The 115,343-nt window shown below is 31.3% G+C and carries 110 protein-coding genes, 2 tRNA genes, 3 rRNA genes, 1 other RNA gene and 2 pseudogenes (2 of these 118 cut by a window edge); 106 read left to right on the forward strand and 12 right to left on the reverse strand.

All coding sequences use genetic code 11. The features are described from left to right. From thrB to BS101_RS05690, 27 genes are all read left to right on the forward strand, one after another. Positions 1 to 611, forward strand: partial view of a homoserine kinase gene (gene thrB, locus BS101_RS05560; RefSeq protein WP_073537920.1) — the 3' portion only. 292 nt of this gene lie to the left of the window's left edge; 611 of the gene's 903 nt are visible here — the last part of the coding sequence; its start codon lies off the left edge, out of view; its stop codon occupies positions 609 to 611. 159 nt (positions 612 to 770) lie between these two features. Then, on the forward strand, positions 771 to 1,283 hold the full coding sequence (locus BS101_RS05565; protein WP_073537921.1) for a GNAT family N-acetyltransferase: 513 nt from the start codon (positions 771 to 773) through the stop codon (positions 1,281 to 1,283). Positions 1,284 to 1,341: 58 nt separating this feature from the next. After that, positions 1,342 to 2,022, forward strand: a complete 681-nt coding sequence (locus BS101_RS05570) for a hypothetical protein (RefSeq protein ID WP_073537922.1) — start codon at positions 1,342 to 1,344, stop codon at positions 2,020 to 2,022. 178 nt (positions 2,023 to 2,200) lie between these two features. Then, positions 2,201 to 2,461 (forward strand): DUF4321 domain-containing protein, encoded by a 261-nt coding sequence (locus BS101_RS05575; RefSeq protein ID WP_073537923.1) that lies wholly within the window; start codon positions 2,201 to 2,203, stop codon positions 2,459 to 2,461. 11 nt (positions 2,462 to 2,472) lie between these two features. After that, positions 2,473 to 3,051, forward strand: coding sequence for a Maf-like protein (locus tag BS101_RS05580; protein ID WP_073537924.1), 579 nt, complete (start codon positions 2,473 to 2,475; stop codon positions 3,049 to 3,051). 14 nt (positions 3,052 to 3,065) lie between these two features. Next, a complete protein-coding gene (gene radC / locus BS101_RS05585) occupies positions 3,066 to 3,752 on the forward strand; it encodes a RadC family protein (RefSeq protein WP_073537925.1) in 687 nt (228 codons plus the stop codon). 21 nt (positions 3,753 to 3,773) lie between these two features. Beyond that, entirely contained in the window at positions 3,774 to 4,784 is a 1,011-nt protein-coding gene (locus tag BS101_RS05590) for a rod shape-determining protein (RefSeq protein ID WP_073537926.1), read from the forward strand. 16 nt (positions 4,785 to 4,800) lie between these two features. Next, the gene (gene mreC / locus BS101_RS05595; RefSeq protein ID WP_073537927.1) at positions 4,801 to 5,661 is read left to right on the forward strand and encodes a rod shape-determining protein MreC; all 861 of its coding nucleotides are present in this window, start codon (positions 4,801 to 4,803) and stop codon (positions 5,659 to 5,661) included. Positions 5,662 to 5,672: 11 nt separating this feature from the next. Then, positions 5,673 to 6,164, forward strand: a complete 492-nt coding sequence (gene mreD / locus BS101_RS05600) for a rod shape-determining protein MreD (protein WP_073537928.1) — start codon at positions 5,673 to 5,675, stop codon at positions 6,162 to 6,164. Between the two features lie 39 nt (positions 6,165 to 6,203). Beyond that, the gene (locus tag BS101_RS05605) at positions 6,204 to 8,894 is read left to right on the forward strand and encodes a penicillin-binding transpeptidase domain-containing protein (protein ID WP_073537929.1); all 2,691 of its coding nucleotides are present in this window, start codon (positions 6,204 to 6,206) and stop codon (positions 8,892 to 8,894) included. 223 nt (positions 8,895 to 9,117) lie between these two features. Next, the gene (gene minC / locus BS101_RS05610) at positions 9,118 to 9,747 is read left to right on the forward strand and encodes a septum site-determining protein MinC (protein ID WP_073537930.1); all 630 of its coding nucleotides are present in this window, start codon (positions 9,118 to 9,120) and stop codon (positions 9,745 to 9,747) included. A 14-nt stretch (positions 9,748 to 9,761) separates the two neighbouring features. After that, complete coding sequence (gene minD / locus BS101_RS05615) at positions 9,762 to 10,559, forward strand: septum site-determining protein MinD (protein WP_073537931.1); 798 nt, start codon at positions 9,762 to 9,764, stop codon at positions 10,557 to 10,559. Positions 10,560 to 10,572: 13 nt separating this feature from the next. Continuing rightward, positions 10,573 to 10,839 (forward strand): cell division topological specificity factor MinE, encoded by a 267-nt coding sequence (minE, locus tag BS101_RS05620; RefSeq protein ID WP_012101250.1) that lies wholly within the window; start codon positions 10,573 to 10,575, stop codon positions 10,837 to 10,839. Between the two features lie 72 nt (positions 10,840 to 10,911). Beyond that, positions 10,912 to 12,033 carry a rod shape-determining protein RodA gene (rodA, locus tag BS101_RS05625; RefSeq protein WP_198039599.1) on the forward strand — a complete coding sequence of 374 codons (1,122 nt, stop codon included), beginning with the start codon at positions 10,912 to 10,914 and terminating at the stop codon, positions 12,031 to 12,033. Positions 12,034 to 12,232: 199 nt separating this feature from the next. After that, entirely contained in the window at positions 12,233 to 12,598 is a 366-nt protein-coding gene (locus BS101_RS05630) for an endopeptidase (protein WP_242951410.1), read from the forward strand. Between the two features lie 18 nt (positions 12,599 to 12,616). Further along, positions 12,617 to 13,462 carry a M50 family metallopeptidase gene (locus BS101_RS05635; protein ID WP_073537933.1) on the forward strand — a complete coding sequence of 282 codons (846 nt, stop codon included), beginning with the start codon at positions 12,617 to 12,619 and terminating at the stop codon, positions 13,460 to 13,462. 143 nt (positions 13,463 to 13,605) lie between these two features. Then, the gene (locus BS101_RS05640; protein ID WP_073537934.1) at positions 13,606 to 15,459 is read left to right on the forward strand and encodes a TIGR03960 family B12-binding radical SAM protein; all 1,854 of its coding nucleotides are present in this window, start codon (positions 13,606 to 13,608) and stop codon (positions 15,457 to 15,459) included. Further along, positions 15,428 to 16,144: a TIGR03936 family radical SAM-associated protein gene (locus tag BS101_RS05645; RefSeq protein ID WP_073537935.1), complete on the forward strand. Its 717-nt coding sequence runs from the start codon at positions 15,428 to 15,430 to the stop codon at positions 16,142 to 16,144. The genes BS101_RS05640 and BS101_RS05645 overlap by 32 nt, the downstream gene beginning before the upstream one ends. Before the next feature lie 47 nt (positions 16,145 to 16,191). Further along, on the forward strand, positions 16,192 to 17,628 hold the full coding sequence (locus BS101_RS05650; protein WP_073537936.1) for a ribonuclease E/G: 1,437 nt from the start codon (positions 16,192 to 16,194) through the stop codon (positions 17,626 to 17,628). Positions 17,629 to 17,759: 131 nt separating this feature from the next. Continuing rightward, entirely contained in the window at positions 17,760 to 18,071 is a 312-nt protein-coding gene (gene rplU / locus BS101_RS05655; RefSeq protein ID WP_073537937.1) for a 50S ribosomal protein L21, read from the forward strand. Between the two features lie 3 nt (positions 18,072 to 18,074). After that, positions 18,075 to 18,404, forward strand: coding sequence for a ribosomal-processing cysteine protease Prp (locus BS101_RS05660; protein WP_073537938.1), 330 nt, complete (start codon positions 18,075 to 18,077; stop codon positions 18,402 to 18,404). A gap of 3 nt (positions 18,405 to 18,407) precedes the next feature. Beyond that, positions 18,408 to 18,710, forward strand: a complete 303-nt coding sequence (gene rpmA / locus BS101_RS05665) for a 50S ribosomal protein L27 (RefSeq protein ID WP_073537939.1) — start codon at positions 18,408 to 18,410, stop codon at positions 18,708 to 18,710. A 225-nt stretch (positions 18,711 to 18,935) separates the two neighbouring features. Further along, complete coding sequence (gene obgE / locus BS101_RS05670; protein ID WP_073537940.1) at positions 18,936 to 20,210, forward strand: GTPase ObgE; 1,275 nt, start codon at positions 18,936 to 18,938, stop codon at positions 20,208 to 20,210. A gap of 14 nt (positions 20,211 to 20,224) precedes the next feature. Next, positions 20,225 to 20,836, forward strand: coding sequence for a nicotinate-nucleotide adenylyltransferase (nadD, locus tag BS101_RS05675; RefSeq protein WP_073537941.1), 612 nt, complete (start codon positions 20,225 to 20,227; stop codon positions 20,834 to 20,836). Positions 20,837 to 20,869: 33 nt separating this feature from the next. Next, complete coding sequence (yqeK, locus tag BS101_RS05680; protein WP_073537942.1) at positions 20,870 to 21,445, forward strand: bis(5'-nucleosyl)-tetraphosphatase (symmetrical) YqeK; 576 nt, start codon at positions 20,870 to 20,872, stop codon at positions 21,443 to 21,445. A 43-nt stretch (positions 21,446 to 21,488) separates the two neighbouring features. Beyond that, entirely contained in the window at positions 21,489 to 21,869 is a 381-nt protein-coding gene (locus BS101_RS05685) for a RidA family protein (protein ID WP_073537943.1), read from the forward strand. Positions 21,870 to 21,940: 71 nt separating this feature from the next. After that, entirely contained in the window at positions 21,941 to 22,840 is a 900-nt protein-coding gene (locus BS101_RS05690) for an RluA family pseudouridine synthase (RefSeq protein ID WP_073537944.1), read from the forward strand. Positions 22,841 to 22,891: 51 nt separating this feature from the next. On the opposite strand, the gene BS101_RS05695 is transcribed toward BS101_RS05690, so the two are convergent. Further along, positions 22,892 to 24,115 carry a D-alanyl-D-alanine carboxypeptidase family protein gene (locus BS101_RS05695; RefSeq protein ID WP_073537945.1) on the reverse strand — a complete coding sequence of 408 codons (1,224 nt, stop codon included), beginning with the start codon at positions 24,113 to 24,115 and terminating at the stop codon, positions 22,892 to 22,894. 246 nt (positions 24,116 to 24,361) lie between these two features. On the opposite strand from BS101_RS05695, the gene BS101_RS05700 reads away from it, so the two are divergent. From BS101_RS05700 to holA, 6 genes are all read left to right on the forward strand, one after another. Next, a complete protein-coding gene (locus BS101_RS05700) occupies positions 24,362 to 24,964 on the forward strand; it encodes a helix-hairpin-helix domain-containing protein (RefSeq protein WP_073537946.1) in 603 nt (200 codons plus the stop codon). Positions 24,965 to 25,129: 165 nt separating this feature from the next. Further along, complete coding sequence (locus BS101_RS05705; protein WP_073537947.1) at positions 25,130 to 26,320, forward strand: pyridoxal phosphate-dependent aminotransferase; 1,191 nt, start codon at positions 25,130 to 25,132, stop codon at positions 26,318 to 26,320. A 51-nt stretch (positions 26,321 to 26,371) separates the two neighbouring features. Next, positions 26,372 to 27,283 carry an AEC family transporter gene (locus tag BS101_RS05710; RefSeq protein WP_073537948.1) on the forward strand — a complete coding sequence of 304 codons (912 nt, stop codon included), beginning with the start codon at positions 26,372 to 26,374 and terminating at the stop codon, positions 27,281 to 27,283. Between the two features lie 192 nt (positions 27,284 to 27,475). Further along, complete coding sequence (locus tag BS101_RS05715) at positions 27,476 to 30,064, forward strand: cation-transporting P-type ATPase (protein ID WP_073537949.1); 2,589 nt, start codon at positions 27,476 to 27,478, stop codon at positions 30,062 to 30,064. Positions 30,065 to 30,105: 41 nt separating this feature from the next. After that, a complete protein-coding gene (locus BS101_RS05720) occupies positions 30,106 to 31,911 on the forward strand; it encodes a ComEC/Rec2 family competence protein (RefSeq protein WP_083585660.1) in 1,806 nt (601 codons plus the stop codon). A gap of 37 nt (positions 31,912 to 31,948) precedes the next feature. Beyond that, complete coding sequence (holA, locus tag BS101_RS05725) at positions 31,949 to 32,983, forward strand: DNA polymerase III subunit delta (protein WP_073537950.1); 1,035 nt, start codon at positions 31,949 to 31,951, stop codon at positions 32,981 to 32,983. Between the two features lie 29 nt (positions 32,984 to 33,012). Here the strand turns inward: holA and rpsT are convergent, their stop codons facing one another. Next, complete coding sequence (gene rpsT, locus BS101_RS05730; protein ID WP_073537951.1) at positions 33,013 to 33,279, reverse strand: 30S ribosomal protein S20; 267 nt, start codon at positions 33,277 to 33,279, stop codon at positions 33,013 to 33,015. 307 nt (positions 33,280 to 33,586) lie between these two features. Here rpsT and gpr point away from each other — a divergent pair, with 307 nt between their 5' ends. The 28 genes from gpr (at position 33,587) to BS101_RS05880 (ending at position 63,151) form a co-directional block, all read left to right on the forward strand. Then, the gene (gpr, locus tag BS101_RS05735; protein WP_073537952.1) at positions 33,587 to 34,561 is read left to right on the forward strand and encodes a GPR endopeptidase; all 975 of its coding nucleotides are present in this window, start codon (positions 33,587 to 33,589) and stop codon (positions 34,559 to 34,561) included. 145 nt (positions 34,562 to 34,706) lie between these two features. Further along, on the forward strand, positions 34,707 to 35,771 hold the full coding sequence (locus BS101_RS05740; protein ID WP_073541158.1) for a stage II sporulation protein P: 1,065 nt from the start codon (positions 34,707 to 34,709) through the stop codon (positions 35,769 to 35,771). Positions 35,772 to 35,832: 61 nt separating this feature from the next. Beyond that, positions 35,833 to 36,165, forward strand: a complete 333-nt coding sequence (locus BS101_RS05745; protein ID WP_242951468.1) for a hypothetical protein — start codon at positions 35,833 to 35,835, stop codon at positions 36,163 to 36,165. A gap of 79 nt (positions 36,166 to 36,244) precedes the next feature. Next, positions 36,245 to 38,053 carry a translation elongation factor 4 gene (gene lepA, locus BS101_RS05750; protein WP_073537954.1) on the forward strand — a complete coding sequence of 603 codons (1,809 nt, stop codon included), beginning with the start codon at positions 36,245 to 36,247 and terminating at the stop codon, positions 38,051 to 38,053. A gap of 10 nt (positions 38,054 to 38,063) precedes the next feature. Continuing rightward, positions 38,064 to 39,215 (forward strand): radical SAM family heme chaperone HemW, encoded by a 1,152-nt coding sequence (gene hemW, locus BS101_RS05755; protein ID WP_073537955.1) that lies wholly within the window; start codon positions 38,064 to 38,066, stop codon positions 39,213 to 39,215. A 190-nt stretch (positions 39,216 to 39,405) separates the two neighbouring features. Then, on the forward strand, positions 39,406 to 40,446 hold the full coding sequence (gene hrcA / locus BS101_RS05760) for a heat-inducible transcriptional repressor HrcA (protein ID WP_073537956.1): 1,041 nt from the start codon (positions 39,406 to 39,408) through the stop codon (positions 40,444 to 40,446). 102 nt (positions 40,447 to 40,548) lie between these two features. Continuing rightward, positions 40,549 to 41,214 (forward strand): nucleotide exchange factor GrpE, encoded by a 666-nt coding sequence (gene grpE / locus BS101_RS05765; RefSeq protein WP_073537957.1) that lies wholly within the window; start codon positions 40,549 to 40,551, stop codon positions 41,212 to 41,214. Positions 41,215 to 41,297: 83 nt separating this feature from the next. Further along, positions 41,298 to 43,154, forward strand: a complete 1,857-nt coding sequence (dnaK, locus tag BS101_RS05770) for a molecular chaperone DnaK (protein WP_073537958.1) — start codon at positions 41,298 to 41,300, stop codon at positions 43,152 to 43,154. A 131-nt stretch (positions 43,155 to 43,285) separates the two neighbouring features. Continuing rightward, complete coding sequence (gene dnaJ, locus BS101_RS05775) at positions 43,286 to 44,425, forward strand: molecular chaperone DnaJ (RefSeq protein WP_073537959.1); 1,140 nt, start codon at positions 43,286 to 43,288, stop codon at positions 44,423 to 44,425. A gap of 84 nt (positions 44,426 to 44,509) precedes the next feature. After that, complete coding sequence (gene prmA, locus BS101_RS05780) at positions 44,510 to 45,448, forward strand: 50S ribosomal protein L11 methyltransferase (protein WP_073537960.1); 939 nt, start codon at positions 44,510 to 44,512, stop codon at positions 45,446 to 45,448. 27 nt (positions 45,449 to 45,475) lie between these two features. Further along, complete coding sequence (locus BS101_RS05785) at positions 45,476 to 46,231, forward strand: 16S rRNA (uracil(1498)-N(3))-methyltransferase (protein WP_073537961.1); 756 nt, start codon at positions 45,476 to 45,478, stop codon at positions 46,229 to 46,231. 60 nt (positions 46,232 to 46,291) lie between these two features. Further along, the gene (mtaB, locus tag BS101_RS05790) at positions 46,292 to 47,623 is read left to right on the forward strand and encodes a tRNA (N(6)-L-threonylcarbamoyladenosine(37)-C(2))-methylthiotransferase MtaB (RefSeq protein ID WP_073541160.1); all 1,332 of its coding nucleotides are present in this window, start codon (positions 46,292 to 46,294) and stop codon (positions 47,621 to 47,623) included. A 59-nt stretch (positions 47,624 to 47,682) separates the two neighbouring features. Next, on the forward strand, positions 47,683 to 48,027 hold the full coding sequence (locus BS101_RS05795; protein WP_073537962.1) for a histidine triad nucleotide-binding protein: 345 nt from the start codon (positions 47,683 to 47,685) through the stop codon (positions 48,025 to 48,027). Positions 48,028 to 48,175: 148 nt separating this feature from the next. Beyond that, a complete protein-coding gene (rpsU, locus tag BS101_RS05800) occupies positions 48,176 to 48,352 on the forward strand; it encodes a 30S ribosomal protein S21 (RefSeq protein WP_007061146.1) in 177 nt (58 codons plus the stop codon). Positions 48,353 to 48,380: 28 nt separating this feature from the next. Beyond that, the gene (locus tag BS101_RS05805) at positions 48,381 to 48,686 is read left to right on the forward strand and encodes a GatB/YqeY domain-containing protein (RefSeq protein WP_073537963.1); all 306 of its coding nucleotides are present in this window, start codon (positions 48,381 to 48,383) and stop codon (positions 48,684 to 48,686) included. A 246-nt stretch (positions 48,687 to 48,932) separates the two neighbouring features. Further along, the gene (yqfC, locus tag BS101_RS05810) at positions 48,933 to 49,214 is read left to right on the forward strand and encodes a sporulation protein YqfC (RefSeq protein ID WP_012101289.1); all 282 of its coding nucleotides are present in this window, start codon (positions 48,933 to 48,935) and stop codon (positions 49,212 to 49,214) included. Then, the gene (yqfD, locus tag BS101_RS05815) at positions 49,201 to 50,370 is read left to right on the forward strand and encodes a sporulation protein YqfD (protein WP_073537964.1); all 1,170 of its coding nucleotides are present in this window, start codon (positions 49,201 to 49,203) and stop codon (positions 50,368 to 50,370) included. The genes yqfC and yqfD overlap by 14 nt, the downstream gene beginning before the upstream one ends. Before the next feature lie 38 nt (positions 50,371 to 50,408). Beyond that, on the forward strand, positions 50,409 to 52,535 hold the full coding sequence (locus tag BS101_RS05820; protein ID WP_073537965.1) for an HD family phosphohydrolase: 2,127 nt from the start codon (positions 50,409 to 50,411) through the stop codon (positions 52,533 to 52,535). Then, the gene (gene ybeY / locus BS101_RS05825) at positions 52,532 to 53,026 is read left to right on the forward strand and encodes an rRNA maturation RNase YbeY (protein WP_073537966.1); all 495 of its coding nucleotides are present in this window, start codon (positions 52,532 to 52,534) and stop codon (positions 53,024 to 53,026) included. Before BS101_RS05820 ends, ybeY begins: the two co-directional genes overlap by 4 nt. 47 nt (positions 53,027 to 53,073) lie before the next feature. Beyond that, positions 53,074 to 53,772: a diacylglycerol kinase gene (locus tag BS101_RS05830; RefSeq protein WP_073537967.1), complete on the forward strand. Its 699-nt coding sequence runs from the start codon at positions 53,074 to 53,076 to the stop codon at positions 53,770 to 53,772. Between the two features lie 45 nt (positions 53,773 to 53,817). After that, positions 53,818 to 54,234 carry a cytidine deaminase gene (locus BS101_RS05835; protein ID WP_073537968.1) on the forward strand — a complete coding sequence of 139 codons (417 nt, stop codon included), beginning with the start codon at positions 53,818 to 53,820 and terminating at the stop codon, positions 54,232 to 54,234. Beyond that, complete coding sequence (era, locus tag BS101_RS05840) at positions 54,227 to 55,108, forward strand: GTPase Era (RefSeq protein WP_073537969.1); 882 nt, start codon at positions 54,227 to 54,229, stop codon at positions 55,106 to 55,108. The genes BS101_RS05835 and era overlap by 8 nt, the downstream gene beginning before the upstream one ends. Positions 55,109 to 55,154: 46 nt before the next feature. Next, positions 55,155 to 55,928 carry a DNA repair protein RecO gene (gene recO, locus BS101_RS05845; protein WP_073537970.1) on the forward strand — a complete coding sequence of 258 codons (774 nt, stop codon included), beginning with the start codon at positions 55,155 to 55,157 and terminating at the stop codon, positions 55,926 to 55,928. 16 nt (positions 55,929 to 55,944) lie between these two features. Continuing rightward, on the forward strand, positions 55,945 to 56,544 hold the full coding sequence (locus BS101_RS05850; protein WP_012101297.1) for a DUF4342 domain-containing protein: 600 nt from the start codon (positions 55,945 to 55,947) through the stop codon (positions 56,542 to 56,544). Positions 56,545 to 56,779: 235 nt separating this feature from the next. Next, complete coding sequence (locus BS101_RS05855; RefSeq protein WP_073541162.1) at positions 56,780 to 57,424, forward strand: helix-turn-helix transcriptional regulator; 645 nt, start codon at positions 56,780 to 56,782, stop codon at positions 57,422 to 57,424. 78 nt (positions 57,425 to 57,502) lie between these two features. After that, a complete protein-coding gene (gene ppdK / locus BS101_RS05860; protein WP_073537971.1) occupies positions 57,503 to 60,145 on the forward strand; it encodes a pyruvate, phosphate dikinase in 2,643 nt (880 codons plus the stop codon). 657 nt (positions 60,146 to 60,802) lie between these two features. Further along, a complete protein-coding gene (locus BS101_RS05870; RefSeq protein ID WP_073537973.1) occupies positions 60,803 to 61,792 on the forward strand; it encodes an NAD(P)-dependent oxidoreductase in 990 nt (329 codons plus the stop codon). Positions 61,793 to 62,770: 978 nt separating this feature from the next. Next, on the forward strand, positions 62,771 to 63,151 hold the full coding sequence (locus tag BS101_RS05880) for a hypothetical protein (protein ID WP_073537975.1): 381 nt from the start codon (positions 62,771 to 62,773) through the stop codon (positions 63,149 to 63,151). Here BS101_RS05880 and BS101_RS05885 read toward each other — a convergent pair. Continuing rightward, positions 63,092 to 63,553 (reverse strand): ISAs1 family transposase, encoded by a 462-nt coding sequence (locus BS101_RS05885; RefSeq protein ID WP_073537976.1) that lies wholly within the window; start codon positions 63,551 to 63,553, stop codon positions 63,092 to 63,094. The two genes, BS101_RS05880 and BS101_RS05885, sit on opposite strands and share 60 nt — an antisense overlap. A 408-nt stretch (positions 63,554 to 63,961) precedes the next feature. Between BS101_RS05885 and BS101_RS05890 the strand changes: the two genes are divergently transcribed. The 8 genes from BS101_RS05890 to BS101_RS05930 all read left to right on the forward strand — a co-directional run bounded on the left by BS101_RS05890 (position 63,962) and on the right by BS101_RS05930 (position 71,747). After that, positions 63,962 to 64,819 carry a DUF2268 domain-containing putative Zn-dependent protease gene (locus BS101_RS05890; protein ID WP_073537977.1) on the forward strand — a complete coding sequence of 286 codons (858 nt, stop codon included), beginning with the start codon at positions 63,962 to 63,964 and terminating at the stop codon, positions 64,817 to 64,819. 88 nt (positions 64,820 to 64,907) lie between these two features. Further along, positions 64,908 to 65,738 carry a prephenate dehydratase gene (locus BS101_RS05895; protein ID WP_073537978.1) on the forward strand — a complete coding sequence of 277 codons (831 nt, stop codon included), beginning with the start codon at positions 64,908 to 64,910 and terminating at the stop codon, positions 65,736 to 65,738. Between the two features lie 185 nt (positions 65,739 to 65,923). Further along, on the forward strand, positions 65,924 to 66,658 hold the full coding sequence (locus BS101_RS05900; RefSeq protein WP_012101308.1) for an AAA family ATPase: 735 nt from the start codon (positions 65,924 to 65,926) through the stop codon (positions 66,656 to 66,658). Between the two features lie 103 nt (positions 66,659 to 66,761). Then, on the forward strand, positions 66,762 to 67,391 hold the full coding sequence (locus BS101_RS05905) for a class I SAM-dependent methyltransferase (protein WP_073537979.1): 630 nt from the start codon (positions 66,762 to 66,764) through the stop codon (positions 67,389 to 67,391). Between the two features lie 116 nt (positions 67,392 to 67,507). After that, entirely contained in the window at positions 67,508 to 68,044 is a 537-nt protein-coding gene (locus tag BS101_RS05910; RefSeq protein WP_073537980.1) for a GNAT family N-acetyltransferase, read from the forward strand. A gap of 44 nt (positions 68,045 to 68,088) precedes the next feature. Beyond that, positions 68,089 to 68,868, forward strand: coding sequence for a PhzF family phenazine biosynthesis protein (locus BS101_RS05915; RefSeq protein WP_073537981.1), 780 nt, complete (start codon positions 68,089 to 68,091; stop codon positions 68,866 to 68,868). Positions 68,869 to 69,697: 829 nt separating this feature from the next. Beyond that, positions 69,698 to 70,051 carry a hypothetical protein gene (locus tag BS101_RS05925; protein ID WP_073537983.1) on the forward strand — a complete coding sequence of 118 codons (354 nt, stop codon included), beginning with the start codon at positions 69,698 to 69,700 and terminating at the stop codon, positions 70,049 to 70,051. A gap of 43 nt (positions 70,052 to 70,094) precedes the next feature. Then, complete coding sequence (locus BS101_RS05930; RefSeq protein WP_073537984.1) at positions 70,095 to 71,747, forward strand: ABC transporter ATP-binding protein; 1,653 nt, start codon at positions 70,095 to 70,097, stop codon at positions 71,745 to 71,747. Between the two features lie 253 nt (positions 71,748 to 72,000). On the opposite strand, the gene BS101_RS05935 is transcribed toward BS101_RS05930, so the two are convergent. Continuing rightward, entirely contained in the window at positions 72,001 to 72,915 is a 915-nt protein-coding gene (locus tag BS101_RS05935) for a LysR family transcriptional regulator (RefSeq protein WP_073537985.1), read from the reverse strand. 146 nt (positions 72,916 to 73,061) lie between these two features. Between BS101_RS05935 and BS101_RS05940 the strand changes: the two genes are divergently transcribed. The 11 genes and pseudogenes from BS101_RS05940 to asrC all read left to right on the forward strand — a co-directional run bounded on the left by BS101_RS05940 (position 73,062) and on the right by asrC (position 82,303). Beyond that, positions 73,062 to 73,574 (forward strand): GNAT family N-acetyltransferase, encoded by a 513-nt coding sequence (locus BS101_RS05940; protein ID WP_073537986.1) that lies wholly within the window; start codon positions 73,062 to 73,064, stop codon positions 73,572 to 73,574. 66 nt (positions 73,575 to 73,640) lie between these two features. Then, positions 73,641 to 73,943, forward strand: coding sequence for a GlpM family protein (locus BS101_RS24540; RefSeq protein WP_416232346.1), 303 nt, complete (start codon positions 73,641 to 73,643; stop codon positions 73,941 to 73,943). Between the two features lie 620 nt (positions 73,944 to 74,563). Beyond that, positions 74,564 to 75,667, forward strand: coding sequence for a diguanylate cyclase (locus tag BS101_RS05950; protein WP_073537988.1), 1,104 nt, complete (start codon positions 74,564 to 74,566; stop codon positions 75,665 to 75,667). Positions 75,668 to 75,904: 237 nt separating this feature from the next. Then, positions 75,905 to 77,332: a Na+/H+ antiporter NhaC family protein gene (locus tag BS101_RS05955; RefSeq protein WP_073537989.1), complete on the forward strand. Its 1,428-nt coding sequence runs from the start codon at positions 75,905 to 75,907 to the stop codon at positions 77,330 to 77,332. Between the two features lie 160 nt (positions 77,333 to 77,492). Next, on the forward strand, positions 77,493 to 78,179 hold the full coding sequence (locus tag BS101_RS05960) for a cadmium resistance transporter (RefSeq protein ID WP_073537990.1): 687 nt from the start codon (positions 77,493 to 77,495) through the stop codon (positions 78,177 to 78,179). A gap of 270 nt (positions 78,180 to 78,449) precedes the next feature. Next, entirely contained in the window at positions 78,450 to 78,644 is a 195-nt protein-coding gene (locus BS101_RS05965) for a hypothetical protein (protein WP_073537991.1), read from the forward strand. 88 nt (positions 78,645 to 78,732) lie between these two features. Beyond that, positions 78,733 to 79,287, forward strand: coding sequence for a hemerythrin domain-containing protein (locus BS101_RS05970; protein ID WP_073537992.1), 555 nt, complete (start codon positions 78,733 to 78,735; stop codon positions 79,285 to 79,287). A 22-nt stretch (positions 79,288 to 79,309) separates the two neighbouring features. Next, positions 79,310 to 79,486, forward strand: a pseudogene (locus tag BS101_RS05975) (formate/nitrite transporter family protein); the annotation flags it as partial. A 58-nt stretch (positions 79,487 to 79,544) separates the two neighbouring features. After that, positions 79,545 to 80,546 carry an anaerobic sulfite reductase subunit AsrA gene (asrA, locus tag BS101_RS05980; RefSeq protein ID WP_073537993.1) on the forward strand — a complete coding sequence of 334 codons (1,002 nt, stop codon included), beginning with the start codon at positions 79,545 to 79,547 and terminating at the stop codon, positions 80,544 to 80,546. Next, complete coding sequence (gene asrB / locus BS101_RS05985; protein ID WP_073537994.1) at positions 80,547 to 81,338, forward strand: anaerobic sulfite reductase subunit AsrB; 792 nt, start codon at positions 80,547 to 80,549, stop codon at positions 81,336 to 81,338. A 17-nt stretch (positions 81,339 to 81,355) separates the two neighbouring features. Further along, positions 81,356 to 82,303, forward strand: a complete 948-nt coding sequence (asrC, locus tag BS101_RS05990) for a sulfite reductase subunit C (RefSeq protein ID WP_156876122.1) — start codon at positions 81,356 to 81,358, stop codon at positions 82,301 to 82,303. 116 nt (positions 82,304 to 82,419) lie between these two features. Here asrC and BS101_RS05995 read toward each other — a convergent pair whose 3' ends face one another. Next, on the reverse strand, positions 82,420 to 83,115 hold the full coding sequence (locus BS101_RS05995; RefSeq protein ID WP_073537996.1) for a Crp/Fnr family transcriptional regulator: 696 nt from the start codon (positions 83,113 to 83,115) through the stop codon (positions 82,420 to 82,422). A 116-nt stretch (positions 83,116 to 83,231) separates the two neighbouring features. On the opposite strand from BS101_RS05995, the gene hcp reads away from it, so the two are divergent. From hcp to bioA, 7 genes and pseudogenes are all read left to right on the forward strand, one after another. Beyond that, positions 83,232 to 84,935 carry a hydroxylamine reductase gene (gene hcp / locus BS101_RS06000; protein ID WP_073537997.1) on the forward strand — a complete coding sequence of 568 codons (1,704 nt, stop codon included), beginning with the start codon at positions 83,232 to 83,234 and terminating at the stop codon, positions 84,933 to 84,935. A gap of 785 nt (positions 84,936 to 85,720) precedes the next feature. Then, complete coding sequence (locus BS101_RS06005) at positions 85,721 to 86,209, forward strand: DUF2975 domain-containing protein (RefSeq protein ID WP_073537998.1); 489 nt, start codon at positions 85,721 to 85,723, stop codon at positions 86,207 to 86,209. A gap of 10 nt (positions 86,210 to 86,219) precedes the next feature. Next, positions 86,220 to 86,294 (forward strand): annotated as a pseudogene (locus tag BS101_RS24545) (helix-turn-helix domain-containing protein); the annotation flags it as partial. A 31-nt stretch (positions 86,295 to 86,325) separates the two neighbouring features. Beyond that, complete coding sequence (locus BS101_RS06010; protein WP_073537999.1) at positions 86,326 to 87,387, forward strand: FAD-binding protein; 1,062 nt, start codon at positions 86,326 to 86,328, stop codon at positions 87,385 to 87,387. Between the two features lie 240 nt (positions 87,388 to 87,627). Continuing rightward, entirely contained in the window at positions 87,628 to 88,185 is a 558-nt protein-coding gene (locus BS101_RS06015) for a biotin transporter BioY (RefSeq protein WP_073538000.1), read from the forward strand. Between the two features lie 53 nt (positions 88,186 to 88,238). Then, the gene (bioD, locus tag BS101_RS06020; RefSeq protein WP_073538001.1) at positions 88,239 to 88,964 is read left to right on the forward strand and encodes a dethiobiotin synthase; all 726 of its coding nucleotides are present in this window, start codon (positions 88,239 to 88,241) and stop codon (positions 88,962 to 88,964) included. 19 nt (positions 88,965 to 88,983) lie between these two features. Next, entirely contained in the window at positions 88,984 to 90,339 is a 1,356-nt protein-coding gene (gene bioA, locus BS101_RS06025) for an adenosylmethionine--8-amino-7-oxononanoate transaminase (RefSeq protein ID WP_073538002.1), read from the forward strand. Between the two features lie 131 nt (positions 90,340 to 90,470). Here the strand turns inward: bioA and BS101_RS06030 are convergent, their stop codons facing one another. Further along, positions 90,471 to 91,511, reverse strand: a complete 1,041-nt coding sequence (locus tag BS101_RS06030; RefSeq protein WP_073538003.1) for a CotS family spore coat protein — start codon at positions 91,509 to 91,511, stop codon at positions 90,471 to 90,473. A gap of 113 nt (positions 91,512 to 91,624) precedes the next feature. Between BS101_RS06030 and BS101_RS06035 the strand changes: the two genes are divergently transcribed. From BS101_RS06035 to rnpB, 8 genes are all read left to right on the forward strand, one after another. After that, positions 91,625 to 92,650, forward strand: coding sequence for a deoxyguanosinetriphosphate triphosphohydrolase (locus tag BS101_RS06035; RefSeq protein ID WP_073538004.1), 1,026 nt, complete (start codon positions 91,625 to 91,627; stop codon positions 92,648 to 92,650). A gap of 264 nt (positions 92,651 to 92,914) precedes the next feature. Continuing rightward, positions 92,915 to 94,687 (forward strand): DNA primase, encoded by a 1,773-nt coding sequence (dnaG, locus tag BS101_RS06040; RefSeq protein ID WP_073538005.1) that lies wholly within the window; start codon positions 92,915 to 92,917, stop codon positions 94,685 to 94,687. A gap of 20 nt (positions 94,688 to 94,707) precedes the next feature. Continuing rightward, entirely contained in the window at positions 94,708 to 95,772 is a 1,065-nt protein-coding gene (rpoD, locus tag BS101_RS06045) for an RNA polymerase sigma factor RpoD (protein ID WP_012101322.1), read from the forward strand. A gap of 93 nt (positions 95,773 to 95,865) precedes the next feature. Continuing rightward, positions 95,866 to 96,753 (forward strand): PH domain-containing protein, encoded by an 888-nt coding sequence (locus BS101_RS06050; RefSeq protein ID WP_073538006.1) that lies wholly within the window; start codon positions 95,866 to 95,868, stop codon positions 96,751 to 96,753. 48 nt (positions 96,754 to 96,801) lie between these two features. Then, positions 96,802 to 97,491: a tRNA (adenine(22)-N(1))-methyltransferase gene (locus BS101_RS06055; protein WP_073538007.1), complete on the forward strand. Its 690-nt coding sequence runs from the start codon at positions 96,802 to 96,804 to the stop codon at positions 97,489 to 97,491. Next, a complete protein-coding gene (locus BS101_RS06060; RefSeq protein WP_073538008.1) occupies positions 97,482 to 98,297 on the forward strand; it encodes a Nif3-like dinuclear metal center hexameric protein in 816 nt (271 codons plus the stop codon). Before BS101_RS06055 ends, BS101_RS06060 begins: the two co-directional genes overlap by 10 nt. A gap of 89 nt (positions 98,298 to 98,386) precedes the next feature. Beyond that, positions 98,387 to 99,097, forward strand: coding sequence for a zinc ribbon domain-containing protein (locus BS101_RS06065; protein ID WP_073538009.1), 711 nt, complete (start codon positions 98,387 to 98,389; stop codon positions 99,095 to 99,097). A gap of 96 nt (positions 99,098 to 99,193) precedes the next feature. Next, positions 99,194 to 99,552: RNase P RNA component class A (gene rnpB, locus BS101_RS06070), an RNA gene on the forward strand. A 112-nt stretch (positions 99,553 to 99,664) separates the two neighbouring features. On the opposite strand, the gene BS101_RS06075 is transcribed toward rnpB, so the two are convergent. Further along, positions 99,665 to 99,865, reverse strand: coding sequence for a hypothetical protein (locus tag BS101_RS06075; protein ID WP_073538010.1), 201 nt, complete (start codon positions 99,863 to 99,865; stop codon positions 99,665 to 99,667). A gap of 354 nt (positions 99,866 to 100,219) precedes the next feature. On the opposite strand from BS101_RS06075, the gene BS101_RS06080 reads away from it, so the two are divergent. Further along, positions 100,220 to 100,531 carry a hypothetical protein gene (locus BS101_RS06080; RefSeq protein WP_073538011.1) on the forward strand — a complete coding sequence of 104 codons (312 nt, stop codon included), beginning with the start codon at positions 100,220 to 100,222 and terminating at the stop codon, positions 100,529 to 100,531. A gap of 125 nt (positions 100,532 to 100,656) precedes the next feature. On the opposite strand, the gene feoB is transcribed toward BS101_RS06080, so the two are convergent. Further along, entirely contained in the window at positions 100,657 to 102,774 is a 2,118-nt protein-coding gene (feoB, locus tag BS101_RS06085) for a ferrous iron transport protein B (RefSeq protein ID WP_073538012.1), read from the reverse strand. A gap of 11 nt (positions 102,775 to 102,785) precedes the next feature. Further along, the gene (locus BS101_RS06090) at positions 102,786 to 103,064 is read right to left on the reverse strand and encodes a FeoA family protein (protein WP_073538013.1); all 279 of its coding nucleotides are present in this window, start codon (positions 103,062 to 103,064) and stop codon (positions 102,786 to 102,788) included. A 264-nt stretch (positions 103,065 to 103,328) separates the two neighbouring features. On the opposite strand from BS101_RS06090, the gene BS101_RS06095 reads away from it, so the two are divergent. Beyond that, positions 103,329 to 103,727, forward strand: a complete 399-nt coding sequence (locus tag BS101_RS06095) for a hypothetical protein (protein WP_073538014.1) — start codon at positions 103,329 to 103,331, stop codon at positions 103,725 to 103,727. A 239-nt stretch (positions 103,728 to 103,966) separates the two neighbouring features. Here BS101_RS06095 and BS101_RS06100 read toward each other — a convergent pair whose 3' ends face one another. Next, positions 103,967 to 104,269, reverse strand: coding sequence for a hypothetical protein (locus BS101_RS06100; protein ID WP_073538015.1), 303 nt, complete (start codon positions 104,267 to 104,269; stop codon positions 103,967 to 103,969). Positions 104,270 to 105,061: 792 nt separating this feature from the next. Between BS101_RS06100 and BS101_RS06105 the strand changes: the two genes are divergently transcribed. The 9 genes from BS101_RS06105 (at position 105,062) to folK (ending at position 113,549) form a co-directional block, all read left to right on the forward strand. Beyond that, positions 105,062 to 106,574, forward strand: a 16S ribosomal RNA gene (locus BS101_RS06105). Between the two features lie 263 nt (positions 106,575 to 106,837). After that, positions 106,838 to 106,914, forward strand: a tRNA-Ile gene (locus BS101_RS06110). Positions 106,915 to 107,366: 452 nt separating this feature from the next. Continuing rightward, positions 107,367 to 110,263, forward strand: a 23S ribosomal RNA gene (locus BS101_RS06115). Positions 110,264 to 110,320: 57 nt separating this feature from the next. Beyond that, positions 110,321 to 110,437: ribosomal RNA gene (gene rrf / locus BS101_RS06120) — 5S ribosomal RNA — on the forward strand. Together the 16S, 23S and 5S rRNA genes with 2 tRNA genes alongside form the textbook arrangement of a ribosomal RNA operon. A gap of 10 nt (positions 110,438 to 110,447) precedes the next feature. Further along, positions 110,448 to 110,523 (forward strand) — tRNA-Phe (locus BS101_RS06125). 149 nt (positions 110,524 to 110,672) lie between these two features. Beyond that, the gene (gene folP / locus BS101_RS06130) at positions 110,673 to 111,488 is read left to right on the forward strand and encodes a dihydropteroate synthase (RefSeq protein WP_073538016.1); all 816 of its coding nucleotides are present in this window, start codon (positions 110,673 to 110,675) and stop codon (positions 111,486 to 111,488) included. Between the two features lie 93 nt (positions 111,489 to 111,581). After that, on the forward strand, positions 111,582 to 112,139 hold the full coding sequence (gene folE, locus BS101_RS06135; RefSeq protein WP_073538017.1) for a GTP cyclohydrolase I FolE: 558 nt from the start codon (positions 111,582 to 111,584) through the stop codon (positions 112,137 to 112,139). Positions 112,140 to 112,154: 15 nt separating this feature from the next. Beyond that, on the forward strand, positions 112,155 to 112,631 hold the full coding sequence (locus BS101_RS06140) for an HD domain-containing protein (protein ID WP_073538018.1): 477 nt from the start codon (positions 112,155 to 112,157) through the stop codon (positions 112,629 to 112,631). Positions 112,632 to 112,658: 27 nt separating this feature from the next. Further along, positions 112,659 to 113,549 carry a 2-amino-4-hydroxy-6-hydroxymethyldihydropteridine diphosphokinase gene (gene folK, locus BS101_RS06145; RefSeq protein ID WP_073538019.1) on the forward strand — a complete coding sequence of 297 codons (891 nt, stop codon included), beginning with the start codon at positions 112,659 to 112,661 and terminating at the stop codon, positions 113,547 to 113,549. A gap of 27 nt (positions 113,550 to 113,576) precedes the next feature. Here the strand turns inward: folK and BS101_RS06150 are convergent, their stop codons facing one another. Both BS101_RS06150 and BS101_RS06155 read right to left on the reverse strand, forming a co-directional pair. After that, positions 113,577 to 114,824: a S41 family peptidase gene (locus tag BS101_RS06150; RefSeq protein WP_073538020.1), complete on the reverse strand. Its 1,248-nt coding sequence runs from the start codon at positions 114,822 to 114,824 to the stop codon at positions 113,577 to 113,579. 30 nt (positions 114,825 to 114,854) lie between these two features. Next, positions 114,855 to 115,343 carry the 3' portion of an ABC transporter permease gene (locus BS101_RS06155; RefSeq protein WP_073538021.1) on the reverse strand. 240 nt of this gene lie beyond the right edge of the window, so the window shows 489 of its 729 coding nt (coding positions 241-729); its start codon lies beyond the right edge, outside the window; it ends in the stop codon at positions 114,855 to 114,857.

A 115,343-nucleotide genomic window follows, 5' to 3' on the forward strand; every position in this document is an offset into this window, starting at 1 on the left:
GTATAGTTGGAGGTATAAAAATAGCAAATGAGATTATGGGAAATAAATTAGAGTTAAAGGATATGATTGACTTAGCTACTAAAATAGAAGGCCACCCAGATAACGTAGTACCTGCAATAGTAGGTGGGATGGTAGTATCTTTGAAGACGGGGGAGGATATAAAATATTCAAAGATAGATTTACCTAAGCAGTTAAAGTTTGTGGCCATGATACCATCTTTTCAGGTAAATACAGCTCTTTCTAGAAAGGTTTTACCTAAGTCTTATTTAAAAGAAGAATGCATATTTAATATATCAAGATGTGCCATGCTTGTAAGTGCTCTTTACAATGGGGAATTTGATAAACTTAGAACATGTTTTCAGGATAAAATTCATCAACCTTATAGAAAAAATTTAATAAAAAATTCTGATGATATCTTTGAAAAGGCAGTGGAATTTGGTTCCATAGGTGAGTTTATAAGTGGCTCAGGATCTACACTTATGGCTGTGTTGAATAAAAATGAGGATGAATTTGTTATATCTATGAAAAAGTATTTAAGTGGACTAGAAGATAGATGGAATGTAATTTTACTTGAACCAGATTTAGAAGGAGTTAGAATTGTTGAGATCTAATATGATAATATAAAGGATACCTCTTTAGTATATTACTTTTTACTTTGATGGATAAATAAAATATTTTTATTTATAGTTTATTCAATATATTTAAAATAAAGGGATTTAATTATTTATGTAGAATTTAAAATTCATAGATGAATGTAAAGAGGTGGAATTATGTTAGATGTTAACATAAAGTTTAAAGATATGAAAATCTCAAGTGTGGAAGAAAAAGATTTAATTGGAATACAAAAATGGATGGAGACCAATAAGGTTTTTTTGAAAGAAGAATCTACATTGAAAGAATTAAAAAATAGATTTTTAGAAAGTTATATAAGTGAGTGTGAATTCTTTTTTAAAATAGAAAAGAGTAAAAAGTTAACAGGCATTTTGAAAGGAAGGGTTGAATTTAAAAAACAAAATGAACTTTGGATATGGTTTTTTTATTTAGATAACATATGCAATAATGAGAATTTACGTAGTGATATAATAAAATATTTAATGAATTATTTTAATAGAAGATATGGAGTAAATATTTTTTTTGCTAGAGTAATTAAGGATGAAACAGACAATATAGTTTTTTGGAAAAATATAGGATTTAATCTTGCAAGAATAGTAAAAGATTTTTATAATGTCAATGGAAGACATATAGATATGATGCTTATGAAAAAAATTGGTGTATCACAGTAATATTTTTCTCTTCCCTATAATAATAATATATAGGAATACTATGAGTAGGGGTGAAAAGATGAGATACACAAGATATGATTTAAAAAAGCAAAATGGTTTTAAGGTTTTCGTGGTTTCGTTATTAATGATATTTTTTCTTGCTTTTATAATTGGAACTTTTGTATTTAAAGTAATTGTGAAAAATACAGCTGGCTTTAGTCCAAATGATATAAAAATTTCTGATTCTAGTAATAAGTATGTGAAATTTGTAGCTATTCAAGGTGGAGTCTATAAGGACAAGAATAATGCAGATACACAAAAAAATTTACTGTCTAACTATGGAGTTTCCTTTTCTGTAACAGATTCAGATAAGACGAGAGTTTGCATGGGTATTTATACTGAGGAAAATGCAAAAGGCATTATGGATTCCCTTACAAAAAAGAATATAGATAATACAAAAATAGTATTTACTGTACATCAAAATGATTTGTATAATGTAGAAGTAACAGAAATAATAAATGCGAATCTTAAGATATTAAATAAACTCTCAGAAAGTGATGTAAAATCTATAAAAACAGATGAGTTAAAAAAATGGTGTACTTCTTTAAAAGATGTAAATGACGGTGATAATAATAGTAAGTTAATTTTAAAAGAATTAAAAGAATATATAAATAAACTTCCAGAAGAAATTGAAAAAAAAGATGGTGAACAAAATTATATTTACATATTTGATATATTAAAAAAAATAAGTTCTAGTTAATTAAATATTGATCATAAATAAATGTGAAAAAATATGGCAAGTATATAGGTTTCTTACTAATACTTGCCATTTCTATATATAATTTAAAAAATTTTTTTAACAATATTATATTTACTTGTTTATGGTTTTATTAAATGATAAACTATATAAGATATATTGTTAAGGTAGGGGATTTTATGTGAAAGGGGCCGGAAAAAGTAAAAGTTTTATATGGTTTTTCATATTTTTAGGAGCCATATGTGGCAGTCTTGTAGGAGATGCTATTGGGAATAATTTTAGTTTTTTAAGTTTTTTAAAAAATTTTTATTCAATAGGGATGACAGATCCAGTCGTATTAAATCTCAAAGTTATGGTTCTAACTTTAGGTATAAATTTCAGTATAAATATTATGACTGTAATAGGTATAATCATAGCTGTGATGTTGTATAGAAAATATTAGGAAGTGATGACATGAAAATTGTATTGGCTTCAGCTTCTAGTAGAAGAAGACAACTTTTAAGTAGATTAATAGAAAATTTTCAAGTAGTGGCAAGTGATTTTGATGAAGACTCTGTGGTATTTCAAGGAAGATGTGAATCCTATGTTATGGAACTGGCTGAAGGTAAGGCAAAAGATGTTTGTAGAAAACTAACGGATGAAAGTTCAATAGTTATAGGGTGTGATACCGCAGTGTTTTTAAGAGGAAAAGTAATGGGAAAGCCAAGAGATATACAAGAAGCATTTCATATGTTGAAAGCATTAAGTGGAAATGAACATGATGTATACTCAGGCATAGCCATAATAGATAAGGCTTTACATAAAACAGTTAAAAGTTTTGTACGTACTACTGTAAAATTTTCTGAAATAGATGAAAGATGTATAAGAAATTATTTAAAAAAAGAAGAATATAAAGATAAGGCAGGAGCCTATGGCATTCAAGGCTATGGGGGAGTTTTTGTAAAAGAAATTCATGGGTGTTATTATAATGTAGTAGGATTACCTTTAAATAAGTTGTATAATATGTTAAGTGGGATGGGGGTAAATTTATAATAGGGAGATTTAAAATGAGAGATAATTTAAAGATTATGGATTTGCCCAAAAATGAAAGACCAAGGGAAAGGCTGTTTAGATATGGTTCGGAAGCGTTATCTAATTCAGAACTTCTAGCAGTAATACTTGGAACTGGTATTAAAGGTGAGAATATAGTGTCTTTAAGTAACAGAATAATAAAAGATAATGGGGGATTAAATGGAGTTTTTAATTCTGATTTAGAGGATTTTGTGAGTATTTCAGGGGTGGGAAAGGCTAAGGCAGCTAAGATACTTGCCATGGTGGAGCTGTCAAAGAGGTTTAAGTCCTACAAAAATGGGGATGACTATAGGATATGCAGCCCTCAAGATGCTGCAGTACTTGTTATGGAAGAAATGAGAGGGATGAAGCAGGAACATCTTAAAGTTATTCTGTTAAATGCAAAAAATATGGTTATAGGAATTAAAAATGTATTTATTGGGACTTTAAATTCATCTATAGTGCATCCAAGAGAAATATTTTTTTATGCCATAAAAAAGAATAGTGCTTCTATAATTCTATGTCATAATCATCCTTCTGGAGATCCCTCTCCTAGTAATGAAGATGTAAACGTAACTTTTAGATTAAAAAAGTGTGGTGAGCTTTTAGGAATACAATTAGTTGATCATTTAATAATAGGAAATGGAATATTTATCAGTTTAAAAGAAAAAGGAATTTTGTGAGGTTGAAAGGAGAAATATAAAATGGGTTTTTTTGGAATATCTAGAGATATGGGAATCGATTTGGGAACAGCTAATACATTAATATATGTTAAAGGAAAAGGAATAGTACTTAGAGAACCTTCTGTGGTGGCTATAAATAAAGATGTTAAAAAGGTAATGGCTATAGGTAATGAGGCAAAGGATATGATAGGTAGAACTCCGGGTAATATAGTAGCGATAAGACCGTTAAAGGATGGAGTTATTGCTGATTTTGATATAACCCATACTATGCTTAGAAAATTTATAGAGAAGGTAAGTCCTAAGTCAGCATTTACAAGTCCTAGAATATTTGTATGTTTTCCCTCTGGAGTTACTGAGGTGGAGAAAAGGGCAATAGAAGAAGCAACAAAACATGCAGGAGCTAGAGATGTGCTCCTTATGGAAGAGCCTATGGCAGCTGCAATTGGAGCGGGGCTTCCAGTACATGAACCTACGGGAAGTATGATTGTGGATATAGGTGGAGGAACTACAGAAGTTGCTGTGGTATCCCTTGGAGGAATTGTTACAAGTAAGTCACTTAGAATTGCTGGAGATGAATTGGATCAAGGTATAATAAGTTACATAAAGAAAGAATATAATTTGATGATAGGTGAAAGAACAGCAGAAAATGTAAAAATCCAATTAGGATCCGCATATGATATGGGAGAAGAGAACTCCATGGAAATAAGAGGAAGAGATTTAATATCAGGATTACCTAAAGTTATAAATATAACTGAAAGTGAAGTTAGAGATGCTTTGAAGGAGCCTATAGTGTCAATAATTGAGTCTATAAAGACAACTCTTGAAAAAACCCCACCAGAACTTGCAGCGGATATAATGGATAAAGGAATTATGCTGGCAGGTGGAGGAGCAATGCTTAAGGGACTAGATCAATTAATAAATATAGAGACACATATGCCAGTACACATAGCTGAATCACCTCTTGATTGTGTGGCCTTAGGCGCAGGAAAGGCATTAGATACTATTGATAAAATAGTAGCTAGTAGAAAATAGTTATGAGTGGTATGTTATGCGATTTTTGAAAAATAAACTTGTAATAACTATAATAATGCTCTCAATTATTTTTTTAGTATTAATTTCTTTTAGTTTCAAGAGTGATGGTAATTCGGTTATAAGAAATGGTGTAGGTATTACTTTTAATTCTCTCCAGGGAGGATTGTATAAAATTAATAGTAAAATAAAAGACTCCATAAGCTTCATTCTAAATTTTTCTGATGTTAAAAAAGAAAATGAACAGTTGAAGAAAAAAAATAGTTCCCTAGAAAATAAGCTTGTGGAATATGATGCTTTAAAAGATGAAAATTCTAATTTAAGAAAGGAGCTGGATTTTAAAAATGAAAGAGAGGAATACAATTATATAGGCTGTGACATAATAGGGAAAAGCAGTAGTGGAATGTTAGATCAAGTTGCCGTAAATAGGGGAAGTAAAGATGGTATAGAAAAACAAATGATAGCTGTTACTGCAGATGGCTTGGTGGGTCAAGTTGTACATGTGGAAAAAAATTGGTCTATAGTTCAATGTTTAACTAATGAGAATATGGCAGTGGGGGGAACTGTTAATAAAACAGGAGATGAAAGTGGAGTAATAAATAGCGGTATTGTAAAAGGCTATAAAAGTGATGAGAGCAAGTTTTTGGCTAAGCTTTATTATCTTCCACAGGAATCTACTGTAAAAAAAGGAGATACCGTGTTAACTTCAGGAATTGATAATTCCTATCCTAGTGGAATTAGAATTGGAACTGTAGTAGATGTAGAAACGGATAAAGGAAAGGTAATGAAAAATGCTTTAGTAAAGCCTTATGTGAATTTTGACAAAATTCAACAATTGCTTATAGTAATCCCTAAAAATAAAATAGATATAAAATACTAGGGTGATGAAAAATGAAAAAAATATTAGTGTTAAGTGTCTTGTCTATAGTTTTGTTTATATTAGACAATGTATTAATGCCTTTTTTTGCTATAAAAACTTTTTATCCAAGTCTCCTTTTCATTTTTATAATCTGTTATTCTATTGTAAATGGAAAGTGGGAAGGATTATGGCTTGGAGTATTTGTGGGACTGTTACAGGATGTATACTTTTCTCAGGGGTTTGGAATAAATGCATTTACAAATATGATAATATGTGTCACGGCAGGAGTTGTAGGGGACAACATATTCAAGGAAAAAAGGCTTATTCCAGTTATTTCTTGCTTTCTATTGGCTTTATTTAAAGGTATTTTGGTATTTGCACTGTTATATCTATATGGTATATATGTGAATATGAGTAAAGTATTTTTTATAAGTATTTATGATATGGTATTATGTATTTTTATGTATAGACCTATATATAAGCTTTGTAATAAAGAGTACATGCAGATTAAATGGAAGTTCTAAAAGTCAAAATAAGGTACTTTATAATTGGAGGCGATTTTTGTGAAAAATAAAAAGCATCATAATATTACAAGGTATACTATGGTTATAGTAATTATGTCAGTTCTTTTTGTAACCATGGCTATGAGGCTTTTTTTCCTCCAGGTGGTGCAGGGTAAGGAATATAAGGAACAGTCAAATAATAAATCTATAAGAGAGATACCTGATACTGCTCCACGAGGGGATATTTTAGACAGCAAGGGCAACAAACTGGCTAGAAGTGTTCAAGGGTATGTACTTGTATACAACCAGCCTGACGAAGACGAAGATACAGATGAGAGTAATAACACATTTTTTACTACTATGGACAAAGTGTTTAAAATATTGGACGAAAATAAAGTAAATCAGCAGGATGACTTTGAACTTAAGGTAAGTCCCTTTAGGTTTGAATTTAGAAGTGATGATGAGAATACCCGAAATGCCTTAGAGATAAAATTCAAAAGAGACAGAGGATTAAATGAGGTCATAGAGAAAAAAATTAAAAGTAAAAATGAAGACATTTCAGATGATGATTTAAAAAATCAGGTTAATAAAGAACTTTTAAAAATATCTGCAGAGGATACTTTTAAGACACTTCTAAAAGAATATGAAATTCCAAGTGGATATTCCACAGAAGAACAAAGAAGATTTATGATTATAAGAGATACTTTAAAAATGCAGAGTTTTTCGGGTTATAAGCCCGTAACAATAGCAAGTAATATAAGTAAAGATACTGCTTTTAAATTTTTACAGATGTTAAATGAGCTTCCTAATATAGATGTAAGTACTCAACCTATAAGATCCTATCCAAATGGAGAGCTTGGCTCTGCCTTTTTAGGATACATATCAAAAATAGCCTCTAATTATGACAAATATAAAGACAAGGGTTATGATATAAGCAGTGATTATGTAGGTCAAGCGGGAATTGAGGCAGCTTTTGAGGACAGATTAAAAGGTTCAAAAGGCGGCAGGATAGTAAAACTCAATAAAGATGGCAGAGTAATTGAGGAACTGGGCAGCAGGGATTCCTATCCTGGGCAAACTGTACAGCTTACCATAGACAAGGATGTGCAGGCTGCAGCAGAAAAGGCACTGGATGAGAGAATGGCAGAATTAAGACAGAATCCCTATGGCCAAAGGAGATCAGATACCACCAATGCAACTAGAGGGGCAGCGGTGGTGATTAATGTGAATACAGGAGCCATAATAGCACTGGCTAGTAGGCCGGGATATGATCCAAATGACTTTGCAACTCCTGGAAAACTTTCAACAGAAGCATATAACCAATATTTTAATCCTGATTTAGAGGAATTTGGAAGAGAATATATAAGGGCAAGAAATATTACCTCCAATTATCCTGGGAAAACTGAGGATGAAGTGTTAGATATACTTTTTCCTATTGATAAAAGCATAAAAAATAATACTACCATAAGGCAGGATGTATATGATATATATGCAAAACCTTTTTATAATTATGCTACTCAGTCTCTGATACCGCCAGGTTCTACCTTTAAGCCTATGACTGCCATTGCGGGACTGGAAAGCGGCGTTATAACACCTGATTTCAGTTATTACGACAATGGTACTTATAATCAGGGGGGGAGACTTGTAAAATTTGAATTGGATGGAGCTAATGGGCTAGTTAGCCTTACAAGTGCCATACAAAAATCCAGTAACCCTTATTTCATGGAAGTGGCAAGGCTTTTTAGAAATGCTTTTGGTGATGACACCCTAGCTAAATATGCCTGGAAATTTGGACTTGGAGTACCAACAGGCAGCGAAGAAAAACCTGCTACAGGCATAGAAATTCCGGAAAAATTTGGACAGGTATATAATACTAAGTCTAATGAAAATACCTATGCCAATACCTACCTTTGGAAAATTATGTCCTTACTTAAAAGTGGGGTAGATGACAAGGGGAACAGTATAGTTAAGATAGATTTATACGATAATGATAATGACTCTACTAAAGTTGAATCATTGAAAAAGGAAATAAAAACCTTAATACAAAGTTCTATAAAAGGTGGAAGCAGTTCTTTTGATAAAGATAAATATAAAGAAGTATTTTCAGAATTGATCCAGGAAGATCCAAATAACAAAAAAAATATCAGTGATAAAGAAATGAATAGTTTAATTGAGGCTATATATTACACAGCTGTTTCAGATGCCAATGCTCAGCTTAATGTACCGGCTAATGTAGAAAATGCTGCTATAGGTCAGGGATTAAATCAGTTTACTCCTCTTCAGATGGCAGATTATATTGCAACCCTTGCAAATGGAGGAACCAGATATAAGCTTCACCTGGTAGACAAATTTTTGGATTCCGATGGTAATGTTATTGAACAGGTGAAACCAGAGGTTCTTGAAAAGACGGAGGTTAAGGCCGAAAATATAGAGGCGGTTAAAGCGGGAATGGAGGCAGTTAATGAAAAAGGTACTGCAGCCCAGGCTTTTGCAGATTTCCCTATAAAAACTGCAGGAAAAACAGGTACTGCAACCATAGGAAGCCAGGAACAGCAGACCCAAATTGGAAGAACGGATTATGCAGAGTATGTAGGTTATGCACCAATGGATAATCCTGAAATAGCTGTGTGTGTAGTGGTATTTGACGGAGGTATGGGGGCTGGTTCTGCTTATATAGCCAGAGATATCTATTCTGCATATTTTAATTTAAATCAAGGAAATAGTGAAGAAAATTCAGGTGCTGGTGAATAACAGTATATGAATTTGCGAATAGGTTACTCTATTTGCAAATTTATATATGATAATTAATGTAGTATTATGTATTTAAATAAAAGTTAGCTCAGGTAAGATATTTTCAAAAATACGAAGAAATTTAAGGATACAAGAATTTTTGATAAATAAAGTTAAAATATAGGGAGGATTTATGTGAATAATGTTGAAATATTATTATGAGGTAACTTATGGAGGCTAATTTATGATAGATAATAATATATTAGTTAAGGGTAATAAAGAGGGCATAAATATAGTTATAAATATAAATAAATTTAAAGATTTTGAAGAAATGCTGGAAGCCTTAGTAAAAAGACTTTCAGTAGGCAAGATGTTTTATAAGGGATGTAATTTGAAAATAATTACAGACTTAAAAAATATAAATGAAAAACAATCTATAAAATTGAAACAGGTGTTATTTGAAAAATTTTTGATAAAGGATTGTATATTTCAAGACAGCAATGAAAAACCTAGTAAAATATTTTCTGGTATTTATGAGGGTAGAACTAAATTCTTGAGAAAAACAATAAGAGGAGGACAGGTTGTAAATTATCCTGGCAATATAGTTATAATAGGGGATGTAAATGCTGGCTCAGAAATATATGTAGGGGGTAATATAATAGTATTTGGAACCCTAAGAGGATATGCTCATGCGGGTTTTGGAGGAAATTCCAAAGCAATAGTTGCTGCAATTTCCTTGGAGCCAGAAATGCTTCAAATTGCTGATTTAGTGACTAGATCTCCAGATAACATGAAACCCCAATATCCAGAGGTAGCTAAAGTTAGAGGAAATATAATAATAGTAGAACCATATTTGCCTAATAAGTTTATTTAAGGGAGGTAGTGTAAATGGGAGAAGCAATTGTAGTAACATCAGGCAAGGGAGGAGTTGGAAAAACTACTACTACGGCTAATATAGGTACAGGATTAGCTGCTTTAAATAAAAATGTAGTGGTAGTAGATGGGGATACTGGACTTAGAAATCTAGATATTCTTATGGGGCTTGAAAATAGGATTGTATTTACTTTGCTAGATGTACTAGAAAATAAATGCAGACTTAAACAGGCTCTTATAAAAGATAAGAGATTACCTAATCTATATCTTTTACCTACGGCACAGACTAGAGATAAGGAAGATATAAGTGCAGAACAGATGATGAATTTAGTGAATGAACTAAAAGCCAGTTATGATTATGTAATAATAGATTGTCCAGCAGGAATTGAACAGGGATTTGAAAATGCCGTAGCAGGTGCAGATAGAGCATTGATAGTAGTAAATCCTGAGGTTACTTCTGTTAGGGATTCTGATAGGGTTATTGGTAAACTGGATGCTAAAGGTCTTGAAAATCACCAGCTTATAATAAATAGAATAAATTATAAGATGACTAAAAGTGGAGATATGTTAGATGTTAATGACATATTAGATAGTTTAGCTATAGAACTTATAGGGGTAGTACCAGATGACAGAACTATAACTGTTTCAACTAATAAAGGAGAACCAATAGTATTAGATAAAAGTGCTATCTCAGGTCAGGCTTTTAGAAATATAGCAAGAAGAATAATAGGGGAAGAGGTGCCTCTTATAGATTTAAGCAGTGAGCAAGAAGGATTATTTTCATCCATAAAAAAAATATTTGGTATTAAATAAGGAGTGTAGGGAAATGGATTTATTTAGGGCGTTTTCCAAGCCATCTTCCAAGGATATAGCTAAAGAAAGATTGAGGTTAATACTTATAAATGACAGATGCAGTATGCCTCAGGAAGTATTAGAAGATATAAAGGAAGATATACTTAAAGTACTTTCGAAATATATGGAAATAAACTACGCTGAAATAGATGTTAGAATGACGATTACTGAGAAAGTCGAGGAAGATCCAGTAGCACTTGTTGCCAATATACCTGTAAAAAAAGTTAAGTATAATAAATAGCTGTGTATTATACATGGCTTTTTTACTTTGCTGTGGTATAATCATTATAGTTATATTGGAGGGATATAGATGTTGTTTGAAAAACTTACTATTAGTAAAAGATTCTTGAGAGAGCTTGATTTTCCTATGCTTATTACAGTATTGATTATATGTGTATTTGGAAGTTTAAATATATATAGTGCTTCCCATCTAAGTTATGGAAATCAATTTTTAAAGTCTCAGATTATTTGGATAATTATGGGGTTTGTATTAATCTATTCTATACTTTTAATAGATTATTCCTTAATAAAGAGTTATGCTGCTATAATATACTGGTTTGGAGTATTTTTACTTGTTATAAACTGTATTCCTATGTTTCAATATACGGTAAATGGAGCTTCTTCATGGATTAAAATTGGAAGGTTTACTATGCAGCCTTCTGAATTTGCCAAAGTAGGAATTATACTGATGCTGGCAAAAGAATTAGATGACATGGAAGGAAATATCAATAACTTAAAAAATTTTTTAAAACTTACAATGTATGCGGCTATCCCTATGGCTTTAATTGTAAGTCAGCCTGATATGGGAATGACTATGGTTTGTTTTTTTACTGTACTTGGGATATATTTTGTAGCAGGTTTAGATTTAAAGGTAATAATTGGGGGCATATTGGGTGTGGCATTAGTAATAGCTATAGCCTGGAAGTTTACACTTATACCATATTATCAAAGAATGAGGATTATATCCCTATTTAATGCAGATAAATATCAATTAAGTTTTACACTTCAGCTTACCCAATCAAAGATAGGAATTGGATCCGGTGGAATATTTGGAAAAGGTTTCTTAAAGGGAACTCAAATATCAGGAGAATATATTCCAGAAACTCATACGGATTTTATTTTTTCTGTAGTTGGAGAGGAGTGGGGGCTTGTAGGAGCACTTTCACTAATAGCATTTTATGGAGTTGTAATATATCGTTCTATAAATATAGCCAGAGAGTCTAAAGATATATTTGGTTCCATGGTGTGCGTAGGCATTGTATCTTCTATGCTATTTTCTATTTTTCAAAATGTGGGCATGACCATAGGTTTATTACCTATAACAGGTATTACATTACCTTTTATGAGTTATGGAGGAAGTTCTATTTTAACAGCGTTTATAAGTATAGCTCTTATTTTAAATATAGGTATGAGAAGAAAGAAAATTAATTTTTAAAGTATGTGAAAATAAGTAATAATCAAAATATGATAAATATATATTTTAAAGAGACTTTATAAAATTTTTATTTTTTAATTTAATTTTATAAAGTCTTTTTAAAGTAGTATGCTTGGGCCAACCGTCCCAAATTCTAGTCATAAATAGTGATACCCTTAAATATATATTAAGTAGCATGTTATTTAAAAAGGAGGATGCTGTGGGATATTATGATTCAGAATATGAAAAATATTATGGCTCATTAAGGAGAAAACTCAATTATTCACCTTATTATGGAGGAAGAACATATAATAAAGAAAACTATTGTAATAAAAAAGGGAACTATTTAGTTAAAAGAATTATAAGAGAGCTGATAGGAGTGTTGATATTATTTATATTCATTATATTATGTAAAGTAACTTCAAATCCTCAGGCTAAAAGTGTATATAATTATTCTAAGAGCATAATAAATCAAAACTATAATTATAGTAAGTTAAAAACTCAATTAAATAGTATCAATATAAATTATGTTGAAGATAAAATAAAAAATACAGTTAAGGAACTCAGGGTTAATGGGGAAAAATAAATTTTAAGAGGTATTTTTGTGATTAAAATAAATAAATACTTTATTCCCTATATAATACTTTTGATTGTAGTAGGTTATAGAGGGCAGATTATTTATACAGCTATAGTAGTTTTTTTTCATGAAATTATTCATTATTTATTTTCTAGATATTATAAGTTTTCTGGATTTGGCATAGAATTCATAGCAGTGGGAGCTGTTATAAAACTTAAAGATTTAGATGAAGCATTTCCAAAAGAGGATTTAATAATTTCGATTTCTGGTCCCATATTTAATTTGATTTTCAGTGGACTTTTTTATTTTATGTATAAAATTTTATATTATAATTTTTGTTATGTGTTCTTTTCTATAAATTTAGCCATAGGATTGTTCAATCTAATACCTGCATTTCCTTTAGATGGAGGAAGAATACTAAGAAGTATTCTAAACCTTAAACTACCATATAGAATGGCAAATAAGATTACCATAGTAATAAGCATAATTATTGGAATAATGCTTATGTTAGTCTATGTATTCCTATTTTTAAATGGACATAGTAATTTCACAATTGGAATAATAGCTACATTTATAGTGACTACATCCTTGAAAGAAAATGAAAGGACATCTTATATAATTATGGGAGACATTATTAAAAAGAAATATAAATTTATAAAGAGAGGATATATTGAAAATAGAAATTTATCTATATATTATAAACAAAATCTTCTTACAGCTATGGGATTGTTTGATAAAGGTAAATATAACATGTTTACAGTACTAGACGATGAAATGAATGTGATGGATTTGATATATGAAGAGGAAATAATTGATGCTTTAAAATTATATGGAAATATAACCATAGAAGAGTTTATGAAGTTGAATGGATAAAGTACAGCATGCTTTTTTTGCATCTGTACTTTTTTGCAAATTAAGTAAATTTATAGATGATAATATATCACTATTTTTTTGCATTTTAAATTGTTTAGGGGTATGCTAAAATATAATGATGAATACCTAAGAGGAGGATTTTGATGAATAGAATTTCTGATGATATATTATTTAAGGTAGAAAAACCTGGCCGTTATATTGGAGGTGAAATGAATTCTTACATAAAAGATAAAGAAAAAATAGATATTCGTTATGCATTTTGTTTTCCGGATGTGTATGAAGTGGGTATGTCACATTTAGGTATGAAAATATTATATTACATATTGAATGAAAGAAAAGATACTTATTGTGAAAGGGTATTTGCACCCTGGCCGGATATGGAAGAACTTATGAGAAAAAATGGTATATTATTATATGGACTAGAAAGCAAAGAAGCAATACGTGATTTTGATTTTATAGGATTTACTCTGCAGTATGAGATGAGTTATACTAATATTTTGAATATGTTAAATTTGACAGGATTGCCTGTTAGAGCTTCCGAAAGAGGAGAAGATATGCCTATAATTATGTGTGGGGGACCCTGTGCATATAATCCTGAACCACTATGGGATATAGCTGATTTGTTTTCTATAGGAGAAGGAGAAGAACAAATAAATGAAGTTATGGATTTGTACAAAATTTATAAGGGGAATAAGAAGGAATTTTTGAGAAATGTGTGCCATATAGAAGGAATATATGTACCTTCTCTTTATGAAGTATATTATAATGATGATGATACTATTAAAGAATTTAAACCTATTTATGAAGATGTACCTAAAAAAATTACTAAAAGAATAATTAAAAATTTTAATGATGTAGTTTATCCTGATAAACTTATAGTGCCTTATACAGATATAGTACATGATAGGATAATACTTGAAACCTTTAGAGGATGTACAAGAGGATGTAGGTTTTGTCAGGCAGGCATAATATATAGGCCTGTAAGGGAGAAAAGTACATCAAAATTACTAGAACAGGTGGATAAATTAATAAAAAATACTGGTTATTCGGAAGTGTCATTAACTTCATTAAGCATATGTGATTATTCTGATTTGAAAAATTTAGTTTATAATTTTATTGAAAAATATGAAAAGGAAAAGGTGGGAGTATCTCTTCCTTCTCTTAGAATAGATTCTTTCTCTGTGGAACTTATAAATGAAATCCAAAAAGTAAGAAAAACTGGACTAACTTTTGCACCAGAAGCGGGCAGTCAGAGAATGAGAGATGTAATAAACAAAGGCGTTACAGAAGAGGATTTAATGAATTCTGTAAAAAATGCATTTTTATCGGGATGGTCTACTATAAAATTGTATTTTATGATAGGGCTTCCTTATGAGACTGTAGAAGATGTAAAGGGTATAGCAGAATTATCTCAAAAAGTGGTAGATCAGTATTTTGGAATTCCCAAAAATATAAGGAAAAAAGGGCTTAAGGTAACAGTTAGTACATCCATATTTGTACCTAAACCTTTTACAGCTTTTCAATGGTCAGCTCAAGCTGAAATGAAGGGAATAAGGGAAAAAATTAAAGTTTTAAGATCTTCTATAAAAAGCAAAAACATAGTGTATAATTGGCATGAAACACCAGTGAGTTACCTAGAGGCTGCTTTTGCCAGAGGAGATAGAAAAATGTGTGATGTATTAGTTAAGGCCTATGAAAAAGGAGCTAAATTCGATGGATGGTCGGAATATTTTAATTTTGAATTGTGGATGGAAGCTTTTCTGGAATGTAAAGTGAATTCAGATTTTTATATCTACAGAAATAGAAATTATGATGAAATACTTCCCTGGGATTTTATAGACGTAGGAGTGGATAAGGAATTTTTAATAAAAGAAAATGAAAAAGCTAAAAAAGCTTTGGTAACTCCTGATTGTAGAAGGGGATGCAAAAATTGCGGGGTGAATGTTAACTTAGGAGGTAAATGCTTTGAAGGAGCAGTATTTAATAAAATTCAGTAAAAAAAATAGTATAAAATTTATAGGTCATCTGGATTTGATGAGAACTATACAGAGGATGATAAAGAGAACAGACCTTCCGGTAGAATACTCCAAAGGATTTAACCCTCATATAAATATGTCTATAGCACAACCCCTCGCTGTGGGAATATATTCTTGTGGAGAATATATGGACTTATATTTTGAAGAGGGGGTATCAGAGGAAGAAATTTTAGAAAAATTGAATAATAATGCTCCTTTAGGTATAGAAATATTGAAAGCAAGCAAAGTCTACAATGCGGAAAATAAAAAGATATTTAAATCTATGGCAGCAATTAGGGCAGCCAAGTATAGTATACAAATACCCTGTAGGGACACTGGTAAAATAGAAACACATATGAAGAATTTGATGAATATGTCAACTTGGAATACCTTGAAAAGAACTAAAAAAGGGGAAAAGGAAACAGATATAAGAAAGATGGTAAAATATATAAATTATTTTATTTGTGATAATAAATTGGTTCTAGATACTACTATTTGCTGTGGGAGTATTGATAATTTGTCACCGGAACTTTTATCAAATCATATACGAGATAATATTGAAGGTTCTGATAAGAACTCTTTTATTAATATAATGAGAGAAGAAATGTATGGAGAGATAGGAAATAAATTAATTCCATTATATGAATATGTAGATAAAATACATTAAGAGGTATGTCCTATAGATAGCTGGCTTTAAGAAGAGGTGAATTATATTTGAAAGAAATATTTGTTGAAAGATCAACAAAAGTTTTAAGGATAATTATAAGACAGGAAAAAATAATTAAAGAATGTTTTATGAAGGAACAGGATCAAAACGCTTATCCAGGAGAAATATATATGGGTATAGTCAAAAATATAGTTCCTGCTATAAAATGTGCCTTTATAGATATAGGATGCAAAAGAAATGCCTATATGTACATAGATAAAAAATTCAAAAATATTAATTTGAAAAAAGGGGATATGGTTCTAGGAGAAATTGTGAAAGAGGATCAGGGAAAAAAAGGGGCTAAAATTGTAAAAAATATAAGTATTCCGGGAAAATACTGTGTTTTAAATAGTTCTTATGATGGAATACAATTTTCCAAGAAAATACATAGTGAATCTTTTAAGAAAAATATATTAGAATCACTAAAGTTACCTGCTGGAATTGGACTTATGATAAGAACTGAAAGTGAAAATATTCCCCTTGAGGTAATACATAATGAAATGGAAAAACTATATAAAGTATATAGTCAGGTAATGAAATCAGCTGCATATTTGCAAAAACCTGGATTATTATTTGATAATGGTGGAATACTGGGGGAAGTACTCAGAGATAAACTTATTGATGATAATTTTATAATATATGTAAATAACCAAGAGGATTATAAATATGTAGAAGATTTTTTAAAAGGATTACATAATGTATGTGTAAATTTGCAATTGTACACAGAAAATAAAAATCTATTTGCTTATTATGAACTGGAAAATAAGATATTAAATTTGAGAAATAATAAAATAGATTTAAAATGTGGTGGATATATAGTCATAAATAGAACGGAAGCTATGTTCGTAATAGATGTTAATTCAGGTAAAAATATAAAAAACGGTACTATGGATAAGACTGTACTTATCACTAATCTGCAGGCTGCAGAGGAAATTGCAGCACAAATAATACTTAGAAATTTGAATGGTATAATACTTATAGATTTTATAGACATGGACAATAATAAAAACAAGAAAAAAGTTATGGATAAATTAAAAGATGGATTTTTGATGGATAAAAATAAGACTGTGATATATCCCTTTACAGAGTTGAATTTAGTACAGATAGCCAGAAAAAGAATGGGCAGATCTATAAATGATTATATAGAAGAAGACTGCGGATGTTGTGGAGGAACAGGCAAAAAAATAAAATTATCTTATATGACTTTACTTATAAAAAACGAAATTTTAAATATGTGTTATGAAAAGAATGTAGAAGATATTCATATTGAGATGGATTCTTTCTATGAAAGTTATATAAAAAAGAGTACAAAAGATTTTATAAAAGATATAGGAGCTGAGAATAAAAGGGTATATATTACCTATGGAAAGAAAATATCTTGTAAAGTAGAAGCACTTTTATTTGCTAGTGATATAGAAGATTTTAAAGATTTTAGGATAAATTGAAAGAACTTTACAAAGGGGAACATATATGTTAAAATGACAGCTGTAGACCGCTCAAAAAAGGTTATGTAAATTATTTGGAAAGCTTTTTCTAATATACCTTTTAGGCGAGACTGGATTGAGGAGGTGTTTTTATGTATGCAGTTGTAGCTACTGGAGGAAAACAGTATAAAGTTTCAGAAGGAGACATAATATATGTTGAAAAGTTAGAGGCTGAAGTTGATTCTACAATTGAACTTGACAAGGTACTTATGGTAAACAAGGATGAAGGATTAGTTGTTGGAAAACCTGTAGTTGAAGGAGCTAAAGTAAAGGCTAAAGTATTAAAGCAAGGAAAAGCTAAGAAGATTATAGTATTTAAATATAAGCCTAAAAAAGATTACAGGAAGAAACAGGGACATAGACAGCCATATACTAAGTTACAGATTGAAAAAATCGATGCATAAGTTATGATTGAAGCGGTATTTAATAAAAAATCTGATAACTTGGTTTCGGTTATAATTAAAGGCCACGCAGAATCAGTAGAACAGGGATATGACATGGTATGTAGTGCTGTTTCTGCAATATCCCAGAGTATTTTAATCGGAATAACAGAAGTTTTAAAATTAAATATAAAATATTCCTTAGAGGATGGCTTTTTAAGTTTTTCATTGGATGGTATAGATGAAAATGATATTTTAAAGTGCCAGGTGCTTATGAAAACTATGCTACTTGGATTAAAGAGTATTGAAATTAGTTTTAGTGAATATATAGTTGTAAAAGAAGTGGAGGAGGTGTAATTTATGATTATTATGAATCTTCAGATATTTGCTCATAAAAAAGGTATGGGTAGCTCAAAAAATGGTAGAGATAGTGAATCCAAGAGACTTGGAACTAAATCTGCTGATGGACAGTTTGTTTTAGCAGGGAATATATTAGTTAGACAGAGGGGAACTAAAATTCATCCTGGAAAAAATGTAGGAAGAGGTTCTGACGATACTTTATTTTCCAAGATAGATGGTATAGTTAGATATGAAAGATTGGGAAAGACAAAAAAGAAAGCCAGTGTATATCCTTTAGAGGTAGAAGAATTAGTAGCTGAATAGTTGTTATTGAGGCACCCTGACAAAAGGGTGCTTTTTTGAAAATATGATTTATCTAAGCACAGCAATTAGTTAATACTCCAAAATTATTTTAAAGTGGGGTATAAGCAGGGCTAACGCGTTTGGATAGGTTCTTCTTAGGTTCAAGTGAAGAAAAGCAGTTATTATGAGCAAACTCCACTTGAACCTAAGAATTACTTGATAACTTTTTATAAGGAAGTGATTAGTATGTTTGTAGATAGGGCCGAAGTATTTGTAAAATCAGGCAGTGGGGGTAATGGTTCTGTTTCATTTAGACGAGAAAAATATGTGCCTCGTGGAGGTCCAGATGGGGGAGATGGAGGAAAAGGTGGGGATGTTATATTAGTAGTAGATCCGGAAATTACCACACTTCTGGATTTTTCATATAAGAAAAAATATGTTGCAGAAAAAGGTGAAAATGGTTCTGGTTCTAAATGTTTTGGAAAAAATGGAGGAAATTTGTATATAAAAGTTCCTCTAGGAACAGTTATAAGGGATGTAGATACAAATAAAATAATGGCGGATCTTTCTCATATTGGAGACAAATATATAGTGGCAAAAGGAGGAAAAGGTGGAAGGGGTAATGTAAGGTTTACCACTGCTGTAAGGCAGGCACCGGATTTTGCTGAACCAGGTATGCCCGGAGAAGAAAGATATATATCACTAGAACTTAAGATTTTAGCAGATGTGGGACTTCTGGGTTTTCCTAATGTAGGTAAATCAACCCTTTTGTCTGTAGTTACTAAAGCAGCCCCTAAGATTGCAAACTATCACTTTACAACACTATCTCCTAATCTGGGAGTAGTAAATATTCCGGGAATACAAAGTTTTGTGATAGCGGATATACCTGGCATAATTGAGGGAGCAGCAGAAGGAGTGGGCCTTGGAATAGATTTTTTAAGGCACATTGAAAGGACCAGACTCTTAATACATGTAGTGGATATATCTGGATTAGAAGGGAGAGATCCCTTTGAAGATTTTATTAAAATAAATGAAGAGTTGAAAAAATATGATGTGAAGCTTTGGGATAGGCCCCAGATAATTGCGGCGAATAAAGCAGATGTGCTATATGATGATAGTATATTTGAGGGTTTTAAGAAAAAAGTAGAAAATTTAGGATATAATAAGGTTTTTAAAATATCTGCAGCTACTAGGCGGGGAGTAGAAGAACTTATGAAAGAAGCTGCAGCCATGCTTACCAATATACCTGTAACAGATATGTACATAAGTGAGGAGGATAAATTTATACCAGAGGAAAAGAGATTCACTTATGAAATAGAAAAACAGGGAAATGTATATATGGTTAAAGGAAGTTTTGTTGACAGGTTACTGGCAAGCATTAATGTAAACGATGCGAATGAATTGAGATACTTTCATAAAGTACTTCAGAATAAAGGAGTTATGAAGCAGTTAATAGATATGGGAATTAAAGACGGAGATGTAGTTAGACTTAATGATTTTGAATTTGATTATATATTATAATGGAGAGAAAATAGATGGTTAAAAAGGCTATTTTTGGTGGAACATTTGATCCCATACATAATGGACATATACATATAGCTTATGAGGCAATATATAGATTGGGATTGGATGAAATTGTATTTATGCCTACGGGTAATCCACCACATAAGGCGAAAAAGAGCATAACAGATGCTTTTTTAAGATATGAAATGGTAAAAGTAGCTATAAGATCAGAGAGCAAATTTACGGTAAGTAACTATGAGGTGAATAAAACTACCTTAAGTTATACTTATAGCACTTTAGAACATTTTAACAAACTGGAATCAAAAACTGAATGGTATTTTCTTACTGGAGCAGATTGTTTAATGGATATAGAAAAGTGGAGTAGGGTAGACAGCATATTTAGATTATGCAAATTTATAGTATTTAACAGACCTGGATTTCCAGCATTTACATCAGAAAGCATAGAGAATCAGAAGAAAAAGATAGAAGATAAATACTCTACTAATATAATATATTTAGATGCTCCTTTATTTGATATTTCTTCTACAGTAATAAGAAACAGTGTGAAGGAAGGAAAAAATGTAAACTATTTTTTACCTGAAAGTGTTTGTAATATTATAAAACAGTTAAATCTTTATAAATAAGGTCAATAATTTTTTATTTTGGAGTGATACAGGATGTGGAGTGAAGAGGAGATAAAAGAATATTTAAAGGAGAGATTATCAGAAAAGAGATATAAACATAGCCTGAATGTAAAAATTACAGCGATAAAATTAGCTGAAGCCTATAATGGAGATGTCAACAAAGCAGCACTGGCTGGGCTTATACATGATTGTGCAAAATATATGTCAGGTAATGAAATTTTGAATTTAGCAGTGAAAAATGGAATTCTTATAGATGAAGTAAGCAGATTGAATCCTAATCTTCTTCATGGCAGTGTAGCTGTTGTGGTTGCAAAAAAAATTATGGGAATTTTTGATGAAGATATACTAAGTGCCATAGCTTGCCATACTACCGGAAAAAAGAATATGAATCTACTGGAAAAAATAATATATATTGCAGATTATATAGAACCTGCCAGAAATTTTCCAGGAGTGGAGGAGCTCAGGGAAAAAGCCTTTGTAGATTTAGATGGAGCAATACTAGATGCTTTTAATAATACTATTAAAGTTGTGATAAATAGAGGTCAGCTTTTACATTTAAACACTATAGAGGGAAGGAATTATTTGGTGTTTCATAGTGGAGAGAAATAGAATATACAATATATTTTATAAATTAGTATAGGAGGTTTTTATAATGAAAAAAGAAATAATAAATACAAAAAAAGCTCCTGGAGCTGTAGGCCCTTATTCACAGGCTGTAAAAGTGGGTAATTTTTTATTTACATCGGGTCAAATACCCTTAGTTCCAGAAACAGGGGAGCTAATTTCAGGGGATATAAAAAAGGCTGCTGAAAGGTGTCTTGAAAATATAAAGGCCATACTTGAGGAAGCAGGAACTTGTCTTGAAAATGTGATTAAGACAACAGTGTATGTAAAAAATATATCAGACTTTACAGATGTGAATGAAGTATATGCAAGATATTTTCAAAAAGACATGCCTGCAAGATCTTGTGTAGAAGTAAAACTTCCTAAGGATGCTCTGGTTGAAATAGAGGTAATCGCATTAATAGATTAGTTTAAAGATAGGTTTAAAGGAGTGAGCTTTAAAAGAGTTCACTCCTAATAATTTAACAGGAGAGAAGTTAAATGGAAGAAAATAAAATAGTATTTAAAGTTAAAGAAGAAGAACAGGGATTAAAATTGAAAGAGTATTTAAAAAAAATTCAAAGATTTTCAGGAAGACTTATAAGAGGAGCGGCTTTAAGTGGAAGAATAGAAATAGATAATAAAAGAGTAAAACTTAATCATGTATTAAAATCAGGAGATGTTATATGTTTTAATTTAATAAAAGAAGAGTCTCAAAATATAGGGGCAGAAAAAATGGATATGGAGGTAGTGTATGAAGATAAGGATATAATAATAGTAAATAAAAGACCGGGAATAGTAGTCCATCCTACAAGAAGTTATCCTAGTGGAACGCTAGCTAATGGTCTTATTTATTATTTTCAGAAAAGTGGAGAAAATTGTATAGTTAGATTGGTAAGTAGGCTGGATATGGATACATCAGGACTTATAATAGTGGCAAAAAATCAGTTTGCCCATATGTGTCTGTCAAGGGATATGAAAAATGAAGATTTTGAAAAAAGCTATATTGCTGTTATTCATGGAAAGATGAAAGAAGATCAGGGTATTATAGATTTACCTATATATAGACCACAAGGAGATGATATAAGAAGAATTGTGGATAAAAGGGGTCAAAGAAGTATTACACATTATAAAGTTATAGAAGAATTTAAACATGATCAACTGCTAAAGCTTATATTAAAAACTGGAAGAACACATCAAATTAGGGTTCATTTAAGTTATTTAGACCACCCACTATATGGAGATACCCTATATGGAATAGAGGAGGATAACAGGTATATAAATAGGCAGGCTCTTCATGCCTATAGGCTTAAGTTTCCCCATCCTAGAGGAAATAAAATATTGGAATTAGAGACTGACATACCAGAGGATATTTCAAATTTAATAAAAGAAATAAAATAAGGCACCTTTTCGTATTTTTAGTTTGGATGCCTTATTGTAGATAAAATTATTTTATTTAGAAATTACAAATCTTCTTATAGTAAAGGAGACTATGAGAGTTAATATAAACATAATTGATATAAAAATTATGTATTTGTTTTTTATAATATTTTCTATATGAGCGGAAGCCATTGTTTGTTTTTCATAATGGCTGGAGCTGCTTAGAAGAGGTAATTTTCCTATATTTTTTCCTTTAAAGGATATGGTGGCCTCTTCAACTACTTCCCCTGTATTAAAAAACTTAACTGATAAATTTGAATTTTTTAAGGTAAAACTAGGAACAGCGGTATCATTTTTATTTTTAACATAGTAAAAATCAGAAGCTGCAGTTAGCGGGACAGAGATATTATTTTTATTATAAGTTGTAACTAAATCTCCTTTTGAATATAATTTCACAAGACTGAAATTATCAAATCCAAAATTAAATAAGGATATGGAATCAGGAAAAAAAGTTTTATTTTTGTCATGTACCAGGGCTACAATAAGACGCTGGCCATTTCTTGTAGCAGCAGATACGTAAGAGTGCAGAGATTGTGTGGTATATCCGGTTTTACCACCTTCACAACCACTGTAATAGTAAGTTGAGTTTGATTGTATCAATTTATTCTCATTCCATACGCCTCTCTCCTGAGGAGATTTATTGGTAGGAGGAATAGTATAATATAATGTAGTAGCTATTTTTGAGTATTCGGGATTTTTACATAATTCTCTCATTATGAGAGCTAAATCCTTTGCAGAAGTTTTGTGTTTTTCGTCAAATAATCCACTAGGATTTACAAAGTTTGTATTATAAGCTCCAAGTTCATGTGCTTTTTTATTCATTTCAATTGCAAATTTCTCTGAGGAACCATTTCCTATATATTCTGCTAATGCCTCTGCACAATCATTGGCTGAAGCTAGTAAAAGACCATACAGTAAATCTTTCACAGTTAACTCTTCACCTTCGTAAAGCCCTATTCTAGTTCCATCTACCAGAGGTGGATTTTTACCAACTGTTACTTTATCATTTAAATTTGCATTTTCAAGGGTTAAAAGTGCAGTCATTATTTTTGTAGTGGATGCAGGAGGATAGGCAGAATCAGGATTTTTAGCATATAAAACCTCACCTGTTGCAGCATCTAAAAGTACTGCACTATCGGCTGAAACAGAAGGAAGTGTTTGGGTGGCGTAAACGTTATAGGGATTAATATAACATATAATTAGAAAAAATAATATAAATGTAACTATTTTTTTCATTTTTTCCTCCTTTAAGATAATCATTAAATATTATATCAAAAAAATGATATGGATGCGACAAATTTTTTTTAAAAGTTGTCAATAATTCAAATATAAACTGTGTATATAACGTATATTTTATCTTAAATTAAAAGTATATAAAGTTCCATATATCCTTAAATTATAGCCATTTTAGCTTATAATATAATGAAATTTACACAATTTTAATATTAATATTAAAATTTTAAAATTATTAGGAGGAAAAAAGTGAAGTATAAAAAGAAAATTATAGGTTCTGTTGTTATTCTAATAATACTTAGTTCATTTCTAATAGTATTTTATATTAATTCAAAGTCTATAGATGATGTGTCTAACAATAAAGAGGAAATATTTAAAGAACAGTCCGCTGCAGGAAATACTACAGAACAGTCTTCCAGTGACATAACTGTTTATATAAATGGAGAAGTTAAAAATCCCGGGGTATATAAATTAAAACAAGATAGCAGGGTGCAGGATTTAGTAAAAGCATGTGGGGGCTTTACAAATGAAGCTAATAGTTATAAACTAAATTTGGCTAAAAAGTTAAAAGATGAGGACTATATATATGTAGACAAGAAGTCAGATAATGAAAATTTGCAATTACAAAATGGGTTGCAGGGAGAAACATCGGAAAATGCAAAAGTAAATATAAATACTGCTACTAAAGAAGAATTAAAAACCATACCTGGCATAGGTGATGTAACTGCACAAAAAATTATAGATTATAGGGAACAAAATGGAGGCTTTTCATCAATAGAGGATTTAAAAAATATAGATAGAATAGGAGATAAAACTTTAGAAAAGATAAAAGATAAGGTAGATATAAGGTAAACTAAAGTTAGGAGCTATTTTAAAATATGTAGTATGAAGTAATCACTGATACTTCTTGGTTCTTAGAAAATTGAGATGGAGAAGGGTGTTTCTTAGCAAACTCCACCTCAATTTAATCAAAACTTGATATAATAGATATATATTATAGTGTATGGAGGGAAAAATATGTTGTCAAAAGATATGGTACAATTAGGAAGCAGGAGATCTACTATTAGAGAGATATTTGAATTTGGCAGGAAAAGGGCAGCTATAGTTGGAAGAGATAAGGTATATGATTTTAGCCTTGGAAATCCTAATGTTCCATCACCAGATTCAGTAAAAAATGCAATTTTAGATATATTGGATCATGAAAAATCCACTGCTGTACATGGGTATACAAGTGCACAGGGAGATGATAATGTAAGAGATGTAATTGCCAAATCTATAAATAAAAAATTTGATACAAATTTTACAAAAGATAATCTATACATGACTGTAGGAGCTGCAGCATCTATAAGTATATGCTTTAAGGCTTTAACGAATCCGGGAGATGAATTTATTACCTTTGCACCATTTTTCCCAGAATATAAGTGTTTTGTGGAACAGGGTTCAGGAGGAAGACTTGTTGTTGTACCTGCTGACATGGAAAACTTTCAGGTGAATTTCTTGGAATTTAAAAAGAGAATTAACAAAAGGACAAAGGCCGTTATTGTGAACTCTCCTAATAATCCATCAGGAGCTGTTTATTCAGAAGATACTATATTAAAGCTAGTATCTATTTTAGAGGCTAAATCTAAAGAATATGGACATGCAATCTATTTAATATCTGATGAACCCTATAGGGAAATTGTGTATGCAGGAGTTGAAGTACCTTATATCACAAAGTATTATAAGAATACCTTTGTTTGTTATTCCTATAGTAAGTCATTATCACTGCCGGGAGAAAGAATAGGATACATAGTTGTGCCTAGTGAAATGGATAATTTTAAAGATACTTATGCTGCTGTTTGCGGGGCGGGTAGAATACTTGGCTATGTTAATGCACCTAGTTTATTTCAAAAAGTTGTTGCAAGGTGTGTGGGCCAGACTTCAGATATTTCAATCTATGAAACAAATAAAAATCTACTGTATAAGGGATTAATAGAAATGGGTTACAAATGTGTAGAACCACAGGGGGCATTTTATTTATTCCCTCAATCCTTAGAACCTGATGCAAATTTATTCTGTGAGAAAGCGAGAAAATATGATCTTTTAATGGTGCCTGGAGATGATTTTGGGTGTCCTGGTCATGTTAGAATCTCTTATTGTGTAGAGACACAGCAAATTATAAATGCACTGCCTGTATTTAAAAAATTGGCAGAGGAGTATAAAAAATAATATCTTAAATTAATGGCTTTTAAATTATGATTTGTCATAAAAGGGGATTGTATGATACTAAATACAGTAGTTAAACAAATAGCATCGTTATTTATAATTTCAGTAATAGGTTTTTATTGTGGCAAAAAAGACATTATTGATGAAAATTTTTCAAATCAGCTTTCTAAATTATTATTAGAGGTAACGCTTCCTCTTTTAATTATATCCTCTTTTAGTTTTACTTATGAAAGGGCTATAGTAGATAATATAGTAAAAGCATTTATTTATGCAGTGCTTATATTTGCTATAACTCCTTTAATGGTAAAACCTTTATTGATGAAAATTGGAAAGGAAAAAAGAGATGTGCTTCAATTTGCCATGGTATTTTCAAATTGTGGCTTTATGGGATTCCCTATAACCCAAAGTATTTTTGGAAATGAAGGAATCATATATGCATCTATATTCAATATGGTTTTTAATATTTTTGTGTGGACTTATGGAATAATGTTGTTCAGCGAAATAAAAACTATTCGGGAAATTGGTAAAATATTAAAGAATCCAGGAATAATATCTGCTTTAATTGGAATTTTAATTATGATTTTTTCCATAAAAGTGCCTTCAGTATTTCAAGATGCCATGAAGGCAGTAGGGGGATTAACCACCCCTATATCCATGCTTATAATAGGAAGTTTATTATCAAAGTCTAATTTTAAAAACCTTATTAATGATGCAAGTATGTATTATGGAACTTTTATTAAGCTTTTGTTTATACCTGCAGCTTTATATATAGTTTCAATTTTTTTAAAAGAAAACTCTATAGTTATGAAAACTTTTATTTTAATGCAGGCTATGCCAGCAGGTGCAACAACTTCACTTTTTGCAGAAAATTTTAATAAGGGAAAGGAATATTCTGTATTCATAGTTTCTTTGTCAACGCTTTTTTCCATGATCACAATACCTTTGATAATTAAGTTTTGCTTATGAGAATTTAAAAGATAGTGGGAGGATTTACATAAGTATATTTAAAAAGCTGGTTTATTTCAGTTATATGTTAAAGTATATTATAGTATAAATCGATTATTATATAAGGTGATAAATATTATTTGATAATAAAGTAAAATAAGTTAGATTTATGTATTTTAATAGTGTTTTGTTTATATGGGAAGGTGTTGGGGTATGATTAGTTGGTATAAACATCCGTGGAGTGAAGTAGTAAGAGAATTAAACAGTAATGTATATTATGGACTGGAAGATGATCAAATAGAACTCTGCAGGGAGAAATATGGAAAAAATAAAATTATTATGCCTTCTACCAAAGGGCTGCTTTATCTTATGTTTATACAATTTAGAGAAATTTGGATTGTATTTTTAATTTTATGTATGGTTATGTTTATATATTTAGATATGTTTATATATGCAGTTGTATCCTTAGCTATTATATTTTTTAATATGTTATATGCAGCACTTGAAAGATATAAAGAAGAGAAAAATATTAAAGAATTACAAAAATTAAATTTAGGCATGGCAAGAGTAATAAGAAATGGGAGAACTGTAAAAGTACCTTCAGAAGAACTTGTAGTAGGGGATATAGTCATTGTAGGTGAAAGAGAAGGAATACCTGCCGATATGAGAATCATAGAAAGTAATGATTTAAAAGTTGATGAATGTTCTGTTACAGGGGAGAATTTTATCTCTGAAAAATATGAATCTAAAATAGATGATAAAGAGTTACTTTTGTCAGATATGAAAAATATATTGTTTAAATCCTCTTTTGTAGTGTCAGGAGATGGTACAGGTATAGTGGTGTCGGTGGGCATGGATACAGAAGTGGCTAATATGGTCAAGCTTTTAATTGAAGAAGGAACAGAAAAAAAATCTTTTGGTTTTAGGCTTCATAAAATTTTAAATATGTTTACTCTGATTTCCATAGGAGTTCTTTCTGTTATTCAATTAATATTGACTTTTATATTTAAACAGAACTTTTATGATAATTTAAAAGAATTATCCATTATATTTTTAAGTTCTATTCCTCAGGTAATGATTATAATAATTTTATTTTCAGGTACTATATTAGTTAAGAAGTTAACAAAAAAGAAAGTTTTTTTCAAGGGTTTATCCAGCTTGGAAAAACTTTCAAGAGTTTCAGCTATTTGTACGGACAAAGTAGGATCTTTTTCTAAAAATAAGATGGAAGTTGTAAAGGCTTACGACAGTAATGGATTTATTGATGTAAATGAGGAAGTTTTAAAAGAAAATATAGGAAAGAGTCTATACAGAATGTTAAGTATAGGCATATTGTGTAATGACATTAGATCTGTTAAAGTAGATGTGGAAAATTCCAGAGAAAATTTAGTGGAGTTAGCTTTAGTGAGATTCGGACAACAAAATGGCATTTATAAAGGAGAATTGGAGGAAAACAATAATAGAATATTTCAAATTTTATTTGACAGTGAAAGGCGTATAATGACAACTGTAAATAAAATGAGTAAAAAGTATAGAGCCAATGTAAAAGGGGCACCAGATTCTATTATAGCTAGGTGTACCCATATATTTAAAAATGGTGTGGAAGTTGAGATAACAGATGAAGATATAAAAGCTATAAAAGATTGGAATATTAATATGTCCAATGAATGCCTATATGTGGTAGGATTCGCCTATAGAAATTTCAATTATGAACCTAGTGTTAAAGAGAATATTGAAAGTAATCTGGTATTTGTAGGATTAATTGGCTTTGATAATATGTTAAAAGAAAATGCAGTGGATTCTATTAAAAAATCAGTAGCTCTTTCTATTAGACCCATCATAATTACAGAAGATAATAAGCTTACATCACTAGCTGTAGGAAAAAAACTGAAGATTGTATCTAGGCTTTACCAAATATTATCTGGAGTGGAGATAGATAATATGACAGAGAGTGAATTTAAACGTATCGGAGAAAAAGTTAATATTTTCTGCCGGGTAAATTCCAAGCATAAGGTACAGATAGTAAAGGCATTAAAGAGTTATGGATATGTAACTGCAATAACAGGGTGGAAGCTTACTGATTTACCTGCCCTTAAAATATCTAATGTGGGAATAACTAATACAAAAAGCAAAATAGTAAAGAGATTATGTGACATATTTACTGATAATATGGATTTTATGAATATTTTAGGTACTATAGAGGATTCAAGAAAGATAATGAAAGTATTTAAAAAAATAATTGTCTATATTATAAGCTGCAATTTTGCACTTTTAATATTTTTAATGGGAAGTTTTTTATTTGATTTTCATATTGTAAATAATATTATTATAGAGTCTTTTTGGTTTAATAGCATACTTATGTTTTTATCTATTTTAGCCCTTATATATCAGTATAAAGAGGAAGAAGGAGACTATACATATTATTCTATTGATAAAAGTATAGTTATAGATAATTTTATATTTATCATAACTGGTGGATTTCTAATGGGAATTGTGGCCTTTATAGGTTTTTATGTAGGTAATCTATACAAAGTTCAATTTGATCTTTTAACTTCTCTCTGGATTTTAAATACCTGTGCAGTAATATTTACTTATAGCTTTTCCAATAAAAAGTTTTTTCAAAATAAGATATCCAACTTAATTATAATTATAAGTTTGCTTATTCAATTTGCAGCAGCGTCAATTATAAGTAATTTTATGATTTTATCTGGTAGTATTTATTTAAAAATATTTTTAATATGTATTTTAATATGGATTATTTTTTGTGTATTTTATAAATTTCAAAGAGAAGAATTTGTTTAGTCTGTTATTTTTAGGATAAAATGATAACAGGAGGTGGTTTTTTGTATAGTAAATATAGTATAAAAAGACCACTGGTATTTCATTCTATTTCATTGGCGGCGGGTTGTATATCCGCCATAACATTTCTGGATAACATTTTTATAGCAGCGGTGCTCGCTGTTTCTTTTTTTATTATGATATTATTGACTTTAGAAATTAAATTTTGTATTTTAAATATGTTGTTTTTTATTTTTGGAGTATTATCTTTTAATGTATATTTTTATGTAGATATTAAGGAGGCTACTGAAATTAGAGTAGTGGAAAAGAAAGATTACTATTTTATAGGAGATTTCAAGGGAAGAAAAATTGTATTAAATGGTAAAGTGAATCTACTTCAAGAGGGACAAAAAATAGAGGCACAGGGGAGCTTCAAGAGAAATGCTTATATAGAGAAAGGTATAGTTGGAAACTATACTTTAGAACAATATAAAGTGTGTAAACATGATATAATACATGGTATTTATGAATTTAAAAGGAATATATATGAAAAATTTAAAGAGTCAATAGGGGAAGGCAGAGCAGCTATGGTTATGTCACTTTGTTATGGAGAAACTGATTACATGAGTGAAGGTCAAATGGAAGAATTCCAAAAGCTTGGAATAATTCATGCTGTGAGCGTATCAGGATTTCATATGGTCATAATATATAAAACGCTGGAATTTATATTTGGTCTTAAAATGGCTGTGGGTATATCCATTTTATATGTGATTTTTACAGGCATGGGTGCTGCTACCATGAGATCCTTCATAATGATATTAATATTTAAGCTGTCTAAAATATTTTTAAAAGAATATGACAGCATATCTTCTTTGAGCTTATCAGCTTTGCTCTTAATGGCTGTAAAACCTTATTATATAGTAAATATTGGATTTGGACTTTCCTTTTTAGCAACTCTTGGAATAATATTATATAATGAAAGAATTTATAGGAAGTTGTTTAAACTGCCGTCTAAAATTGCCAGTAATATAAGTCTTAGTCTAAGTTCTCAAATATTTTCCATGCCTTATATAGCTTTTACAATTGAAAACTTCAGCTTGGGATTTATAATAGGGAATTTATTCCTCATTCCTTTATTTTCGGTCATAGTAATTTTAGGAAATTCAGCATTGTGTTTATACTTCATTAAACCTGTATTTAAAGTCATTTCCTGGGCTATAAATTTTATTTTTATTCTGGAAGAGGCTCTTAATGCAATTATTTTAAAATTCTGTCCTGATATAATCTACCTTAAATATATAGATGGAGTAATTATAATTATAACTTATATAAGTTTTCTTATGTATAGATATGAACATAAAAGTTTTAAATATATTCCTGTAATTTGTGCAGCTTTAGTTTTCTTTCAAAGTTATAATTTTTTCCCTACCATAACTTTTATGAATAATAATAATGGAGAGGCTGTAATTATAAGAAAAGGTTTCAATAAGATTTTTATATGCAATTACGATTATATTAATACTCGCTGGATAAGGGATATAAAGGATAATGAACAAATAGAAAAGGTAGTGACCAATCCTCAAAAAAATTTCATATGTAGACTAGATAAACATATATATTTGAAAGTATATGATAATTTAGATACCTCTATGAAAATTAAATTTTATAATGAGAATAAAGAATTCAATTTTTTATTGACTAAGTATTATAAAGACCATATAGAGGTTTTTAAAAAAGATAATTGTATATATATACCTAAAATAAAATTGCCTAATAAATATATTAATGAAAGTTATAAAAAATATTCGTTAAATGATGAAGAAAGTGTGGGATATGGTATAATACTAAATAGACTTTTTAGAATCAAATAATATTTAATTCTATTTAAATAAAATGGAAGTGATTATAATGATAGATATATTTACTTTTGAGAAAAATTTAAAAAATGCACAGGTAGAAAATTGTTATTTGTTTTGTGGAATAGATGAATTTATTATAAAAGAGAATATAAGAAAATTGGTTCAGAAAAGTATAAAACCTGATTTTGCAGAGTTTAACTATATAAAATTTGATGGAAGTTCTCTTGAAAGCTTTGATCCTGTAATAAATGCCTGTGAAACATTACCTTTTATGAGTGATAAGAAGGTGGTACTTGTATATAGGGCTGCCTTTATAGGTGAGGAACAAAATAGTAAGAGTAAACTTTCTTATGAATTTAATAGTATACAAAATTATTTGAAAAATGTACCGGAGCATTGTATTTTAATATTATACTATTTATTTAAAAATAAAAGAGATAAAATAGGCAAAAAAATATATAGTTTAGATAAGTACTTATGTATAGTAAGAACTGATAAAGTGAAAGGGTATCAACTGGAAAATAAGGTTCAAGAGTTTTTTTACGAAAGAGGGAAAAATATAAAAAAAGTAGATCTTAGAATATTTTGCAGTCTTATGAATGATAACAATTTGAATATGATAGAAAATGAAGTTGAAAAGTTGTGTTGTTATACTTATGGAAGAGATATAGAAAGAGAAGATATTAAGAAAATATTTTTAAAAAGCAGTGAAGAGGATATATTTGATTTGGTAAATGCCATATCAAATAAAAAAATAAAAGATGCCATTTACATATTAAATGAACTTATTTATGAAGGCGTCAAGATAAACTATATTTTGTCCATGATAGAAAGGCAGTTTAATATTTTATTAAAAATAAAATTGTATTTGGAATGTGGAAGCACAAAAAAAGAGGTTATGGAAAAATTAAATATTAAATCAGAATATGGATACAGTGTTATGTTAAGCCAGAGCAAAAAGTTTACTTTGAACCAATTAAAAAGAGCTGTAGAAATGTGTTTAAATACAGAAGAGAAATTAAAGAGCCTATCTACAGATGAAAAGATTGAAATGGAACTTTTAATAATAAATACTACAGCATAATAAATAACCGGCAAGTACCGGTTTATTTATTATGCTGTCAATTTATTTAATTTCAAAGCTAACTTAGACTTATTTCTAGATGCCTTATTTTTGTGAATTACACCTTTTGATGCGGCCATATCCAAAGCTTTTACAGTTGCAGTAAAGCTAACTTTAGCTTCTTCTGCATTTCCACTTTCAACTGCAGCTAAAAATTTCTTTATAGTAGTTTTTAATGAAGACTTTATAATCTTATTTCTAAGTGTCTTGGTTTTTATAACCTTTATTCTTTTCTTTGCAGACTTTATGTTTGCCATGCTTTCACCCCCTTATTAATTATTAGATCTCAACAGCCTTGGGGAAATTTACCAATGAGTTCATTATATTTAACAAATGCTATTATAACATTAAATTTTAACCACTTCAAGGGGGAATTTAATAGCTTTAATTTATCTGAAAGCTGTAATTGCTAATACCAATTCAAGAATTACTTAATATATTCTAGGCCTTGTATAATAGTATATTGCAGGAGAAAATAAGCAATAATAATGTATATGTAGTATATGTAGAAAAGGAGTAAAATTAAATTTTAATGTTAATTTGTAAATGGAGAGTGGTACATAAATGTTTAATATAAGAACGGATTTAGCAGTAGAAGCTAAAGAGATCTGTGAAAAAAAAATGGGCAGTAAGATCCCAGGAGTAGAGATAGAAGAAAAGATGGAGGAGGATATAAAAGTAACTTATGTAAAGATAGTGGAAGATGTGGGAGAAAAGTTTATGGGGAAACCTAAAGGCTCCTATATAACTATAGATATGCCGGAATTTACCCACTATGATGGAGAAATGAGAGATAAGGTAAGTGTGGTAATGGGAAAAGTATTATCAGGAATGATAAATATAGAGGAAAGTATGACAGCTATGGTGGTTGGACTTGGGAATTGGAATATAACTCCAGATGCATTAGGGCCTAAAACAGCCTCCAAATTGATGGTAACCAGGCACTTAAAGGAATTAGTACCGGATAAAATAGATGAAGGGATAAGACCGGTATGTGTTATTTCACCAGGAGTTTTAGGTATTACCGGTATTGAAACAGGTGAAATTATAAAAGGGGTTGTAGATAAGATAAAACCTAATATTATAGTGTGTATAGATGCTCTGGCTTCTAGAAAGATGGATAGGGTAAATACTACAATACAGATAGGCAATACAGGAATATCTCCGGGTTCTGGAATAGGCAATAAAAGAATGGAATTAAGTGAGAAAACTTTAGGAATCCCTGTAATAGCTATAGGAGTGCCTACAGTAGTAGATGCAGCTACCATGGCAAATGATACTATCGATTTAGTTTTAGATGAAATGATAAATCAGAGTGAAAAAGGAAAGGAATTCTACAAGGTGTTAAAATCTATAGATAAAGATGAAAAGCAAAAAATGATAAAAGAAATACTGGAACCTTATGGGGAAAATATTATGGTGACACCTAAAGATGTAGATTTAGTTATAGATTCAATTTCAAAAATTATTGCCAATGGAATAAATATAGCGCTGCAGCCTGCTCTAGATTTAAATGATATAAATACTTTTTTAAATTAAATTTTTAAATCACATTAAGTGGACGGAGTAGGTACATTCCTTGCATTAATTAAGTAATAAATTTAATATACCTCTCATATAAATTAACAGTAATATATTTACGGGAGGGGGGAAAGCTGCTTTGAATAATTTAAGGCAGAAAAAATTGAATTACAGAAGAAACAATTTTAAAAATAAATCTAAGTTAGAAATATGTATGCTAACAGTGACAATAATACTAGTCATTATTTTACCTTGTATGGTAAAAGCTAATTCATATAGCAGTGATAAAAAAAGAAATATGTTTTATGTTCAAGTTTTGAATTACACCCTATCCACTGTGAAAGCCACCTCTTTTTCAGAAGATGATATGGCAGAAAATACTTTTTCTATAAGGGATACAGCTTTAAAAATGATAGGATTAAATACCAGTGATGTGTTGTCGCTTTTGGGAAAAGAAATGGCTTTTTTGGATTTAGATGATTCAAAGGATGTAAGTTTTAATGAATTTAATTTAGAAGATAAAGAGATTGAAAAAAGTAGTGATACATCAAGTTCCAACAGCCAGAATGATTTGAATTTAGAAAGTAAAACTGTAACTGTATATAATCCAAGTCTTAAAAAAACTTTAGATACTAGCACACCGGAAGTACTTATATATCATACACATACTACGGAGAGTTATAAACCAGGTGAGGCAAATAGTTTTGATGATACCCAAAATGTATGTGCTGTAGGGGATTCAATAGTAAATGAACTTCAAAATAATTATGGTATATCTGCGATAAATGATAAAACGGTTCATGATGCAGAAGCATATACTCAAAGTTATGCAAGATCCTCTGTAACTTTAGATAATTATTTAAAAAAATATGGAGATTTTAAGCTTATAATAGATCTTCACAGGGATTCGGTAGAGGATAAAAAAGCAGTGACTGCTAGATTGAATGGAGAAAATGTAGCTAAATTTATGCTGGTAATGGCTAGAAAAAATCCTCACTTTGATAAAAATATGATTATGGCAAATAAAATAATAGAAACTTCTAATAATTTATTTCCAGGACTTGCAAAAGGTATCTGTTATTATAATTATGGAACTAGATATTTTAATCAGGATAGGAGTAACAATGCAGTACTTATGGAAATAGGAGCGGATATAAATACATCTGATGAATCTAAGGCCACAGGTAAATATGTGGCTAGAATAATAGCAGAAATACTTAATAAGTAAAATTTGTATAAAATCTGTAAAAAAGATCATCCTTATAATGTAAACAATGTTTGTTATAGGGGTGATTTTTTTGAGTAAAAAAAGATTTATAACTGTAATGGTGATTTTTATCATGATAATCTTTTCGGGTTTTACAATTGTTAGTGCAAGGCTGCCTGAATTTATAAAAGATAATTCAAATTTTAAAATAAATTGTTCTCTTTCACCTTTTGATTTCAGGGTAGATGTGGGAGAATATTCTTTGTGTATAAATAATAAAATAGGCTATAATTTCAAAAATGGTACAAAGAAACTTGTAAACTCAATAGGGGAAGAAATTCATTCTGGAATCTCCAGAGTTACAAACGGAACTGAACACATATTTGAAAACATAGAAGATAAATTTACTAAATAATAGACTTTTCACTGTATATACGTTATGATATAATTTACTGTAGCTATCCATGTAGTTAGTAATATTGGAGGAAAATAGTATGCACACCGAAAGACAAAAACATATAAGAAATTTTTCTATAGTAGCTCATATAGATCATGGCAAATCTACCTTAGCAGATAGATTAATTGAAAAGACAGGAACACTTACTGAAAGAGAAATGAATTCTCAAGTACTTGATAATATGGAACTAGAAAAAGAGAGAGGTATAACTATAAAATCTCAGGCTATAAGGCTTATATATAAAAGGGAAGACGGAGAAGAATATGTGTTAAACCTTATAGATACACCTGGACATGTGGATTTTAATTATGAAGTTTCAAGGAGTCTTGCAGCCTGTGAAGGAGCAATCCTGGTGGTGGATGCTACCCAGGGAATTCAGGCTCAAACTCTGGCAAATTGCTATTTGGCAATGGAGCATGACCTGGAAATACTGCCTGTGATAAATAAAATAGATCTTCCAAGCGCCAGGGCTGAGGAAGTAAAAGAAGAAATAGAAGATGTTATAGGAATAGAGGCTTCTGAAGCCCCTCTTGTTTCTGCAAAGACAGGCCTTAATATAGAACAGGTGCTAGAAGCAATAGTGGATAAAATACCATATCCACAGGGAGATGAGAATGCACCTTTAAAAGCACTTATATTTGATTCAAATTATGATAGTTATAAGGGTGTAGTTTGTCATATAAGAGTAAAAGAAGGCAATATTAAGCCTGGAGATGAAATAAAACTTATGGCCACTGGAAAGATATATGAAGTTACAGAGACAGGCATATTTGTTCCCAATTTTATGCCAAGAGCTGAATTAAGAGCGGGAGATGTAGGGTATTTTACTGCATCTATTAAAAATGTGAGAGATGCCCGGGTAGGTGATACTGTAACTGGAGCTAAGAATCAGGCAAAAGAGCCTTTAGAAGGATATAGACCTGTAATTTCTATGGTATACAGTGGTATATATCCTGTTGATGGAGCAAAATATGGAGAGTTAAAAGAAGCATTGGAAAAACTGCAGGTAAATGATGCAGCTTTAAATTTTGAGCCAGAAACTTCTGTGGCATTGGGCTTTGGATTTAGATGTGGATTTTTGGGGCTATTACATATGGATGTTATACAGGAAAGAGTAGAGCGGGAATTTAATTTGGACATAATAACTACAGCTCCATCTGTTATATATAAAATAGGAAAAACAGATGGTACAGTGGTAGAACTTACAAATCCTACTAACATGCCTCCTGTTTCAGAAATAAAATATATGGAGGAACCTATAGTAAAAGCATCTATAATAACTCCTTCTGAATATGTAGGGGCAGTAATGGAACTTGCACAAAACCGCAGGGGGATATTTCGGGATATGCAGTATATTGAAACCACAAGAGTATCCCTAAATTATGATATGCCCTTAAATGAGATAATATATAATTTTTTTGATGTTTTAAAATCCAGAACTAGAGGATATGCATCCTTAGATTATGAATTAAAAGGGTATAAGTCAGCTAAATTGGTGAGGCTTGATGTGCTTTTAAATGGAGATATGGTAGATGCATTATCTATGATTGTCCCTGAAGAGAGAGCCTATGATAGAGGAAGAGGCATAGCCGAGAAGCTGAAAGGCATAATTCCAAGGCAGCTTTTTGAAATACCTATACAAGCTGCTGTGGGTGGAAAAGTTATAGCAAGAGAAACAGTTAAAGCTATGAGAAAAGATGTACTTGCAAAATGTTATGGAGGAGACATATCAAGAAAGAGAAAGTTACTTGAAAAACAAAAAGAGGGAAAAAAGAGAATGAGACAGGTAGGAACGGTAGAAATCCCACAGGAAGCATTTATGGCTATACTGAAAACTGAAGAATAAGAGGTATTGTATGTATGATAATAAAGAAGTAAATTATAGTAATCCCCTATCTTTATATATACATATTCCATTTTGCAAGAAAAAGTGTTTCTATTGTGATTTTCCCTCTTATAGTGGAAAAGAAAATCTTATGATGGATTATTCAAAAGTATTGGCTAAAGATATAGAAACTATAGGAAACAGGGAAATAAACACTATATTTATAGGTGGGGGAACTCCCACCTATTTATCTTTAGATGCATGGTATAATATATATAAGTCTATACAAAAATTGAATACTACTGAAAATTTAGAATTTACAGTAGAAGGAAATCCAGGTACATTTACAAAGGAAAAACTTATATTTCTAAGGAATATGGGAGTCAACAGATTAAGTATAGGTCTTCAGGCCTGGCAAAATAATATGCTTAAAAATTTAGGAAGAGTTCATACTTTAGAGGATTTCTTAGAAGGATATAAAATGGCAAGAAGTTTAGGATTTTCAAATATAAATGTAGATCTTATATTTGGACTTCCAGGACAAACTTTAGAGATATGGAGAGATTGCCTGGAAAATGTAGTTGGAATTTCACCGGAGCATATATCCTGTTATAGCCTTATTGTGGAAAAAGGTACACCTTTCTATAATCTATATGGAGAAAACAAATTAAATCTTCCCTCAGAAGAAGAAGAGAGGGCAATGTATGATTTTACCTTGAAATTTCTCTTAAAAAAATGTTACAAGCAATATGAAATATCTAATTTTTGCAGAAAGGGTAATATGTGCAGGCATAATCTAGTATACTGGGATTTAAACCAGTATATAGGCTGTGGCGCAGGTGCACATTCCTATGTAGGGGGATATAGGTATAGAAATACAGAAAATATAGAACAATATATTTTGGAAGGTAATAGGGGAAATTTTTTAAAATTGGATAGGCATAAAAATTCTATTTATAATGATATGGAAGAGTTTATGTTTATGGGGCTTAGAAAAGTGAATGGAATTTCTATAAGTGACTTTAACAATAGATTTAGTAAAAATATCTATTCAGTATATGGAAATATAATAACTAAATATATAAATAATAAAATGTTAATATTAAGAGATGATAGACTATATTTAAGCAGAAGAGGAATAGAGGTATCTAACAGTATAATGTGTGAATTTATATTTAACTAATACCAAGTACATTAGATATCTTGAGAAAACATGAGAAAAAATCATGAATTTAGTTTTAAACCTGGTAAACTAAACTATTTACTTAAATAATATAATTTATATGATGTTGACAAAAAAAATTATGAGTGATATTTTTTAATCATGGTGATTAGCACTCAATGCTAACGAGTGCTAATAAAGAGGTGATATTATGGAAATAGATGAGAGAAAGATAAGAATACTTCAGGCCATAGTGAATGATTATATAAATACGGCAGAGCCTGTGGGATCTAGAACCATAGCTAAAAAATATAATTTAGGTGTGAGTTCAGCTACTATACGAAATGAAATGTCTGATCTGGAAGAGATGGGATATTTGGAACAGCTTCACAGCTCTTCTGGAAGAATACCTTCCAATAAGGGCTATAGACTATATGTGGATGAACTAATGCAAATACCAAATTTAACTCCTGAAGAACTTTATATAATAAAAAGTCAGATAATAGATGCTACTTTATTTGAAGTTGATAAAATAATAAAGCAAGCTATTAATCTTTTGTCAGAATTGACAAAACTTACTTCCATAGTAAAGGCACCCTCCATTAAAAAAGGGTATATAAAGCATATACAACTGATAAATATTGAATCCAGTAAAAATATATTATTAGTGATCATAGTTGATAGTGGGATTATAAAAAACAATTTAATAAAGGTAGGTAAGGCCATCACAGATGATGTGCTTGCTAAACTCAGCAATATATTAAATGCCAGACTGAAAAATCTAACTGCAGAGCAGATAAATTTAAAAGTTATAAATGATTTAAGGATAGATTTAAAGGGTTATGAAGATATATTTAATAATATAATATCTGCTTTATATGAAAGTTTAAACAGTGTAGATAATTCCCCAATATATATGCAGGGTACTACTAATATATTTAATTATCCAGAATATAAGGATATAGAAAAAGCAAAAGGATTTTTGTCTATGCTGGATAATAAAGATAAGGTAAGTGGATTATTAAATAGTGCTTCAAATATTTCAGTAAAGATAGGTGAAGAGAATTATATAGAGGGTGCAGAAAATTGTAGTGTAATATGTTCAGTTTATAGTCTCAATGGAAGACCTATAGGGGAAATTGGTGTAATAGGACCTACAAGGATGCCTTATTCAAAAGTTATATCAATATTAGAAAATGTAGTGAGGGAAATGAATTATATATTAAGTCATACTTATTCAGAGGAAAAGTAATTAGTCTTTTGATTTCCAATAGGGTTTTAAACTGCCTAGCATAGTGGTGTAAACTAGTTGTTTAAGTGGTGATAAAATATTAGATTGGAGGAAGTTTTTAAAATGTTAAAGGAAGAAGATAAAAATACATCGGATTTTCATGGTGATGTAGAGCAAGAGGTAAAGCAAGACAATAAAAATACAGGCTTTAAGGGCAATGAGAACTTGGAAAATGATATGGATTTAGAAACAGAAATAGATAAAGAAGAGGATGAAGTGGAAAATGTAGAAGAGGATGAGGTTTCAGAGGTAAATTTAGAGGAAGAATTGAAAAGTGAAAATATCAAATTGAAGTCTGAAAATGAAAAAATTCATAATGAATTTAAAACTCTGCAGGATAGACTATCAAGAACTGCGGCAGAATACGATAATTTCAGAAAAAGAACAGCTAAAGAGAAAGAAGCTATCTATTCTGATGCCTGCAGGGATATATTGAAGGAAATATTACCTGTTCTAGATAACCTTGAAAGAGCAGTGGAAGTAGAAGGGGATATGGATGACTTAAAAAAGGGTGTAGAAATGACGATCAGGCAATTTAATACCGCATTCGAAAAATTAAATGTAGAGGAAATTTCTACAGAAGGTGAGTTTGATCCTAATATTCATAATGCAGTTATGCACATAGAAGATGATAATTATGATAAAAATTCTATTGTAGAGGTGTTTCAAAAAGGATATAAAAGGGAAGATAAAATAATAAGGTATAGTATGGTTAAAGTGGCCAATTAAGTTTTCAATAGTATAAAGCTAAATTATATAAATAGGTATACAAGATAAATCTCAACTGAGTTAAATTTAGGAGGTAAATTAACATGTCAAAAGTAATAGGTATTGATTTAGGAACAACAAATTCTTGCGTTGCAGTTATGGAAGGTGGAGACCCGGTAGTAATAGCAAACTCAGAAGGTGCAAGAACAACTCCCTCTGTAGTATCTTTTCAGGCAAATGGAGAGAGATTAGTGGGGCAGGTTGCTAAAAGACAATCAATAACAAATCCTGATAAAACAATAATTTCAATAAAGAGGGAAATGGGAACAAATCATAAAGTTGATATAGATGGAAAACAATATACACCACAGGAAATATCTGCAATGGTACTTCAGAAAATAAAGGCAGATGCAGAAGCTTATTTGGGGGAAACTGTTACGCAGGCAGTTATAACAGTACCTGCATATTTTAATGACAGCCAGAGACAGGCAACTAAGGATGCAGGAAAAATCGCAGGACTTGAAGTACTTAGAATAATAAATGAACCCACAGCTGCAGCCCTTGCCTATGGAATGGATAAAATGGATACCAACCAGAAAATATTTGTATATGACTTAGGGGGAGGTACCTTTGATGTATCCATACTAGAGCTTGGAGATGGTGTATTTGAGGTTAAGGCCACAAATGGAGATACCCATTTGGGGGGAGATGATTTTGATAAGAAAATAATAGATTATATAGCGGATACTTTTAAGGCTGATAATGGTATAGATTTAAAAAATGATAAAATGGCTCTCCAAAGATTAAAGGAGGCTGCTGAAAAAGCTAAAATTGAGTTGTCATCTTCAACTCAAACCAACATAAATTTACCGTTTATCACAGCAGATGCCACAGGACCAAAGCATATAGACATGAGTTTAACAAGAGCAAAATTCAATGAACTTACACAGGATCTGGTTGACAGAACAATAGAACCTATGAGAAAAGCATTAAATGATGCAGGACTTACAATAAATGATATAAATAAAGTTATATTAGTAGGTGGATCTACAAGAATACCTGCTGTTCAAGAAGCGGTTAAAAGTTTTACAGGTAAAGAACCATCTAAAGGGGTTAACCCTGATGAGTGTGTGGCTATGGGTGCAGCTATCCAGGCAGGAGTTTTAACTGGGGATGTAAAAGATGTATTGCTTCTTGATGTAACTCCACTTACTCTTGGAATTGAAACTTTAGGAGGAGTTGCCACTCCTTTAATTGAGAGAAATACTACAATACCTACTAAGAAGAGTCAAGTATTTTCAACTGCAGCAGATGGTCAGACTTCTGTAGAAATCCATGTAGTTCAAGGAGAAAGACAAATGGCTGCAGATGATAAGACCCTTGGAAGATTTACTCTCTCAGGTATAGCTCCGGCTCCAAGAGGAGTGCCACAAATTGAAGTTACTTTTGATATAGACGCAAATGGTATAGTAAATGTATCTGCCAAAGATAAAGGAACTGGCAAGGAAGCTAATATTACAATTACAGCTTCTACTAATTTAAGTAATGATGAAATAGATAAGGCTGTAAAGGAAGCTGAAAAATTTGAAGAGCAAGACAAGAAGAGAAAAGAATCCATAGAGATAAAGAACAATGCAGATCAGGTAGTATATCAGACAGAGAAGACTTTAAAAGATTTAGGAGATAAAGTTTCAAGTGAAGATAAAAAAGCTATAGAAGAAAAAGTTGAAGCTGTTAAGAAAGTGAAAGATGGAGATGATCTTGAAGCAATTAAAAAGGCCACAGAAGATTTAACACAGACTTTCTATGGAATTTCGTCAAAAATATATAGTCAAAATGCTGAGCCAGGGGCAGATGGAGGAGCAAACCCAGGAGCAAACCCAGGTGGAACAACAGGAAATACAGATGCCAAAGATGACAATGTAGTTGACGCAGAGTATAAAGTAGATGATGATAAATAATATTTTCTCTTCACGATTATATAATAAATGTGTATAATAATAATAGTTAAGGGATGAGTTTTTAGCTCTTCCCTTAATTTAAGTAGAAATTGTAATTTATACTTTTGTTTTAGGTGGTGAAAAACACAAAAATGGCAAAAAAAGATTATTATGAAATTCTGGGACTGGATAAAGGAGCCAGTGATCAGGATATAAAAAAGGCTTTTAGAAAATTAGCATTAAAATACCACCCAGATAGAAATCCAAATGATAAGAAGGCAGAAGAGAAATTTAAAGAAATTAATGAAGCATATCAAGTACTTACAGATCCACAGAAAAGGGCCCAATATGATCAGTTTGGTACCACTGATTTTAATGGTGGAGGATTTCAAGGCGGTTTTGGAGGATTTGATTTTTCAGATCTGGGGGGATTTGGAGATATATTTGACTCCTTTTTTGGAGGTGGATTTTCTTCTGGAAGAAGAAAAAATGGACCAGAAAGAGGTTCTGATCTTGAATATACATTGAGTCTGACCTTTGAAGAGGCAGTTTTCGGTGTAGAAAAAGAGATATCTGTGACTAGAAATGAAAGATGTGAAGCTTGTAATGGCACAGGTGCAAAGAAAGGAAGTCATCCTCATACCTGTGATAAATGTAATGGTACAGGACAGGTTAGACATCAAAGAAGTACTCCACTTGGAAATTTTGTTACCATGACTACTTGTGATAAATGTGGTGGCAGGGGTACTATAATAAAAAATCCATGTGAAGAATGTAGGGGTAAGGGCATAGTAAGAAAGCATAGAAAGATAAAAGTAAAAGTTCCTGCAGGGGTAGATACTGGTAATATAATACCTATAAGAGGACAAGGAGAACATGGCAAAAATGGAGGCCCTTCAGGAGACCTTTATATAAATTTACGGGTTTCTCCCCACAGTAAGTTTAAAAGAAAGGGATTTGATATTTATCTAGATGCACATATTAGCTTTGGAAAAGCAGCACTTGGAACTAGTTTAAAAGTTCCATCCATAGATGGAGATGTTAAATATGAGATTCCACCCGGAACACAGCCGGGAACTGTGTTTAGATTAAAAGGGAAAGGTGTTCCTAAAGTTGACGGAAGAGGTAGGGGAGATCAATACGTTAATGTAATTGTAGATATACCTAAAAATTTAAATGAAAAACAAAAAGAAGCCCTCATGATGTTTATGGAAGCTAGTGGAGAAATTGAACCAAGGGATGTAGAAAAAAAATCATTTATCGACAAAATTTTCAAAAATGATTCCAAATAGAATTTTCAAAATTATAATAAGTAAATATACTGACAGTCTTCATATTATAACTGTCAGTATATTTACTTATGTAGGAGGAAGCATATGAGTAAAGAATGGATAGAGGTCTCCATAATTGTAAGCAGTGAAGCAGTAGAGGCTGTTTCAGGGATATTGTATAATACGGAAGTTGAAGGTATATCTATAGAAGATACAAAAGATATAGAGTTTAAGAAAAAACATCCTGGGGACTGGGATTATTTTGATGAAAGTCTATTAAAAGCTGAAGAGGGAGCAGTAATTAAAGCATACTATAGAGAAAGTGAAAGCTTTTATGGTTATTTAAAATACATAAAGGATAATATAAATAATTTAGAAAATTTGGGCATAGATAAAGGAAAAGGCCTGGTTGTAGCAAATAAAGTAAATGAAGAAGATTGGGAAAATGGATGGAAAAAGTACTATAAGCCCTATAGGGCTGGAGAGAAAATAGTGATAAAACCGCTTTGGGAAGAATATGAAAATAAAAAACAGGATATAGTAGTAGAAATTGATCCAGGTATGGCTTTTGGTACTGGAACTCATGAAACTACAAAAATGTGTATAAAGGCATTGGAGAAATATGTTAGGCCAGAGTCAAATGTATTTGATATAGGCACAGGCTCTGGAATATTAGCTATAACTGCTTCAAAGCTTGGAGCAAAAGAAGTTACTGCTGTGGATTTGGATCCTGTGGCTGTAGAGTCCGCCTTGAAAAATATAAGTTATAATAATATAAAAAATATAAAGGTATTCCATGGAGATCTTATGGAAGGAGTTCATGGAAAGGCAGATATTCTGGTTATAAATATAATTGCAGATGTGATTTTATCTCTGACAGAAGAAGTTAAAAAATTTCTAGTTTCAGAAGGAATTTTTATATGTTCCGGTATAATAATAGATAGAAAAGAAGAAGTGGCTGAAAATTTGAAAAATAATGGGTTTTGCATAAGAGAAATAAATGAAGATGGAGAATGGGTGTGTATAGTGTCAACTATCAAGTGATTTTTAGGGATAAAAAGGTGATTTAAAATGAATAAATTTTTTGTGCCCCAGGAGGATATAAATTTTAATACAGCACATATTAAAGGGGATGACTTAAAACACATACATAAGGTACTTAGACTGAAAATAGGAGATAAAGTAAACATAAATAACTGTCATGGAAAAGAGTTTTTAGGAGTAATAGCTAGTATAGAGAGAGAAAAAGTTACAGTAAATATTGTAGAAGAACTTAAATTATATAATGAAAGTCCCCTTAAAGTATATTTATTTCAAGGATTACCCAAATCCAGTAAAATGGATTTAATTGTACAGAAGGCCACTGAACTTGGAATTTGGGGGATAATTCCTATAATTACTAATAGAGTGGCAGTAAAAGGTGATTTTAAAGAATTTAAAAGGGTAGACAGATGGAATAAAATTGCACTGGAAGCCTGTAAACAGTGTAAAAGAAGTATAATACCTGCCGTGAAGCCTCCCATTTATTTTGAAGAACTTTTAAAATATTTATCCAATATGGATTTAATTGTAGTTCCATATGAAATGGAAAAATCTATTGGAATAAAAAAAGTAATAGACTCTATAGAATATAGAGCTTCTATAAGGGAAATAGCTATTGTAATTGGTCCAGAGGGAGGATTTGAAGAAGAAGAAATAGAAGAACTTAAAAATATTAGTTCTAAAATAGTAACTCTTGGTCCTAGAATACTTAGAACAGAAACTGCAGGATTTGTCTGTACAGCACTTCTTATGTATGAATTAGGAGATTTAGGAGGTCTTTGTTAGGTGGAACCAATTAATACAAATAGAGCAAATTTAACACTTTCAGGTAGTGAATTTTTTCGTCTGTATGGTAGAAAAAAAAGAGTGGCTATAGCTACTCTTGGCTGTAGAGTAAACCAGTATGAAACTGAAGCTATGGCTGAAAAGTTTATTGAAAAAGAGTATGAACTTGTGAATTTTGAGGAGTATGCTGATGTGTATGTGATAAATACTTGTACAGTAACCAATATGGGAGATAAAAAGTCAAGACAGATGATACATCGTGCTAAAAGAAAAAATTCCAGTGCTGTAATTGCTGTGGTGGGATGTTATTCACAAATTGCACCAGATGAAGTATCTAAAATAAATGGAGTAGATGTGGTTTTAGGAACTAAAAATAAGGGAGATATACTTTACTCTGTAAATAAGGCCTTTAAGGATGGAGAAAAGATAATAAAAGTCAGCGATGCCCTAAAAAATAAAGCATTTGAGGATTTAAATATAAGTGAATATCAAAATAGAACAAGAGCCTTTTTAAAAATCCAAGATGGATGTAATAGATTTTGTTCTTATTGTTTGATACCTTTTGCCAGAGGGCCTGTATGCAGTAAAGAACCTGATAAAATTATAGAGGAAGTAAGAAAACTTCAAGTTAATAATTTTAAAGAAATAATACTTTCAGGGATACATATTGCCTCTTATGGGGTAGACATAAGTGGAAATTGGAATCTTATTAAAATATTGGAAGAGATAGATAAGATAAAAGACATCGATAGAGTTAGAATAGGGTCCATAGATCCTAAATTTTTTACAGAAGATATTATAAATAGAATGGCAGGCCTGACAAAATTATGTCCTCATTTTCATCTTTCACTTCAAAGTGGATGTGACTCTACTTTAAATAGGATGAATAGAAAATATACTACCATGGAGTATGAGGAAATAGTGTATAAACTTCGGAACAGTATAAAAAATGTATCTATAACTACTGATATTATAGTTGGTTTTCCAGGAGAAACAGAAGAAGAATTTTATAAAACTTATAATTTTTTAAATAAAATAGAACTTTCCAAAATCCATGTATTTAAGTACAGCAGGAGAGAAGGTACTAAAGCTGCAAATATGAAAGATCAAATAGATGGCAAGATAAAGGATGAAAGAAGCAATAAAATTATAAAGTTAAATGAAAGACTGGAGAATAAGTTTATGAATAGATTTTTAGGTAATAACATGGATGTATTGTATGAACAAAAAGTTTCAGGAGATAAGATATATTATGAAGGATATACACCAAATTATATGAAGGTAATTGCAGAATCTGCAGAAGGTGAAAACTTAGAGGGTAAAGTTTTAAATACAAAGCTTCAAAGTGTAAAAGAAGGATATATTTTAGGAAGAATTAAAAATTTCATGTGATTTTAGAAGGATATTCATTATAAACTATTGAATTTATACAGTTAAAGGAGGTGAAATTTATGGAAGATTGTATTTTTTGTAAAATAATAAAAGGAGAAATACCTTCTGAAAAAGTATATGAAGATGATAAGGTGTTATGCTTTAAAGATATAGAGCCAGGTGCACCAGTACACGTACTTATAATACCTAAAAATCATATAGATAGTATAAATGACATCACTGAGGAGGATACTAAGCTTATTGCTTATATATACTTAATTGCAAAACAAATTGCAGTTAAATTAGGTATAGCAAATAAAGGATATAGAATTGTAACTAACTGTGGAAAAGAAGGAGGACAGACAGTACCACATGTTCATTTCCATATGTTAGGAGGTAGAACTTTAAAATGGCCTCCAGGCTAATATAGTACAATTATGTTTAATATAATCCGCCATGAAATTGTTGACAGTATCTAAAGATTTATTGTATAATGGCTATGTGCTATTTTACCCATGTTAACTGTATTTAATTTTTAAAATTAAATTGAGCTAGCGGAGGGAGGGATATAATATGTCAGAAATAAAAGTTGGAGAAAATGAAACTATAGAGAGTGCATTGAGAAGATTTAAGAGAAAATGTGCCAGAGCTGGTGTTCTTTCAGAAGTTAGGAAAAGAGAACATTATGAAAAGCCAAGTGTAAAAAGAAAGAAAAAATCAGAAGCTGCAAGAAAGAGAAAGTTTAAGTAGAATTTTTTGAAAGAGGGTATTAAACAATATGTCCCTTAAACAAAAATGCCGGAAATATGATTTAAAACTAATAAATAAGTTTAAATTAGATACTATAAGTATGGATAAATGGATTATTTCATTAAAGGAAAGACTGCAATCTATACTTGAATTTAAAAAAGGCAAAAAATGGGATTCGATTCGTAAGACGAGATCTGAAATAGGGATTTTGTTGAATTACCTTCCTCAGCAGTTAAGTAAGGAAAAACTTTCCGAAATTTTTAGGAAAGCAGTTGACAAGATGGGTGCAGAAAGCATAAAAGGTGAAAAATATTATGACAATTGTTGTACTTAGAAACTATTACTATGATATAAGATGGTAGGCTTGGGAGTCAAATAGTAAAAAATATTTAAATAAATATAAGAAGCTGGGAGTTATCTCAGCTTTTTTTATTTATCCCAAATTTATATGATTAAAGGAGAAGATAAATCAGTATACTTCTTAAATGTAGTTTAACCTTTAAGGAATTTATTATATATATGTTTCATAAATTAGTAAAGGCTATGTGTTTAATATAGATAAATTTTTAGAGGTGATACTATGGGAGACAAAATATATAATACAAAACGAAATATTGCAGATAAATTGGATTTGCCAAGAGATATAATTTTAAATATGCCTCAGATTAAAGTTACAGGAAATAATGAAATAGTAATAGAAAATCATAGAGGTATTGTATTGTTCGATGAAAATCAAATAAAAATTAATTCTGGTGTGGGCCTAATATCTATATATGGTAGTAAATTTGAAGTGCTTTTTATGGGGGGAAGTACTATAACTATAGGGGGGAGGTTTAATTCTATAGTTTATGAGGGAAATTAGTAAATTTAATATAGGACACTATAGAAAAGGAATTGTTTTAATTGAGATACAGTCGCTAATACCTGAAAAGTTTATCAACCTTATGTGGAAAAATAATATTTATATAAAAAATATAAAAAAGAAAAGTATTACCACTATGACTATGGAAATAAATTTAAAGGACTATTATAATATAAAAAATATAGCCCAAAAAACAGGAACTAAAATAAAAATAATTAAAAGGAGAGGGATCTTATTCTTAATAATCAAGCTTAAGAAGAGAATAACACTAGTAACGGGAATAATTTTATTTATAGTAATAATATATTATTTGTCTACATTTATATGGAGTATAGAAATTACTTCTGATAAAGGTCTTCCACCTTATATAATAAGACAACAATTAAAAAATTATGGAATAAAACCGGGGATTAATAAAAGTAAGGTAAACATATATAAAATAGAAGAAGAACTTATGAAAAACAATGATAGTATAATGTGGATAAAAGTAAGGATAGAGGGTTCTAAGTTAGCTGTAAAAACTATAGAAAGAAAATCTCCTCCTAATATAGTTAAAGAAGATAGTCCTTGTAATTTAGTGGCCAATAAAGATGGCAAAGTATTAAGAATATATACCACACTGGGCACTCCAGTTGTTAAAATAGGAGATGATGTAAAGAAAGGACAGATACTTGTAAAAGGGGAACAGGGGCAGGAATCTGCTACCTATAGTGTTGCTGCAGGAGGCTACGTCATATGCAGAACCCTATACGAAGATACAGAAACAGTAAGTATAAATAGTATAAAAAAACAAAGGACAGGCAAGAAAATACAAAATTATTATATTAGACTAGGGGGGAAAAAGCTATATTTTAAAAAAAATGATAACAAATTTAATAATTATGATAAAATAGAGGAAAGTAAATTTATGTTGACAAAGGAGACTTACTTTGAAGTTAAAGAAATCTCAGTAAAAGGGGACGTGCAGAAAATAGTAAAAGATACTGGAGATAAGTTATATAAGAAAATATGTTCTAACTTAGATAAATCTATAAATATTTTAGATAAAGTAGTTACTTATGAGCAAGGAGATTCCTATAAAGTTAAAGTTCAGGTTACAGCAGAAGAAAATATAGCAGTTCAGGATAAGATTGAGAATACAGATAAAGAACACTAATATCAAGATATAAAATAGAAAACAAAGGGTGATTTTCATTGAAAAAATTATCATTGAAAAGATTTTTTTTAAGTAAAAATATCAATAAAATAATTGTTTTTGTAGTAACTTTTATATTTATTTATTTTTTACTTGCCACTGGACTTACAGCAAAAAGATATAGCCTGAAGGTAGGGGATATTCCAAAGGTTGATATAAAGGCCCCAAGGGAAGTAAAAGATGAATTGTCCACAGATGCTAAACTGCAGCAGGCTGTTGATTCTGTACCCATTCAATATAATAAAAATCCTGAAGTGAAGACGAATATATTAAATAATCTAAATGGTTTTTTTACCAAAGCAAATCAATTGAAGGATTCACAGATAGAAGACAAGGATAAATTAGAAAAATTAAAAAGTGAATACAATATGAATATAACAGATGATACCTATAAAGTTGTAATAGCACTTGATAAAGATGATATGAAAAAACTTCAGGATTTCCTGCAGAAAACATTAGGTGATATATATGATGACAGCAATATAAGTGATGATACACAAAGTGATAATCAGGATGATATTAAAAAAGCCCAGGAAAACATATTATTAAAGGTAACCACTTCTGATTTATCTAAAGAGTTAAGAGCCTTAGCCACTAATATAGCATATTCTCAAATTTCACCTAATTTTTTTTATGATAAAGAAAAAACTGAGGAATTAAGGAAAGAAGCTGAAAAAAAAGTTTCTCCTGCTATGATAAAAAAAGATCAGACCATAGTAAAAGAAGGGGAACCGGTAACAGAACATCAAATACAAATATTAAAAGATTTAGGTCTTTTGGATAATAGTCCTTATTTTCAATGGCATATATATTTAGCATTGGCGGTATTGGTAATACTGGTATTATTATTGCAGTGGATTTATATTTATAAGTATCATGAAAAAGTTTTTGGGGATGTAAAACTAATTATCATGATAAATATATTAAACTGTATAGCCATATTGTTATCCAGAATTGTGGGAATGATTTCTCCATTTTTGATGCCTATTACTTTTATACCTATGATAATGGCACTGTTAGTTAATCATAGAATATCTTTAACATTAAGTGTGTTAAACTGTGTTTTGATAAATGTTGCGTTAGGTTTCAATTTAGATATAACTATATTAGCTATTGTAAATTCAGTGGTAGGGGCCATTATACTTAAGAAAATGCAGCAGAGAAATGATATATTAATTGTTTCTTTATACGTATTTATTATAAATATTACACTTACTTTTTCCATAGGATTTTTGCTCAGCAGCAATGTATTAGATGTAGTTCAAAAAAGTATATATACTGGAAGTGCGAGTATAGTTTCTGGGATTTTAGTTATAGGGTTTTTACCTTTATTTGAAAGTGTATTTGATATAGTAACTACTATAAAACTTCTAGAACTTTCAAATCCTAATGCACCGCTTTTAAAAAGATTGCTCATGGAGGCACCAGGAACTTATCATCACAGTATAATGGTAGGAAATTTGGCAGAAGTGGCTGCAGAAGAAGTAGGAGGTAATTCTCTCTTAGCCAGAGTGGCAGCTTATTATCATGATATAGGTAAAATAAAGAGACCCTATTTTTTCAGGGAAAATCAATTGGGAAAAGATAACCCGCATGATAAGCTAACACCTAACTTGAGTACCTTAATAATAATATCCCATGTAAAAGATGGCTCTGAAATGGCTAAAGAGTATAAACTACCTAAAATAATAAGGGATATTATAGAAGAACATCATGGTACATCTATTGTAAAGTATTTTTATTTAACTATGAAGAATTCAAGCGAAAAAATTGAGAACGTAAATGAAGATGATTTTAAATATTCAGGACCTATTCCTAAAACAAAAGAATCAGGTATAATAATGTTAGCTGATGGGGTGGAAGCGGCAGTAAGATCTATAAATGAACCTGATGAATTTAAAATTACACAGATGATAGATAACATATTTAAAGATAGGTTAAATGAGGGACAGCTTGATGACTGTGACCTTACTTTAAGGGATATAAGTAAAATAAAGAAAGCATTTTTAACAGTTTTAATTGGTATATACCACCATAGAATAGAATACCCGGAGGATAAGTTTTCTAAAAAACATGTGGAACAATTACAAAAATTTAATGTATTAAAGCAGGGAGGAAAAGAATGATTTTTCTAGATAACAGACAGGATAAAATAGAAGTAACACATAAGCTTGAAAAGATTGTTACAAGTAGTATAGAATGTGCTTTAAAGGAAGAGAAAGTGAATTTTCCCTGTGAAATAAGTGTTGTATTTGTAGATAATGAGAATATAAAAGATATAAATAGAGAAAATAGAAATATAGATAAAGTAACTGATGTTTTATCCTTTCCTATGCTGGAGTATCCAGAAGGTAAAGTATTTAAAGAGGTTTACTTAAATCATAAATTTCCTGAATATGATATGAATGATGGAAATTTAGTACTTGGAGACATTGTTGTATCTCTTGAAAAATGTGAAGAACAAAGTAGGGAATTTGAACATTCGTTTTTTAGGGAAACTTGTTATTTAATAGTGCATTCAGTTCTCCATCTTTTAGGGTATGATCATACAGAGGATAGTGATAAAAAAATCATGAGGGAAAGAGAAGAATGTATTCTAAAGAAGGTTAAATTGTGATTATGCAGCACTATGTGAATCTTAATTTGATAAAATGAGGAGTAGTCATGAAGGTAAAAAAGTTATTGGACAGTTTTAACTATGCTATTGAGGGGATAATATATTCTGTTAGAACCCAGAGAAATATGAGAATACACATGACAGTGGCTCTTTTAGTGTTGATTATATGCTTCTTTTATGACCTAAGTAAGGCAGAAATACTAGCTGTAATAATAACTATAAGCATGGTTATTATGGCTGAACTTTTTAATACCGCAGTAGAATTTGCAATAGATGCAACTACTAACTATTATCATCCACTGGCCAAAATATCAAAAAATGCAGCAGCAGGGGCAGTGCTTATTACTGCGGTAAATGCCATAGCTGTGGGTTTTATAGTATTTGGAGATAAACTGGAGTATATCAATTTTATAGTTATAAAGAAAGTTAGAAGTACAAGTCCTTATACTATATTTATAATATTAACAGTTGTATGTATAGCTACTATAGGTATAAAAGCCATATTTGGAGAGGGTACTCCCCTTAAAGGAGGTATGCCAAGTGGACACAGTGCTCTAGCTTTTTCCATAGCTACTACCATTGCTTTAATAACGGGAGAGTTAGCAGTAGTTATTTTAAGTTATCTTTTAGCCTTTATAGTAGCACAGAGCAGGGTAGATTCGGAAGCCCATTCTGTAATGGAGGTGATTTATGGAGGAATATTTGGAACCTTAGTAACGGCTTTTCTTTTTAGAATATTTGGATAGGAAAGTCTATTTAATCAGAAAGTCTATACTTTCAGGGGGAATAATATGGATTATAAGAAATTGATTTCTAAAGCTGTGGATGCGAAAAAACTTGCCTATGCTCCTTATTCCAAATTCAGAGTTGGAGCAGCTGTGCTAACAGGAGATGGAAATATATATACAGGCTGCAATATAGAAAATGTCTCTTATGGAGCCACTAACTGTGCAGAGAGAACTGCCATATTTAAGGCTATCTCAGAAGGACATAGGGATTTAAGGGCTATTGCAATAGCAGGATCAAATAAAGAATATACTTATCCCTGTGGTATATGCAGACAGGTAATTTCAGAGTTTGCGCGGGAAGATATGGAAATTATAATAGTAAAAAATGAAAATGAGTATATGGTAAAAAAGTTAGAAGAAATTTTACCCTATGCATTTATAAAAAAACATTTGGAAAATAGGGAGAAAGTTTATGATTAAATCAGGATTTATTACAATCATAGGAAGACCTAATGTAGGAAAATCTACATTGTTAAACAGTATTATGGGAGAAAAACTGTCTATTGTATCTTGTAAACCACAGACTACCAGAAATAGTATACAGACTATTTTAACTAAAGATGATTTTCAGTTGATCTTTGTAGATACACCGGGCATACATAAACCTAAACATAAGCTGGGAAATTATATGGTAAAAGTTGCGGAAAGTTCTGTGAAGGATGTGGATTTAATACTCTTTTTAATAACTCCTGATGTAGAAGCTGGAAAAGGAGATAGATATATTTTAGAACAACTTAAAAAGGAAAATATACCTGTATTTTTAGTGGTAAATAAGATAGATGAAAATCCACAGGAAAAAGTAGCTGAGACTCTAAAAAATTATTCAGAGATTTTTGATTTTGCTGAGATTATACCAATATCTGCATTAAAGCAAAAAAATGTGAAGGAACTTGTAGAACTTATGGTAAAGTATATGCCGGAGGGACCTAAATATTATCCGGATGATATGATTACAGATAAACAGGAAAAATTTGTAGTAGGTGAAATTATAAGAGAAAAAGCACTTAGACTTCTTTCAAAAGAAGTTCCTCATGGTATAGCTGTGGATATACTATCTATGAAAAAAAATTCAAATGGATTGTATAATATAGAAGCTACTATACTTTGTGAAAAAGAATCTCATAAGGGAATAATAATAGGGAAAAAAGGAGCTATGCTGAAAAAAATATCTACTTATGCCAGAGAAGATATTGAAAAATTTTTAGATTCAAAGGTTTATTTAGAGGTTTGGGTTAAAGTTAAAAAGGAATGGAGAGATAGTGATAGGCTGTTAAAGGAGTTAGGATATAAATAAATTAATATAGAAATTTATTTTAGAATAAGGGATATACTAAATTAAAGTGGGGGATGATTTTCTGGCTATATTTAAAACTAGGGCTATAATTATAAAGACGCAGGATATAAAAGAATCAGATAAGTTAGTATGGCTTTTTACTGAAAAACTTGGTAAAATATCTACTATAGCTAAAGGTTCTAAAAAGAGCAGAAGTCCACTATTTTCTACTACTCTTCAGTTTTGCTATGGAGATTATGTGGTTTATAAAGGGAAAAGTTTGTATGTTATAAATGAAAGTAGTTTAATAGACTCATTTCAAGATTTATTAAATGACTTAAATGATTTAACTTATGCTTCGTATTTTTGTGAACTTACAGATATAGCAATGGATGATGGGGAGAGTAGCAGAGAACTTTTTAGGTATTTGGCTACTTCTTTTTATCTTATAAGAAGTCACGCAGTAGATATTGAAACATTAGCAAGAACTTTTGAATTGAAAATTTTAAAGACTACAGGATATGGACTTAATTTTGACTATTGTGCTTTATGCAGAAAAAAAATAACATCTTTTGAGTATCTACACCTCCAATATTTAGGAGGGATTTGTAGAGAATGTGACAAAGAAAACAGTATGCATATAAGTTATTCTACCTGTAGTGCATTAAAGTACCTGTCTAGTATTTCTATGGAAAATGTGTATAAGGTTGTTTTAACTAAAGAGGTGAAAGAAGAATTATATAAAGTTTTGACACTTATTATTTCTCAAAATTATTTTAGGAAACCTAAAAGTTTAGATATTTTAAGGAATCTTATAAGTTTTGAAAAGAATAAAGTCTAAAAAAGGAGAGAAAAATATGAGTGAAGTAACATTAGAAAAAATTGATATTATAAGAGAAAGAACTGGAGTGACTTATTCAGAAGCAAAAGAGGCATTGGAATTTTGTGATGCCAATGTAGTTGATGCACTTATATATATAGAACAAAATAAAAAATCTTATAAAGATAATTTGTACACAACAAAAGATGAATTTCTACAATGGATAAAAGATCTGGTGAATAAGGGAAATGTAAATAGGATAAAAATAAAAAAAGATGACAGAGTAGTAGTGGATATTCCTGTGAATGCAGGTATTGCTGCAACATTAACGGCTCTTGTATGGCCACCACTTATAGCTATAGGTATATTAACTGCTGTAATTACTAAAGTAACTATAGAAATAACTAGAGATGATGGAACAGTAGAGATAGTGAACAAGATAATAAAAAATGGAGTTAAAAATACAGTAAATGATATGAAAGATAAGGTATATGATGCAGCCTCTTCAGTTAAGGATAAATTCTCCAATAAAGAAAAAGAAGAGGATAAGAACACATATAAATATACTGTAAAGTTCGATGATATAGATGAGGAAGAAAAAGAGTATGGCGGGGATAATGAGGAACACAAAGAGTAAATATTATGTTTATAACATATAATCAAGGACAGATGTATTAAAGACTATTGTTTGTGTAAATATGGATAGTAATAGTTTTAATTATAATGACAATTTTCAGTAAAGAATGAAATCATATACTATTCACCCACATATATATGGTATAATGACTATAGGAAATTAACTTTGGGAACTTATACTAAATTCCTCTTAGTAAATGTTTGCACAATTATTTGATTTACTATATAGAGAGAGGGTGGACATCATTAAACTATCATCAAGGCAAGAGAAAATAATAGAATTAGTAAAGGAACATGCACCTATAACCAGCGGACAGCTTGCAAATAAATTAAATGTTACAAGAGCAGCACTTAGACCAGATTTAGCTATACTTACCATGACAGGTATATTAGAGGCAAAGCCTAAGGTGGGATATATATATTCTAAAAAACCTTCATACAGTTTAATATATGACTATATTATGAATATAAAGGTAAAGGATATAATGTCAAAACCTGTAATGCTGGATGAAAATACTACAGTGTATGATGCCATAGTATACTTATTTTTAAATGATGTAGGAACTTTATTTATAGAGAATAAGGGAGTTCTTACAGGAGCTGTTTCAAGGAAGGATTTTTTAAAGATAGCTATAGGAAGTAGTGATATGCATAAAATACCAGTGGGAATAATAATGACTAGAATGCCTAACATTGTGTTTGTAGAAAAAGAAAATGCTGCGTACCTGGCAGCTCAGAAGATAATGGAACATGAGGTGGATAGCCTTCCCGTGGTAGAGAGATCCTATGATGAATCAAATAATGAAATTCTTAAAATTATAGGAAAAGTTTCGAAGACAAATATAACAAGACTTTTTGTAAAAATAGGGGAAAATAAATAGAGTCAATGGGCAGTTTAATACCTGCTCATATTTATAAAAATGTATGTAAAATCTTGCAAATAAAGGAGAATGTGTCCTATGGAAAATAAAAAGTATGTGTATCTCTTTAATGAAGGAAATGCCAGTATGAAAAATTTATTGGGAGGTAAAGGAGCTAATTTAGCTGAAATGACAAATTTAGGAATACCCGTTCCCGCTGGCTTTACTATATCTACAGAAGCATGTATTAAGTATTATGAAGATGGAAAAGTAATATCATCTTATATTATAGATCAAATTTATGCCTCATTGAAAGGTATAGAAGGGATTACAGGTAAAAAATTTGGAAGTGTAGAAAATCCACTTTTAGTTTCAGTAAGATCGGGAGCTAGGGTTTCCATGCCTGGAATGATGGATACTATACTGAATTTGGGGTTAAATGATGATACTGTAAAAGGTTTAGCCAAGTTAACTGGCAATGAAAGATTTGCTTACGATTCTTATAGAAGGTTTATTCAGATGTTTTCCGATGTAGTCAAAGGTATTGAGAAGAGGAAATTTGAGGATATACTAGAAGATACCAAAGATGCAAAAGGTGTTGAGTTCGACAAGGATTTAGATTCATCTGATTTAATTAATATAATTAAAAAGTTTAAAGAGCTTTATAGAGATGAAATAGGGAAAGATTTTCCACAGGAACCTAAGCAGCAGTTAATTCAGTCTGTTACAGCTGTTTTTGACTCTTGGGAAAATCCAAGAGCTGTAGTTTATAGAAGACTTAATGATATTTCAGGAAAATGGGGAACTGCAGTAAATGTTCAATCCATGGTATTTGGAAATATGGGAGAAACTTCAGGCACGGGAGTTGCATTTACAAGAAATCCTGCTACAGGAGAAAAATCCATATTTGGGGAATATCTTATAAATGCACAGGGAGAAGATGTAGTTGCAGGTATAAGAACGCCAGAACCTATAACTAAGTTAAAAGAGGATCTTCCAGAGTGTTATTCAGAGTTTATGGATATAGCTCAAAAGTTGGAAAACCACTATAAGGATATGCAGGATATGGAGTTCACCATAGAACAGGGTACTTTGTATTTCCTTCAGACCAGAAATGGAAAAAGAACAGCTCAGTCTGCTCTTAAAATAGCAGTGGATATGGTAGAAGAAGGTCTTATTACTAGAGAAGAAGCAATACTTAAAGTGGAGCCTAAACAATTGGATACTCTGCTTCATCCTAATTTTCACAGTGAGGAATTGAAAAAGGCAACTGTAATAGCTAAAGGGCTTCCAGCATCTCCGGGAGCTGCTTGTGGCAAAATATATTTTACAGCAGAAGATGCCAAAAGGCACCATGATGAAGGTGAAAAAGTAATACTTGTAAGACTTGAAACATCTCCAGAGGATATTGAAGGAATGGCAGCTTCAGAAGGAATACTTACCATTAGAGGAGGAATGACATCTCATGCTGCTGTTGTAGCCAGAGGTATGGGAATCTGTTGTGTAGCTGGATGCGGCGGCCTAATCATAGATGAAAGTACCAAAAGCCTGCGAACCCCCAATAAAGTTTATAAAGAGGGAGACTACATATCATTAGATGGAAGTACCGGAAATGTATATGGAGAATCTATAAAAACAGTATCACCTGAGATATCTGGATATTTTGAAATTTTTATGGAATGGGCAGATAATATAAGGTATTTAAAGGTTAGGACAAATGCGGATACACCAAGGGATGCTAAACAGGCTATTGAATTTGGAGCTGAAGGAATAGGGCTCTGCAGAACAGAGCATATGTTTTTTGATGAAGACAGAATAGCGGAAGTAAGAGAAATGATAGTGTCAAAAACAGAAGAACAGAGAAGAAAAGCATTAAGTAAACTGCTTCCGAGACAAAAGGGAGACTTTATTGGAATATATGAAGCTATGGAAGATAAACCTGTAACAATTAGATTTTTAGATCCACCATTACATGAATTCCTACCAACTGAAACTGAGGATATAAAAAATCTAGCCCAGGACATGGGTATAAGCTTTCAGGAGCTAAAAGACACCATAGACTCACTGCATGAATTTAATCCTATGATGGGACATAGAGGTTGTAGATTGACTGTTTCATATCCTGAAATAGCAGAGATGCAAACTAGAGCCATAATTGAAGCTGCTATAGATGTTAAGAAAAGAAAAGGGTATAATATAGTACCTGAAATAATGATACCTCTTGTAGGAGAAATAAAAGAGTTAAAATATGTTAAAGATATAGTTGTAAAAGTAGCAGATGAAATAATACAAAAAGAAAAAGTAGATTTAAAGTATAAAGTTGGAACTATGATAGAAATTCCTAGGGCTGCCCTTACAGCAGATGAAATAGCAAAAGAAGCGGAATTCTTTTCATTTGGTACTAATGATTTAACCCAAATGACTTTTGGATTCTCAAGAGATGATGCGGGCAAATTCCTAAATGATTACTACGAAAAGAAAGTGTATGAGTTTGATCCTTTTGAAAAATTAGATCAGATTGGAGTAGGAAAGCTGGTTGAAATGTCTGTGGAGTTAGGTAAGAAAACAAGGCCGGATATACATCTTGGAATATGTGGAGAACATGGAGGAGATCCTTCTTCAGTAGAATTTTTCCACAATGTAGGGCTTGATTATGTATCTTGTTCTCCTTTTAGAGTTCCAGTAGCAAGATTAGCAGCAGCACAGGCTCAGGTAAAACATCCAAGACCAAGTTCAAAGTAAAATGAATGGTTGTAAGAGTGGTTGAAAAGCCTTATATAATAAGGGTTTAGAGGTATTTGTATTATAAGAGTTATAGGGTATTGAAACTTTAAATTAGTAGTTAATTTTAGTTTCAATGCCCTATTTTAGTTGTAAAGTGTTATTATATAACGAAATTCGTATAAAAATATGGTATTATAGAACACTTTTTGTCTTTAATTATGGAACACTTTTTTGGTAAAATAGAGATGGAAGAAATCCAATTGTTGGTATTATCATATAATTAAGATGAAAAACCATTTAGTAGTTGTCTCTGAAAGTGATTAAAGCTAGATTAGGGTATATAATAGGTGAAAAATTCAATATCATAATGATATTCACTTGGATTAAGTAAAAAAGATGAAAATCATAAAAAATTAAAGAGAGTACATTGCTGGAGGTACAGGATAAGTTTATAAGTAAGGCTGATGAGGAGTTGCATGGATTATTCGTAGAGTATGGAGATATCATAAATATCGAGATGGCAATTATATATAGGGTAATTTACATATGCGCTTTCAAGGATGCCTTGAGGTCTAATGCTGATTTCTGTTTTTCTTATATATTCTCAACAAGCTGTTAAGAACAATGTTTAATTTTTTAATCATGAGTAATATCAAGTATAAAGGGGGAAAATTCATGAAGATATTAATTATTGGAAGCAAAAACCGATATCTAAGATATATGCCAAATATAAAATTCGTACAAGACTGCGAAAAAGTCTATATACCAAGAGATTATTCTCAGACAGAAATTTTGGATCGAGCAAAGAATGCCAATGCAATCATTATTGATGCTATTGCAAAACTACCCGAAGAAATAATTGATCAGATGCCGAACCTCAAAATTATACAGTCAGAGGGAGTAGCCTATAACGGAATCGATTATCGGGCGGCAAAGCAAAGAGGTATATATGTCTGCAATTGTAAAGGTGCGAATGCAAGTTCTGTAGCAGAACAAACCATCCTCCTTATGCTGGCACTACTCCGAAGTATGGTTATCGCTGATCGAATTGAACGTGAAGGGCATCAAATCGAATTGAAGGAACATTTGATGCTGGAAGGTATCACGGAACTGGGCGACTGTAAAATTGGTCTGATTGGATTTGGCGATATTGCCAAGGCGACAGCAAAACGGTTGGCTCCATTCGGTTGCAAAATTTTTTACTATACGAAACAGCCGAAATCGCATGATGTGGAAAAAGAATTTCAAGTTTCCTATTTAGGAAGAAAGGAACTGGTTAGTAGCTGCGATATTGTTAGTATTCATTGTCCGGTGACTCCAGAAACTACTGATATGGTTAACACTGAATTTTTATCCCACATGAAGCATAGTTCTTATCTGATTAATACTGCGCGGGGAGAAATTGTGGATAACCAAGCGTTGTATAATGCCATAGTTTCTGAACAAATCAGTGGGGCAGGCTTGGATACGGTTTATCCAGAACCGACCACCAAGGATAATGTTCTACTGAATCTTCCGGGAAAATATGCGGAGCGAATTATTTTTTCACCTCATATAGGTGGTATCACGACGAGCTTTTTCCGCCGTGCCCATGCCTTTGGCTGGAACAATGTAGCAAAAGCTTTGAAAGGTGAAAGACCGGAATTTATTGTGAATGGATTATAATGGCGCTTCTAAATAAAGGGGGGGAATACAATAAGACTTAGAAATGACAAACGCCCGATCTTTGATTTTGAAATCCTTTAAGCCTGTAGCTAAATCACAAAATAGCGATATGCGAATCTTTTTAATTCTATTGTGGGACTTTCTAGATTACATCCTACTTCAATATATGAAAGAGTGTAAAAATACAATTAACATCCAGCTATACGCAACATCTCCCAAAGAAGAGGCAACAGTCTTTGTTCCGAAGTCAAAAAGTCTTATGGGGGTAGACGTAGACCTCTCCACCTATACAAGAATATTGTCTGGGAAGATGAGTTATTAAACAATAATTATATTTAAACAAATGGTCATATTATAGATATTAATTCTACCATATGGCCTATTTTTATAAATATAATTACTATATTCATGAATTACCTTTTAAACATAACTATAGAACTTAGAACTAACAGGATGAACTTGTGAAAATGCACACAAATAAAGAAACTGCCATGCTTTTAACTTACCATTTCTTTGTACAAATCCTACACCTCTAGCTATCTTTTCAATTTTTTTTCTGAAAAATATTTTAGTAGATGCTCTGATAAGTGTTTAATTCCGTTTTGTATTATTAATTTTTCTCTTACGATTTTCTTAACCTTACTTAGTGAAAAAATATTTCTTTGTGATTTAATAGATTTTCAGATAAATAAATTTATTATATTTTCAACATTGTACTAAAATATAGCCATATAATAAGATATTATTAAAAATAGCCTATTTAGGATATATATATGTAAATACGATATAATAAAAAGATAGTAGATATAACATAGGAGATGAAAGTATACATAATATGAGAAATTTTATTAGTGGAATAAAAATAGAACATATAAGACATCTTCAATAGATATCAGTAAAAATAAATTAAAACATCTTATTTTAACTGGGAAAAATAGTTCTGGAAAGACCACTCTTTTAGAGAGAATAAGATAATATTTGAAGGCTATTCCAGATAGTAACTTGATAAATTTAGTTTCAGAGTGGTCTAAATCTTCTAAGTTCAATGAAGATTGGTATGTACAATTATTAAATATTCAAAATAAAACCTTAGAGGAAAATGCTAAAATGAACTACTATAAAAATAATTGGGATATGATGGAGAAATATATAAAACAATATGCTAATGGATTACAAGTATTGTTTCTTGAAGGTAATGAAATACTTGAAAAGTATGAAAAAGGAGAATTTATATTAGCTTATTTCAATGCAACAAGAAATGTAAAAATTGATATACCCACAAATTTGCCTAAATTACAATTAAAAGAGAAATATAACCAGGACAAACGCATGAAAACTTACAACTACACACCAGGCTGACACTATGTGTAGTGCGTTTTTATATTCAGTCTTACTTCCTCTCATAGTTTTTCCATCTATGTTAAGTATTTTTTTTATGTTCTCACCATCATTTTTGGATATACATTCATTCCAGGTAGATTGAAGCTGTTGCATTACATTGGGTTCTATCATTCCTATTACTCTTTGGAAAGTATCATGTGATGGAACACCATTTTCTAACTTAAAATACCTTTTTAAAAATGTTTCATGTAATTTACAAAACACCTCTATTTCAGTCCACTCATTTCCATTTCCTAAAGATGCAATTAAAACCATTCCCACAACTTCATTCATGGGGTATCTTACTTTCTTAAATTGTCTTGGATCATCTATATCTTTCAGTGACTCCAAAAAATCATACATATCATAAATATTCTTCATAACTTTAAAACCTCCACTTTTATGATTTTATCAAAAAAAGTGGACATTTTAAATGAAATTTATTTCATGCGTTTGTCCTGGAAATATAACATAGAAGAAAATATAGGGGATGTGTTCTTAAACTATATAGTATATTTAAAAACCTAGCAGGCATTTGCTAAAAATGAAAATGATATGGATGAAGAATGAAATTAATGGGAGGAATTTATGAGATGTTATGAAAAATATCTATCAAATAATTTTTCAAGGTTCTATAATTGAGAAAAATGAAACGAAACTTCTTATTATCCGCATAACTGAATAGGTTATATCTATAATGGATAATGGAAATAGAAACTTAAAAATAGTCTTAGCTGTAAAGTATTATAAATTGGGAACCTATTATAAATTTACTATAAGGAGAAAAGAATGAAATTAGAGATAATGACGGTCTACAAAAATTTGGATGGTTATATTTTAGAAATGGAAAAAGATCATGCAAATTATGAGGTGTTATGGGATAAATATGCCATTCAGCCTTATTGGGAGAAAATTAGTCAATGGGCACCATGTGATATGTCTGATCGAAAACCAAAAGCAATAAAGGATATAGGCAAATTGAAACAACAAATCAAGTTAATGCAGAAGATGAATCTTGATATAATTAAAAGTGAATTTACAAAGATAGTGAGTGAACTTCCTAATTATGATGATGACACAATAGTAATTGCAATTTATCCATTAGATGATGAAAATATTACTGTTAAAGAACAGCAAAATGGTGTACAAGGGATTAATGTATTTGGTAATATTCTGATTCAGGTCAATCCTTTTGCTGAAAATTATTTGGGATGGATTCCATATGTATTTGCTCATGAATATCATCATAGTGTATGGGGAAATTATTGGCATGTGATTCATAGAGGATGTACGGGAAGTTTAATAGAAGCAATGTTAATAGATGGGCAAGCAGATATATTTGCAAAAAGCCTCAATCCTACATTAAATCCAACATGGATTTACCAAATATCTAAGAAACAAGAAAAGGAATTGTGGAATAATCATTATTGTAAGTTGTTATATGAGACTGATTTTGATTATATAAAATATATGTTTGGCAGTGGTGAAGCAGGAATACCATGGTGTGCAGGATATTTTTTTGGATATAAAATTATCGATAGTTTTAGAAAACTTCATCCACAAATTAGTGTTAAAGACATGCTTGAAATGAGTTCAGAGGAAATTTTCGCTATGAGTAATTATCATGAAATCCATGGTTTTAATTAATAAATATTTATATTTTAATATATAATAAAATTGTGGTGTGTAGTAATATAAGCTTATATCTAAGGAATAAGTTCTGGAGGTTAAATAAATGAATGAAATTGCTGTGCTTGGACCATCAGGCACTTTTAGTGAATTTGCAGCAAAGAAATACATTAAGAAATTTAATAAAAATACAAAAATAGTTCTTTATCCTACTATAAAAAAAGTTTTTGATGCTATTGGCAAGGAATGTGAATTAGGAATTGTACCTATTGAAAATACTCTTGATGGATATGTGCAAATTACGCTGGATTTACTTTCACAGATGAATTTATACATAATAAATGAACTTGTCATTCCGGTTCAATTTTCTTTTGTCAGTAATAATTTGAATGTATCTCATATCAAAAAAATATATGTTCAGTTTAAAACTCAAGGACAATGTTATAATTTTTTAGATCAATTTACTGAAGTTAAAATTATAACAACTGCGAGTAATGGGGAATCCTTTGAAAAGGCAAAGAAAGGTATTTTGGAAGAGTCTGCCATAATTCCGAGACATATACTAAACGCAGAAAATAGATTTCCTTTCAGCATTGAAAATGTAACTGATTCAGAAAATAATGAAACAAGATTTATTGTGATTTCAAAAAATATTATAAAATATGATATTAATAAAAGTTATAAAACTTCAGTAATTGTCATGGATGCTGCAGACGATAAACCTGGAATGCTTTCGAAAATTTTAAATGAATTTTCTGAGAAAAATATTAATCTGACTTCAATAATGTCACGTCCAACTAGAAGAGCACTTGGCAAGTATTATTTTTTTATTGATATTGAGGGACATTATCCAAAAGAAAAAAATATTAAGCAAGTAATTGATAAGATAAGTGAAAACAATACAGTTAAAATTCTTGGCTCTTATTCGATGATTTAATATATACTTAGTAGATGGATATCCTTACCTATGGAAGATTAATTAGTTCTTTTTAAATTTTGGAACAGATTCAATTGTATTTATAATTTTTTATTGAGACAATGAAAAATAAGTAGGGTGTTGTAAAATTACTACCATAGTTTTTGGAATTAAAATTCATTTATATTATTCTGGAGGTGTAACAAATGGATTCAGTGAAATATAATCAATATTTAAGGTGCGTTAAATTATGTAGAGAAAAAATACACTCATTTTCTAAATATCCATATTGCTTATCAGCCGTAAAGGATTTATCTATGTTGGAATTTCATCCAAAAGTAACATATATAGTAGGAGAAAATGGTACGGGTAAATCAACAATACTTGAGGCTATTGCGGTGGCATATGGATTTAACCCAGAAGGTGGAACAAGAAATTTTAACTTTTCAACAAAAGATACTCATTCAGATTTATATAGGAATCTTAAATTAGTTAAAGGGGTCAAAAGACCTAATGATGGTTTTTTCTTGAGAGCAGAAAGCTTTTATAATGTAGCAACAAATATAGATGAGATAGATGCTTCTAGTTCATATGGAGGTATTTCACTACATTTACAATCTCATGGGGAATCTTTTTTATCAGTTATTGGGAATAGATTTAGTGGAAATGGTTTATATATTTTAGACGAACCAGAAGCAGCATTGTCACCTTCAAAACAAATGTCCCTGATTGTTATAATGAATAAATTAATACAGAAGAAGTCTCAATTTATAATAGCTACTCATTCTCCTATAATAATGTCTTATCCAGATTCAATAATTTATGAATTAAGTGATGGAATAAAAGAAGTGAAGTACAAGGATACTGAACATTATAAGATTACAAAAGCCTTTCTTGATAGACCTGAAAAAATGTTAGAGATGCTTTTATTTGAAGAATAATAAGTTAAAATGTATGAACGTAAATCAATTAATTTTATGTAAAAGTTAGAAAATACGAAGTAAATAACATATACTTAAAATAAAATATAAAGGAGATAGAGGTATGACAGAATTCTGGGAATCAAGTTTTATACAAAATCAAATGATGTGGGGATTTGAACCTTCAGACTCCGCAATCTTAACAAAGGACTTTTTCCTTGAAAAGAATATTAAGGACATATTGATACCAGGTATTGGATATGGCAGAAATGCAAAGGTTTTTATTGACAACGGAATAAATGTAACGGGTATTGAGATTTCAAAAACAGCCGTTGATTTGGCGAGGCAAAATGGGCTTAATATTAGTATTTTTTATGGTTCAGTAACTGATATGCCTTTTGATAACAAACTTTATGACGGTATATTTTGTTATGCACTTATTCACTTATTGAATAATCATGAGAGAGATAAGTTTATTAAAGATTGCTATAATCAGTTAAAGCCAAACGGATATATGATTTTTACTACTATTTCAAAAGAAGCCCCAATGTTTGGAAAAGGCAAACAACTGGGTAAAGACTATTTCGAGATAATGGAAGGGGTAAAAATGTTTTTTTATGATTCTGACTCGATAAAACAGGAATTCGGAAAATATGGACTAATAGAATTTTCGGAAATTGTTGAGCCACATAAGAATGTGGAAAATAAACCTCCATTTAAATTTATAATGGTAAGATGTCAAAAAGAACTATAATTACAATTACATAAAAAATAGTGAATTATTAAATAATATGATAATTTTAAAAAGACATGCAGGTGTAAATAATTACGAGTTTTATAGATAATTATTATAAAGGGAGAAAGTCAAGAATGAATATTCATGTTGAGACTGAAAGACTTATATTGAGACAATTTACTGCAGATGATGTGGAGGAATTACATTATATTTGTAGTCAGCCTTACATATTAAAATGGATGCCTGATTGGAAAAGAACAAAAGAAGAGAGAAAAGAATGGATAATCTGGGTTCAAGAGTATTACACCAAATCAACAAAAGATGTTGAAAGAATAATGCTTGCAGTTGCCCTAAAAGCGAGCAAAGTACTTATAGGTATGGTGGGTATTGGAAATAAGGAGGAGATTGATAATGAAATAGAAATAGCATACTTTGTTTCCGAATACCATAGTAATAACGGGTACATAACTGAGGCTTCAAAGGCAATAATAGAATGGGCATTTAATAACTTAAAGCTTGAGTATCTAATAGCTATTATTGAACCTGATAATATAGGATCTCAAAGAGTAATTGAAAAGTGTGGATTTACTAAGTTTGATACCAAAATGATTTTAAACAGTGGAGATTTAGAAGAAAAGCCATTTTATTATTATCGAATATATAATAAATGAATTGATTTTATAGAATAACTGTTAATAATGAGGGAGCGGTGGAAATGAGAATACCAATTTATCAGATTGATGCATTCACAAAGGAAGAATTTAAAGGGAATCCGGCAGCAGTATGCCCATTAGAAAAGTGGATTGAAGATGGTTTAATGCAAAAGATTGCTAAAGAAAATAATTTATCTGAAACTGCTTTTTTTACAAAAAAGGATGATATGTATGAGTTGAGATGGTTTACCCCAGAAGAAGAGATTGACCTATGTGGGCATGCCACATTAGCAGCTGCTTACACTATATTTGAGTATTTAGATAAAAATTCAAATGAGATAAGTTTTAATACAAAGAGTGGAATTTTGAAGGTACTAAAAAAAGATAAGTTGATTACAATGATATTCCCATCAAGAGAAGGAGAAAAAAGTGAAATACCAGAAGAATTAATAAGAGGACTAGGAAAAAAGCCTAAAGAATTATATAGGTCCAGAGATTACATGGCAGTATTCGAAAAAGAAGAAGATATAAAAAGTCTTAGACTAAATATGGAGGAATTAAAAAAACTAGATGTATTTGGAATAATAGTAACGGCTAAAGGTAATGAAGTAGATTTTGTATCAAGATATTTTGCCCCAAGGTCAGGAATAAATGAAGACCCTGTGACAGGTTCAGCACATTGTACATTAGTTCCGTATTGGAAGAGGGTTTTAAATAAGAATGAATTTGTAGCATATCAGTTATCTGATAGAGGAGGGGAATTATATTGCATTGATAAAGGAGAAAATATAGAAATATCAGGTCAAGCTATTTCTTATTTGGAAGGGTATATAAATGTATAAAACTATTTTATTAATTTAAGTTATAATATGATTTTTTATTCCACGTTCCTTGAGAAGTAAATAATATGGCGTTAAGAAGTAGAATTACTTCACACTTATTGGAATAATAATTACATTCTAGCATGGAAATTTTAAGGTCCAAATCAAATTCTTATGATAAAGACCTTAAAATATCAGAATGGTATGTTTTATGAATTACTTAATTTAAAATTTTTCTTTGCTTTAATAAAACAAATAATTGATAAAACTAGCGTCAATATAAAAGTAAGTTTGTAAAAGTGCCACGGTTCAGTTTTATAACCAAGTTTTATTACATTCCATGGGCTAAATAACCCTAAAATAGGTGAAATAGTCATTTTAAATGTCATTGAAAAACATAGCATTGAAAGAAGAAAAAATAAAATAGAAATAAAAAGTAGCTTGCTTTTGCAAATATTTTTCAATATTAAGTACCTCCTAATAAAATAATATTGTTCTATATATTCTATGACATGAGAAATGATAAATAGTATAAAAAGATATTTCTTTTATACTAATTTTACCAATTTTATTTATTGTTCATATTATCTTTAATACTATCTATTTATTTTTGTTATAATATTTAAAGCACAATCTTCTTATTTAATGTAAAGTATAGATAGCAAAGAAGGTGTGATAAAACAGTAATTTATTATGAAGTAAAAATTTTTTGCGTTTTTGTGTGAAGGAATGTAAATATGGGAAAAGAACTGTTGGAAATTACATTGGAAGAATTAAGGAGGTTGTTTCTTATAATTCCCAAAAAGCATTATATTAAATTACTTTAATATTTTTATTTAAAAAGGATATTTTGTATAAAGGAACTGATGAATATAATGTAACTTATAATTTTTCTATTGTTTTGTCGAATATAATTTTGTATTTAGTAATTATAAGTCCTGTATTATTAACAAAAAAATTTTTGAAACAGTCATGGACTAGTACAGGAATATCAAAACGTAATTTAAAAAAGTCAGTTATTGTTGGTATAATTGCAGGTATTATATATATAATATTATCTTTGATCTATATGGATATCAATATTATTATAGTAATTGCTAGGTTAAATATTAGTTATTTCTGGGGATTAGTATACTTTTCTACTGTTGGATTTTGTGAAGAATTTATATTTAGAGGATATTTCATACTTTATATGATTGGGTAAATACTCTATTAACAGAATAACAATGATGGGAGAAATGAATAATATGGGTGGATATAGTAATTTACTAAAACTAAATACATATGTTAAAAGATGTAAATTTAACTTTTTTGCTGGCATAGTAGGAATGATTATTTGTTCAATTATGTATACTCCCGTACCTTATTTAATGGGGTATGTAATAGACAAGGTTCTGATACCACATAAAAGTTATATGGAATTATATAAGATTATTTCTGTATTAATTCTATTACATATGTTAAGGTATGGCATAAGTATTGTTTCAAAAAGTCTTTTTATAAAAGTTCAAAACTTTGTAGTTAATGAAGTTAGGGTATCAATGATGGATAAAATAATAGATTTGCCTATGAGTTTTTTAGGCAAAAAGGAAAAAGGATATATACTTAGCAGGATATCTGAATGTGGAAATATAGGAAGTTTATTCTCGCCTATGTTTGTAAATACATTTTTAAGTATCTTTGACTTTATATTTGCACTGATTATGATGATTACTTTAAGTTATAAGCTAAGTATTATAGCTTTGATTATAGTTCCAATATATTTTTTAACTGTAAAACATTCATCTAATCAATTGTCAGAAAGTACAAAATTAATGTTGGAAACAGGGGCTGTTTTAAATGGGGAGACTTATGAAGTATTAAATGGTATAGAGGAGATAAAAATATTAAATGGCAAAAAAGTTCAACTTAAAAAGTTTAAAGACAAATTGAATAAGATGGTAAAAAACAGTATAAAGCAAAGTAAACAAATCTTATTTTTTATGGAGAATATACTTTTAGTAAATAATTTAGCATCGGTTTTAATATTGTTATTTTCAGGAATATTAATTTTAGATAATCAAGTAACTGTTGGTATATATACTGCTTTTATTGCATATATGAGTAAAATATTTTCAACAACGTCAAGTTTTGCAAGTTTAGGTATGACTGTAAAACCTGTATGTGTAAGCATTGAAAGAATACAAGAATTTTTAGAAATGGAGGATGAAAATACAGAAGAGCATGAAATAATGAATGAACATATAATTAGTATTTCAGGTAAAAATTTAAGCTTTAAATATGACGAAAATAGTGAAAATGTAATAAATAAATTAAATTTTAAAATGAATAAAGGGGATAAAGTTCTTATAAAAGGGGAAAATGGTACAGGCAAGTCCACATTAATTAAAAATCTTTTAGGGTTATATTCTCCAACAGAAGGTGAAATTTTTATAAATGATAAGAGGTATTCACTTATTGATAAAAGAAGTGTGAGAAATAAAATAGGAGTTGTATCTCAAAATGTATTCTTATTTAGGGGGAGTGTTTTAGATAATATTTTATATGGGCAATCTGATAAACGTAAGGAAGATGTAGTATCTTTGATCAAAAAATACAATTTAGAAAGATATATTCAGGGCTTTGAAAATGGTTTAGAAACTGAAATTAATCAAAATGGTATTGGAATATCAGGAGGACAAGCTCAGATTATTGCTTTTTTAAGAGCCACTATTGCAAAAAAAGATGTAATTATTCTAGATGAGGGAGTAAGTAATATGGATGTGGAGACTAGAGAAATTATTTTTAAGATACTTGAAGAAAGAAATATATGTAACATTTTAATGATTATTTCTCATCTAGAAGAGGGTATAGAGTTTGTTAATAAAACACTATATTTAAAGAAAGAAACTAGCGAATAATTGACTTAGCAATGTTTAATTTCCTTTGTAACTATTAAAAGAAAATAATACAGTATCTAAGGATAGGATTCTTTATTTCTTTAAAATATGAAATTGGTATTTGTGGTTCTTATGCAAAATATAAATTCTTTGACCCTGTTGAATATGAAAAAATATATTAGGAGAGAGAATGAAAATGTGGAGAGATATAGGGAAACAAATTGAGTTGGAGGAATGAGCTTTCATTTTCTGATTTATCAGAGATGGAATTAAGTTATTTTGGTGTAGATTTTGAGAGAGCTGCTGTCAAAAAATCAATGTATAGCAGAAGCTCCTCTGACAAAAATACATCCTTTCGTTTCACCAAGCCAACTTGAATCAAATTGCTTCCTTCCAAAGGGATAGAAATAATATTGGGGTTCATGTGATTGTCCACGATACAGCCAGTTCCCAGATTGTAGCCATTTGTATTTGATAGAAGATCATTCATGGCGCCTCGATCCTTAAGATAGACAAGTTTGCTGATATTGTCTACATTGATTATTTCTTCTGCAAAATGGAGTAACATATCGTCCTTCTGATAAGTCAGATACGGATAATTCTTTAACTGTTCCAAGGTAATGGATTGGAAATTAGCTAGAGGATGTTCTTTTCTAAGAAAGACGTGTTGCTTTAGCGAAGCCATGGGAGTAAACACTAATGAGTTTGAGATAAAGTAACGCTCAAAAAAGCTCTTATTTAAGTCAGTCAGAGACAAAATTCCAAGGATGCTTCTGCTAGCGTACACGTCGTCAATAACCTCAGTTGTCTTTCCCTCATGAATTGTCAACTCATATTTCCGTTCTGAAAAATAACCCATCAGATTTGCAACCGCCTCTATAGCAAAGCCATAATGTTGAGAGGAAATGGAAAACTTTATTAAGTCTGTTGTCTTCTGCTTCTTAAAATGATACACCACAGATTCTGCTTGTTCTAGAAGCATTTTAGCGTAGAATAATAATTCCGCGCCTTCTTTTGTGAAGACAACTCCTTTATTTGTTCTATTAAAAATAGTAATTCCTAAATCATTTTCCAATTCCTGTACTGCCTTGCTGATACTAGGTTGAGTCACGTAAAGTGCAGAAGCTGCTTTACTGATTGAATTATGCTTGGAAATCTCCACTATATACCTAAATTGTTGTAGTGTCATGTTATCACTTTTCCTTATCCCATTCTGCCGAATGTTTTGCTATAACTTTATTCTATAGCAGGTGATTAATAAAGTCAATTTTACGGTTTGTATGAGAAGGTGCTAAAATATAGAAAAACAAATTTATTACAAAAGGAGTAAAAAAAATGATAAGGGAAGCAAGTGAAAAAGATTTAAAAAGTATTTTAGAAATTTATAACGATGCTATATTGAATACAACAGCGATATATGCTTATGAGATTCAAACTCTTGAGGAGAAAAAACAATGGTATAAAAAAAAGAAACAAGATGGATATCCATTGTTAGTATTTGAAGAAAATGATAGGGCCGTTGGATTTGCCACATTCGGCTCTTTTAGAGAATGGCCAGCATATAAATATACAATAGAGCATTCTGTATACGTTCATAAGGATTATAGAAATCAGGGTATTGCAACAAAATTAATGAAAAAGATAATAAAAATTGCTAATGAAAGAGAATATGCAACACTTGTTGCTGGAATTGATGCAGCAAATGAAGTTAGTATAAAAATGCATAAGAAAATAGGATTTAAGTATTCAGGTACAGTAAAAAAGGCGGGATTTAAATTTGGTAAATGGCTGGACCTTACTTTTTATCAATTGGATTTAACAGGACCTAAAATGCCTTCAGAGGGATAAATCAATAATTGAAGGAGTAGATTACAATTGAATTTATTTATAAAATGTATTGTAGCTGTTATTATTATGATTGCTGTTCATTATATATCAAAAACACATAATTATTATATTGCTGGATTAGTATTAAGTTTTCCTGGCTTAAGTATTCTTGCATATTATTTTATGTATAAAGAACAAGGAGTTTCAAAAGTTCGAGTAACAACATATTTTGCCATATTATCTGCTATACCATTTGTAATCTTTCTTTTAGTATTAAATTTTACCTTAAAAAAATATACTATATTTAATTCTATTTTAGTATCGAGTGTAGTTTGGGTAATCTTTTCATCAATATTCATTATAATTTGGAAAAATTTTAACATAATTTAATACTCATTTTTAGATTTATCGGCTGATGTTAAGGGTATTAAATATCTATGATACATTTTAGTTCATATTATTTTTACGAGTCTTTTGGTAAAAAGCTTCAAAAACAGTATTACAATTAGACGCAACTAATGCGGCATTAAAAGAACTTAAGGAGATTTTTAGTTCCTACAACTATGAAGTTATAGTGCTTGCAGATAGAGACTTAGGAAATGATGAGGAACATAAATAATTAGGTGTAATAAGGAGCATTCAATTTTTGAGGTTGAGTGCTTTTGTTATGGTTAAAAAAATGCTTAAATTTTAAGAATATAATTGGATTGTAGAAAAATGGTAGTATAATATTGATATATTGAATGGCATAATGATGATACTTTCCATAATGATTTACATAAAAACTTAAAGGCAGATTTTATTTTAGCTAATCTACCATTTAATATTAGTGGCTGTGCAGACATAGTTATGGCAAATGGGGCATCAAGTTGAAATACTTTTAATGAAGGTAAGATTAGAAAGAATTTAATAGAAAGTGTTATATTTCTTGCAAGCGTGTTTTTTAATAATAAGATACATTATTTTTATAAAATTTTATAAGACAAGAACAGCTTAAGGTGGATGAAAATATGATAAATGATTTATTCATAAATGTATTGGTGCTTATATCTGCTACTTTTATTGCGGGTCACATTTTGAGGGATATATCTAAATATACTACATATGTTAAAATATTATTAGGTATAAGTGGTGGATTTGTTGGTATTTTACTAATGATATATACAATTAGAATTGATGGAACTACTACAATAATGGATCTGCGAAATTTTGCATTGATGATAGTTTCTCATGTGGGAGGAACTGTACCTACTATAGTTTCAGCAATTATTATAGGTTTATATCGTATATTATACTTTGGCATAACCAAATCTTCTATTACGGTAGTCCTTCAAATGATATTATATCCAATATGTTTTTATATAATTGATAAAAAGATTAAATCAGATTGGAAAAAGTGGTTTTTCAAGACTTTATCCATGTTAATTATAGTACTATCTGTGTTAACTTATCTTTTAAAGAATGTAGAAAATTTTCAAGTAATGCTTTCAAAATATTTTATAGTCAATTTATTTTTTAGTATATTAGAATACACCTTGCTAAGTTATGTTAAAACTTCAAATGAGCTATATAGAATGTATAAAAAGGGTTCTACCAAGGATTTCCTTACAAATCTAAATAATGTAAGAAAATTTGACAGCCTGCTTAATGATGCTATGAAAAATACAAAGGAAAAATGTGAGAAACTATCTCTATTAATGATTGATATTGATTTCTTTAAAAAAGTAAATGATACATATGGACATGCAAAGGGTGATATTGTTTTACGTGAATTAGCAAAGATTTTACTTAAGAACAGTAGGAGCTTTGATATAGTTTCTCGAAACGGGGGAGAAGAATTTACCATATTACTACTAGATTGTCCTGAAATCCAAGCATTACAAATAGCTGAACGTGTTCGCTCTAGCGTTGAAACTCACCCATTTATACTGTCTAGTGAAACTCAGATAAATATCACCATATCAATAGGAGTCGCCAGTTATCCAGAAGCTACAAATGAAATAGAAAAACTCTTAGAGTTAGCAGATATGGCATTATACACTGCTAAACGTACAGGAAGGAATAAGGTGTGTTTAGCTGCCGGACACTCCAATGTGTTACAATATACTAAGTAATTACTTTTTTATTTTATAAAAATTTCAAAGGAGATGTTTAGATAGATAAAGTCAGGGATTGAACATATGCCGGTTGCTAGAGAGGAAGTACATGCAATGTTAATTGAAGCAATTCCTTATAACTTCTTATTAATATTATTATTTAAAAATATATCCAAAATTTAAAAAGGGTATTTTGTAGTGATTTTACAAATAATAGTTTTGATAGTAATTATGTAATAGGAAGGAAATGATAATATGAGCCAAGGAATAGTCTCACTTTTTATACCTATAATAGTCATTGTTTTAGCTATGATTACGAAGAGAATAATAGCTGCGCTCATTGTAGGAATTTTAGTCAGTGGTATATTACTTGCAGGGGGAAATATAATTAATGGGTGTATTTTAGCTACAGAACATTTAGTTAATGCAACTGCAGATAAAGAAAGTGTTTATATAATAATGTTTCTATTTCTGTTTGGTGCCTTTGGTGAGATTATGAAGTTATCAGGTGGAATAAAAGGTTTTTCTGAATTAGCAAACAAATATGTAAAAACCGAAAAAGGAGCTTTAGGGAGTATATGGCTAGTATCTATTTTTACCTTTATTGATTGTTGTTTTCATGTCATCTCATCAGGGACTATTGGCAAAGCATTAATAGAGAAAACAAAGGGCAGCAAGGATAAACTAGCTGTAATAGTCAATGTAACATCCTGTTTATTAATTATTTTGATTCCATTTGCAACTACTTACGTGGGTTACATAATAGGGGTCATTAGTTCAGCTTTAAGTAAGGCAGGAGTTAAAGAATCAGCTTATAATCTATATATAAAGAGCATACCCTATAATTTTTATGCCATTGTTATGATACTTATAAGCATAGGTATAATATTTTTTAATCTAAAATTTGATAGTATAGTTAATAGGATTAAGGAAGTAAAACAAACTGACGAAGGAGAGCCACATGGACATGAGGCGCATGAACAATGTGAATTTGAAGAGAAAGCACCACCAAGACCATTTAACTTGATTATTCCATTAACAATACTTATTTTAACTACATTCTTTTTCTTTTGGTATACTGGAAAAAATAAGGGTCAAGGATTTTTAGGTGCTATAATGAATGCAGAATTTGGAGAATCTATTTTATTATCAGCAGCAGTTTCTATTGTAATTACTACAGTAGTTTACTTAATTCAAAAAATACCTATGGCTGAGATAGAAAGTCATTTTTTGTCAGGTGGAAATGAAATGATGCCGCCTATAATAGTTCTAATATTAAGCTGGGGATTGTCAGGTATAATAGAAGATTTGCAATTTGCAAAATTCATTACCAATACAATTGGACCACAAGTACCAACAGTGCTAATACCAGTTGTAATATTTTTGATTGGTTGTGCAGCTTCATATTTTATGGGTTCTGCTTGGGGGACATGGGCATTACTCATGCCAATAGCTGTGCCACTTGCCGTAACTACAAATTCAAATCTGCCTTTAGTTATTGGAGCTGTGCTTGCCGGCGGTTCTCTAGGTGATAATGCCTCACCACTGGGAGAAACAGCAATTCTTTCATCTACCATAGCAGAAGTTCCCCTAATGAAGCATGTTAAGACAATTTTACCTTATAGCATTATTTCTATAGTAATATCATCCATCTTATTTATAGCCTTTTCATTTGCAATTTGAAGTTATAATACAAAGGCGGACATGGAATTGCAGAAGATGATACAGAAAAATGTCATTACGGCAACAGCTATTGTAAATTTACCCCAGTAGGGCATGAAACACAAATTTCATCATATACTAGAATTAGCTATGGCAGACTTATAAAATGGAGGGGAAATTATTGGTTAGTACAATAATAACTGCACTTGTTTCATTTTCTAGTACCAATATTGACGATATATTTGTACTTATGTTATTTTTCTCCCAATTAAATAGCAGTACGAAAATACGTCATATAATTATTGGACAGTATCTAGGAATCGGAGCATTAACAACAATAAGTATCATAGGTGCTATAGGTGTATCAGTAATTCCTCATGAATATGTAGGGCTGCTTGGATTAGTACCGATATATTTAGGGATAAAAACATACCTCCACTATAAGAAAGAGAGCAGGGACGGTAAAAACACTGCTGAGCAAAAGTTTCAAAATGTTGATAATAAAGAACCAAAAGGAACAAATAGTATTCAAAAAAATCGTATAATATCTTTTGCTAAAACGTTTATTAATCCAAGTGTTATAAAAGTAACTAGCGTAACTTTTGCCAACGGCGGAGATAATATTGGCATATACATACCGCTTTTCGCAAGCATGAATTTATTTGATATTTTGGTAACAGTGTTGGTGTTTGTACTTTTAATAGCCTTATGGTGTTTTATTGGTTTAAAGTTGGCAGAACAGCCTTTTGTGAGTCGAAATATTGAAAAATACAGGCATATCTTAGTTCCAATAATATTTATAGGATTAGGAATTTTTATATTAATCGAAAATGGAACAATAAGTTTCATATCCCATAATTTATTTTAGATTAATATACAATATTCTCATTCGACGACTAAAATCCCATATCTAACGATATGGTTTTTTTTATATTCAAAATCTTAGGGAGGAGTAGAAATATGCCTTATAAACAAGGCTAGCTTAACATTTAAAAAACTAAGATAAATGTTAGCAATGCCTCACTTTTAATTTTTGTATCTAAGGATACTGAAGATAAAAAAGATTAATCTTATAATTAAAACATAAATTATAGATTTTAAAAAATAAAGGATAAAGCTTATAAAAATTATAAAAAATATGACTATTGGTGAATATTTTTTTAAGCTGATTTTTGATTATATGCTTGAAGGAATGCCGTGTGATAGGGTAAATCAAATCATTGAAAATAGGGAAACTATGATTACCTGGGAAACCACAAGAGATCTTCATAAAGCTTACTGGGATGAAGCTAGCGGGAATATCAATAATTATTATCATTTTAGAGATTCATGAATTAATGGATTCTTAAGTGCAAGTGGTACAGGATATAAGTATACTAGAACAGAAAATGGAATAAATACAATAAGAAAGGTGTGAGTTTATGGATGGAATTGTTTTAATGATTGAAGAACACAAAAACATAAAAAGGATGCTGCAAGTTATAAGAAAAGCATGTTTAAGTATAATGAATGGCAGGGAAATTGATTATATGGATTTTGAAATGATGATTGACTTTGTAAGAAATTATGCAGATAAGCATCATCATGGAAAGGAAGAGAAATTATTATTTAATAAAATGGTGGATGAAATTGGAGGTGCAGCTGAGAAGGTAGTTAAGTTTGGAATGCTTGTGGAGCATGATTTTGGAAGGTTATATATGAAGGAGCTTGAAGAAGCACTTGCCAAAGTTAAGGCTGGTGATGATGAGGCAAAACTTGATGTCATAGCCAATGCTGTATCTTATACACATCTATTAAATAGGCATATAGATAAAGAGGACAATGTTGTATATTCTTTTGCCAAGAGAGCTCTTAGTGAAGAAATATTAAATAGATTCAATATGGAATGTGATGCTTTTGAAGAGGAAATGAATAGAGATGGTGTTCAGAATCAGTATATTCAAATATTAGAATTGCTTGAACAAAAGTATAAGTAATTCATGCAAAATATTAGCATAGTTAGCAGGTATGTTTGTAGGTTTTGGTATTATACTCATATTTACAATAGGGGGCCTGCTATCCCCTGCAAATGCACCAGCTGCTAAAATTGTAATAGGGGTTTCTTTTGGAATTGCACTAAGTTTAGTATTAGCTGCTGGTTCTAAATTATTTACAGGTAACATGATTATGCCAATAAGAAAGCCTGGAGAATTGGATAATGAATATAAATAAAATGGCATAAGGAGGGATTAAGATGGGATATAAGTTAAATTCAGAAAAGTTTAATAATTTTTTGGCCACAATAAAAGATGAATATAAGGTTTATGCTCCTATACTTTTAAAAGGCAAGGGCACCTTCTCAGACACAGATACTGTTAGGTATGGACAAGTTAATGATATTAAAGAAATAGATTTTGATAAAAAATCTAATTTCTCACCCAAGGAAGTGATACTTCCAATTACACAAACTCTGTTTTATTTTACAGAAGATAGCGTAACAGAACCTAAAACAGAGGATAAGAAGAGTTTAATATTCTTAAGAAGCTGTGATATGCATGCTGTTAAGAGATTGGATCAAATATATTTAAAGAATGGCGCTGAAGATCCATATTACAAGAAATTAAGAGAAAAAGTTAAATTCATACTTATAGAGTGCGAACACAGCTTTGAAAATTGTTTTTGTGCAAGTATGAAAACTAATAAAGCAGAGGAATATGATTTATTTGTAAAAGTGAAACATGGACAAGTTTTTGTTGAATGTAAAGATGAAAGCTTTAAATCATATTTTGACACTTGTGAGCAGTATGAAGTAAGTCCAAAATTTATAGAAGCTAACGAAAAAGAAGTAAAAGTTCCTGAAAATTTAGATACAAATATATTTAGTTGGAGTGGCTGGAAAGAGTATTTACAAAGGTGTATAGCTTGTGGCAGATGTAATACTGTGTGCGGAACCTGTGCTTGCTTTACAATGCAGGATATATTCTATAAGGATAATAGAAATGTTGGAGAAAGAAGAAGGGTTTGGGCTTCTTGTCAAATAGATGGATTTACAGATATGGCCGGCGGACATAGTTTTAGAAAAGAGCAAGGTGATAGAATGAGGTTTAAGGTTATGCATAAGGTTTATGATTTTAAAAAGAGATTTGGCTACCATATGTGCGTAGGCTGTGGAAGATGTGATGATGCTTGTCCTGAATATATCTCATTTTCAAACTGCATAAATAAGTTGAACAAAGCAATGGAAGAGGTGAAGTAAATGGAGAATATATATTTACCAAGGTCTAGTAAGATAATTAGTATTACTCCACATACAGATATTGATTACACCTTTAGAATGGAATTTACAGGTGATGTGAAACCTGGTCAATTCTTTGAAGTTTCTATACCTAAATACGGAGAAGCTCCCATTTCTGTCTGTGAAATAGGAGAGGGATATATAGACTTAACAATCAGACGTGTGGGAGTAGTTACAGATGTTATCCATACCTTTTTCAAAGGAGATAAACTTTTCATGAGGGGACCTTATGGCAATGGATTTGATGTAAATATATATAAAGGAAAAGAAGTTATTGTAGCAGCAGGTGGAACTGGACTAGCTCCGGTTAAGGGAATTGTGGATTATTTTTCAGCTAACAGAAATGAAGTTAAGAATTTTAATCTTTTAGCTGGATTCAAGTCACCAAATGACATAGTGTTTAAAGAATCTATCAAAAAGTGGAGCGATAATTTACAAGTTACAGTAACTGTAGATAAAGCTGAAGAAGGATATAGTGGTAATGTAGGGTTAATTACTAATTATATTAAAGATTTAAAAATTGAAAATGTGGAGAAAGCACAAGTGGTGGCTGTTGGCCCTCCAATAATGCTGAAATTCACATTAGCTGAGTTTATTAAAAGAGGAATTAAAGAAGAAAATATTTGGGTTTCTTATGAAAGAAAAATGTGTTGTGGACTTGGTAAATGCGGACACTGCAAGATTGATGATACTTATATCTGCCTAGAAGGTCCGGTCTTCAATTATACTAAGGCTAAGAACTTAGTGGATTAGGGGGGAGAATAATGTCTATAGATATTAATACAAAAGGCCTTAAAAAGAATGCATTTAGGGTAACTAAAGAAAGAGGAAAAACTGCAATAAGAATAAGAGTTCCAGGCGGTCATATGGAAGCAAAATACTTTGAAATACTACAAAAAGTTGCTGAGGAATATGGTAATGGAACTGTTCATATAACTATCAGACAAGGATTTGAAATACCTGGAATAGATATGAAGGATATTCCTAAGATAAATGAAATTATTCAGCCTGTAATAGAAGGATTAGAGATAAATCAGGTAGATCCAAATACAGGATATGCCTCCTCCGGTACAAGAAATGTATCTGCATGTATAGGAAATATGGTATGTCCTTTTGCTAATTATAACACTTCCGCATTTGCAAAGAAGATAGAAAAGGCTATTTTCCCTAACGATCGTCATGTTAAAATTGCCTTAACTGGATGTCCAAATGATTGTATAAAAACTAGAATGCAGGACTTTGGAATTATAGGAATGACTGAACCACAATATGACAGCTACAGATGCATAGGCTGCCAAGCTTGTGTTAAGAACTGTAAGAAAAGATCCACAGGAGCACTAACATTTGAAAATTTTAAGGTTGTGAGAGATCACCAAAAGTGTATTGGCTGTGGAGAATGTGTTGGGAAATGCCCAACAGGTGCATGGACAAGAAGTGATGAAAAATACTTTAAGCTAGTCATAATGGGAAGGACAGGAAAGAAAAATCCAAGACTTGCTAAGGACTTTGCTAAATGGATAGATGAAGAGAGTATAATAAAAATTATTTTAAATACTTATGATTATATAGAAGAATATATTGATAAAGATGCGCCATTAGGAAAAGAACATATTGGATATATTGTAGATAGAACCGGATATCATGAATTTAAGAAATGGGCATTAAAAGATGTAAAACTAAGGAATAAAGTTGAGATACAAGAAAATATTAATTGGTAATAGAGGATCTGAGGAACGGGCATTGGTGCCCGTTTTTTAACTATAATTTGTGATATTGACTTATTGTTGTTATTAATTAAAGAGGTATTATATATAATTTCTATAGAACAATATTTTTAATATTCGCAAAAGCTCTTCAAGGCTTGAATATCCTTTATTTTAAATGTAGACAAGTGAAAATCAATTATGCCCTCATCTCTCATTTTGCACATCTCCCTTGACATAGATGGTCTTGATACATTTAAAAAATCAGCGAGTTCGTTGCGCTTTAAGGGCAAAATTATAGTATTGTTTTTGGTATTTTGATATTGTTCCGACAAATATGAACATATTTTGCCCCGTATACTTTTAATCGAAAGGTATTCAACTTTCTTATTCAATAATAAGGCTTTATCTGATATTACGTTCATAAAATTTTGCAGCATTGCGTTATGCCATGGACACATCTTTCCACATCTAGCTATAAGGTCTGAGTTTGTAAGAAATAAAACTTTGCAAGTGTTTTGTACTCTCACTGTTGCCGGCCATATTTTACGACTTGAAAATACCAACATTTCCCCAAATAAATCTCCTTTTTTTACTACAGAAATAATAACTCTATTTCCTTTGGAGTTTTCTTTGAGAATAGTTGCTTCCCCTTCTAAAACTATACCAAACCTGTCAATTGACTCACCCGAATTTACTATACATTCATTTTTGCTAAAACTATGTATTTTAGGAGTTAAGCATTGTAACAAGTAAAGGAGTTCTTCTTTTTTTATGCCGTAAAATAAAGGAGAATCTTTTATTATTTCAATATATGATTTTATCATTTAATTATCATCCTTTTCGTATCCTAAGTTACCGAATTGTTTTAATTTCTATAATATAATAATCCTATAGAAATTACAAGGGAAAGATAGTAAATAATAAACAGGGAGGTATAATTATGTCAAATATGTTTTGTTTTCAATGTCAGGAAACTGCAGGGGGAAAGGGATGTACTGTAAAAGGTGTATGCGGGAAAACCGCAGATGTAGCAAAAGCTCAGGATTTACTAGTTTATGTAACAAAGGGATTGGCAGTAGTGAGTAATGAAGGAAGAAAAGTTGGAGTAATTGATGCTAATGTGGACAAGTATATAACGGAAAGCTTATTTGCTACAATTACTAATGCTAATTTTGATAGAGAAGTACTTTTAAATAGAGTAAAGGAAACTTTAAAATTAAGACAAGAATTAAAAGATAAGGTTATAAAAGCTGGTGGACAACTTGGAGAAACTAAAGGTATTAGTGGGATATTTAAAAAGTTATTAAAAACGGCATCAAGTGAAATCACTATTACTGATGCAGCAGTATGGTCAGCTGATAATATTAGTGAATTTGATGCTAAGGCTGAGCAAGTTGGGGTATTGGCAACTAAAAATGAGGATATAAGGAGCTTAAGAGAACTTATAGTATATGGTCTTAAAGGCCTATCAGCATATATGAAGCATGCTATGAACTTAGGATATAATGATGTAGAGGTTCATGGATTTATGGCTAAAGCGCTGGCTGCTACATTGGATGATTCATTATCAGTAGATGATTTAGTTGGGCTTTCATTAGAAGCAGGAAAGTACGGTGTTACTGCTATGGCTTTACTTGATAAGGCTAATACGGAAACCTATGGAAATCCTGAAATTACAAAAGTTAATATTGGAGTTAGAAATAATCCGGGGATACTGATTTCTGGCCATGATTTGAGGGATCTTCAAATGCTATTAGATCAGACAAAAGGAACAGGAGTAGATGTTTATACTCACGGCGAAATGCTTGCAGGACAGTATTACCCAGCGTTTAAGAAGTATGCTCACTTTGCAGGAAATTATGGAAATGCATGGTGGAAGCAGGGAGAAGAGTTTGAAAAATTCAATGGAGTAATTTTAATGACTACAAACTGTGTAATCCCTCCAAAAAATTCATATAAGAATAGATTATTCACCACAGGGGCAACTGCTGTACCAGGCTGCAGGCATATTGAAGCAGATGAAGCTGGAAATAAGGATTTTTCAGAATTAATTGCTATGGCTAAAAAATGCAGTGCTCCAACTGAAATAGAAAAAGGAGAAATTGTGGGTGGATTTGCTCACAATCAAGTATTGGCTCTTGCTGATAAGGTTGTAGATGCTGTTAAAACTGGTGCAATAAAGAGATTTTTTGTAATGGCTGGTTGTGATGGTAGAGCAAAATCAAGAAACTACTATACTGAATTTGCAGAAAAGCTGCCTAAGGATACAGTTATATTAACTGCAGGATGTGCAAAATACAAATATAACAAATTGGAACTTGGAGATATCGGTGGAATACCAAGAGTACTTGATGCAGGCCAGTGTAATGATTCATATTCGCTAGTTGTAATTGCATTAAAGCTTAAGGAAGTGTTCGGATTGGATGATGTTAATAAACTTCCAATATCCTATAATATAGCATGGTATGAGCAAAAAGCTGTAATAGTATTATTGGCATTATTACACCTTGGAGTTAAGAACATTCACCTAGGACCAACGCTTCCAGCTTTTCTTTCACCAAATGTGGCTAAAGTTCTAGTAGAAAATTTTAAAATAGCGGGAATTGGAACTGCTGATGAAGATTTAAAACTATTTTTAGAATAATTAATATGCTCAATCGTAAAACGAATTGCGGCCCATTAACTTTATTTGAGTTATAAAATTTTAAGTTAAATATATATGTCCAGGAGGCTGCATCCTGGCTTACAAAAAGATTGGTGAGGAGCTAGTCTTTTTGTTGCGTTGTTTTTATCCGATCGCTACCATTGCTAACCCCCCCCCATCTTCTATCAAAGTGGGGGATAAGCAGTGCTACGCGCCTGGATAAGTTCTTCTAAGGCTCAGCTGGAGAAAAGCAGTTCTCATAAGCAAACTCCACCTGAACCTAAGAATCACTTGATAAGACATTTATCCTTGGAGAAGAAGTTTTAACAAAACTTAGATGTGCACCAGTTGCCCCCAGTGATATCATGTTAAAACCTGCTCTTCTCAAAAAATAATAAATTTGCGTGCCGCCAACCATCTATTTGTCTAAGGAATAAAGGGGTGGATTCTCCGATTACAAAAAAATCGAGAGGGAGTTGACTCCTCTTTGGCATGCCTGTGATTATTATAATACTCCAATAAAAGTTGAAGATCAAACTGCATTTGGTTTACAAAAGTGGCTTCTCGTTTACAAAAACTGCGATTCGAGTACAAAAGTGGCATTTCGTTTACAAATATTCAGTTGTCGTTTACATATATTGCTTCTCACTTTACAAAGTGGCTTCTCACCTTACAAGTAAGTCTCCAGAACAATAAAAATATAATTATATTCGATAATAATTTATTGTAAAACAATAAATTATGTGTTAAAATCAGATTGACAATAAATAAGTGAGGTGCTTTTTATGAAACATAGTTCAACACTCTTTTTAAAGATAGCTGTTTTTATTATCGGAACTCCAGTTCTTGCTTTGTGTATATTTTGCTTGCCCGGGATAGCCGCTAGAGGTGCAGCAGCGCATCCAGAGACTGCCTTCTTGCAGTATCCCTTTTTGATAAGTGCGTATATAACGGTAACACCATTTTTCGTTGCCTTATATCAGACTTTAAAATTTTTAAGTTATATTGACCAGAACAAAGCCTTCTCGGAATTATCTGTTAGAGCTTTGAAGTATATAAAATACTGTGTAATGGTCATCAGTATCTTGATTGTAGTAGGAATGATATCCGGAGTTATATTGATTGCAGGTAAAGGTGAAGACATAACAGGTTTTATAAGCTTGGGATTAATGCCCATTTTTGCTTCAATGGTGATTGCAGTCTTTGCTGCTGTTCTTCAGAGGCTTTTAAAAGATGCCATTGATATAAAATTAGATAATGATTTAATGATATGAGGTGAATAATATGGCAATTATAATAAATATTGATGTGATGCTGGCTAAAAGAAAAATGAGTGTAACAGAACTTATTTTAAAGATTAAAAAATACTTGAAACTTGGGAGGCAGATTGATGTATGATATTGCCATTGTAGGGTCAGGCCCCGCAGGGGCTAACCTTGCACGACTAATCGGAGATAAATATAAGGTTTTATTAATAGATAAACGGGATCTAGAAAGTGATAATCCTAAAAATCTTGCAAATAAGTGCTGCGGAGGATTACTAGCCCCCGATGCTCAGAAAATAATTGCAAAGTTGGGTTTGGGGATACCTAAAGATATTCTAGTTAATCCGCAACTTTTTGCTGTAAGAACCATTGATCTAACTAATAATCTTGAAAGGCTATATCAGAGATTCTATTTTAATATGGATAGGAATAAATTTGATAGATGGCTAGTTTCCATACTTCCAGCTAAAGTTGATAAAAAGTTTAACTCCTTTTTTAAAAACTTTGTTCAAATACCAGGAGGATATGAAATTAGATATACTTATAATGGACAAGAGATATCTGCAAAGACAAGAGTTATTGTAGGTGCTGATGGTGCCTCTTCGAAGTTAAGGAAGTCTATTAGTAAAAATATAAATATTCCTGAGAAGTACATCTCAATTCAAGAATGGTTTGAATTTCCACATCATATACCCTATTTCACAGCAATTTTTGATGAAGAAATAAGCGATTTCTACTCTTGGATAATACCAAAGGAGAATTATCTATTATTAGGGTCAGCCCTTAGACCTAGGGAGAATACTAGGGAAAAGTATGACATATTGAAAACAAAACTAACACAGATAGGCTTTAATTTTGATAAAAGAATAAAAACAGAGGGTGCATATATCTATAGGCCTAAGAAGGTATCACAGTTTTATATAGGAAGGGATAGTATAGCCCTAGTTGGAGAAGCTGCAGGTGCGATTAGCCCTAGCTCTGCAGAAGGAATCAGCTACGCATTAAAAAGCTCTTTATATTTAGCTCAGAGTCTTGAAGAGGGAATAGATGGATTTTTGGATAGATATAATCAGGGGGTAAGGGATATCAAGTTAAATTTACTGATTAAAAATTTAAAATCTCCAGCTATGTATAATCCATTACTTAGACAGTTAGCTATGAAATCAGGTCTGCAAAGTATTAATTAGTGATAATGAGACAGGGTTTATTGACACAAAAATGATTTCAATGTGATTTTATTTCATTCCCTTATTATTTTGTGCGGTTAGTCATAACAAAAAATTTATGGTTTCTCCTATGTTTTTATGGGTAAAAATATATGGCTGCAAGTATATTGTAAACCAAATTTAAAATAATGGTTGACCATAAGAGGATCATTTAGTATTATTGATATGTACAAGCAAATATTGGAGTAGGGAGAATGTTTTATGAGAAATACGAGAAATTTAATTTTAGTAGCTGTGTTTGCAGCTTTAACAGCAATTGGAGCATTTATTAGGATACCAATACCATATGTGCCTTTTACTCTGCAATATCTATTTTGTGCTTTAGCTGGTGTAATTTTAGGCTCAAAACTAGGGGCTTTATCACAAATAGTTTATGTTGTTATTGGACTTGTTGGTGTACCTGTCTTTACTGAAGGAGGTGGTTTTAATTATATATTTAAACCTACCTTTGGGTATCTTATAGGCTTTATTATAGCGGCTTATGTCATAGGTAAAATAAGAGAAAATATTAAGGAGCTAACTTTTATTAAGGCAATATTTATGCTGCTTTCAGGTTTGTTCTTTATATATTTATTTGGAGTGGTATATTTGTACATTAGTTATAATTTATATTTAGGGAAAAACATTTCCTTTTATTTTGCATTTTTTTATGGTTTTGTAGTTTGCATAGCTGGAGATTTGGTACTAACGATATTTACGGCCTATATTTCAACAAAAATATTACCTGCATTAAGAAAAAGTGGACATATTAATATATGAAGGAGTTCCTTAAGCGAAAGAAATATGTAAATTAAAGATGGAGGATAGAAAAAATGGCTAAGGGTATATTTATAGTTGGGACAGATACTGATATTGGTAAGACTGTTGTAACTGCTGGACTTATGCATGTTTTGAGGAGCAGGGGCTATAATGCTGTTTACTTTAAAGCAGCCCTAAGTGGTGTTTTAAAAATAGACAATGAATTTATTCCTGGCGATACTAAGCTTGTAAGTGATGTGAGTAAATTAGAAGAACCCTATGAAAATATCACACCTTATGTTTATAGGACTGGAGTATCTCCTCACCTTGCAGCAAGGTTGGAAAATAATCCTATGAATTTAGATATAATAAGAGAAAAGTATGCTTATTTAAGGAAAAAGTATGATTTCATAATTGCTGAGGGCAGTGGTGGAATAGTGTGTCCATTGATAGATGATGGAAGAGGAGTATATATCATTGGAAATCTTATTAAGGATTTAAATATGAGCGTTATTATTGTGGCAAGTGCTGGGCTTGGAACAATAAATCATACAGTGCTTACAGCAAAATATATAGAAAACTTAGGGATTAAAATCAAAGGCATTATAATAAACAAATATGAAGAAAGTTTATTTTATGATGATAATATTAAAATGATAGAAAAAATCACTAAACTACCTATTATAGCAAAGCTTAAAAATATAAAGGATATGAATGATAACGAGATAGAAGCTATAAGAATACATTCTGAAAAAGCTTTTAGTGCTGAGAATATAATAGAGCATATGGAACAATTATAATAAAAATTGAGGTGTGGCTATGAATGACTATGTAAAAAGAGATTTAAAATACATATGGCATCCTTGTGGACAGATGAAGGATTATGAGGAATTTAATCCTATAGTTATAGAAAAGGGAGAAGGGGTTTGGCTTTATGATATTGAGGGAAATAGATATTTAGACTGTGTATCATCTTGGTGGACAAACACCTTGGGTCACAGCAATAAAAGAATTAACAAGACTATAAAAAAACAGATAGATAATATTGAACATGTTATATTTGCAAATTTTTCGAATAAGCCTGCAATAGATTTATCAGAAAAGCTGGTAAATATAACGCCAGATAGGCTAAGGAAAGTATTTTTTTCTGATAATGGCTCTTCAGCAGTAGAAATAGCTTTAAAGATGAGTTTCCATTATCATATGCAAAAGGGAAACACTAAAAAGAAAAGATTTATGACTTTGAGCGATGCATACCATGGAGAAACTTTAGGTGCTTTGTCCGTTTGTGATATTGATGAGTACAATAAGATATACAACCCTCTTCTTTTAGATACTATAAGAGTAGAGGGGCCAGATTGTTATAGGTGTAGATATAGCTGTACTAGAGATAATTGTAATGCAGAGTGCTTTGCAGATATGGAAAAGTTTATGGAAGAAAAACATGATGAAACAAGTGCTGTAATAATTGAACCAATGGTTCAAGGAGCCGCAGGCATGAAGATATATTCACCTAATTATTTAGAGAAGCTGCGTAAAATCTGTGATAAATACAACGTACATCTTATTGCAGATGAGATTGCAGTTGGTTTTGGTAGAACTGGAGAGATGTTTGCTTGTAATCATGCCCAAATAAGTCCAGACTTTATGTGCCTTTCAAAAGGAATTTCTGCAGGGTATATGCCTATGTCCGTGGTTATGACAACAGATGAAATATATAATTGTTTCTATGGTGATTATAATGAACGAAAAGCATTTCTTCACAGTCATACCTATGCAGGTAATGCCATGAGTTGTGCCATTGCTTTAGAAAGTTTAAAAATATTCGAAGAGGATAATATTATTGAGAACAATCGAAAAAAAGGTAAGTTAATAAAAAAACTTACATTGGAAAAGGCAAAAGTATCAAAACATATAGGTGAAGTTAGAAACATAGGTATGATAACAGCGGTTGAAATAGTAAAAGATAAATTCACCAAAAAAAACTATCCTTGGGAGATGAGAATAGGATATGAGATTTATAAGATTGCTCTTAGCAATGGGTTATTATTAAGACCTATTGGAAATGTTCTTTATTTTATTCCTCCATATATTATTAATGAAGAGGAAATAAAATTTATGGTAAATAAATGCTTCCAAAGTATAGAAGAGTATTTTATAGAAAATAAATTATAAGCTAAATTACAATAAATGGTAAATTGTATATTTTAAATCATTACCTAATAATACCGACCTCTTCATAGATAGGAAGAGGTCGGTTTAGTTATTTTATAAAAGGTATCAATCTAAGTATATCTTGATAGTGATTAATTAATTGTGGTGTTAAATTTTTTTTCTGTATATTTTCCAAGGCCTATTGTAAATTCTAATTGATTAATAGTATTATTAGAAGCTTTTTTTAATAAATAAAAAAAAGAACTCATGTTGCATTTTGTTATATTATTATAGTAGTCTCTGGATATTTTCCAAAATTTTTGAGGAAAGGATAAGTAAGAAATGATATACTTATAATCGTCCAAAGTTAAACTAGAGACTTCTTCGTAAAGAGATAAGCATTTTATAGCTGTATTTAAATCCCAATTGATATTATTTCTCTTTAGAAATCTTCTTAAGAAGTAAGATAAATCATGAGAGCAATAATCTATGCTGCATTTATCAAAATCTATTACCCAAATTTTATTGTTATTATCGAATATTATATTTTTATTTACATAATCTAAGTGACAAAGGGAAGTCGTTAAATTATTATAGTTTATAGTAGAAGATACTGTAAGTGCTATTTCTGCTAAGGTGGAGTTGACTTCAAAATTCTTTAAAAATAATTTAGAAAATTTGTCTTGATATCTGAAAGACAAATTTGAACAATTTAAAAGTTGTCTAAAATGTTTTTCAAAGGATGTATATATATTTTGAAAATTAATTCTTTTATAACTTTTATCTATTGGAATAAAGTTTTTAGATCTATTGTGCATTTTTGCTAGGTTTAAAGTAGTGCTAAACAAGTGGGAACTGTTGTCATAATCGCATTTTATACCATCTATCCAGGGTGTTAATATGAAAAGCATATTATTGTATTTTACAAAGCGTTCCTTGTGAATTGTAGGCAATATTCTCGGAACATTTATGTGGTTTCTAAATAGCCATTCTATTGCAGAGTATACAAAGAGCAAATTTTCTTCGTCAAAGTATACTTTTTTTAAGCAATAATTTTTATTTAAATGGGATATTTTATACACTGCTCTTTGTTTGTTTGTGTCTTTAAATTTAATTCTGGTTATATCTGCATTTGCCATATTGTATTTAGGCAGTACATGTTCTTTTACATTTTCCTCAGACAATAAATCCATACAAAAACTCCTTAAAAAGTTCTTCCCTTATAATAATATTAGAAAGTTTTTTACAATATACGTTCCTTGTTAAAAAAGCAATCTTAAATAATAAAGTTTAGGAGATGATTTATATGAATATAAGACAAAAGATAGAAGATAAAGAAAAGTTGATGTTAATAAAAGAAGCTGCTCTTTCTTCTAACAGCAAGGGAAGAAAGATAAATGAAGAAAAAGACAATATTAGAACTGATTATATGATAGATAGAGATAGAATAATACATAGTAAGTCTTTTAGGAGACTTAAACATAAAACTCAGGTATATATAAAAACTCAAGGGGATCATTATAGAACCAGGCTTACCCATACATTGGAAGTAAATCAAATAGGTAAAAGCATAGGAAAAGGTATAGGATTAAATGAAGATCTAATAGAAGCCATAGCAATGGGACATGATATAGGTCATGTAGCTTTTGCCCACAGCGGAGAAGAATTATTAAATAAACTTTTGCCTAGAGGATTTAATCACAGTGAAAATAGTGTACGTGTACTTACAAAAATAGAAAAACTAGGTTTAGGATTGAACTTAACTGAAGAAGTTTTAGATGGAATATTAAATCACAGTGGCTTTTCAAATAAGTCAAAAGCTATGACATTAGAGGGACAGGTAGTTAGGTATAGTGATAAAATAGCCTATATAAATCATGATATAGATGATTCTATAAGAGCAGGACTGTTAGAAAATGAACAGATTCCTTCATATTCAGTAAAAATACTAGGAAATACTAATAGTGAAAGAATAGATACACTTGTGAAAGATTGCATTTACACTACTATAGAAAACATTGAAAAAGGAGTGAGAGAGGTATCTCTAAGTGAGGAAGTATTTGAAGCCTTAAACATACTAAGAGAATTTATGTTTGAAAAAATCTATAGAGGTAATATACTTGAGGATGAAAGAAATAAAGCTAAATTTGTACTAGAACAAGTATTTAATTATTTTTTAAAGAATCCAGATAAAATGCCTGAATTTTATGTAAGCATTGTTGAGAATGAAGGACTTTATAGGGGAGTATCAGATTATATAGCTGGTATGAGTGACGACTATTGTATTATGCAGTTTAATAACATATATATGCCTAAATTTGTTATATATTGAAGAATAATTTTTACTATTATATGGGTAAAATACGAATATAAATATAATAAGACTAATTTATATATATTAAATAAATAATTAATTTAATATTAAATTAATTATTTATTTTCACAGAAGGATATTTAATTTTTATAAAGAATATATTATATATAATATATTTTCATTAAAAAAAGAAAAATATTTATTTTTAAGGAAGGAATATAGTAATTTATGTCGAATATATTTATTCTTGAGCGTAATAATTTAAGATAGGGGGGGAATTTAGTGATATCGGAAGATGTCATTCAAAGAATCAAAGAGGAAAATGACATAGTAGATGTAATATCTGAAAAGGTAAAGCTAAAAAGATCAGGTAGGAACTATTTGGGGCTATGTCCCTTTCATAATGAAAAAACTCCCTCTTTTAGTGTATCTAGAGATAAGCAAATATATAAATGTTTTGGATGTGGAGAAGCAGGCAATGTAATAACTTTTATAATGAAGTCACAAAATTTAAACTTTTTAGAAGCAATAGAATTGTTGGCAGATAGAGTAAATATAGATATAGACTTAAGTAAGAATAAAAATAATAGAAAAAGTACATTTGAGAATTTATATAAATTAAATGTAGAGGCAGCTAGATATTTTTTTTATTCTCTAAATAAAAATAAATCCGCTAAATCATATCTATTAAACCGGGGCATAACGGAACATACCATAATAAAATTTGGTCTTGGATATTCTAATGATAGTTGGAATCATATGATGAATTTTTTAAAAGATAAAGGATTTACAGAGTTAGATATGCTTTCAAATGGACTTATAATTAAGAGTGAAAAAGGAAATTATTATGATAGATTTAGAAATAGAATAATGTTTCCAGTATTTGACTATAGGGGAAAAATAATAGGATTTGGAGGTAGGGTATTAGACAATTCAAAGCCCAAATATTTAAATTCACCAGAAACTCCTTTATTTAAAAAAGGTGTAAATCTCTACGGGTTAAATTTTGCTATAAAAAGCAATACATCTAGGACTCTCATAATTGTAGAAGGGTACATGGACTGTATAGCTCTCCATCAATATGGTATAAAAAATGTTGTAGCTTCTTTAGGAACAGCTCTCACTGTAAATCAGGCAAAGCTCATGGCAAGATATGTAGATAAAGTAATATTATCCTATGATGCGGATAAGGCAGGTGAAATAGCTACATTAAGAAGTATGAGTATACTTAAAAATGTAGGTTTAGAGGTGAAGATTCTATCTATACCTCAGGGAAAAGATCCAGATGAATTTATTAGAAATAATGGAAGGGAATCATTTTTGGAGCTTATACAAGAAGCTGATGACTTAATAGATTATAGAATTAAAAATATAAAAAAGAATATAGATTTCAATAATTCACAAGATATTGCAAAGTATACAGAAAAAGTATTAAAAATATTAGTCGAGTTAAATCCCATAGAAAGAGAAATACATATAAAGAAGTTATGGGAAGATACAGGTATAAAGGAACAGATACTTCATGACATGTTGAATATAAATGTACAAAAAAATGTAAAAAAAGATGTAAATATGAATATAGATATGGGTTTTGGACAAAAATTATATTTAGAACCCGCATATTTAAAGGCAGAGAGAGCTTTTTTGAAGCTTATACTAGAAAATGATGAAGCTTTTAAATATAGTTTGAACGAAATAGGAAATGATGAACTTATACTAGAAAGTCATAAAAAAATATATGAATATATAATTGAAAATATGAAGTATGATGATGCACAAAAAAGAAAAAAGTATATAGAATTAAAATGTATAGATATAGATACGTCTAAAGAATGGATAAATATTATGGAAACAGAAGTTCAATATGATAATGAAGAATGGATGAATATGTTACATAATTTTACAAATAAAATAAAAAAATATAAATTGGAAGAATATAAAAAAAATATTATTGGAAAAATAAAGGAATATGAATCTAAAGGAAATTTGGAAGAATCTCTGAAGTTTGCACAACAGTTGATGGGAATACAAAAAAGAATAGGTGAAATACAGTAATGGTCAAGGGAGGCAAGTAAATGAAAGATAAAAGTGCAAAAGTAAAATTAGTTAAGAAGCTCATAGAAAAAGGTAAAAAAAACGGCACTTTAACTTATAAAGAAATAATGGATGAATTACAAGAGGTAGATTTAAGTCCACAGCAAATAGAAAAAATATATGAGGTACTTGAATCTATGGGAATAGAAGTGAATGGAGATATGAATGAGCTAGAATTAAATGAAAAAAATTTAGATTTATCGGTTCCAGAAGGCATTGCTATAGATGATCCCGTAAGAATGTATCTAAAGGAAATAGGTAAAGTACCTTTGCTTTTACCTGAAGAAGAAATGTCCCTTGCAAAAAAAATAGAAGAAGGAGATCAAATTGCCAAAAAGAAATTAGCAGAAGCTAATTTAAGACTAGTAGTCAGTATAGCAAAAAGGTATGTGGGAAGAGGAATGCTTTTTTTAGATTTAATTCAGGAAGGGAATTTAGGTCTTATAAAGGCTGTGGAAAAATTTGATTATAGGAAAGGATTTAAGTTTAGTACTTATGCAACCTGGTGGATAAGGCAGGCAATTACAAGGGCAATAGCAGATCAGGCTAGAACTATAAGAATACCAGTTCATATGGTGGAAACTATAAATAAACTTATAAGAGTTTCAAGACAGTTACTTCAAGAACTGGGAAGGGAACCCCATGCAGAGGAAGTAGCTAAGATAATGGAGATGCCCGTAGATAAGGTCAGGGAAATTATGAAAATAGCACAAGAACCAGTATCTTTAGAAACTCCAATTGGAGAAGAAGAAGATAGTCATCTGGGAGACTTTATACCTGATGATGAGGCTCCGGCTCCAGCAGAAGCAGCAGCTTTCACTATGCTTAAAGAACAGCTTATAAATGTACTGGATACTTTAACTCCAAGAGAGGAAAAAGTATTAAGGTTAAGATTTGGATTAGATGATGGAAGAGCAAGGACTTTAGAAGAAGTGGGAAAAGAATTTAATGTAACTAGAGAAAGAATAAGACAGATAGAGGCAAAAGCACTTAGAAAGTTGAGACATCCAAGCAGAAGTAAAAAATTAAAGGATTATCTAGATTAAAGCACCATTTGCAGGGTGCTTTTATATATAGGATATCATCTTAGTGGAGGGTGCAGTTTGTGCTATAATGGGCATTGAAAGGTGGTGAATAGTGTGAAAATTTATAAGTCAGCAAAAGGTATAGGGGTATATATTATATTGGGTGTGTCCATTTTATATAATAGTTTACTAATATTTTTAATATATTATGTAGATTCTTATGAAATATCTATTCTTTTAAAATTCACTTTAATAGCCATTAATCTATATCAGTTATATTATATTATAGTCTGTGGAACATTAAGATATTTTATAGATGCAGAAAATTTATATATAACTAGCATGTTAAAACTTAAAAATGAAAAAATTTCTTTTGGCAGCATTCAAATGTATCAGAAGTCAAAGGGTAGAATTAAGGGAGTAAAGGTATCGGGATATGGTAAAAATAAATTTGCCATAGGTAAATCTTTTATTCATAAAATAGGGAATACGCAGATGTTTGTCACTTCAACTGAAAATGTCATATATTTAAAAACAGGCACAACAAGTTATGCTTTATCTCCGGAAAATTTTTATGGATTTGAATTGGAATTGAATAAAAAAAATATATTTTATTCGGAATGGGAAAATAAATTAAGTAAAATTGTTAATCCAAGTAGAAAACAAAAGTTTTTTATACCATTTGTAATTACTGCTATAATTATAATTTTAATTACTTTAAATCCAATAATATTATATCTTCATGGAAATTTACCTGATAAAATGCCTCTTAGTTTTCAACCCAATTTTACAGCCGTAGAATTTGGGACAGGTAGGCAGTTTGCATTTAAACAAATGAGTTATGGTCTCTTAAATATGGGGCTATTGTTTTGTATGTACTATGCAGGATATATTTATTCTAGATATGACGAAAGATACTCTTATAAGTTTTTATATGCAGCATTGATAGTCTCAATAATTTTTTTAGTTATGCAGATGAAGATAATTTATACATTTAGATAATATTGAATCTTATGATTTTCAATGAGCCACTTTAGAATGGAGAATTATATGGAAATTAGTTTAAGACTTAAAACTTTATTAAATATGGTGGATAACTGCCAGTGTATGGCAGATATAGGAACAGATCATGGCTATGTGCCTATTTATCTAGTAAAGAATAAAATTTGCAGGAGAGCTATAGCTTCTGATATAAATAAAGGACCTATAAAAAAAGCAGAGTTTAATATAAAGCTTCATAAATTGGAAGATAAAATACACTGCAGATTAGGCAGAGGACTTTCAACTATAAGTCCGGGGGAAGCTGAGGAAATAGTAATTGCAGGTATGGGAGGAAATCTTATAAGGGATATAATAGAAGAAGATCTGGAAGTGTTTAAGAGGGCAAAATCATTAATCCTCCAACCTATGCAGCATTCGCAGGTATTAAGAAAGTATATATATACCAATGGATTTAAAATATTAGATGAAGAATTATGTATTGACGAAAATAAATTTTATGAGATAATAAAAGTAAAATATGATAAAGATATTAAATATGTAGACAGTATATTTTATGAAGTAGGAGAGGCATTAATAAAAAAGAAACACAGCCTTGTTCTTAAATTTTTAAAGAATAAAATTGATAATTATAATAAGATAATTTTAAATATAAATAAAGATACGAAACTGGCAAATAAAAGAAAAGTAAATTTATTAAGTAAAATAGAAAAATTGCAGGAGCTGATAGAATGTATTTGAGGGTAGAAGATATACATAATATAATAGAAAAATATGCTCCTTCTATACTTAAAGAAAGTTATGATAATGTAGGACTTATGGTAGGAGATATGAAGAGTGAAGTAACTTCTATATTGATAGCTTTAGATTGTACTTTAGAAGTAATAGAAGAGGCAAAACGAAATAAGTGTAATCTCATACTTACCCATCATCCGTTGTTGTTTAAAAGGCCAGATAGTGTAACTACAGATACTTTAACTGGCAGGAAGATACTAGAGTTAATAAGAAATAACATAAATGTGTATTCCGCCCATACTAATCTTGATTCTGTACAAGGAGGGATTAATGATATTATTATGGAGCTACTTCAGTTAAATTGCTGCCATATTATTGATCCTTCAGATATTGAGGATTGTGTAGGAGATAACTGTGGTATAGGCAGGGTTAGTGAGCTTAAGGTTCCTATTACACTGGGGGAACTTTGCAATAAAGTAAAGAATAATTTAAATATTTCCATGCTGAGATATTCAGGAAGTGAATCCAAAATTATAAATAAAATAGCAGTTATAAATGGAAGTGGAGAAAGTTATTTTAATTCTGCAAAGCTATTAGGTGTAGATTGTATAATTACTGGAGATACTACTTATCATTATGTAAGTGATTTTCAAGAAGAGGGAATTGCTGTAATTGATGCCGGTCACTTTGAAACAGAATGGCCTGCTATGAGAAAAATAGCAGAGGTTTTAATGCAAAAAATGGAATCTAATGGATTTTGTAATACTGTAATTTTATCAAAAGTAAATAGAAGTCCGTATAAATATAAGTAGAAATGAAGGTGATTTCATTTCTGCTTTTTTAATTTAGTAATAATATCATATATTTGAAGATGAATTAATTTAATAGGGAGGGTAGTATTATGATGGATTTGCTCGTTGAAATTCAAGATAATAAGGAAATAATAAAGAAATGTAAAAAAGAATTAAAAATTGATTTAGGTATTCATTCTATGAAAAAAATAAAGGATGAATTTGAACAGGAAAAAGAAAAATATAAATCTGTAGATACTAAACTAAAAAAAAATAAAATAGAAATAGAAAATGTTGAAAATAAACTTAATATTATTAAGCAAGAAATAACTTCTGAAGAGGATAAATTATATAGAAATTCAAAATATGATTTGAAGTTGATTAATTCGTTGGAAAAATCTATTGAATCAAAAGTAAGTAAAATGAAAGAATTAGAGGAGAAAAATCTAAAACTGTTATATGAAGAGGAAGAGTTGTTACAACAAAAGGAATGTAGTGGAAAAAGGTTAATTACTCTTAAGGATGATTTTCATAAAAGTAAAAAAACCAGTAGTGAAAAAATAATTAAAATTAAACAAAATATAGAAAAAGCCCAGCAGAATATTCTAGATATTGAGAAGCGGATTCCAAAAGAATTGTTGGATAAGTTTAATCAGCTATCCTCCATTAAAGGAACAGGAGCTGCCAGATTATCAGAGGGGGTATGTTTGGGATGTAAAATGAAAGTATCTGCCATGACTATAGATAATGTGAAAAATCATAGAGGTATAGTTTACTGTGATAATTGTGGAAGGATAATAAGTTGTAATAAAATATCTTAAAATTAACAGATGTTTTCAATTATTATCTAATTTAACCTATAATTTATTTCAGATTTTTATTGTAATGTGTTATTAACTGTGATATTATTTAACTCGTAAGTAAGCCAGACAATCGCTGCTGTATAATTACAGGAGAGGAAAGTCCGAGCTTCATAGGGCAGGGTGCTGGGTAATACCCAGTCAGGGTGACCTGAAGGAAAGTGCAACAGAAATATACCGCTGAAGCAACAAGAAATTATTGCTTCAGTAAGGATGGAAAGGCGAGGTAAGAGCTCACCAGCGCATTGGTGACTTTGCGGCTGTGTAAACCCCACCTGAAGCAAGATCGAATAGGAAAGCGTATTAAAAAGTGGCCCGCTTTGCTTTCGGGTAGTATCGCTGGAGCCTATTGGTAACAATAGGCCTAGATAGATGATTGTCTAATACAGAACTCGGCTTATAGGTTTACTTACCCATTGAAAACACTAGGCTTGTAGCTTAGTGCTTTTTATTTTGCCATACTAATTGCCACCAATTATTAACAAATTGGTGGCTTTAATATTTTGTATTATACAATGATTCTTATATTCAATGATTTTGGTGCTGACTTAATCCAGAAGCTATGTTCTCACATTCCTTAAGACAAGTAGTAACTTGAGTTAACTGAGTATTTATTCTATCTTTAATATTAGAATTTTCTACTTCATCCGCAGCCATTTTCAAACCTTGCTGAGCACTTTTTAATGATTCTTTCACACTATGAATATTATTTCTTGCTTGTGAATTCATTCGTTAATTCCTCCTCTGGTATCTATTTTAATTAATATTATTTACAATATGGTGAATATAATACTAACTCTTTAATTTTATATTGTCTTATTTTTGCTGTTTACAGATTTATTGATATAAAGTAGACAGTCTATAAATAATTTGCTACAATACAGTAGGATAATTGGCTTATGTTTAATGTAGAAACTCGGACAATTAAATAGTACAGTAGAGAATAAACTTGTCATACTATTGTCATACTAAAGTAAAAAACCTTATGTTTACACATTTTTATTTTATAATAAATATATATGGAAAAAAGAGATAGCTTCAATGTAAAGATACACTATAGGTTATAGGAGGAGGATAAGGCTAATGGAGCAATATAAAAATTTAAATATATTAGAGAATGAAACCGATTCACAGGTTAATATAAAAAATGTATTTGTGGATATAAAGTTAATGCTTAATATCTGTGAGGATGGATTTAAAAAAGATAAAGGCATGTATACTATGACAGTTTTTGATATTGCAGATAAGATTAAAGATAAAATTTCTCATGAGGGTGTTTCTGTACAACTATATGGATATAGTGGAAACATAATAAAGATGAAAAATGTAACCATAAGTTATGTTGAAAATGATGTTATATTGGAATCAAAACAATATACAAAAATAGTTAAATAAGTACATACATAGTAAGGGATAAGCGCTGTTTGGTGGCTATATAAGTTCTTCTAGGGATTAAATGGAAAAAACATTTCTGTAGGCGAAATTCATCCAAACTTAGAAGAACTTGATAAGATTTAAGGCTAACTCAAATTTAAAATTTTAAATATTGTAGTTGTCATGAAACACACAATAATTGCTATGCTAGTTGGGATAAGTGCTGCTAGTGCTGTCCATTTTAAACTTCCTGTCTCCTTCTTTATAGTTAAAAGAGTAGTAGCACATGGCCAGTGCAGTAAGCTAAACAACATGGTATTAAGTGCTGTAAGATAAGTCCAACCATGATTTAATAATATTTTTTTTAAAGATTCTATACTTTCAAATTCAATGAGGGAACCAGTTGATAAATAGCACATTAATAATACTGGCAGTACTATTTCGTTGGCAGGTAATCCTAATATAAATGCCATTAATATAAATCCATCAAGACCAATAAGCTTAGAAAAAGGATCTAGAAAGGCAGCAATATGACCTACAATGCTTAAGTTACCAATATATATATTGCTAAGTATCCAAATTATAGCACCAGCTGGAGCAGCAATTACTACGGCTCTCCAGAGTACAAATATAGTTCTGTCGATTATAGAAGTATATAAAACCCTACCTATTTGAGGTATCCTATAAGGGGGAAGTTCCAAAGTAAAACTAGAAGGAACTCCTTTTAATATAGTTTTGGACAGTATATAAGATACTAATAGAGTTATAAGTATACCTATGACAACTAATGCTGTTATAGCCACTGCGGGTAAAAAACTTGTATTGTTACTGTTTGTAACAACGAGGAATATACTAGATATAGCTATTAAAGTAGGAAATCTTCCATTACATGGTACTAAGTTGTTAGTTAAAATTGCTATAAGACGTTCTCTTGGAGATTCTATTATTCTGCAGGATATTATACCTGCTGCATTGCATCCAAACCCCATACACATTGTTAAACACTGTTTGCCATGAGCACAAGCTTTCTTAAATAGATGATCAAGATTAAAGGCCACTCGCGGCAGATACCCTAAATCCTCAAGTATTGTAAATAAAGGGAAAAATATTGCCATTGGAGGAAGCATGACAGATATAACCCAAGCTAGAGTTCTATAAAGTCCAAGTATTAGAACTCCATGAAGCCACTGGGGGGCGTTTATATTGTTAAACCATAAGGTGAGCTTATCTTGTATGCTAAAAAGTAAGTCTGCTATCATAGCAGAAGGCACATTAGCTCCAGCAATAGTAATCCAAAACACTATTGCTAAAGTTAAAAGCATTAGTGGAATGCCAAAAATTTTTGAAGTAATGTAGTTATCAATCAACCTGTCTTTATTGATCTTAGCTTTATTTTCTTTTATATATTTATAACTTATTTCTTCTGCTTTTTTATAAATATTATTTGAAATATTATCTCTTATATTTAGCTTATCATCATATGTAGTAGATGAATTTACCGTTTTTAATAATTCTTTTAAAGATTTGTTATCTATGTTATTAGAGAGGAAATCTGTTAATTTTGTATCACCATCTATAAATCTTAAAGCAAGCCATCTTGAGCTTGTATAATTTATTTTTTTATCAATGAAATGTTGTATAGATTTAATTTTTTCCTCAATGTAATTTTCATATGTTACTATTTTAGGCATAGGTGTAATTTTACCTATAATAACTTTGTGAACTGTTTCTTTTAATTCTTTTATACCTAGGCCGCTTCTGGCAGCGCATAAAACTACAGGGATGCCTAGTTCCTGCTCTATTCCTTTGGCATCGATAATAATATTTTTCTTTTTTGCTTCGTCTATAAGGTTAATACAGAGAACTACATTATTAGTAATTTCCATTATTTGATAAACGAGATTTAGATTTCTTTCAAGACAGGTTGCATCTGTAACCACTATTACTGCATCAGAATTGCCAAAACATATAAAATCTCTTGCTACTTCCTCTTCTGTAGAAGATGCAAAAAGTGAATAGGTTCCAGGAAGATCCACTAATATATTTTCTTTACCATTATGTGTAAATTTCCCTCTTGCATTTACTACTGTTTTTCCAGGCCAGTTACCAGTATGTTGATGAAGTCCCGTAAGGGCATTAAAAACTGTACTTTTACCGGTATTGGGGTTACCGGCAAGAGCAATAACATATTGACCTTCCTCATTTTCAATTTTAAATAAGTCTGATAAAGAATTACTTTGAGTAGATTGAAATGTTAAACCCATTGTAAACCTCCCTATATAATATTTGTTTTGATTTCAGAAGATAGGCTGTTCTTGTATAAATTTTTTTTTAAATCCACTAAAATTAAGGATGATTCTTCATTCCTAAGAGCTATCATTGCACCTCTGATGTTATAAACAGTAGGATCACCAGAGGGACCTTTTCTTACTACCTCTATTGTAGTACCTTTAGTTAAGCCAAGTGCAAGCATTCTTTCTCTTAACATTCCAGTAGATAATAAATTATCAATTGTAACATAATTTCCTGTAGGTACATTATTAAGTTTTAACATAAAATATCCTCCTAAAAAATAAATTTAATATGATATTTGGAATATATCAAAGATTTTTATAGTCTAATAGTCATAAAAATTAAATGTGTATTTGGATTTGTTTCATATGACTAATTTTGTTTCCTAAAGCTAACTTTAATAATAATGTATGCTGTTAGTTTGAAAAATGTTACATGAATATAACGGAAAATTTTTAATAAAGTAGTAATCTTAGCATATATTTTATTGAAAGTATTTTTATAAAGTTTAAGGAGGATAGGAGTTATGAGAGAGCAATTGTTAAGTATAGTGGTTCAATTTATCTTAGGGATAGTTGGAATTATAGCAGCGTATGTACTTAAAAAAATTTCAGATGCACTGGAATTACAAAAGCAGTCTATTGTAGCAAGGAAAGGAGCAGATAATTATAATCATGCTCTTAGTGTTGCAAAAGGTATGTACTATGTATTAGAAGAAGAATTTAGTTCTGTAAAAAAAGCAGGAAAAAAGAAAAAAGACGAGATGGAAAAAAGATTACTGCAGGTAATACCAGGACTTACACAAAATGAATTGGATTCTATAAATAAAGAAATATGTAATAGTGTTAAGCAAATAGGTGAAGAAATATTGAAATCTGAAGAAGTAGAACAAGTGAGTACAAATGATGTATTAAAAGATAAATAGATTTGGAAAATTTATTCCAAAGACTACTGATAGGTACAGGTATTTTCTAATTTGTCTAAAGATTAAGAATGTACATTTAAATTGGCAAATAAAAAATTATGTAAATAATAAAAGAGCATTTTTGCTCTTTTATTATTTATAAAAGTAGAAAGATTATATATTTTGTGAAAATTATTAATTATATTCCATGATGTATTTAGTTATGCAGGAATAAGTTGCTATTATTTTTATTTCAGGCTTTATAAATCTTCATTTTCAATATCTACTTTAAGACTTTCTTCTACATATATACTATCTAAATCTACTTTTTGTTCTCTAATAAAAAATTCAGCTAGTCTATGTATTGTAGTATCTCCATACATAGGTACATTTTCTTCACTTTCCAAAATATATTTTATACTCTGGTTAACGGGATTTATAAGTTTTTTAACTCCCCAAAGTTTACAATAATTTGTAGAATGTTTATCCTGTTTTATAGATACGCTTTCAGTGTCATTGTCATAGACAAAAGTATGTTCTTCATCTGATATTTTAATTTTCATGATTAATATTTCTCCTCTCATGTTTTTTTATATACTTATTGCATAATAAATATTGAAGAAAGTCAATACATTTTAACTTATTATTAAAGAATTTTTTGAATAATTACATTTGATAAAATAGAAAACTGTTTTTTATTTTATTAGTATATTATGATATGTGATATGTTATGCAATTTATTGTGTCTTGTAATGTTATTAATATTTTATATGCAGTCTCCATTTAAATTTAAGAATTACTTGCGATATAAATAGATCTTTAAGAGAAAATAGTGAAAAATAAATAAATATGAAAAAAATATTTGAAAGATGTTGACAAAAGAAAAATGAGATGATATACTATAAAAGCTGTCTGGGAAAACGGGCAGCAGTAAAGATTAGATATGATCCTTGAAAATTAAACAGAATAAGGAAGATAGGTAAACTTATTTATTAAGAATAAACCAGCAATTCTTTTGAGCTGCGAGAGCAGTAAAGAGAGTAATTTCGTAATAAAGTATGTTTATCCGGTACTTTACTGGAAGAGATATACTAAAATTGCTAGTAGCGAGTACAGCGAGGAAAAGGCTGAATGAGGAGCGGAACTTACTTATGTAATTGAGCACCGGAATGAGGCATATGAGGTCGCTGGGCGAAGCTAATAGTGATTTTCAAAAAATTAATAATAACGAATAGTTCAAGGAAAGACTTAAGTGAGGAACAGAGTTTACTTTGGGTAAATGAGTACCGCAGCGAAAGGCTTGACGCAGAAATATGAAGTTAGTATTAATTTTTTAACAGAGTCAATGAAACTTTTAAATTAAGAGTTTGATCCTGGCTCAGGACGAACGCTGGCGGCGTGCCTAACACATGCAAGTCGAGCGAAGAAGTCCCTTCGGGGGTGGATTAGCGGCGGACGGGTGAGTAACACGTGGGTAACCTGGCTCAAAGAGGGGGATAGCCTCCCGAAAGGGAGATTAATACCGCATAAAAGGTAAATATCGCATGGTAAATACCTTAAAGGAGAAATCCGCTTTGAGATGGGCCCGCGTCGCATTAGCTAGTTGGAGGGATAAAAGCCCCCCAAGGCGACGATGCGTAGCCGACCTGAGAGGGTGAACGGCCACATTGGAACTGAGATACGGTCCAGACTCCTACGGGAGGCAGCAGTGGGGAATATTGCACAATGGGGGAAACCCTGATGCAGCAACGCCGCGTGAGTGAAGAAGGTTTTCGGATCGTAAAGCTCTGTCATCCGGGACGATAATGACGGTACCGGAAGAGGAAGCCACGGCTAACTACGTGCCAGCAGCCGCGGTAATACGTAGGTGGCGAGCGTTGTCCGGAATTACTGGGCGTAAAGGGTGTGCAGGCGGATATTTAAGTGAGATGTGAAAGACCCGGGCTTAACCCGGGCAGTGCATTTCAAACTGGATATCTAGAGTGCAGGAGAGGAGAACGGAATTCCTAGTGTAGCGGTGAAATGCGTAGAGATTAGGAAGAACACCAGTGGCGAAGGCGGTTCTCTGGACTGTAACTGACGCTGAGGCACGAAAGCGTGGGTAGCAAACAGGATTAGATACCCTGGTAGTCCACGCCGTAAACGATGAGTACTAGGTGTAGGGGGTATCGACCCCCCCTGTGCCGCAGTAAACACAATAAGTACTCCGCCTGGGAAGTACGATCGCAAGATTAAAACTCAAAGGAATTGACGGGGACCCGCACAAGCAGCGGAGCATGTGGTTTAATTCGAAGCAACGCGAAGAACCTTACCTGGACTTGACATCCCCTGAATAACTCGTAATGGAGGAAGCCCTTCGGGGCAGGGAGACAGGTGGTGCATGGTTGTCGTCAGCTCGTGTCGTGAGATGTTAGGTTAAGTCCTGCAACGAGCGCAACCCCTGTCGTTAGTTGCCATCACGTAAAGGTGGGCACCCTAACGAGACTGCCGCGGTTAACGTGGAGGAAGGTGGGGATGACGTCAAATCATCATGCCCCTTATGTCCAGGGCAACACACGTGCTACAATGGGCAGAACAGAGAGAAGCAATACCGCGAGGAGGAGCAAATCTCAAAAACTGCCCCCAGTTCGGATTGCAGGCTGAAACCCGCCTGCATGAAGTTGGAGTTGCTAGTAATCGCGAATCAGCATGTCGCGGTGAATACGTTCCCGGGTCTTGTACACACCGCCCGTCACACCATGAGAGCTGGCAACACCCGAAGTCCGTAGTCTAACCAAAAGGAGGACGCGGCCGAAGGTGGGGTTAGTGATTGGGGTGAAGTCGTAACAAGGTAGCCGTAGGAGAACCTGCGGCTGGATCACCTCCTTTCTAAGGAGTCGAAAGGCTGGGAAAAAACCTGCCTTAAAAGCTGGAATTTGAGATAAATAAGATTTACCGAGTTTATACTTAAAATGTGAGTATAGACCAGAAATTGATAATAACGAACAAGTCAAGGGAAAGCTTGAGTGAGGAGCAGAGTTTACTTGTGTAAATGAGCACCGCAGGGAAAGTTTTGACGATGGATTGTGAAGTTATTAGCAACTTTCTGCTTATTCTGTTTAATTTTGAGGGATTATGATTATACCTCAAATGGGCTTATAGCTCAGCTGGTTAGAGCGCACGCCTGATAAGCGTGAGGTCGATGGTTCGAGTCCATTTAAGCCCACCAAGTACAAGAAAAAAGATTTGCAATTCAATCGTAAAATGTAAATAGAGCATTATACAATTGGAATTTTGTCCTTTGAAAATTGCACAGTAAATAAAAGAAGTAAAGCTAAGGTTAGAAATAACCTTTGTAGTAGTAAGTATAAATAAGTTTATGCTTATAGATAGGTTATAACAAACAGTTATAATAAATAACTAAGGATAAAAATTGATAATAACGAGTACAGCAAGGAAAAGGCTTGAGTGAGGAGCAGAATTTACTTATGTAAATGAGCACTGCAGTGAGGCATTTGACGCAGTTGTACGAAGTTAATAGCAATTTTTAAAAGAAAATTAGTGATAACGAGCAGAGCGAGGAAAGACTTGAGCGAGGAGCAGAGTTTACTTGTGTAAATGAGCACCGCAGGGAAAGGCTTGACGAAGTTGTGCGAAGTTAGCAGTAATTTTCGATAACAAGGTCAAGCTACAAAGGGCGCATGGAGGATGCCTTGGCACCAGGAGCCGAAGAAGGACGTGATAAGCTGCGAAAAGCTCTGGGTAGGCGCAAATAGCCAGAGAACCAGAGATGTCCGAATGGGGAAACCCACCTATAAAACAATAGGTACTGCATGCTGAATATATAGGCATGGAGGGGAAAACCCGGGGAACTGAAACATCTAAGTACCCGGAGGAAGAGAAAGAAAAATCGATTTTCTAAGTAGCGGCGAGCGAAAGGGAAAGAGCCCAAACCGGAAACTTGTTTCCGGGGTAGAGGTCAGGTAATAAAAAATGTGGAAGCTTAATTGAATTCAACTGGAAAGTTGGGCCGCAGAAGGTAAAAGCCCTGTAAGTGAAAAGCAGAAACAAAAAAACCTGTACCAGAGTACCACGAGACACGAGAAACCTTGTGGGAAGCAGGGAGGACCACCTCCCAAGGCTAAATACTACCTGGTGACCGATAGAGGAGGAGTACCGTGAGGGAAAGGTGAAAAGAACCCCGGGAGGGGAGTGAAATAGAACCTGAAACCGTGTGTCCACAAACAGTCGAAGTACGTTAAAGTACGACGGCGTGCTTTTTGTAGAACGAGCCAGCGAGTTACGGTATGCAGCAAGGTTAAGTACTTAAGGTACGGAGCCGAAGGGAAACCGAGTCTGAAAAGGGCGGGGAGTTGTATGCCGTAGACCCGAAACCGGGTGACCTATCCATGGCCAGGTTGAAGCGGAAGTAAAATTTCGTGGAGGACCGAACCACGTTGGTGTTGAAAAACCATGGGATGAGCTGTGGATAGCGGAGAAATTCCAATCGAACTCGGAGATAGCTGGTTCTCCCCGAAATAGCTTTAGGGCTAGCGTCGGGAGTGAGTAATGGAGGTAGAGCACTGACTGGGGTAGGGGCTGACAACAGTTACCGAACCTTATCAAACTCCGAATGCCATATACTTGAATCCCGGCAGTCAGACTGCGAATGATAAGATCCGTAGTCAAAAGGGAAAAAGCCCAGATCAACAGCTAAGGTCCCGAAGTGTAAGTTAAGTGGAAAAGGATGTGTGATTTCGAAGACAACTAGGATGTTGGCTTAGAAGCAGCCATACATTTAAAGAGTGCGTAATAGCTCACTAGTCAAGAGGTCATGCGCCGAAGATGTCCGGGGCTAAAACTTACCACCGAAGCTATGGGCCTGAAAGGGCGGTAGGGGAGCATGCTGCACAGGCAGAAGCCATACCGGAAGGAATGGTGGACAGTGCAGGAGAGAGAATGCTGGCATAAGTAGCGAGAAATAAGTGAGAATCTTATTGGTCGAAAACCTAAGGTTTCCTGGGGAAGGTTCGTCCGCCCAGGGTAAGTCGGGACCTAAGCCGAGGCCGAAAGGCGTAGGCGATGGACAACCGGTTGAGATTCCGGTACCACATTTTTGCGAAAAAGAACAGAAGGGATGACGCAGAAGGATAGGATGTGCACACGAATGGATGTGTGTCCAAGGAGTGAGGGAGGACATAAAGGAAAAACCGTATGTCCGATAATCCTGGGCTTTGAAGGGGAGTCCGCAAGGACGAGTATCTGATTTCACACTGCCAAGAAAAGTCTCTATGGAGCAAGAGTGTGCCCGTACCGCAAACCGACACAGGTAGGTGAGGAGAGAATCCTAAGACCATCGGAAGAATTGTTGTTAAGGAACTCGGCAAATTGACTCCGTAACCTAGGGAAAAGGAGTGCCATGAAAGTGGCCGCAGAGAAAAGGCCCAAGCAACTGTTTATCAAAAACACAGGTCTCTGCTAAAGCGAAAGCTGAAGTATAGGGGCTGACGCCTGCCCGGTGCTGGAAGGTTAAGGGGACTGCTTAGCGTAAGCGAAGGCAAGAACTTAAGCCCCAGTAAACGGCGGCCGTAACTATAACGGTCCTAAGGTAGCGAAATTCCTTGTCGGGTAAGTTCCGACCCGCACGAATGGCGTAATGATTTGGGCACTGTCTCAACAACAAATCCGGCGAAATTGAAGTGCAAGTGAAGATGCTTGCTACCCGCGATTGGACGGAAAGACCCCGTAGAGCTTTACTGCAGTTTATCACTGAATTTTGGTATTGCCTGTACAGGATAGGTGGGAGGCAGAGAAGGAAGTGCGCCAGCATTTCTGGAGTCAACGTTGGGATACCACCCTGGCAGTACTGGAATTCTAACCGGAGTGCATGAAACTGGACACGGGACAATGATAGGCGGGCAGTTTGACTGGGGCGGTCGCCTCCAAAAGAGTAACGGAGGCGTACAAAGGTTCCCTCAGAAGGGTTGGAAATTCTTCGGAGAGTGCAAAGGCAAAAGGGAGCTTGACTGCGACACACACAGGTGGAGCAGGGACGAAAGTCGGGCTTAGTGATCCGGTGGTACCTCGTGGGAGGGCCATCGCTCAACGGATAAAAGCTACCTCGGGGATAACAGGCTGATCTCCCCCAAGAGTTCACATCGACGGGGAGGTTTGGCACCTCGATGTCGGCTCGTCGCATCCTGGGGCTGGAGTAGGTCCCAAGGGTTGGGCTGTTCGCCCATTAAAGCGGCACGCGAGCTGGGTTCAGAACGTCGTGAGACAGTTCGGTCCCTATCCGTCGCGGGCGTAGGAAATTTGAGGGGAGCTGTCCCTAGTACGAGAGGACCGGGATGGACTGACCGCTGGTGAACCAGTTGTTCCGCCAGGAGCACAGCTGGGTAGCTAAGTCGGGAAGGGATAAACGCTGAAAGCATCTAAGTGTGAAGCCCACCCCAAGACAAGATTTCCCATGGCGAAAGCCAGTAAGACCCCTCCGAGAAGAGGAGGAGATAGGTCAGGGGTGTAAGCATGGCAACATGTTAAGCTGACTGATACTAATAGGTCGAGGGCTTGACCAAATAATATTTACTGTGCAATTTTCAGGGGATAAAGTCTTCTGAACAAGAGAATACAAATCTGGTGGCAATAACGTGGAGGCAACACCCCTTACCATTTCGAACAGGAAGGTTAAGTTCCACAGTGCCCATGGTACTGCAGGGGAGGCCCTGTGGGAGAGCAGGTAGCTGCCGGATATATTAGTATGGCCAGATAGCTCAGTCGGTAGAGCAGAGGACTGAAAATCCTCGTGTCCCTGGTTCGATTCCTGGTCTGGCCACCAAAGACTTCAGATTTTATCTGGAGTTTTTTTATATATAATGAAAATGTAAGAGGAAGGATATTTGTATATTCTACAATGTTTTGTTAAAATAAATAATGTATAAAAATAATTATGGTATTTAATAAAAAATAATGACTGAAGGTGGCATAATGAGTGGAATAATAAGGATAGGTAAAAAAGATTTTCAAATAGGTAAAAAGACTTATATAATGGGTATACTTAATATTACCCCAGATTCTTTTTCAGATGGAGGAAAGTTTAATAATATAGAATTAGCTTTAGAACATGCTAAACAAATGGAAATAGAAGGAGCTGACATAATAGATATAGGAGGAGAGTCTACAAGACCAGGTTATAAGCCTATAACTGAACAGGAAGAACTAGAGAGGATTATTCCTGTAATAGGAACATTAGTAAGACACATAAATATACCTATTTCAGTAGATACATATAGATCAAAGGTTGCAGAACGAGCCTTAGATGCAGGGGCATCTTTTATAAATGATATATGGGGACTTAAAAAAGATCCTCGCATGGCGTTTATTGCGTCCCATTATAAGGTTCCATGTTGTTTAATGCATAATAGAGACAATACAAACTATAATCATTTGATAGAAGATATATTGAATGATTTAAAAGAGAGTATAAATATTGCTTTAAATGCTGGAGTAGATGATAAAAATATAATACTAGATCCTGGAATTGGATTTGGGAAGAACTATGAACAGAATTTAATGGTTATGCGTAATTTAGAAAGGTTTTCTGAACTAGGTTATCCTGTGCTTCTTGGAACCTCAAGAAAATCGATTATAGGAAATGCATTAAACCTTAAAGTACATGAGCGATTGGAAGGAACCATAGCTACCACAGTGATAGGTATAATGAAAAAATGTGCTTTTGTAAGGGTTCATGATGTTAAAGAAAATAAAAGAGCAGCTGTAATGTCAGATATAATAGTTAGATGATTATAATAAACTAGTGATTTTTTAAGTAGATGATTTCACGTATTTTAAGGAGGTAAATATTGAGTATGTTTTTCATACTCAATATGTTGTATTATGGATGAAAATAAGATTAAAGATGCTGTAAGAATGATTATAGAAGCTATAGGAGAAAATCCTGAAAGAGAAGGACTTGCAGAAACCCCTGATAGAATTGCCAGAATGTATACTGAAATATTTTCCGGGTTGAAAGAAAAGCCAGAAGAACATTTAAAGAAAGTATTTACTGTAAATAATGATGATATTGTGCTCGAAAAAGACATTCAATTTTATTCTATGTGTGAACATCATTTTATGCCTTTTTATGGGAAAGCGCATGTAGCATATATACCCAATGGTAAAGTTGTTGGATTAAGTAAATTGGCAAGAACTGTGGAGGCATTTGCAAAGAGGCTTCAACTTCAAGAAAGAATGACTGTTCAAATTGCAGATTCAATAATGGATTATCTGGAAGTAAAAGGAGCTATGGTCGTTATAGAAGCAGAACATATGTGTATGACTATGAGAGGAATAAAAAAGCCAGGAAGTAAAACTGTTACAGTTGCTACCAGAGGAATATTTAAAAATAAAATTGAATTTAGAAATGAAGTTTATGAAATGATAAAAATAAGATAAAAGGCAGGTGGATTTTTGGATAGAATAAACGCTATATTAAAAAATCAGAAATTTTGTAGATATCTACAAAAAAACTCTCAAATAGAAAAGCACCGAGAATTTTGTAAGCATGATATATGTCATTCGTTAGATGTAGCCAGGATAGCTTATATAACGGTATTGGAAAATAATATTCACATAAAAAAGGAAAATATATATGCAGCTGCACTGCTGCATGACATAGGAAAATGGATGCAATATGAGGAGTATATACCTCATGAATTGGCTAGTGCTAAATTATCCGAAGATATTTTAATTGAATGTAGTTTTACAGAAGATGAAATAGAGCAGATCCTAAATATGATATTAGGTCATAGAAAAAAAGATCCCGATAACCCAATAAATAGTATATTTTATTCAAGTGATAAAATATCTAGAAATTGTTTTAATTGCGAAGCTATTTTCAAATGCAATTGGGGAGAGAGGAAGAAAAATTATAATATTAAATACTAAAGGTACTTAGATAGGAGATGATGGCATATGGACATTATATATATTAAAGATTTGGAAGTGTATGCATATCATGGAGTAAATCAAGCTGAAAAAGATTTAGGCCAGAGATTTCTAATATCTTTAAAAATGTTTTTAGACTTAAGTGAAGCAGCATATAAAGATGACTTAAGTAAAACTGTGAATTATAGTGAGTTATGCTTTGAAATAGAAAAGGAATTTAAAAGGAAAAGATACAATCTTATTGAGAAATCTGCTCAGTCGTTGGCATATTTCATATTAAAAAAGTATGAAATAGTGAAAGGGGTGGAAGTTAAGGTAAAAAAACCCTGGGCGCCTATAGGCAAACCTTTAGATTGGGTGGCCGTGGAAATAGACAGGTGGTGGCATAAAGCCTATATTGCCGTTGGTTCAAATATGGGAAACAAAGAAAAAAATATACAAGATGCAATACATAATATAAATTGTTCACCTTATAATAAGGTGATAAAAGTATCTAGATTATATAACACTAAACCTGTAGGGTATGTAGAACAAGAGGATTTCTTAAATGGAGCCTTAGAAATAAAGACTCTAATGGCTCCTAAGAAATTGATGGAGTTTTTACTAGATGTAGAAAAAACATTAAAACGAGAAAGAACTATAAAATGGGGGCCACGTACTATAGATTTAGATATAATTTTATATGATAATATGGTGACCTGTGAGGAAGAAATTGTTATACCTCACCCTAGAATGCAGGAAAGATTATTTGTACTGAAGCCTTTATGTGATATTGCACCTTACATGGTTCACCCACTTTTAAAAACTAGAATTATAGATTTGACAAGAGAACTCGAGAAAAAAGAGACATTGTCAAGTGATTCGAAGGTTCAGGTAGAGTTTACTACAGAAAAATATTCTTCTCCATCTGAACCTTAAAAGAACTTATAACTTTTCTGTTTGAGGTTAATTTTTAAAAATATAGTTTAGAACAGGATCTTCTTTAGCTAAATAATCTTTTATGGATATTTCAATTATTTTGTCTGGCATAAAAGTGTTTTCATTGTCTGTGGAAGTTTTATTAAATTGTGTGGAATATTGTATTTCTATTTTTGAATTAGGAAGAGTAAAACTTTTCACAGAACCATAATGATTTGGTTTGCCGCTTGTCTCTTCACCTATAAAGGTTGCATTAGTTTCTTTTCTTAAGGTAACAGCGTTGATTATAGCTGATGAAAAAGTAGTTCTTCCTACTATGACGAAAAGATGAGTTTTATTATTTATTTCTTTGTTTTTTATCCAGTCTATAATAGGGTCTATATATTTATCACTGCCTCCTGAGTTGTCTCTTATGTCAATTACAAATTTGTCAACAGTATGAGTATTCATAAATTTAAGCATATCACCCGTAAAATTTTCCATTGTTTTGGACTTATCATCTTCTTGACATTTATTGTATTTAAAATACAAAGTTTTTTCTTCGGATATATACTTATACCAGTAATTTAAATTACTTTTCTGCATATATAAAGGATATGAAGTATCAAAGTTACCTTTTATAATGAATTTTCCGTGGAGATCTTTACTGTTTAGGGAATTTATATTTAAGTTAAAGACTTCTCCCTGGCTATTTTCAAAGGTAAAAAGAGTATTTTTTACATTGGATGTAATGTTTAAACCATGGAGAATTTCAGCATCCATAAGATATTTAGGAATATATTTTTTTATTACAGCACTATTTTCATTAACTATTAATGGTAAAATCGTTTCTTGGATTGTTTCTATGTTTACACCGTTTATCTTTACAAGTTTTGTGTAAAGAGCTTTTTTATATTCAGGTAGGGTATTTACAACGTATATACCTTCTTTAAAATAGTAAAATTGTATTGGGTAAATAGTTGAAGTTTCTTTATAGAGAGAGGTATGGGTATCTCCTATGCTAGCTATTATTTTGCAAATGCCAGATAGTATTTGGTCATCGTTTAGCTTATATACAGAATTTTTCAAGGTGGTTAATTCACTATCAAACTTCTCCTCATTAATTTTAAAAAAGGGATTTATATGTTTTTTTCGAAGAGCTTTTTGCATATAATTTAAATCCTTTATCCATTTTGTATTTCTGTCTCCACCTAGATATTGTGACTCACAACCGGTAAAAAATATACTTGAGCAAATTAATATAAAGCAAAAATTAATTTTTATAAATTTATTCATTATTAAACTCCTTTTTATTTGGTACAAATTTTAGTTAATGTCCTGTTGAGTAAAATGATACATACCAATGAATAAGAATAGAATAAAATATAAAATACTTGAAGTTAGAACATAATTCAAGTTGATATCTTTTAAATTGTAAAAATATGCAGATGAAAGATAAGGAGATGTTAATGGAATATATTTTAAATTTCCAAGGTCATTATTTACTAAAAGGCTGCTTAAAATAAAGGCCAATATTCCATATGAAGAGGGTATTATAAGATTTTTACTTATATTTGCAACTAATATTGGGATAGGTGTTAGAAGGAATTGAAAAAATAAGGAGTAACCATTGGCTCTTATATCCTTAATTATTAAACTTCCTTCTGGGAAAATACCATTTAGAAAGTAATAACTCAGAGGAATGGAGAGGGTTTCAATGGCATATGTAAAAAAAATAACTATATACAAGGTTATTAATTTTGATATAAAAATCTTTAGTCTGCTTATAGGGTAAGTATACAATATGTTAGCAGT

It is taken from the genome of Clostridium kluyveri (genome assembly GCF_001902295.1).
Taxonomy (GTDB): Bacteria; Bacillota; Clostridia; order Clostridiales; family Clostridiaceae; genus Clostridium_B; species Clostridium_B kluyveri_B.

What these genes read in the sequence shown, in the direction of transcription:
- rpsU (WP_007061146.1), top strand. Translation starts at nt 48,176, where the DNA reads ATGTCAGAAATAAAAGTTGGAGAAAATGAAACTATAGAGAGTGCATTG.
- BS101_RS05715 (WP_073537949.1), top strand. Translation starts at nt 27,476, where the DNA reads ATGATTAGTTGGTATAAACATCCGTGGAGTGAAGTAGTAAGAGAATTA.
- BS101_RS06060 (WP_073538008.1), top strand. Translation starts at nt 97,482, where the DNA reads ATGTATTTGAGGGTAGAAGATATACATAATATAATAGAAAAATATGCT.
- BS101_RS05660 (WP_073537938.1), top strand. Translation starts at nt 18,075, where the DNA reads ATGATTGAAGCGGTATTTAATAAAAAATCTGATAACTTGGTTTCGGTT.
- BS101_RS06010 (WP_073537999.1), top strand. Translation starts at nt 86,326, where the DNA reads ATGTATGATATTGCCATTGTAGGGTCAGGCCCCGCAGGGGCTAACCTT.
- yqfC (WP_012101289.1), top strand. Translation starts at nt 48,933, where the DNA reads ATGGGAGACAAAATATATAATACAAAACGAAATATTGCAGATAAATTG.
- BS101_RS05915 (WP_073537981.1), top strand. Translation starts at nt 68,089, where the DNA reads ATGAGAATACCAATTTATCAGATTGATGCATTCACAAAGGAAGAATTT.
- dnaJ (WP_073537959.1), top strand. Translation starts at nt 43,286, where the DNA reads ATGGCAAAAAAAGATTATTATGAAATTCTGGGACTGGATAAAGGAGCC.
- BS101_RS05890 (WP_073537977.1), top strand. Translation starts at nt 63,962, where the DNA reads ATGAAATTAGAGATAATGACGGTCTACAAAAATTTGGATGGTTATATT.
- BS101_RS06005 (WP_073537998.1), top strand. Translation starts at nt 85,721, where the DNA reads ATGAAACATAGTTCAACACTCTTTTTAAAGATAGCTGTTTTTATTATC.
- rpmA (WP_073537939.1), top strand. Translation starts at nt 18,408, where the DNA reads ATGATTATTATGAATCTTCAGATATTTGCTCATAAAAAAGGTATGGGT.
- BS101_RS05705 (WP_073537947.1), top strand. Translation starts at nt 25,130, where the DNA reads ATGTTGTCAAAAGATATGGTACAATTAGGAAGCAGGAGATCTACTATT.
- asrB (WP_073537994.1), top strand. Translation starts at nt 80,547, where the DNA reads ATGGAGAATATATATTTACCAAGGTCTAGTAAGATAATTAGTATTACT.
- gpr (WP_073537952.1), top strand. Translation starts at nt 33,587, where the DNA reads ATGTTTAATATAAGAACGGATTTAGCAGTAGAAGCTAAAGAGATCTGT.
- rpoD (WP_012101322.1), top strand. Translation starts at nt 94,708, where the DNA reads ATGAAAGATAAAAGTGCAAAAGTAAAATTAGTTAAGAAGCTCATAGAA.
- BS101_RS05935 (WP_073537985.1), bottom strand. Translation starts at nt 72,915, where the DNA reads ATGACACTACAACAATTTAGGTATATAGTGGAGATTTCCAAGCATAAT.
- BS101_RS05885 (WP_073537976.1), bottom strand. Translation starts at nt 63,553, where the DNA reads ATGAAGAATATTTATGATATGTATGATTTTTTGGAGTCACTGAAAGAT.
- BS101_RS06080 (WP_073538011.1), top strand. Translation starts at nt 100,220, where the DNA reads ATGGAGCAATATAAAAATTTAAATATATTAGAGAATGAAACCGATTCA.
- BS101_RS05900 (WP_012101308.1), top strand. Translation starts at nt 65,924, where the DNA reads ATGGATTCAGTGAAATATAATCAATATTTAAGGTGCGTTAAATTATGT.
- hemW (WP_073537955.1), top strand. Translation starts at nt 38,064, where the DNA reads ATGTATGATAATAAAGAAGTAAATTATAGTAATCCCCTATCTTTATAT.
- BS101_RS06075 (WP_073538010.1), bottom strand. Translation starts at nt 99,865, where the DNA reads ATGAATTCACAAGCAAGAAATAATATTCATAGTGTGAAAGAATCATTA.
- BS101_RS06100 (WP_073538015.1), bottom strand. Translation starts at nt 104,269, where the DNA reads ATGAAAATTAAAATATCAGATGAAGAACATACTTTTGTCTATGACAAT.
- obgE (WP_073537940.1), top strand. Translation starts at nt 18,936, where the DNA reads ATGTTTGTAGATAGGGCCGAAGTATTTGTAAAATCAGGCAGTGGGGGT.
- BS101_RS05565 (WP_073537921.1), top strand. Translation starts at nt 771, where the DNA reads ATGTTAGATGTTAACATAAAGTTTAAAGATATGAAAATCTCAAGTGTG.
- nadD (WP_073537941.1), top strand. Translation starts at nt 20,225, where the DNA reads ATGGTTAAAAAGGCTATTTTTGGTGGAACATTTGATCCCATACATAAT.
- BS101_RS05580 (WP_073537924.1), top strand. Translation starts at nt 2,473, where the DNA reads ATGAAAATTGTATTGGCTTCAGCTTCTAGTAGAAGAAGACAACTTTTA.
- era (WP_073537969.1), top strand. Translation starts at nt 54,227, where the DNA reads ATGATTAAATCAGGATTTATTACAATCATAGGAAGACCTAATGTAGGA.
- BS101_RS05995 (WP_073537996.1), bottom strand. Translation starts at nt 83,115, where the DNA reads ATGATAAAATCATATATTGAAATAATAAAAGATTCTCCTTTATTTTAC.
- BS101_RS05795 (WP_073537962.1), top strand. Translation starts at nt 47,683, where the DNA reads ATGGAAGATTGTATTTTTTGTAAAATAATAAAAGGAGAAATACCTTCT.
- BS101_RS05955 (WP_073537989.1), top strand. Translation starts at nt 75,905, where the DNA reads ATGAGCCAAGGAATAGTCTCACTTTTTATACCTATAATAGTCATTGTT.
- BS101_RS05835 (WP_073537968.1), top strand. Translation starts at nt 53,818, where the DNA reads ATGGATTATAAGAAATTGATTTCTAAAGCTGTGGATGCGAAAAAACTT.
- BS101_RS06095 (WP_073538014.1), top strand. Translation starts at nt 103,329, where the DNA reads ATGAGAGAGCAATTGTTAAGTATAGTGGTTCAATTTATCTTAGGGATA.
- BS101_RS06090 (WP_073538013.1), bottom strand. Translation starts at nt 103,064, where the DNA reads ATGTTAAAACTTAATAATGTACCTACAGGAAATTATGTTACAATTGAT.
- bioD (WP_073538001.1), top strand. Translation starts at nt 88,239, where the DNA reads ATGGCTAAGGGTATATTTATAGTTGGGACAGATACTGATATTGGTAAG.
- hcp (WP_073537997.1), top strand. Translation starts at nt 83,232, where the DNA reads ATGTCAAATATGTTTTGTTTTCAATGTCAGGAAACTGCAGGGGGAAAG.
- BS101_RS06035 (WP_073538004.1), top strand. Translation starts at nt 91,625, where the DNA reads ATGAATATAAGACAAAAGATAGAAGATAAAGAAAAGTTGATGTTAATA.
- mreD (WP_073537928.1), top strand. Translation starts at nt 5,673, where the DNA reads ATGAAAAAAATATTAGTGTTAAGTGTCTTGTCTATAGTTTTGTTTATA.
- grpE (WP_073537957.1), top strand. Translation starts at nt 40,549, where the DNA reads ATGTTAAAGGAAGAAGATAAAAATACATCGGATTTTCATGGTGATGTA.
- ppdK (WP_073537971.1), top strand. Translation starts at nt 57,503, where the DNA reads ATGGAAAATAAAAAGTATGTGTATCTCTTTAATGAAGGAAATGCCAGT.
- BS101_RS05910 (WP_073537980.1), top strand. Translation starts at nt 67,508, where the DNA reads ATGAATATTCATGTTGAGACTGAAAGACTTATATTGAGACAATTTACT.
- BS101_RS06150 (WP_073538020.1), bottom strand. Translation starts at nt 114,824, where the DNA reads ATGAATAAATTTATAAAAATTAATTTTTGCTTTATATTAATTTGCTCA.
- mreC (WP_073537927.1), top strand. Translation starts at nt 4,801, where the DNA reads ATGCGATTTTTGAAAAATAAACTTGTAATAACTATAATAATGCTCTCA.
- prmA (WP_073537960.1), top strand. Translation starts at nt 44,510, where the DNA reads ATGAGTAAAGAATGGATAGAGGTCTCCATAATTGTAAGCAGTGAAGCA.
- BS101_RS06015 (WP_073538000.1), top strand. Translation starts at nt 87,628, where the DNA reads ATGAGAAATACGAGAAATTTAATTTTAGTAGCTGTGTTTGCAGCTTTA.
- BS101_RS05640 (WP_073537934.1), top strand. Translation starts at nt 13,606, where the DNA reads ATGAATAGAATTTCTGATGATATATTATTTAAGGTAGAAAAACCTGGC.
- BS101_RS05690 (WP_073537944.1), top strand. Translation starts at nt 21,941, where the DNA reads ATGGAAGAAAATAAAATAGTATTTAAAGTTAAAGAAGAAGAACAGGGA.
- ybeY (WP_073537966.1), top strand. Translation starts at nt 52,532, where the DNA reads ATGATTTTTCTAGATAACAGACAGGATAAAATAGAAGTAACACATAAG.
- minC (WP_073537930.1), top strand. Translation starts at nt 9,118, where the DNA reads ATGATAGATAATAATATATTAGTTAAGGGTAATAAAGAGGGCATAAAT.
- rpsT (WP_073537951.1), bottom strand. Translation starts at nt 33,279, where the DNA reads ATGGCAAACATAAAGTCTGCAAAGAAAAGAATAAAGGTTATAAAAACC.
- BS101_RS05695 (WP_073537945.1), bottom strand. Translation starts at nt 24,115, where the DNA reads ATGAAAAAAATAGTTACATTTATATTATTTTTTCTAATTATATGTTAT.
- bioA (WP_073538002.1), top strand. Translation starts at nt 88,984, where the DNA reads ATGAATGACTATGTAAAAAGAGATTTAAAATACATATGGCATCCTTGT.
- BS101_RS05940 (WP_073537986.1), top strand. Translation starts at nt 73,062, where the DNA reads ATGATAAGGGAAGCAAGTGAAAAAGATTTAAAAAGTATTTTAGAAATT.
- yqeK (WP_073537942.1), top strand. Translation starts at nt 20,870, where the DNA reads ATGTGGAGTGAAGAGGAGATAAAAGAATATTTAAAGGAGAGATTATCA.
- asrA (WP_073537993.1), top strand. Translation starts at nt 79,545, where the DNA reads ATGGGATATAAGTTAAATTCAGAAAAGTTTAATAATTTTTTGGCCACA.
- BS101_RS05950 (WP_073537988.1), top strand. Translation starts at nt 74,564, where the DNA reads ATGATAAATGATTTATTCATAAATGTATTGGTGCTTATATCTGCTACT.
- BS101_RS05710 (WP_073537948.1), top strand. Translation starts at nt 26,372, where the DNA reads ATGATACTAAATACAGTAGTTAAACAAATAGCATCGTTATTTATAATT.
- BS101_RS05895 (WP_073537978.1), top strand. Translation starts at nt 64,908, where the DNA reads ATGAATGAAATTGCTGTGCTTGGACCATCAGGCACTTTTAGTGAATTT.
- minD (WP_073537931.1), top strand. Translation starts at nt 9,762, where the DNA reads ATGGGAGAAGCAATTGTAGTAACATCAGGCAAGGGAGGAGTTGGAAAA.
- holA (WP_073537950.1), top strand. Translation starts at nt 31,949, where the DNA reads ATGATAGATATATTTACTTTTGAGAAAAATTTAAAAAATGCACAGGTA.
- BS101_RS05570 (WP_073537922.1), top strand. Translation starts at nt 1,342, where the DNA reads ATGAGATACACAAGATATGATTTAAAAAAGCAAAATGGTTTTAAGGTT.
- BS101_RS05930 (WP_073537984.1), top strand. Translation starts at nt 70,095, where the DNA reads ATGGGTGGATATAGTAATTTACTAAAACTAAATACATATGTTAAAAGA.
- BS101_RS05870 (WP_073537973.1), top strand. Translation starts at nt 60,803, where the DNA reads ATGAAGATATTAATTATTGGAAGCAAAAACCGATATCTAAGATATATG.
- BS101_RS05830 (WP_073537967.1), top strand. Translation starts at nt 53,074, where the DNA reads ATGAAGGTAAAAAAGTTATTGGACAGTTTTAACTATGCTATTGAGGGG.
- feoB (WP_073538012.1), bottom strand. Translation starts at nt 102,774, where the DNA reads ATGGGTTTAACATTTCAATCTACTCAAAGTAATTCTTTATCAGACTTA.
- rplU (WP_073537937.1), top strand. Translation starts at nt 17,760, where the DNA reads ATGTATGCAGTTGTAGCTACTGGAGGAAAACAGTATAAAGTTTCAGAA.
- BS101_RS05970 (WP_073537992.1), top strand. Translation starts at nt 78,733, where the DNA reads ATGGATGGAATTGTTTTAATGATTGAAGAACACAAAAACATAAAAAGG.
- BS101_RS05685 (WP_073537943.1), top strand. Translation starts at nt 21,489, where the DNA reads ATGAAAAAAGAAATAATAAATACAAAAAAAGCTCCTGGAGCTGTAGGC.
- folK (WP_073538019.1), top strand. Translation starts at nt 112,659, where the DNA reads ATGGACATTATATATATTAAAGATTTGGAAGTGTATGCATATCATGGA.
- BS101_RS05590 (WP_073537926.1), top strand. Translation starts at nt 3,774, where the DNA reads ATGGGTTTTTTTGGAATATCTAGAGATATGGGAATCGATTTGGGAACA.
- minE (WP_012101250.1), top strand. Translation starts at nt 10,573, where the DNA reads ATGGATTTATTTAGGGCGTTTTCCAAGCCATCTTCCAAGGATATAGCT.
- hrcA (WP_073537956.1), top strand. Translation starts at nt 39,406, where the DNA reads ATGGAAATAGATGAGAGAAAGATAAGAATACTTCAGGCCATAGTGAAT.
- BS101_RS05850 (WP_012101297.1), top strand. Translation starts at nt 55,945, where the DNA reads ATGAGTGAAGTAACATTAGAAAAAATTGATATTATAAGAGAAAGAACT.
- BS101_RS06030 (WP_073538003.1), bottom strand. Translation starts at nt 91,511, where the DNA reads ATGGATTTATTGTCTGAGGAAAATGTAAAAGAACATGTACTGCCTAAA.
- BS101_RS06055 (WP_073538007.1), top strand. Translation starts at nt 96,802, where the DNA reads ATGGAAATTAGTTTAAGACTTAAAACTTTATTAAATATGGTGGATAAC.
- BS101_RS24540 (WP_416232346.1), top strand. Translation starts at nt 73,641, where the DNA reads ATGATTGCTGTTCATTATATATCAAAAACACATAATTATTATATTGCT.
- BS101_RS05805 (WP_073537963.1), top strand. Translation starts at nt 48,381, where the DNA reads ATGTCCCTTAAACAAAAATGCCGGAAATATGATTTAAAACTAATAAAT.
- lepA (WP_073537954.1), top strand. Translation starts at nt 36,245, where the DNA reads ATGCACACCGAAAGACAAAAACATATAAGAAATTTTTCTATAGTAGCT.
- BS101_RS05905 (WP_073537979.1), top strand. Translation starts at nt 66,762, where the DNA reads ATGACAGAATTCTGGGAATCAAGTTTTATACAAAATCAAATGATGTGG.
- BS101_RS05965 (WP_073537991.1), top strand. Translation starts at nt 78,450, where the DNA reads ATGACTATTGGTGAATATTTTTTTAAGCTGATTTTTGATTATATGCTT.
- yqfD (WP_073537964.1), top strand. Translation starts at nt 49,201, where the DNA reads ATGAGGGAAATTAGTAAATTTAATATAGGACACTATAGAAAAGGAATT.
- BS101_RS06065 (WP_073538009.1), top strand. Translation starts at nt 98,387, where the DNA reads ATGATGGATTTGCTCGTTGAAATTCAAGATAATAAGGAAATAATAAAG.
- folE (WP_073538017.1), top strand. Translation starts at nt 111,582, where the DNA reads ATGGATGAAAATAAGATTAAAGATGCTGTAAGAATGATTATAGAAGCT.
- folP (WP_073538016.1), top strand. Translation starts at nt 110,673, where the DNA reads ATGAGTGGAATAATAAGGATAGGTAAAAAAGATTTTCAAATAGGTAAA.
- radC (WP_073537925.1), top strand. Translation starts at nt 3,066, where the DNA reads ATGAGAGATAATTTAAAGATTATGGATTTGCCCAAAAATGAAAGACCA.
- BS101_RS05785 (WP_073537961.1), top strand. Translation starts at nt 45,476, where the DNA reads ATGAATAAATTTTTTGTGCCCCAGGAGGATATAAATTTTAATACAGCA.
- dnaK (WP_073537958.1), top strand. Translation starts at nt 41,298, where the DNA reads ATGTCAAAAGTAATAGGTATTGATTTAGGAACAACAAATTCTTGCGTT.